The 81,878-nt window shown below is 33.5% G+C and carries 81 protein-coding genes and 1 pseudogene; 8 read left to right on the top strand and 74 right to left on the bottom strand.

Annotated elements, in window-relative coordinates; genetic code table 11:
• Positions 1-544: 544 nt before the first annotated feature.
• The 18 genes from murI to fliW all read right to left on the bottom strand — a co-directional run bounded on the left by murI (position 545) and on the right by fliW (position 19,591).
• Positions 545-1,297, bottom strand: coding sequence for a glutamate racemase (gene murI / locus EBF09_RS04000; protein WP_121763846.1), 753 nt, complete (start codon positions 1,295-1,297; stop codon positions 545-547).
• Position 1,298: 1 nt separating this feature from the next.
• The gene (gene rho, locus EBF09_RS03995; RefSeq protein ID WP_121763845.1) at positions 1,299-2,627 is read right to left on the bottom strand and encodes a transcription termination factor Rho; all 1,329 of its coding nucleotides are present in this window, start codon (positions 2,625-2,627) and stop codon (positions 1,299-1,301) included.
• A 245-nt stretch (positions 2,628-2,872) separates the two neighbouring features.
• Positions 2,873-4,354, bottom strand: coding sequence for an NADH-quinone oxidoreductase subunit NuoN (nuoN, locus tag EBF09_RS03990; protein ID WP_121763844.1), 1,482 nt, complete (start codon positions 4,352-4,354; stop codon positions 2,873-2,875).
• Complete coding sequence (locus tag EBF09_RS03985) at positions 4,354-5,886, bottom strand: NADH-quinone oxidoreductase subunit M (protein ID WP_121763843.1); 1,533 nt, start codon at positions 5,884-5,886, stop codon at positions 4,354-4,356. The genes nuoN and EBF09_RS03985 overlap by 1 nt, the downstream gene beginning before the upstream one ends.
• A gap of 3 nt (positions 5,887-5,889) precedes the next feature.
• The gene (nuoL, locus tag EBF09_RS03980; RefSeq protein WP_121763842.1) at positions 5,890-7,728 is read right to left on the bottom strand and encodes an NADH-quinone oxidoreductase subunit L; all 1,839 of its coding nucleotides are present in this window, start codon (positions 7,726-7,728) and stop codon (positions 5,890-5,892) included.
• A 2-nt stretch (positions 7,729-7,730) separates the two neighbouring features.
• The gene (nuoK, locus tag EBF09_RS03975) at positions 7,731-8,033 is read right to left on the bottom strand and encodes an NADH-quinone oxidoreductase subunit NuoK (RefSeq protein ID WP_121763841.1); all 303 of its coding nucleotides are present in this window, start codon (positions 8,031-8,033) and stop codon (positions 7,731-7,733) included.
• Positions 8,030-8,578, bottom strand: coding sequence for an NADH-quinone oxidoreductase subunit J (locus EBF09_RS03970; protein WP_121763840.1), 549 nt, complete (start codon positions 8,576-8,578; stop codon positions 8,030-8,032). Before EBF09_RS03970 ends, nuoK begins: the two co-directional genes overlap by 4 nt.
• A complete protein-coding gene (nuoI, locus tag EBF09_RS03965; protein ID WP_121763839.1) occupies positions 8,571-9,182 on the bottom strand; it encodes an NADH-quinone oxidoreductase subunit NuoI in 612 nt (203 codons plus the stop codon). Before nuoI ends, EBF09_RS03970 begins: the two co-directional genes overlap by 8 nt.
• Positions 9,182-10,177: an NADH-quinone oxidoreductase subunit NuoH gene (gene nuoH, locus EBF09_RS03960; protein ID WP_121763838.1), complete on the bottom strand. Its 996-nt coding sequence runs from the start codon at positions 10,175-10,177 to the stop codon at positions 9,182-9,184. The genes nuoI and nuoH overlap by 1 nt, the downstream gene beginning before the upstream one ends.
• A complete protein-coding gene (locus tag EBF09_RS03955; RefSeq protein ID WP_121763851.1) occupies positions 10,174-12,645 on the bottom strand; it encodes an NADH-quinone oxidoreductase subunit G in 2,472 nt (823 codons plus the stop codon). The genes nuoH and EBF09_RS03955 overlap by 4 nt, the downstream gene beginning before the upstream one ends.
• A gap of 5 nt (positions 12,646-12,650) precedes the next feature.
• Complete coding sequence (locus tag EBF09_RS03950; RefSeq protein ID WP_121763837.1) at positions 12,651-13,457, bottom strand: hypothetical protein; 807 nt, start codon at positions 13,455-13,457, stop codon at positions 12,651-12,653.
• Entirely contained in the window at positions 13,454-13,687 is a 234-nt protein-coding gene (locus EBF09_RS03945) for an NADH-ubiquinone oxidoreductase subunit E family protein (RefSeq protein ID WP_121763836.1), read from the bottom strand. Before EBF09_RS03945 ends, EBF09_RS03950 begins: the two co-directional genes overlap by 4 nt.
• Positions 13,684-14,916 (bottom strand): NADH dehydrogenase (quinone) subunit D, encoded by a 1,233-nt coding sequence (gene nuoD, locus EBF09_RS03940; RefSeq protein ID WP_121763835.1) that lies wholly within the window; start codon positions 14,914-14,916, stop codon positions 13,684-13,686. Before nuoD ends, EBF09_RS03945 begins: the two co-directional genes overlap by 4 nt.
• Before the next feature lies 1 nt (position 14,917).
• Positions 14,918-15,721: an NADH-quinone oxidoreductase subunit C gene (locus EBF09_RS03935; protein ID WP_121763834.1), complete on the bottom strand. Its 804-nt coding sequence runs from the start codon at positions 15,719-15,721 to the stop codon at positions 14,918-14,920.
• A 9-nt stretch (positions 15,722-15,730) separates the two neighbouring features.
• Positions 15,731-16,240 carry a NuoB/complex I 20 kDa subunit family protein gene (locus tag EBF09_RS03930; RefSeq protein WP_121763833.1) on the bottom strand — a complete coding sequence of 170 codons (510 nt, stop codon included), beginning with the start codon at positions 16,238-16,240 and terminating at the stop codon, positions 15,731-15,733.
• A complete protein-coding gene (locus EBF09_RS03925; RefSeq protein WP_121763832.1) occupies positions 16,222-16,611 on the bottom strand; it encodes an NAD(P)H-quinone oxidoreductase subunit 3 in 390 nt (129 codons plus the stop codon). The genes EBF09_RS03930 and EBF09_RS03925 overlap by 19 nt, the downstream gene beginning before the upstream one ends.
• A gap of 547 nt (positions 16,612-17,158) precedes the next feature.
• Entirely contained in the window at positions 17,159-19,192 is a 2,034-nt protein-coding gene (locus EBF09_RS03920; protein ID WP_121763831.1) for an ATP-dependent helicase, read from the bottom strand.
• Between the two features lie 6 nt (positions 19,193-19,198).
• Complete coding sequence (gene fliW, locus EBF09_RS03915) at positions 19,199-19,591, bottom strand: flagellar assembly protein FliW (RefSeq protein ID WP_121763830.1); 393 nt, start codon at positions 19,589-19,591, stop codon at positions 19,199-19,201.
• Positions 19,592-19,747: 156 nt separating this feature from the next.
• Here fliW and EBF09_RS03910 point away from each other — a divergent pair, with 156 nt between their 5' ends.
• A complete protein-coding gene (locus EBF09_RS03910) occupies positions 19,748-22,399 on the top strand; it encodes a valine--tRNA ligase (protein WP_121763829.1) in 2,652 nt (883 codons plus the stop codon).
• Positions 22,400-23,155: 756 nt separating this feature from the next.
• Here EBF09_RS03910 and EBF09_RS03905 read toward each other — a convergent pair.
• From EBF09_RS03905 to mltG, 6 genes are all read right to left on the bottom strand, one after another.
• On the bottom strand, positions 23,156-23,710 hold the full coding sequence (locus EBF09_RS03905) for a 2-oxoacid:acceptor oxidoreductase family protein (protein ID WP_121763828.1): 555 nt from the start codon (positions 23,708-23,710) through the stop codon (positions 23,156-23,158).
• Complete coding sequence (locus tag EBF09_RS03900; protein WP_121763827.1) at positions 23,707-24,540, bottom strand: 2-oxoglutarate ferredoxin oxidoreductase subunit beta; 834 nt, start codon at positions 24,538-24,540, stop codon at positions 23,707-23,709. The genes EBF09_RS03905 and EBF09_RS03900 overlap by 4 nt, the downstream gene beginning before the upstream one ends.
• A 1-nt stretch (position 24,541) precedes the next feature.
• Positions 24,542-25,669: a 2-oxoglutarate synthase subunit alpha gene (locus tag EBF09_RS03895; protein WP_121763826.1), complete on the bottom strand. Its 1,128-nt coding sequence runs from the start codon at positions 25,667-25,669 to the stop codon at positions 24,542-24,544.
• 10 nt (positions 25,670-25,679) lie between these two features.
• The gene (locus EBF09_RS03890) at positions 25,680-25,991 is read right to left on the bottom strand and encodes a 4Fe-4S binding protein (RefSeq protein WP_111230101.1); all 312 of its coding nucleotides are present in this window, start codon (positions 25,989-25,991) and stop codon (positions 25,680-25,682) included.
• A 104-nt stretch (positions 25,992-26,095) separates the two neighbouring features.
• Positions 26,096-27,040, bottom strand: a complete 945-nt coding sequence (locus tag EBF09_RS03885; RefSeq protein ID WP_121763825.1) for a malate dehydrogenase — start codon at positions 27,038-27,040, stop codon at positions 26,096-26,098.
• 133 nt (positions 27,041-27,173) lie between these two features.
• Positions 27,174-28,112 (bottom strand): endolytic transglycosylase MltG, encoded by a 939-nt coding sequence (mltG, locus tag EBF09_RS03880; protein WP_121763850.1) that lies wholly within the window; start codon positions 28,110-28,112, stop codon positions 27,174-27,176.
• Positions 28,113-28,176: 64 nt separating this feature from the next.
• On the opposite strand from mltG, the gene EBF09_RS03875 reads away from it, so the two are divergent.
• Entirely contained in the window at positions 28,177-30,657 is a 2,481-nt protein-coding gene (locus tag EBF09_RS03875) for a YhdP family protein (protein WP_198672530.1), read from the top strand.
• A 1-nt stretch (position 30,658) separates the two neighbouring features.
• Complete coding sequence (gene nth / locus EBF09_RS03870; protein WP_121763823.1) at positions 30,659-31,303, top strand: endonuclease III; 645 nt, start codon at positions 30,659-30,661, stop codon at positions 31,301-31,303.
• On the opposite strand, the gene EBF09_RS03865 is transcribed toward nth, so the two are convergent.
• The 19 genes from EBF09_RS03865 to truB all read right to left on the bottom strand — a co-directional run bounded on the left by EBF09_RS03865 (position 31,300) and on the right by truB (position 46,417).
• On the bottom strand, positions 31,300-32,160 hold the full coding sequence (locus EBF09_RS03865) for a thiamine-phosphate kinase (protein ID WP_121763822.1): 861 nt from the start codon (positions 32,158-32,160) through the stop codon (positions 31,300-31,302). The two genes, nth and EBF09_RS03865, sit on opposite strands and share 4 nt — an antisense overlap.
• Complete coding sequence (nadC, locus tag EBF09_RS03860; RefSeq protein ID WP_121763821.1) at positions 32,160-32,990, bottom strand: carboxylating nicotinate-nucleotide diphosphorylase; 831 nt, start codon at positions 32,988-32,990, stop codon at positions 32,160-32,162. The genes EBF09_RS03865 and nadC overlap by 1 nt, the downstream gene beginning before the upstream one ends.
• Positions 32,991-33,000: 10 nt before the next feature.
• Positions 33,001-34,017, bottom strand: coding sequence for a quinolinate synthase NadA (gene nadA, locus EBF09_RS03855; RefSeq protein ID WP_408609805.1), 1,017 nt, complete (start codon positions 34,015-34,017; stop codon positions 33,001-33,003).
• Entirely contained in the window at positions 33,993-34,775 is a 783-nt protein-coding gene (locus EBF09_RS03850; RefSeq protein WP_121763819.1) for a phosphatidylserine decarboxylase, read from the bottom strand. The genes nadA and EBF09_RS03850 overlap by 25 nt, the downstream gene beginning before the upstream one ends.
• Complete coding sequence (locus tag EBF09_RS03845) at positions 34,741-35,496, bottom strand: arginyltransferase (RefSeq protein ID WP_121763818.1); 756 nt, start codon at positions 35,494-35,496, stop codon at positions 34,741-34,743. Before EBF09_RS03845 ends, EBF09_RS03850 begins: the two co-directional genes overlap by 35 nt.
• The gene (locus EBF09_RS03840; RefSeq protein WP_232817648.1) at positions 35,483-36,682 is read right to left on the bottom strand and encodes a murein transglycosylase domain-containing protein; all 1,200 of its coding nucleotides are present in this window, start codon (positions 36,680-36,682) and stop codon (positions 35,483-35,485) included. Before EBF09_RS03840 ends, EBF09_RS03845 begins: the two co-directional genes overlap by 14 nt.
• Positions 36,676-37,224: a DJ-1 family glyoxalase III gene (locus tag EBF09_RS03835; RefSeq protein ID WP_121763817.1), complete on the bottom strand. Its 549-nt coding sequence runs from the start codon at positions 37,222-37,224 to the stop codon at positions 36,676-36,678. Before EBF09_RS03835 ends, EBF09_RS03840 begins: the two co-directional genes overlap by 7 nt.
• Complete coding sequence (gene efp, locus EBF09_RS03830) at positions 37,224-37,787, bottom strand: elongation factor P (RefSeq protein WP_121763816.1); 564 nt, start codon at positions 37,785-37,787, stop codon at positions 37,224-37,226. Before efp ends, EBF09_RS03835 begins: the two co-directional genes overlap by 1 nt.
• A gap of 17 nt (positions 37,788-37,804) precedes the next feature.
• The gene (locus EBF09_RS03825; RefSeq protein ID WP_121763815.1) at positions 37,805-38,728 is read right to left on the bottom strand and encodes a class II fructose-bisphosphate aldolase; all 924 of its coding nucleotides are present in this window, start codon (positions 38,726-38,728) and stop codon (positions 37,805-37,807) included.
• A gap of 10 nt (positions 38,729-38,738) precedes the next feature.
• Positions 38,739-39,554, bottom strand: coding sequence for a peptidyl-prolyl cis-trans isomerase (locus EBF09_RS03820; RefSeq protein WP_121763814.1), 816 nt, complete (start codon positions 39,552-39,554; stop codon positions 38,739-38,741).
• A 101-nt stretch (positions 39,555-39,655) separates the two neighbouring features.
• Positions 39,656-40,402, bottom strand: a complete 747-nt coding sequence (locus EBF09_RS03815; RefSeq protein WP_121763813.1) for an OmpA family protein — start codon at positions 40,400-40,402, stop codon at positions 39,656-39,658.
• Positions 40,402-43,074, bottom strand: coding sequence for a hypothetical protein (locus tag EBF09_RS03810; protein WP_121763812.1), 2,673 nt, complete (start codon positions 43,072-43,074; stop codon positions 40,402-40,404). The genes EBF09_RS03815 and EBF09_RS03810 overlap by 1 nt, the downstream gene beginning before the upstream one ends.
• Positions 43,074-43,253 (bottom strand): hypothetical protein, encoded by a 180-nt coding sequence (locus EBF09_RS03805; RefSeq protein WP_121763811.1) that lies wholly within the window; start codon positions 43,251-43,253, stop codon positions 43,074-43,076. Before EBF09_RS03805 ends, EBF09_RS03810 begins: the two co-directional genes overlap by 1 nt.
• The gene (locus EBF09_RS03800) at positions 43,253-43,654 is read right to left on the bottom strand and encodes a biopolymer transporter ExbD (protein WP_121763810.1); all 402 of its coding nucleotides are present in this window, start codon (positions 43,652-43,654) and stop codon (positions 43,253-43,255) included. Before EBF09_RS03800 ends, EBF09_RS03805 begins: the two co-directional genes overlap by 1 nt.
• The gene (gene exbB, locus EBF09_RS03795; protein ID WP_121763809.1) at positions 43,651-44,130 is read right to left on the bottom strand and encodes a TonB-system energizer ExbB; all 480 of its coding nucleotides are present in this window, start codon (positions 44,128-44,130) and stop codon (positions 43,651-43,653) included. The genes EBF09_RS03800 and exbB overlap by 4 nt, the downstream gene beginning before the upstream one ends.
• Positions 44,131-44,140: 10 nt before the next feature.
• Entirely contained in the window at positions 44,141-44,599 is a 459-nt protein-coding gene (gene smpB / locus EBF09_RS03790) for an SsrA-binding protein SmpB (protein ID WP_198672529.1), read from the bottom strand.
• Positions 44,596-45,357 carry a 4-(cytidine 5'-diphospho)-2-C-methyl-D-erythritol kinase gene (locus tag EBF09_RS03785; RefSeq protein ID WP_121763808.1) on the bottom strand — a complete coding sequence of 254 codons (762 nt, stop codon included), beginning with the start codon at positions 45,355-45,357 and terminating at the stop codon, positions 44,596-44,598. Before EBF09_RS03785 ends, smpB begins: the two co-directional genes overlap by 4 nt.
• Entirely contained in the window at positions 45,354-45,587 is a 234-nt protein-coding gene (gene csrA / locus EBF09_RS03780) for a carbon storage regulator CsrA (protein ID WP_121763807.1), read from the bottom strand. Before csrA ends, EBF09_RS03785 begins: the two co-directional genes overlap by 4 nt.
• Positions 45,581-46,417, bottom strand: a complete 837-nt coding sequence (truB, locus tag EBF09_RS03775) for a tRNA pseudouridine(55) synthase TruB (protein ID WP_121763806.1) — start codon at positions 46,415-46,417, stop codon at positions 45,581-45,583. The genes csrA and truB overlap by 7 nt, the downstream gene beginning before the upstream one ends.
• A 50-nt stretch (positions 46,418-46,467) precedes the next feature.
• Between truB and EBF09_RS03770 the strand changes: the two genes are divergently transcribed.
• The 3 genes from EBF09_RS03770 to EBF09_RS03760 all read left to right on the top strand — a co-directional run bounded on the left by EBF09_RS03770 (position 46,468) and on the right by EBF09_RS03760 (position 49,126).
• A complete protein-coding gene (locus EBF09_RS03770) occupies positions 46,468-46,899 on the top strand; it encodes a hypothetical protein (protein ID WP_121763805.1) in 432 nt (143 codons plus the stop codon).
• Positions 46,900-47,084: 185 nt separating this feature from the next.
• Positions 47,085-48,302 (top strand): M48 family metallopeptidase, encoded by a 1,218-nt coding sequence (locus tag EBF09_RS03765; protein WP_121763804.1) that lies wholly within the window; start codon positions 47,085-47,087, stop codon positions 48,300-48,302.
• Positions 48,302-49,126 carry a HemK/PrmC family methyltransferase gene (locus EBF09_RS03760; RefSeq protein WP_121763803.1) on the top strand — a complete coding sequence of 275 codons (825 nt, stop codon included), beginning with the start codon at positions 48,302-48,304 and terminating at the stop codon, positions 49,124-49,126. The genes EBF09_RS03765 and EBF09_RS03760 overlap by 1 nt, the downstream gene beginning before the upstream one ends.
• A gap of 13 nt (positions 49,127-49,139) precedes the next feature.
• Here EBF09_RS03760 and EBF09_RS03755 read toward each other — a convergent pair whose 3' ends face one another.
• From EBF09_RS03755 to EBF09_RS03735, 5 genes are read right to left on the bottom strand one after another with little or no spacing between them, the layout of a single operon-like run.
• Positions 49,140-49,910, bottom strand: coding sequence for an SPOR domain-containing protein (locus EBF09_RS03755; RefSeq protein WP_121763802.1), 771 nt, complete (start codon positions 49,908-49,910; stop codon positions 49,140-49,142).
• A 15-nt stretch (positions 49,911-49,925) separates the two neighbouring features.
• Positions 49,926-50,471: a DUF1882 domain-containing protein gene (locus EBF09_RS03750; RefSeq protein ID WP_121763801.1), complete on the bottom strand. Its 546-nt coding sequence runs from the start codon at positions 50,469-50,471 to the stop codon at positions 49,926-49,928.
• A 21-nt stretch (positions 50,472-50,492) separates the two neighbouring features.
• A complete protein-coding gene (locus EBF09_RS03745) occupies positions 50,493-51,743 on the bottom strand; it encodes a serine hydroxymethyltransferase (RefSeq protein WP_121763800.1) in 1,251 nt (416 codons plus the stop codon).
• Complete coding sequence (gene lysS / locus EBF09_RS03740; RefSeq protein WP_121763799.1) at positions 51,740-53,254, bottom strand: lysine--tRNA ligase; 1,515 nt, start codon at positions 53,252-53,254, stop codon at positions 51,740-51,742. The genes EBF09_RS03745 and lysS overlap by 4 nt, the downstream gene beginning before the upstream one ends.
• Before the next feature lie 3 nt (positions 53,255-53,257).
• Positions 53,258-53,848 carry a CvpA family protein gene (locus tag EBF09_RS03735; RefSeq protein ID WP_121763798.1) on the bottom strand — a complete coding sequence of 197 codons (591 nt, stop codon included), beginning with the start codon at positions 53,846-53,848 and terminating at the stop codon, positions 53,258-53,260.
• Between the two features lie 112 nt (positions 53,849-53,960).
• Between EBF09_RS03735 and EBF09_RS03730 the strand changes: the two genes are divergently transcribed.
• Positions 53,961-54,464, top strand: coding sequence for a YajQ family cyclic di-GMP-binding protein (locus tag EBF09_RS03730; RefSeq protein WP_121763797.1), 504 nt, complete (start codon positions 53,961-53,963; stop codon positions 54,462-54,464).
• A complete protein-coding gene (locus EBF09_RS03725; protein ID WP_121763796.1) occupies positions 54,465-55,721 on the top strand; it encodes an apolipoprotein N-acyltransferase in 1,257 nt (418 codons plus the stop codon).
• Here the strand turns inward: EBF09_RS03725 and EBF09_RS03720 are convergent.
• The 26 genes and pseudogenes from EBF09_RS03720 to EBF09_RS03595 form a co-directional block, all read right to left on the bottom strand.
• Positions 55,711-56,256 (bottom strand): thermonuclease family protein, encoded by a 546-nt coding sequence (locus tag EBF09_RS03720; RefSeq protein ID WP_121763795.1) that lies wholly within the window; start codon positions 56,254-56,256, stop codon positions 55,711-55,713. The two genes, EBF09_RS03725 and EBF09_RS03720, sit on opposite strands and share 11 nt — an antisense overlap.
• Position 56,257: 1 nt before the next feature.
• Positions 56,258-57,823 (bottom strand): dipeptide ABC transporter ATP-binding protein, encoded by a 1,566-nt coding sequence (locus tag EBF09_RS03715; RefSeq protein WP_121763794.1) that lies wholly within the window; start codon positions 57,821-57,823, stop codon positions 56,258-56,260.
• The gene (locus tag EBF09_RS03710; protein ID WP_121763793.1) at positions 57,820-58,827 is read right to left on the bottom strand and encodes an ABC transporter permease; all 1,008 of its coding nucleotides are present in this window, start codon (positions 58,825-58,827) and stop codon (positions 57,820-57,822) included. Before EBF09_RS03710 ends, EBF09_RS03715 begins: the two co-directional genes overlap by 4 nt.
• Positions 58,824-59,870 carry a microcin C ABC transporter permease YejB gene (locus EBF09_RS03705; protein ID WP_121763792.1) on the bottom strand — a complete coding sequence of 349 codons (1,047 nt, stop codon included), beginning with the start codon at positions 59,868-59,870 and terminating at the stop codon, positions 58,824-58,826. Before EBF09_RS03705 ends, EBF09_RS03710 begins: the two co-directional genes overlap by 4 nt.
• On the bottom strand, positions 59,870-61,690 hold the full coding sequence (locus tag EBF09_RS03700) for an extracellular solute-binding protein (RefSeq protein WP_121763791.1): 1,821 nt from the start codon (positions 61,688-61,690) through the stop codon (positions 59,870-59,872). The genes EBF09_RS03705 and EBF09_RS03700 overlap by 1 nt, the downstream gene beginning before the upstream one ends.
• A gap of 15 nt (positions 61,691-61,705) precedes the next feature.
• Positions 61,706-62,644, bottom strand: a complete 939-nt coding sequence (locus EBF09_RS03695; RefSeq protein ID WP_121763790.1) for a KpsF/GutQ family sugar-phosphate isomerase — start codon at positions 62,642-62,644, stop codon at positions 61,706-61,708.
• Between the two features lie 12 nt (positions 62,645-62,656).
• Positions 62,657-63,961, bottom strand: a complete 1,305-nt coding sequence (locus EBF09_RS03690; RefSeq protein WP_121763789.1) for a Na+/H+ antiporter family protein — start codon at positions 63,959-63,961, stop codon at positions 62,657-62,659.
• Complete coding sequence (locus tag EBF09_RS03685) at positions 63,962-64,984, bottom strand: damage-control phosphatase ARMT1 family protein (RefSeq protein WP_121763788.1); 1,023 nt, start codon at positions 64,982-64,984, stop codon at positions 63,962-63,964.
• Complete coding sequence (locus tag EBF09_RS03680; RefSeq protein WP_121763787.1) at positions 64,980-65,465, bottom strand: DUF3972 domain-containing protein; 486 nt, start codon at positions 65,463-65,465, stop codon at positions 64,980-64,982. The genes EBF09_RS03685 and EBF09_RS03680 overlap by 5 nt, the downstream gene beginning before the upstream one ends.
• A gap of 3 nt (positions 65,466-65,468) precedes the next feature.
• Positions 65,469-65,966, bottom strand: a complete 498-nt coding sequence (gene purE / locus EBF09_RS03675; protein WP_111229869.1) for a 5-(carboxyamino)imidazole ribonucleotide mutase — start codon at positions 65,964-65,966, stop codon at positions 65,469-65,471.
• Positions 65,967-65,981: 15 nt separating this feature from the next.
• The gene (locus tag EBF09_RS03670; protein WP_198672528.1) at positions 65,982-67,316 is read right to left on the bottom strand and encodes a hemolysin family protein; all 1,335 of its coding nucleotides are present in this window, start codon (positions 67,314-67,316) and stop codon (positions 65,982-65,984) included.
• A 144-nt stretch (positions 67,317-67,460) separates the two neighbouring features.
• Complete coding sequence (locus EBF09_RS03665; RefSeq protein WP_121763786.1) at positions 67,461-68,126, bottom strand: sulfatase-like hydrolase/transferase; 666 nt, start codon at positions 68,124-68,126, stop codon at positions 67,461-67,463.
• On the bottom strand, positions 68,089-68,760 hold the full coding sequence (locus tag EBF09_RS03660; protein ID WP_121763785.1) for a sulfatase-like hydrolase/transferase: 672 nt from the start codon (positions 68,758-68,760) through the stop codon (positions 68,089-68,091). The genes EBF09_RS03665 and EBF09_RS03660 overlap by 38 nt, the downstream gene beginning before the upstream one ends.
• A complete protein-coding gene (locus EBF09_RS03655) occupies positions 68,705-69,187 on the bottom strand; it encodes a hypothetical protein (protein WP_121763784.1) in 483 nt (160 codons plus the stop codon). The genes EBF09_RS03660 and EBF09_RS03655 overlap by 56 nt, the downstream gene beginning before the upstream one ends.
• A gap of 24 nt (positions 69,188-69,211) precedes the next feature.
• On the bottom strand, positions 69,212-71,044 hold the full coding sequence (locus tag EBF09_RS03650; RefSeq protein WP_121763783.1) for a bifunctional metallophosphatase/5'-nucleotidase: 1,833 nt from the start codon (positions 71,042-71,044) through the stop codon (positions 69,212-69,214).
• Entirely contained in the window at positions 71,045-71,878 is an 834-nt protein-coding gene (locus EBF09_RS03645) for a YihY family inner membrane protein (protein WP_121763782.1), read from the bottom strand.
• Between the two features lie 5 nt (positions 71,879-71,883).
• Entirely contained in the window at positions 71,884-72,723 is an 840-nt protein-coding gene (locus tag EBF09_RS03640; protein ID WP_121763781.1) for a biotin synthase, read from the bottom strand.
• Between the two features lies 1 nt (position 72,724).
• Positions 72,725-73,126 (bottom strand): pyridoxamine 5'-phosphate oxidase family protein, encoded by a 402-nt coding sequence (locus EBF09_RS03635; RefSeq protein WP_121763780.1) that lies wholly within the window; start codon positions 73,124-73,126, stop codon positions 72,725-72,727.
• Positions 73,127-73,142: 16 nt separating this feature from the next.
• On the bottom strand, positions 73,143-75,353 hold the full coding sequence (topA, locus tag EBF09_RS03630; RefSeq protein WP_121763779.1) for a type I DNA topoisomerase: 2,211 nt from the start codon (positions 75,351-75,353) through the stop codon (positions 73,143-73,145).
• A gap of 36 nt (positions 75,354-75,389) precedes the next feature.
• A complete protein-coding gene (locus EBF09_RS03625) occupies positions 75,390-76,154 on the bottom strand; it encodes a phosphocholine cytidylyltransferase family protein (protein WP_121763778.1) in 765 nt (254 codons plus the stop codon).
• Positions 76,155-76,778: a gamma-glutamyl-CDP-amidate hydrolase gene (locus EBF09_RS03620; protein ID WP_121763777.1), complete on the bottom strand. Its 624-nt coding sequence runs from the start codon at positions 76,776-76,778 to the stop codon at positions 76,155-76,157. It lies immediately after the preceding gene.
• Entirely contained in the window at positions 76,769-79,084 is a 2,316-nt protein-coding gene (locus EBF09_RS03615) for a PEP-utilizing enzyme (protein WP_121763776.1), read from the bottom strand. Before EBF09_RS03615 ends, EBF09_RS03620 begins: the two co-directional genes overlap by 10 nt.
• Entirely contained in the window at positions 79,072-79,614 is a 543-nt protein-coding gene (locus EBF09_RS03610) for a CDP-glycerol glycerophosphotransferase family protein (protein ID WP_121763775.1), read from the bottom strand. Before EBF09_RS03610 ends, EBF09_RS03615 begins: the two co-directional genes overlap by 13 nt.
• Positions 79,614-80,642: a hypothetical protein gene (locus EBF09_RS03605; RefSeq protein WP_121763774.1), complete on the bottom strand. Its 1,029-nt coding sequence runs from the start codon at positions 80,640-80,642 to the stop codon at positions 79,614-79,616. Before EBF09_RS03605 ends, EBF09_RS03610 begins: the two co-directional genes overlap by 1 nt.
• Entirely contained in the window at positions 80,626-81,387 is a 762-nt protein-coding gene (locus EBF09_RS03600; protein WP_121763773.1) for a class I SAM-dependent methyltransferase, read from the bottom strand. Before EBF09_RS03600 ends, EBF09_RS03605 begins: the two co-directional genes overlap by 17 nt.
• A 44-nt stretch (positions 81,388-81,431) precedes the next feature.
• Positions 81,432-81,878: pseudogene (locus tag EBF09_RS03595) on the bottom strand (hypothetical protein); the annotation flags it as partial.

Raw genomic sequence — 81,878 nt, 5'->3', positions numbered from 1 at the left:
TTTATAGGGAGGAATAAAAAGATAAGAAAGAGAATGGGAGAGAAATTTATAGGGGAAAGATTTAGAGGTTGGAGGGAAAGGGGGGATTGGAGAGTTAGGATAAACAAAAGCAAGGAGAGAAAAGCAAAAAGATAAAACACACTCTAGATATTATTTTTTAGTATATACAATATAAAAACTTGTAAGTTAGCAAAATATCTCAGGCTGAATAGTCCGGAGTGCTTGCTTATTAGTTTTCTTAACCTAAAAACAAAATAATACTAATTATACTAAAAACATTTCAAGATAGTATTATACTAATATAAAATTCTTTGCAATATATCACGATGCTCTAGCAAGTTTAATCTATACTTAAATAATAAATAAATTAAATTTTAACCAAAAAAAAACTAAACAATAAAGCTCTCATTTTCACAAATAAAAAGTATATTACTTAAATATTTTTCAATAAGATTGTTGCATAAGTATAAGATTGGAAATAAAAATTATTTCGTTTATATCGTAAGAAATAGGAAGTTCTACAATCAATATAGACAAGAATCCATTAATATTTTAGCCATAATTTCGCAGTTTTTTCTACTTTTTCTACACTATCACTTGCAAAAAAACTTATTTTTGTTTGTTGTTTTGCATTTTCCAAAATATAAAACTTCTCTAAATACTCCACAATCGCTTCTCCTGAATGTATTAAAAGAGGTTCATTATTAAAATAGTTTGAAATAGCTTCTTTAATAAGTGGAAAATGGGTGCAACCTAAAATAATCGCCTCTGGCTTTTGTAAATCCTTAAAATAATAATCCATACATTCTCCTAAAAGCTTTCCGCTAAATACCCCCTCTTCCACAAGTGGCACAAAAAGGCTTGTTGCTTTTGCTTCTAGATTTTTATACCCCTTGTAATTTAGCAATTCTTGATAAAGATTGCTTGTAATTGTAGCTTTTGTGCCTAAAATTAAAATTTTGGCTTGTGGATTTGAGATCTTATTTTGTAAAGCTAAAACCCCCGGCTCTATCACACCCACAACTGGATAATTTGCATTTTTTTGCATGGCTTCTAGTCCATAAGCACTCACAGTGTTGCAAGCCACAACTAGCAAATCTAAATCAAATTTTTTAAAAAATCCAAGCGCCTCTAACGAACAATTAGCAATAACTTCTCTGCTCCTTGTGCCATAAGGAACTCTTGCTGTATCTCCATAATAAATAATTTCTTGAAATTTTTTAGTTTCTAGTAGATTTTTTAAAACGCTAAGCCCCCCTACTCCGCTATCAAAGACACCAATCCTCTTTGGAGTCATCTTAATCCTTTGCACTATCATTCATCATATTTAAAAACTCTTCATTATCCTTTGATTTTTGCATTTGAGAATAAAGGAAAGTTAAAGCTTCTATTTCGTTATTCATTTGATGAATTGCATTACGCAATACCCAAACTTTTTGCAATCTATCATTGCCAAGTAATAATTCTTCTTTTCTTGTTCCACTTTTTAGAATATCCATAGCAGGATAGATTCTACGCTCTGCGATATTTCTTGCTAACACAATCTCACTATTACCCGTCCCTTTAAACTCTTCAAAAATTACTTCATCCATTCTTGAGCCTGTTTCAATAAGAGCTGTGGCAATAATAGTAAGCGAACCACCTTTTTCTATATTTCTTGCAGCTCCAAAGAATCGCTTTGGTTTATGCAACGCATTTGCATCTACACCACCACTTAACACTTTACCACTACTTGGAGTTGCGGTATTGTAAGCTCTTGCAAGACGCGTAATAGAATCTAATAAAATCACAACATCTTTTCCCATCTCAACCATTCTCTTTGCTTTTTCTACTACGAGTTCTGCTACACGCGTATGGTTGATTGCAGGCATATCAAATGTAGAGCTATAAACCTCACCTTTAACACTTCTTTCCATATCTGTAACTTCTTCTGGACGCTCATCAATAAGCAAAACGATTAAATCAATTTCTGGATGATTATGCGTAATCCCATAAGCAAGCTCTTTCATAAGCTCTGTTTTACCCGTCCTTGGAGGAGCTACGATAAGCGCTCTCTGCCCTTTTCCAATAGGAGAAAACAAATCTAGCATTCTTCCTGTGATTTTAAAGCTATTATATTCAAGCTTAATTTGCTCCGTTGGGAATAATGGAGTTAAATTGTCAAAAAGAGGTCTATTCTTCATCTCTTCTGGAGATTGATAATTAATCGCTTCCACTTTCAAAAGTGCATAATAACGCTCTTGATCTTTAGGAGAACGCACTTGTCCTGTAACAATATCCCCATTTCTTAATGCAAAGCGACGGATTTGCGTATTACTTACATAAGCATCATTTTGTGTTCCCGAAAAATTCTCATCAATCGCACGCAAAAATCCATAACCCTCTTGTGTAATCTCTAAAATCCCTGTAAAAAGTATAAAGCCACCCTTACTTACTTGTGTTTTTAAAATTTCAAAAATCAGCTCTTGGCGCAAAAATTCCTGTGGATTTTCAATCCCTAAAGATTTAGCAATATCTGCAAGCTTATTAATTGGTAAAGATCGCAACTCTTCAATGGTATGCCCCTCTACGGGTGTATGCGTTCTTGTTTTACTATAGTCTTTTTTATACTCTTTATTTTCGCCCATCTTATCCCTTTGGTGATTTCTGCAAAGCCTAAGAAGATTATATTTAAGTAAAATGAATTTGTAAAACTTGTGGCACTTTTGCTCTCGCAAAAGCTTCCTAGCAGTTTCTTAAAATTTTGCAGTTTGAAAAAGTAATGGTGTAATTTTATTCTAAAATATTTCCCTTGTCAAGTTTTATTCCCAAAAAAGCTTCTTAAAACCCCTTAAGGCCCCCAAAAAGTAGCCTTAAATTTAATTATCTGAAACTACAAATAATAAAATACTGATCCAATAATTAATATCAAAGTATCCAAATAAAAAATCGCAAAACTAGACAATATCGCAGCAATCGCCATAATGATCTTTAAAGGCAATGTAGCATTTTGCGTATAAAGCTCTCCATTTTCTACAAGAGGTTCTTTTAAAAACATATATACAATTAATTTTAAATAATAATATGCCGCAATAGCACTATTTATAGCCATTATACAAGCTAGGAAAATATAACCATTAGAAATAGCAACACGCATAATCTCTAGCTTCCCAAAAAATACCGAAAAAGGCGGAATCCCCGCTAAAGAAAGCATAAAAATCCCCATAATCACAGCAATAATAGGCGAAGTTTTAATGAGTCCTGAAAATTTTTCATAAGGGTGGTCGTAGCGTTTATCCCACATCTGCTCTTTTGTGCGTGATACCCATAGCATAGAAAATGCACCAAGATTTGCAAACAAAAACAAAAACCAATACATAAAAAGAGCCATATAAGCTCCCTCACCTATTAAAATAGCACTAAAAACAAAACCCGCATGAGAAATAGAGCTATATGCAAGCATTCTTTTTACATCGCTTTGCACTAAGGCTACTAAATTTGGATAAGTGATTGTAATAACTACAAGTGCATAAAAAAGATATTGCACACCCTCATTTGGCAAAAAGAGACTTAAGATTCTAAGCGCCACCACAAAACCAGCAATTTTAGGCACGATAGACATAAATCCTGCTAAAAAGGCATTAGAACCCTCATATACATCGGGCGTCCAAGTATGAAAAGGCACTAACGATAGCTTAAACCCTAAAGAAGTTATAAAAAATGCCATAGAGGCAAAAAGTAAAATTTGATTTTTTCCACTCTCTTGTAGCTCTAAAACTTCCCAAATTGCACCAATTTCTAAATGCCCAGTTGCCAGATAAAGTAACATCGCACCAAATGCAAAAGCAGCCGCGCTTAAAGCTCCCATTACAAAATACTTAATAGAAGATTCAAAAGAAGTCCTGCGATTATGCATTGCAATTAGCGTATAGAGTGCCAAAGAAGCTGTTTCTAAACCTAAGAAAATCACAATTAAATGTGTGCTTGAAACCATAAAGGCAAATCCAGCACACATAAATAAAAAGAGAGCATAAAATTCATAATAAGAAAAATCATGGAATTTTTTAGAAGTAAGCGTAAGAGGCAAAAACAATAAAGCAGCAAGCAAAATAATCACCAATCCTAAAAATGCAAAAGAATCAATCACTATCATTCCATAAAATGCACTAACGCCACTCACCCCATCTACAAACATCAAAGAACCCAAAGACAATCCTAAAAATATCAAAGAAAGCACCACATAAAGCTGTTTGTTTGTGTTTTTTAGGCACATTCCCACTATGAGTTCTATTAGTGCACCCACAAGCAAAATAAGCATAGGCACTATACTTACAAAATTTAATTCTGCTAATGAAAAAGTTGGTGTTGCTAACATTAATTTGCCCCCCACATTTCTTCAAGATTATTTTTGGTTTTTTCTATAAATTCTTTTGTGGATTCTTCACTAATGCGTGAATCTACAAGCATAATCACTTCTTTTACACCTTTATCTATGGGAGTTAATATAGGTTTTGGATACACTCCAAGCCATGCTACAATCACCACTAAAGGCACAAGCACACTCCACTCTCGCGAACTTAAATCTTTTAAGGTCAAATTTGCTTCATTACTAACTTTACCAAAAAACATTTTACGATAAAGGTTTAACATATAAATCGCACCTACGATAATGCTTAATCCTGCGAGTAAAGTCATACTCTTAGAAACTGCAAAAAAACCAAGCAAAGATAAAAACTCCCCAACAAATCCCATTGTTAAAGGAAGTCCAATAGAAGCCATCATCATAAAGCCAAAAATAGCCGCATAGTTTGGCATAACTTTAGCAATCCCACCAAATTCACTAAGCAACTTAGTATGACGACGCTCATAAATCATACCCACCATCATAAACAAAGCCCCACTAATAATTCCATGGCTTAGCATAAAAAATACAGCCCCACTCATACCCTCGCTAACAAAAGAAAAAAGCCCTATCATAATCACACCCATATGTGAAATAGAGCTATATGCAATCACTTGTTTAATATCTTCTTGTCCAAAAGCCACAATCGCCCCATAAATAATCATAATTAAAGACAAAATAGCAATAGGATACACAAATGCCACAGAAGCATCTGGAAAAAGCGGAATGGAGAATCTTAAAAATCCATAAGTCCCCATTTTAAGCAACACTGCAGCTAGGATAATAGAACCAATTGTCGGAGCTTGTCCATGTGCATAAGGCAACCAAGTATGGAATGGAAAAAGTGGAACTTTCACTGCTAATCCACAGAAAAACGCCATAAAAAGCCACATTTGAATATTTTTTGGCATTGCTTCTATACTATACCAATCTAAAAGCGAGAAACTCCAAACACCTGTTGTTTCTGCATAAAAATACGCACAATACAAAATTCCAACAAGCATAATAATAGAACCTAAAAATGTATATAAGAAAAATTTAACCGCCGCATAGATTCTACTTCCACTACCCCATGCACCGATGATATAGAGCATAGGCACTAAGCTTAGCTCCCAAAAGATATAAAACAAAATCATATCAAGCGCACAAAATACGCCTATCATAATCCCTTCTAAAAAAAGTAAGGAGATAATAAGTTTTTTGGTATCTTTTGTTTCATTAAGATAGATAAAGCCTATTAACATAATAAAAGAGCTTAATAAAACTAAAAACAATGAGACTCCATCAATCCCTACTAGATAACTAATTTCATTAAAGGCTATAGGGATTTGTGTAATAAACTGAAAACCACCCTCTTCTAAAGAATATCCTTGCCATAAAAATAAAGTAAAAACAAACTCTAAAAATGCAACCACAACCGCATAAGCTTTAAGATTCTCTTTAATCATCAAGCCCAAAATAGCAGCTAAGAAAGGAAAAAATATAATTAAATTCAATAAATTCATAAGCTATCTCCAAAACACTGCAAACAATAATAAAAGGAATAATCCAAAAGCCATAATCCAAAGCATACTAGAAAGATTCCCACTTTGCACAACGCGTAATCTTTCTCCACTTCCCTCACACATTTTAGCAATACCATCAACAATTGCATCAATCACTTTCTTATCAATCTTTAACCAAGCAAATTTAGATAATCTTTTATAGCTTTGAATAAAAAGCTTATCGTATAAAAGGGGAATATAATATTGATTAAATAAAAGTTTATAAATAAAGGTGTTTTCCCATTTGCTAGAGAAGCCTCCCTTTTTGTATTTAAAAATAGCAAACAAAATCCCACTTAATGCGACAATTAGCGTAATTGCTATTAAAGCATAAAGCACATTTTTGGCTATTTTTGCTTCATATTGGGGTAAAGTCTGCATAACAAAATGATGAAAAATAGGCTCTAAAAATCCTCCAAATACCGCTAAAACCCCAAGAGGAAGCATTGCATAAATCATAAAAGAATAGGCTTCATGGGGGTGTTCTTCATGCTTTCTTTCTCCAAAAAATACAAGCATAATCAGCCTAAAGCTATAAAATGCTGTCAAAAATGCTCCTAAAAGCAACATGCCCCATAAAATATATGCTCCACTATTATATGCCACTTCTAAAATCTTATCTTTCGAGAAAAAACCTGAAAAAGGATAAATACCAGCAAGTGCAATAGAAGCTAAAATCATTAAAATCGCAGTCCATTTCATGCTTTTATAAAGCCCACCCATTTTAGAAATATCAAGCTTATCATTCATAGCATGCATTACATTTCCAGCCCCTAAAAACAACAAAGACTTAAAGAAAGCATGGATTGCAAGATGAAAAAGTGCTATCCAATAAGCCTCTAGCCCAGCAGCCACAAACATATAACCAAGCTGTGAGAGAGTAGAATAAGCAATGATACGCTTTAAATCTCTATTGACTAAAGCCATACTTGCAGCAAATACTGCTACAAATGCACCTAGACTTACAATAGCAAAGCCTACTTCAGGGATTAAAGAATAAAGAGGATTTGCTCTAATCACCAAATAAACCCCAGCAGTTACCATAGTAGCAGCGTGGATTAATGCCGATACAGGTGTGGGACCCTCCATCGCATCTGCCAACCACGTATGCAAAGGGAATTGTGCACTTTTACCCATAGCTCCCACAAAAAGCAATACTCCAATGGCGATTAATAAACCTTTGGGTGCTTCATAAACTTTTGTTAAAACCTCCCCATATTGCAAGCTTCCAAAAGTCCAATAGATTAAAAAGATTCCAAGCAACATTCCAAGATCTGCTATGCGATTAACTATAAAAGCTTCATTTGCAGCAAATGAGGCACTATCTCTATCATACCAAAATCCAATCAACATCCAAGAACAAAGCCCAACACCTTCCCAACCTATAAACAATCCAGCAAAATTATCGCTCATCACTAAAATAAGCATTGAAAAAACAAAAGCACTTAAATAAACAAAAAATCTATTAAAACTTTTATCATGGCTCATATAGCCAATAGCATAAATATGCACACAAAGAGACACTAAAGTAACCACTACCATCATAATGGCACTTACACTATCTACCAAAAAACCAAAAGGGATATATAAAGAGCCAACACTAATCCAATCCATTAGCGTTACACTTAATGCACCTCCTTGATAAACATTCACTAAAAGCAAAAGTGAAGCCACAAAAGAAACACATAGCATTAATGAGGCAAAAACCCCCACAAACTGAAACTTACGCTTACTTGCAAAAGGAATCCCAAACAAACTCCCCACCAAAGGTGCAAAAAGTGCTAAATAAATTATCGTTTCCATCACTAGCCTTTCATAATCTGTAAGTCATCTAAATTTAGACTATGATGTTTTTTATACCAAGCAATCAAAAGTCCTACACCCACTGCTACTTCGCTTGCTGCTACTGCTAAGATAAAAAGAGCAAAGATTTGCCCCCCTAAGTCATTCCAATAATTGCCTACAGCCACTAAACCAACATTTACAGAATTTAGCAAAATCTCCGTAGAGAAGAAAAGCATAAGAAGATTTTTACGCCTTAGCATTCCATAAAGCCCAATTACAAACATTAAACCTGATAAAATTAAATAATGATATAATCCAATCATATCTTTTCTCCTTGCTCTTCTTCTGTTAAGGAATGTTTCATTTCCTTACCTGCTAGAACAATCCCAGCAATCATAGCCACAAGCAACATAATAGCAGCAATTTCAAAAGGAATTAAGAATTTCACAAAAATCACATAGCCTATTTGTTCTACATTGCCAACACCCTCCATTACTTTAGAAGCCACTTGTAAATCTTGCATATTTAAACTTGCAACAGGAGCTAAAAAAATCACTAAAAGCAAAAGGGCAATCCCGCCACTTAGCAAAAATACAAGTTTAGGATTTTTAACGCTTTGGGATTCTAATTTTTGCGTATCAAAAAGCATCATAGCAAAAGCATATAAAGCCACAACTGCTCCTGTGTAAATAATAATCTGTGCCACTCCTAAAAATTCCGCATTTAATAAAAAGAAAAATGCAGAAATAAAAATCAAACCCGCTGCTAGAGAGCTTAAGGCATAGAGGATATTATTTGTAGTAACCACTACTAAAAACATACTAAGACTTAAGGCACTAAAAGTATAAAATGCGATTGTTTCAAGCATTTTCTTCCTCCTTTTTTTCTTCTAAATATTTTAAAGGAGTAGCTTTAATCTTACTATCTGCATCTTCGCTTACACAGCCCACTCCATTAAACTCTTCATCTTCTCTTTGCAAAACTCTATCAATAGGAGTTAGCATATCAGATTTAAGCGCAAAAGAAGCCCTCTGCTCGCTTGCATTCTCATATCTTTTTCCATGCACAATAGCAAGTTCAGGACACACTTCAGCACACAATCCACAATAAATGCAACGCCCAAAATTAATGCTATATTCTACAACCTTCTTGCGTTTATCCTCTCCATAAAGAGTTTCCATTCTAATACAATTTGATACACAAATTTTCTCACAAAGCCCACAACCAATGCATCGTTCATTCCCGCTTTCTAATAAGCGTTTTAACTCATGCACTGCCCTATATCTTGGACTTAAAGGAAGTTTTTCTAAAGGATATTTTACGGTATGGATTTGTGCTTTACACATCTCTTTAAACACAAGCCAAAGCCCCACAAACAATTCACCCTTTAAAGCTCTATTCCAAAATCTTACAAAGCGTTCTGTATTATTAAGAGGCGCTTTATCTTCATAAATTTTTTTATAGTTTATCATTACATACCTCCTAAAATCACAAAACCACTTACAAGCACATTTAAAAGTGCTAAAGGAAATAGCACACGCCAACAAAGCCCCATAAGCTGATCAGGTCTTACATGAGGAAAAGCAGCCCTAGCCCACATAAATAAAAAGATTAAAAACATCACTTTTAAAATAATTGCTAAGCCTCCTGGGATAAACCACAATGGATTAAAACCACCCAAAAAGATTAAAGAAATAATAAAAGAGAGCAAAATCATACTTGCATACTCCCCTATAAAAAACATTCCCCAACGCATTCCTGCATATTCTGTAGCATACCCTGCGACAATCTCTGCTTCATGCTCCAATAAATCAAAAGGCGTTCTATTAAGCTCTGCATATCCTGCAAATAAAAAGAGGATAAAAGCTAAAGGTTGTGAAAAAATAAGCCAGTTACTAATCCCTCCACTTTGATAATCATTAATCTCAATTAATGAAAGCGAGCCCACAAGCATAATAGGTGCTAAAAGTGAAAGCCCTGAAACCACTTCAAAGCTAAGAAGTTGCACCGCAGCCCTAGCAGCACCTAATAAAGACCATTTACTATTTGCACTCATTCCAGCTAAAAGTGGCCCATAAATACTAGCTGCACCCACTCCAAGCACAAACAAAATTCCCACATTAATATCTGAAATAATAGGATTAATCGTGCGTCCAAAAACTTCAAAAGAAGGGAAAAATGGCACAGGAGCCATTGCTATAAAAGCACATGCTGCAGTAATTACAGGTGCTATTCTAAAAATAAGGCAATTTGCCGCACTTGGAACAATATCTTCTTTTGTAAAAAGCTTAATTCCATCGGCTAAAATTTGCAAGATTCCAAAAGGACCTACTAAGTTTGGCCCAAGTCTTCTTTGAAAAAAGGCTAAAAGCTTTCTTTCTATATAAGTTGCAAATCCAGCAAGTGCAGAAAAAACTAACACTACCAAGAATATTTTAATCAAAGTTTCTATTATATAAGCTATCATGATTTTACCTTTATTGTAGCCTTAGCATAACGCGATTGTGGAAAATATTTAGATTCATCAAACTCGCACATTCCTAAGGCCAAAAATTCACCTTCCATTCCCTCATCAATCACAACTTTGGTTGCAATGCTTTCAAGATTTGCAAACTCCACTTCTACATTATCGTTTTCTTTTAGTTTTAGCTTTTCTGCCATACTTTGAGAAACTTGCAAACCATTTTTACTCTTTAAAATACTGCTTTGCAAAGTGAGTGGCGAAAAATGAGCCACTCCATTCCTTGAATAAAGATTAAATTCTTCTAAAGGCTCTAATTCCACTTTTTCTATATCTAATTCTATTCTTTCAAACTCATTGTGTAAAAGATAGCCTCTAATTTCACTCCCATCATTTAAAAATCCATGCTCTAAGCTATCATATTCTACTTCTTTAAAGCCAGATTGTATAGGCAAGCTTCTTGTGTAATCTATGGTATTTTCACATTCTAGCCCAAGCTCTTTTGCTAAATCATTAAGCTCATATCCTTCATACTTAAAAGCAGGATTAATAGGTACAACACGCTTATCTACATTTACAAAAGTCCCCTCTTGCTCGTTTAAATAAGGTAAGATTAAAGCATTATCCTCTTCATATCCTATTTTATAATCACCCTTTGTATTATAACCTATACAATAGCCTTGTGCTTCTCTTTCTAGTTCACAAATTAAAGAGATTCCAAGTGCGTTTGTGCTAGGTGGTAAAAGCAGGATTTTAACATCACTTAAAAGCTCAATAAAGCCCAAGATTCTTGCGATATTGATTGCATTTTTTGTCCCATAAAGATCAAATCCTGCTACTAAAACAGGTGCTTTTGCACTTTGTAAAATTTCTTTAATCTTAAAAATTTCTTCTCCTATTTGACAATACTCTAAAATCTTACTACTTAAGACTTCAATTTCTTTGCTAATCTTTTTAACCTCTTCTTTTTCTTCATAGACTATCTCACCCTTTTCATCTAAAAGAGGCTCTCCATTTTCATCAAGCTTTTGTATTTTAATCTTTTCTTTAATTTCCTCTTGTAAAGTCTTTTTAGTGATAATTTCATAGCGTTTAATCTCTTCTTTTAGGCTTTTTGGCATTTTCTCCTCTTTTATGCAAAGACTTGCCAAAAGCAATGCAAAAGCTTCTTCGCTTTGTGGTTTATAAACGCTATTTATTAAATTTGTGCTTTTAACAAATTTATTTACCACCACATCCATTTGAGTGTGAAAATAGGCTAGATTAGAACCTTTATTCATCTTAAGTGCATTATTAATACTATGCGTGATTACAGGCATATCATAGCTTAATGCACCTCCAAAACACATTATAAAATCACTTTTTTTAATCTCTTCTTGATTTGCACTTCCTAAACTTCCACTTACATTTTTAAATTCTTTTAAAAATTGCTGAAAATAAAAGGCTTCATCACATACTAAAGTATAGTTGTGTTTTTCTCTTAATTTCTGCAAAATCAAGGCTTCCTCATTAGTAATATTTCCCAAAAATTTTATACTTTTTGCTTCTTTTAAAGCTGCAAGAGTAGCATTAAAACTTGCTTTATCCTTTGTGATACCTTGATGATTAAACTCATAGGCAAATCTTCCCGCAGGACAAAGTGTAGCAAAGTTCCAATCACTACTTACCCTATAAATCTTATCTTTTCCTCCGCCAATTCTTTCATGCTTTACTTCATAATTTAGCGCACATGCATTTGCACAGTGGATACAGCTACTAGGTATTTTACTTAGCTCCCAAGCATTTGAGCTGTATTGAAAATGGCTTACCCCTAATGCACCCACAGGACACACACTCGCACATTCTCCACAATCTTGACATTCCCCTTCTCCACTTAATCCAATAATAGATTTTTTAAACTTAGTCCATACACTAAAAGCATCTTTTGGCATACTTTCTTTATATTCTTTAGGAGGCATTTCTCCATCTTTTTTAAGTGCTTTAATATAAGATTTTCCTATTTTATCTTTACAAAGCGTTACACAACGCTCACACAAAATACACAAATTTGGATCATAAGCAGTCTGCCCCCAAGAATCAAAGCTTCTATATTCATCTTTCATCGCATATTCTTGATTATTTACGCCTACATAATGTGTATAATTTTGTAATTCACATTCCCCGCTCTTATCACATACGCCACATTGAAGTGGATGATTTACATCATAAGCTTGCATAATTGCTTTGCGTTCTTCTTCTATTTCTTTGGTATTTACCAAAACACTCATTCCCTCTTTTACTTTAGCGTTACAAGCATACACTCTTTTACCATCAGCTTCTACCATACACATCTTACATGCTAAAGTTGGAGAAGAACAACTAAGATAACAAATCGCAGGGATAAAAACTCCATTTGCTCTAGCAGCATTCAAAATACTCTCACCCTCATTTGCAAGAATCTCTTGTCCTTCAATGATTAGTTTTACTTTATCCATTCTTGCTACCTCTCTATTTTGCAATAACATAATTTTTCACTATTTTTAGGAAGCCAAAGAATAGCTACCATACCTTTTATTTGCGGATTCTCTTTAAATTCTACTTCTAAAGTTTTATCTAATTTTGGTAATTTAATAGTATATTTAGAACCCTCTTGCATCTTACTAACAAGCCTAAACTGCCCTGAAGCTTCTAAAAGAGGATTTTGTAGCTCTTTGTTTTCTTGCAAATATACCACAAGTCCATCCATACTAGATACTTCAATATCGCATAAAATTTTTTCTTTTTTAAGCGGTGGTTTATTTGTAGCTTCCAACATTCCTAAAAACACAATTTTAACTTTAGAATTACTTGAAATAAAGGCTAAGATTCTAGCTAAAGCTACAAAATCTTTAGCATTATAAAAATCCTTGCCTACAACTAAATATTGATTTTCTCCTGTGCCAAACTCTTTTAAAATCGTCTCTAGTTCTTCTTCAGCTAAATTACTCTCTGAAGAAAGATAGCCCACATCTACATCTAGTGCATTTTTATCTTGCACTAAAAAATGTGCTAAAAGTAGCAAAAGTGCCTCTTCACATTCACACTCATACAAGCAATGCTCTATTTTAGGATAAGGATTTAAAAACAAAGGATGAAAGAGAAAGGCTTTTTTATATTCTTTATCCTTTAAGAGTTTATAAAGATTCTCTACAAAATCCCCTACCAAAAGCAAACTATCCGTTTTTTTACACTCTTTTTCAAAGCTTGAAGTTCCTAAAAACTCCCCACCATTTTCTAAAAAGGTTTGCAAAAACTTCTCTTTGCTCATTGTGCTACCCTTTTTACTACAATCGTCCAATCTACTTCATTAAAGCGCAAAGAGTTTAAAAGCTCATTTTGAGTTTTTTTCACTACATCTGCACTTTTTTGCACATTTGCAAAATCTTCTACACTAAATAAGAAAATCCCTACTTCATTGATTGCCAAGTCTTCTTTGATTAGCTCCTCTAAACGCTCTAAAAAATCGTTTTTTAAATGCCTTAAATCAAATCTTTTCATCGATCAATCTCCCCAAAAACAATATTCGTATTTCCAATAATCGTAACCACATCTGCTAAATAATGTCCGGGCAGTAAATCTTGCAAAACACCTGTGTGAAAAAAGCTAGGAGTTCGCATTTTTACCCTATAAGGATAAGGCTCTCCCTCTGATTTAATAAAAAATCCAAGCTCACCTTTTGGAGATTCTGTTGGCACATACACTTCGCCAACAGGAGGACGCATACCTTGTGTTACAAGCACAAAATGTTGCATTAAAGAATAATTTTGTGTCATAATCTGCTCTTTAGGTGCTGAAAAATAACGCGTATCTTCACACATTAAAAGAGTATCGCTTGTTTGCTTGTATTTATCAATGAGTTGATAAAGAATCCTTATGCTTTGTCGCATTTCTTCCATATAGAGCAAATATCGCCCATAGCTATCACAGCTACTTGCTGTTGGCACGTCAAAGCTAAGCTCATCATAAAGCTCATAAGGCTCTTCTTTTCTTATATCCCACTCTATTCCGCTACCTCGCAAAAAAACCCCACTTAATCCCCAGCTTTTTGCCATCTCTTTATCTACAACACCTACATTTTCTAACCGCATTCTCCAAATACGATTCTCACTTAAAATCCCTTCATACAAAGCAATTTGCTCGGGCAATGAATCTAAGAAATGCTTTAATTTATCACACCAATCTTGTGGTAAATCTAAAGGCACACCCCCTATTCTAATGCTAGAATGTGTAAGCCTTGCCCCACAATAATCCTCTATTAAATCAATAGCAAACTCCCTTTCTCTAAAGCAATAAAGAAAAATACTCATAGCCCCTACATCTAGTGCATGTGTTGCAAGCCAAAATAAATGTGAGATAATGCGATTTAACTCTAAAAGCATAGTTCTAATCACTTTAGCTCTTCGTGGCACTTCAACTCCCAAAAGCTTCTCAACACTCAAAGCAAAAGCATAATTATTAGAGCTTGCTGCGATATAATCCATTCTATCTGTGGTTGGCAAAAACTCATTATAAATCATATTTTCTGCCATTTTTTCCATTCCACGATGCAAATAACCCACATCAGGAGTAGCTTTAATGACTTTTTCCCCTTCTAGCTCCAAAATAAGCCTTAGCTGTCCATGTGCGCTTGGATGTTGGGGACCAAAATTCACCACCATCATACTATCGCTAATTCTATCAAACGCAACATTCTCATAATAGGGCATTAATTTATTGGGTTGTTGCATTTTATTTCCTTTTGTCTAATTGTTTTGTTAGGGTGCTATCTAGTTTTTTGACAAAAAGCACTCCCTCTTCTTCTTGATACATAATAGGTTTTTCTCTCTCTTTTCCTTCTACCACACTTTCTCCATAGCCCACCTCATAGCCAAGATGAGAAAAACGCTTACTATCATAGCGATCTATCCTTGCACTATCTCTTTGCTCTTCTCCTATAATCTCTCTATATTCTTTACCAAAGATTTTATCCACTTCATACCATCTAGCATATTCATCTCCATGCAATGGATAGCTTTTTAAAAGAGGATGTCCCACCCAATCATCTGGCATTAAAATTCTCTTTGGATAAGGGTGATTAAGAGGCATTATCCCAAACATATCATACATTTCCCGTTCACTCCAATTTGCACTCTTAAAAAGATGACTAACACTTTGTATCTCTTGTCCTTTTTTTAAAAAGGTTTTGATTCTTAGGCGTTTTTTATCTTGCATATTTAAAAGCTGATAAAAAATCTCAAAGCCACCCTTTTTATCCAAATAATCTATGGCACTCATTTCACTTAGCACATCATAGCCTAGACTTTTTAGTTTTTGAAGCACCTCTACAATCTTATCTTTATCCACCCAAACAATCAAAGTTCCTCTTTGCAAATAAGCCTCATCAATCTCAAATCTACTCTCTAATTCTTCAATCACTTTAGCATATTTATCATCTTCTTGAAAACTAGTTTTAGGAATCTGTGGGGCAACATAAAATCTATCTTTATAATAAACTTGCTTTTGTGCATTGTTTTTTGGCTTATATTCTCTCATATTAGCCCCCTACACAAGACGCTTAGGAGCTTCACTCCTAAATGCCTTTTGTTTTCTAATCTTTTGTTGTAGCACCATTAAAGCATACTGCAAGGTTTCAGGTCTTGGCGAACAACCGGGCAAATAAATATCTACTGGAATTATCCTATCCACCCCTTGCACAGTGGCATAGGTATTAAACATTCCACCTGTATTTGCACAGCTCCCCATAGAGATTACCCATTTTGGCTCTGGCATTTGATCATATAAACGCCTTACAAATTCAGCGTGCTTTTTAGTAACAGTTCCTGCGATAATCATCACATCACTTTGTCTTGGACTTGCTCTAAAAATCGTCCCAAATCTATCAAAATCGTATCTTGAAGCACCTGTTGCCATCATCTCAATCGCACAACAAGCAAGCCCATAAGTCATCGCCCACAAAGAATTGCTTCGCCCCCAATTTATAAGCTTATCCACACTCGTAAGCGCAATAGGCAAACCTGCATTTTTAAAATAATCTACTTTATGCTCTGCCATTGTAATGCTCCTTTTCTCCATGCATATACATAACCTATTACTAGAAGTAACACAAATAAAATCATTTCTATAAATCCAAATATACCTAAAATTTTAAAATCCACCGCCCATGGAAACATAAAAATCACTTCCACATCAAAAAGTATAAATAAAAGTGCCATCAAATAAAATTGTGATGAAATGCGATTGGGCTGTTTTGTGGGAGCTAAACCGCACTCATAGGGTGCTAATTTTAGCTTTTGCGTATTTTTATTTGCTAATTTTCTACCTACAAATCTTGAAAGAAAAGTTGTAGCAAAAAATGCTACAAAAGTAAAAATAAAGATTGCAAAAACTCCAAAATAAGGATGAGCTACTGAATATTGCGACATTCCTTTTCCTTTTCTTTTAAAAATTTTATCTTATCTTATCAAAGTTTTCTTATTTTCAATATAAAATAATAAAGTTTTATTTAACTTTATCCAAAAACATTCAAAACTTACCAATAATTTAACATAAATTGTAAAATATTTCTACTATTATTTTTCCCTTACATATAAAGCTAAAAACTCCTTTTATAAATAAATTATAAAATAACAATAACTTATTTTTATCAATTAAAGGAATTTTTTAGTTTTATATATTCAAGATAAATTTTTATACTTTCACCAAAATTAGCAACGACTGAAGAATATTTTAATTTAAAGAGTATAAAAATAAATTCTAGCAGTAGCATATGGTGGTAGTTTTATTTATCAAATCTTATCACTACAGGCACTTGAACTTGTGATAATCTAAAGCCTTGCAAAAGAATTTTGATTTTTATTCAATTGTCTTTAAAAGGTAAAGCAAGGTTAGGATTTCTCCTTTTTGCCTTTTAAGGATAAAAAACATTATCACAAAACATCTCTTGTAAAAATATTCTTTCTCACCAAAGCTCTACTTATTCGCCCTACCTTGTAGCATTCCCGCTTCATACAAAAAGATAGAACCCTCATAAGGGATATTTTTAATCGCATCTTTTCTAGCATAGCTTAGATAAAGCACTTCCTTGGCTCTAGTAACCGCTACATAAAAAAGCCTTCTTTCTTCTTCTAAGCTTCCTCCTTGACTCATAAGCTTTTTATTTGGAAACCTACCCTCCATCAAATCCACGATATACACTTCGCCAAACTCTAGCCCTTTACTTGCATGAATGCTTAGAAGATTCACCCCCTCCCCTTCACTCATCTCGCTAGATCCAAGCACCATAGCATTTAAAAATCTCCCAAGCTCTCTATAATGCCCTGCTAGATTTTTAAGTAAAACTACCTTTTTTTCAATTCTTTCTAAGACTTCTAATCTTTTTGCTTCGTTAATATTGCCCTCTTTTGTAGTGGAGCGTTCTTTAGCTAGTTTTTGTGCTACGCTTTGAAAAATAGGCATAGAAGCAATCTTGCCAATAATCTCATAAGGACGCATTTCGCCCCTTAAAGTTTTAAAAAACATATAAAGTGCATTCAAAAACTCCGCCCCCTCTTTATGAATTTTAGAATGACTTAAAATTACATTGTTTTTAAACCCCTCATCTACAACCCCATAAAATCGCTCCAAACTAGACTGCTGATAAAAATCATCAAAAAGCCCTAGTTGCGTGTGTTGTGTCTTTTTTTTATAGGGTTCTTTAATCTCCTTATTAGGATTTAGCATTCCATAGATTAAATTTCCATTTCCTAAAAGCAATAAAGCCTCATAAATATCTTTAGCTAATGCGCTACCTATGCCTTTTGCGTGACTTAAAACATGGATAAAAGACATCATATCCTTAGGATTATACAAAAGCGAACAAAGATTTAGCAAATACACCACTTCTTTAGAATCAAAAAAGCTCACTCCCCCCTTTCTACGCGAGGGTATGCCTATCTCTCTTAGACTTGCTTCAATCCCATCCGCACTTGAATTATTGCGAAAAATCACAGCAATATCACCAAAAGCCCTATTTGTAAGCTTGATTTTATTTGCAATGCCTTGGTATTGTAAAAACAATTCATCATAAACCAAAAGTTTAGGAGCTCCAAAATCTTGCGTTTTGACAACTTCTAAAGTCTTAGGATAGATTCTGGGGTTTTTTTCAATCACCTTATTTGCAAGGCTTAAGATTGAAGCGCTTGAACGATAGTTTTTTGTAAGACTAAAAATCTTACCATCGCTATATCGCTCCTTAAAACTCCCAATAATGCTAATATCTGCACCATTAAAAGCATAAATACTTTGATCATAATCACCCACACAAAAGATTGAGGGAGGATTAAGTGCGTTTAAAATAGAATCTTGAAGCGGATTTGTATCTTGGTATTCATCCACTAAAACTTCTTTAAAAGTGGGCTTATCCTCTAAAATCGCTTTTTTAAAATCTAGCAATAAATCATTATAATCTACATAATGGTATTCTTTTTTGAGCACGCAAAACTCCTCCCAAATATCTAAATAAATCTCTGCATATTGCTCCTGCTCGGCATTTTTGTCTTTAAGCCATGAAGTAAAATCCTCGCTAATTGTAGAATTAAAATACAAAGAAAAAAGATCATAAAGATAATTAGCCCCATAAGGTGCAAGGATAGAAGCTTCCATAAAAATGCGCTTTTCATAAATGCTTTTAAAAAGCACTTTTAATTCGCGTGGTTGCTTTAAGATAATAGAAAATTTATTTTTTAAATACCGATACGCAACAGCATGAAAAGTCCCTGCTTCAATCTGTTTTACCACTTCGTTAGAAAACTTTTGCTCCAGCCTTGCTAACATTTCTTGGGCAGCTTTGTTTGTAAAAGTAAGCAATAAAATTTCACTGGGGCTTATGCCACTTTGTAATAAATAAGAGATTCTCCCAACAATCGTAGAAGTCTTGCCTGTGCCTGCAGAGGCGATTACTAGGTTATGTCCGCTAGGTGCTAGACAAGCTTCTTTTTGTTGGATATTAAGATTTGATAGAGGCAATCTAAATTATTCTTTAATATAACTTTTAATAGATTCAGCAACACCAAAACTAGGATATTCCTTAGCATTTAAAACCACTTGTGCTAAAGTGCCATTATCGCAATTAATCACAATAGGTGCTAGAAAATTAATCCTAATTTCACTTTCTTTTTCACGCACAAATACGCAAAATACTTTAATGTTTGAATCTGCCTTAATATCTAGTAAAGTTTGCGTAACCGCAGGAACTTCAAAAGAATATTCCCTCACTTTATAAGGATTTACTAGTAGCAATTCTGAATCTTTTCCCACCATAGAAAGAAAGGCTAATGCACCCTCATCTACTTCTGCAAAATCCACCTCGCTCACTTCTTCAAAACCCAAAATGGGAGATTTTACCAAAATCCTCTTTGCTGTCATTTTCACTCCTTTAAATTTCTAAGATGGAATTCTTTTTGTATTCTACCATAATCTCTTGCTTTAATTCACAAGTTATTGTTTTTTTGGTAAAATCCAAAATTCACAATTCAAAATTTGAATGTAGCAAAAACCATTCCATATTTTTAAAGGCACTTTATGCAAAACAATCAAGAAAAACAAGAAACAACAAAAAACACTTACGATCCAAAAGAAATTGAAGAAACTTATTATAAATTTTGGGAAAATGCAGGATATTTTGAGATTGATGGCAACAAAGCCATTCAAAAAGAAGGCAAAAGCTTCTCTATCATGCTTCCACCCCCAAATGTTACAGGAAGCCTCCATATAGGACACGCACTAAACCATACCTTAATAGACATTATCACACGCTATAAAAGAATGAATGGCTATAAAACCCTTTGGCAACCAGGATTAGATCATGCAGGAATCGCCACGCAAAATGTAGTAGAAAAAAAGCTTTTAGAACAAGGTATCAAAAAAGAAGATTTAGGCAGAGTTAAATTTGTAGAAAAAGTATGGGAATGGAAAGAACAAAGTGGCGGAATGATTCTAAAGCAAATGCGGAAACTTGGAAGCTCTCCTGCTTGGAGTAGAACACGCTTTACTATGGATGAGGGTTTGCAAGAATGCGTAAAAGAAGCTTTTGTAAAGCTTTATGATGAGGGCTATATCATTCAAGGAAAATATCTTGTAAATTGGTGCACTCACGATGGTGCATTAAGCGATATTGAAGTAGAATACAAAGAAAATAATGGCAAATTATATCACTTACGCTACTTTTTAGAAGATTCTAAAGATTATATTGTAGTAGCCACAACGCGTCCTGAAACTTATTTTGGCGATAGTGCTGTTATGGTAAATCCAGATGATTCTCGCTATTCTTCATTAATTGGCAAAAAGGTAGTCTTGCCACTCATTAATAGAAGCATTCCTATTATTGCAGATTCTTATGTGGATATGGAGTTTGGAAGTGGTGCTGTGAAGGTAACTCCAGCTCATGATGTCAATGACTATGAAGTAGGCAAACGCCATAATTTAGAGCAAATCGTCGCTTTTGATAAGTTTGGAATCTTAAACGAGCTTGCAGGAGAATTTCAAGGATTAGAAAGACTAGAAGCTAGAGAAAAAATCGCACAAAAATTACAAGAGCTTGGCTTTATAGAAAAAATAGAAGATTATAAAAATCAAGTGGGGCATTGCTATCGCTGTGGAAATGTGGTAGAACCCTACATCTCAAAGCAATGGTTTTTAAAAAAAGAGGTGGCTAAAAAAGCGATTGAAAAAATCAACGCAAATGAGGGCAATTTCTTCCCTCCTCAATGGAAAAATAACTACAATGCTTGGATGAGAGAATTACGCGATTGGTGCATTTCAAGACAACTTTGGTGGGGACATCAGATTCCTGTTTTTTATTGTGAATGTGGCAATGAGTGGGCAAGTGTGAAAACTCCTAAAACTTGTCCTAAATGTCAAAGTGAGAATTTTAGACAAGATCCCGATGTGCTAGATACTTGGTTTAGCTCGGCTTTATGGCCGTTTTCAACTCTTGGATTTGGCAATGGAGAAATAGGCAAAAATACATTATGGAAAGAAGAGGATTTAAAAGAGTTTTATCCTAACTCTTTAATGATTACAGGGTTTGATATTCTTTTCTTTTGGGTGGCTAGAATGCTTATGATGGGCGAACATTTTTTAGGTGAACTTCCTTTTCCAGATATTTACTTACACGCACTTGTAAGAGATGAATTTGGACAAAAGATGAGTAAAAGTAAAGGAAATGTGGTAGATCCCCTAGAGATTATAGAAAAATATAGTGCAGATGTATTGCGTTTTACCTTAGCCATTCTTTGCGCACAAGGAAGAGATGTGAAGCTTTCTTCTAACCAACTAGAAATTAGCAAAAACTTTACAAATAAACTTTATAATGCTTGTAATTTCCTGCTTTTAAACGCACAAAATTTTAAAAGCCTAAAGGAACTAGGAGAGCTTAAAACTCCGCTTGGCAAATATCTAGCAGAGCTTTTATCTAATACAATTTGTGAAGTGCGTCAAAATATCGATACTTATCGCTTCAATGATGCTGCAAGCACACTTTATCGCTTTTTGTGGGGTGAATTTTGTGATTGGGGGATTGAGCTAAGCAAGGCAGATAAACAATCCATTGAAGAGCTTGGAGCAATTTTTAAAGAAGCAATGCTTCTTTTGCACCCCTTTATGCCTTTTATTAGCGAATATCTATGGCATAAGCTAAATGGCACTACTTTAGAAGAATGTGGCTCTATTATGATAAAAGAATATCCTACTTTCTCCTATGCTAATGCAAATAATTTTAAGGTATTTGAACTAATCTTAGATAACATTGTTTCTTTGCGAAGATTAAAAGCCACCATTGATTTAGCAAACCAAAAAATCCCTTTAGCCTATGTGAATTTAAGCCTAGATTCTTCCTTGCAAGAGCTTTTTAAAAGCTATGTTTGCAAACTTGCTAAAGTGGAAAATTTAGAATTTGTAACTTCTAAGCAAGAAAAATGTATCGCAGACATCACAGAAAAGCTTGAAAGCTATATCCCAACCACTAGCATTGATTTAACGCCCATAATCACAAAACTAGAAAAACAGCTAGAAAAAACACAAAAAGAAGTAATCAAGCTAGAATCCATGCTAAATAATGAAAAATTTGTCGCAAATGCACCCAAAAATGTCCTAGAAACCAACCAAAATGCTCTAAAAGAGCAAAAAGAAAAGCTAAATAAGATTAATAAAGAGCTACAAACCCTAAAATTCTAAGGGCTAAACTTAGTATCACTGCGAGTAAATGCAATAGCATTTGCGTGGCAGTTTAAAAGAATTTGCATTAAATAGCTTTTTTTTTAGATTTGCATTTTGCTATGTTGTGGTTGCTCTTTCAGATTGCTTCAGCCTAAAGGCTTCGCAATGACAGGTGGGAAGTGTCACTGCGAGTAAATGCGATAGCATTTGCGTGGCAGTCTATTATCCTAGAAAATATCCTTAGATTTGGCACTTCGCTACGCTTGTGGATAGCTTGGTTTGTATACTTCGTCGCTTTACTTCTCGCAATGAAAGATGAAAGCAATACTCTTTATTGCAAAAGAATTCTCGTGGCGATTGGGACGATTTTACTTGTAAAATCGAGGGCTCCCACTCTCGCCTAAGAGAATTACTTTTGAATAAAGAGTTTAGAAGAATAGAGAAATTAAAAAGGAATGTTTTAGATTTCTTTGGCAAACCTTTTAGATTACTTCGGCTCACAAGTGAGCCTCGCAATGACAGAAGAAGGGAATTTTGCAATGACAAGTGGAGTAATAAAACTTCATATAAAAAGTATTTTGAGAGTGGCCTCTTAAGAAACTGCTTGTCAGTTTCAGGGATCCCACCGCCACGAACAAAATTGCTTTTTATATAAAGTGCAGGTTTATTGTTTAAAAGAATAAAAAGGAATGGTTTAGATTCTTTGGTAAATCTTTTTAGATTGCCACGGTGATTTCATCGCCTCACAATGACAGAGGGGATATCCCCTCAAATTTAGATTGCTTTAGCTTCTTTAGCGTATTTCTCACCTAGCTCATAAGCTTTTTTATTAAGCTCTACAACTTTTGCTGGAACTTTACTAATCATTGTTTCATACACTAACTTTCTATCCACACATTCTGTTAAAGCTACTGTGATTGCCAAAGCAACAACAGATTGGGTTACTACATTCCCCACTTCTTCTTTAGCAATTGTAATAATTGGAATAGGATAGATTTTAAACTTCTTCTTATCTTCTTCACTTGGAGTAACTAAGTTAGGTTCAATTACGATTGTAGCACCTTCTTTTAAACCACCTTTAAATTGATCGTAGCTTACTTGTGCGGTTGAGAGCATAAACTCTACTTCGCCTTCATTCGCATAAGGATAGAGTATCTCTTCTTTATCTAGCAAAATATCTACCTTTGTAGGTCCTCCACGCACTTGTGAAGTATAAGTAGCTGCTTTTACTCCATAGCCACCATCTCTAATTTGCGCTTCTGCTAGAATCTCACCTGCAAGCAAAACACCTTGCCCACCTACACCTGTAAAACGGAGCTGTCTTCTCATTTTGCACCTCCTTTTTTAGCTTGTGCTTTTTCTTGAACTTGCCTATAAGCCTTGCAATATTCAATTTTTTCATTATCTTGATGCAAGATACCTGTTGGATATTTCCCTGCTTTTTCTGCATCACTTAGCTCATCGTATTTTTTCTTAGAGATAATCATGCTATCAATCCAAGAAAGCGTATCTACTGCTTCTCCCATTTTATTTTTTCTACCTAAATTTACATGGCAGTTACTAAAAATATCAAAGAAGCTAAAACCTTCGTGTGAAAAGCCCTCTACTAAAACTTTTTCAAGCTTTTTAGGATCTAGCACAGATTCCCTAGCTACAAAACTAGCCCCAGCAGCTTCAGCAAGTTTTGCTGCATCAAAAGTTGGATCAATATTTCCATATTGAGCGGTTACAGTCCACATTCCCTTAGGAGTTGTAGGTGAGGTTTGCGAGTTTGTAAGCCCATAAATAAAGTTATTAATAAGCACATAATTAATATCAATATTTCTTCTACAAGCATGGATTGTATGGTTTCCACCGATTGCTAGTCCATCTCCATCGCCCCCCACAACAATTACTTTTTTAGTTGGATTTGCTAGTTTAATCCCTGTTGCATAAGCTAGAGTTCTACCATGTGTTGTATGCACGGTATTGCAATTTACATAAGAAGACACACGCCCAGAACAACCAATACCGCTCACCAAGCACACATCATCCATATTCCAACCAAGCTTATCAATCGCTCTAACAATTGCTTTTAAGATTACACCATCTCCACAGCCCCAACACCAAAGTGTCGGCATTTTATCTACTCTTAAATATTCATCATAATTAAATGCCATTTTATAACTCCTTAATCTTATTTGCAATTTCCATAGGTGAAAGTGGGCGCCCATTAGCCTTAGCTAAAAGTGCTACTTCTTTTTTCATAGAATGCTCCACTTCTTTTACATATTGTCCTTTATTTAGCTCTGCTACTAAAATTTTATTAAATCTAGCGCCTAGTTTTGCTAGTTCTTCTTTAGGAGAAGGCCAAAGCGTAATAGGTCTAAACAATCCCACTTTAATTCCCTCTTCTCTTAATCTATCCACTGCTTCTTTTGCACTTCTTGAAGTGGAACCATAAGCAATTAATAAAATCTCTGCATCTTCTAGTTTATACTCTTCATAAGTTACAATATCACTCTTTTTGCTTAAAATTTTATTAAACAATCTATCAATTAACTTTTGAGAAAGCACTGCGTCTTCTGTTGGGAATCCTGTAGGTCCATGATGAAGCCCTGTAACATGATAACGATAGCCTTGGAAGAAAGGATTTAACACTGCTGGTTCATCTTCTTTTACATCATAGGGTTTATAAGCACTCTTATCCCCACTAAATACTTTACGATTTACAATGCTTTTTTGTATCTCTTCTAAATCAGGAACTACAGCTCTTCCATGCATATGCCCTAAAGTTTCATCTAGTAATAAAAATACTGGTGTCATATACTTTTCTGCTAGATTAAATGCACGAACGGTTTCCGTATAAGCCTCTTCTAAACTTCCCGGACATAAAGCAATAGATTGATAATCCCCATGTGTTGGGTGTGCTGCTTGTGCCACATCTCCTTGAGCTACACGAGTTGGAAGTCCAGTGGAAGGTCCCCCACGCATTACATTTACAATCACCAAAGGAACTTCTGCCATAAATCCTAAACCAATTTGCTCTGCTTTTAGCGAAATTCCTGGCCCTGAAGTAGCTGTCATGGATTTTGCACCACTCATAGAAGCTCCAAGCGCCACAGAGATTCCACCAATCTCATCTTCCATTTGGATAAAGCTACCATTCTCACGAGGTAAAAGAACACTCATCTCATGTGCTACTTCACTAGATGGAGTAATAGGATAACCCCCAAAAAATTTACAACCTGCATCAATTGCTGCATGTGCTACTAATTCATTTCCACTTGATATAAATTCTCTACTCACTTTCTACTCCTTATAATGCCATATAGCCATTTGCTTTGATAGCTTCTGCTCTTTGCTTGGCTTCTTCTGTGATTTTAGCAAACTTAAATTCTTTTCTATCGGCTACTGCAATAGCAAAATCAGGACAATGCAATTCACAATCTTGACAGCCAATACAACTTTCAGGATTAATTACTTTTACCATTTTTCCTAAAACTCTATGCTCATCAAAACACATCGCTAGTGTTCCACTAGGACATACAGACACACATAAATCACATGCTTTACAGCGATCTTCATTCACCCATACTGGCGTATTCTCTGGTGCTTTTAGCAATCCCATTCTTTACTCCTTAAATTTATAATTTTCATAAACGATACAACAACCCATTTTCAAGTGAGTTTATTTTATTTTTTACTCTTTATAAAGTCCTCCTTAAAAATAGGTTATTTAAAATAATTATTCTTAAGCTCATTGATAAGAGCCTCAACTGATTGAATAGAACGATCAAAATGTGCTTTTTCTTCTTCATTTAACTGCAACTCTACAATACGCTCCACTCCATTAATGCCTAATTCCACTGGCACACCACCTACGACATCTTTATAGCCATACTCGCCATTTAAATACACAGCACTTGGCAAGATTTTTCTACTATCACTCATGATAGCTATTACCATTTCTGCAGTTGCTCTAGCAGGAGCAAAATAAGCAGAACCTTTCTTTAGACAAGAAACAATCTCCGCACCTGCATTTTTAGTGCGACTAATCACTTCTTCAATTTCTTCTTTGCTTAAAAGCTCACACAATGGCACACCATTCACGCTACTAAATCTAGCAAGTGGTACCATATCATCTCCATGCCCTCCCATTACAGGTGCTACAATTTGTCCGGGAGCACATTTTAACTTTTCATAAATGAAACTTGCCATTCTAGCACTATCTAGCACACCTGCCATACCTAAAATTTGCTTATGTTTAAAGCCTGTTTCTCTCAAAGCAGTATATACCATAGCATCCAATGGGTTTGTTACTAAAAGTAAAATTGCTTCTGGAGAATTTTCTTTAATATCTTTGCAAATCTCACTGATTACCTTAGCATTTGCAAAAAGTAAATCATTTCTACTCATACCCGGCAATCTTGGAGATCCAGCTGCAATTACAATTAAATCACAACCTTTTAAATCCTTTGGATTTGCAATAACGCCAAGTTTTGTGAATTTTGGTCCCACACAAGAAGCTTGAAACATATCTAGCAACATTCCTCTTGCCCTGTCTTTATCTTTATCTTGCAAAACAATCTCATAAGGAGTGTTTGCAGAAAGTATATAAGCTAAAGTCGAGCCTACATGTCCTGCTCCTATGATACCAACCTTTTTGACGCGTTCCATATTAACACCTTAAAATTTTACTTTAATAATTTTACAAAAGCTTTCACAACAATTTACCCCAAAAGGCAAAAATTTGTTTAACTTTCTAAGAGTATTTTTAACCAACTTCTCTTAAAGCTATCTTAGAAGTTCCCTATTTATCAAAATTATTTATATGTTCTTTGTAAGTTTTAGAAAAAGAATGCACACCATTTTTATTTCTTACAAAGTAAAGATAATCGACATTTGCGGGAAATATCGCTGCTCTAATCGCATCAAAACTTACACTTCCCACAGGATACTTAGGGATTCCACTATATTTATAGGTATTATAAGTAGTTGTATCATTTTGTATCATTTTAGGAGTGATTTTTGTATGAGAATACATTCCATAATTTAAAGAGCCGTCCATCTGCAAGGGCATTTTTAACTTTAATCTATTATGAATTACAGCTGAAACAAGTGGCATTTCTTCTATATTTGCCGATTCTTTTTGAATAATAGAAGCGATTGTTACATATCTAAACCACTGCTTCTTATCATATTCTCCTAACAACTTAACAGACCAACTTCTATGCATTTTTAAAGAAGTATTCACTAAATAATACATCAAATGCTCTTCTTTTATACCTTTTGGAATCTTATAAGTATTTGCCAAAATCACACCATCTAAAATCACTCCTTCATTGTCTTTAGGAGCATATTTATAATATGCTTGTGTAAGTTTGTTAGCATCTAATCCTAAAAGTTCAGCGACAATTCTCACAAAAAAATACAAAGTTTCCCCAGGTATTAATTTAATATCCACCAAAGCTGCTTTTGCACTTGTAAGCTTGTATAAAAAATCCCCTTTGCTAAGTCTTGTTTGCTTCATATCCAACCAACCACTTTGAGGTTTTCCAAAAAAATAAATTAAAATTGCATCAAATTTACCCACATCAAAGTGATTTTTATTAAGATGTGTTATAATTTCATTCACACCACCTTGTGGTATAAAAACAACCAAACTAGACTGCATAGGTTTAGCAAGATAAAAACAAAGTGTTATAACAACAATGAAGAAAAAATCCTTTAGAATTCTCAATTTTAGCATTTTTATCAGTATCTTTTTTACTTTATTCATTGGATTGTATGCCTTTCTTATACATGGTATTTCTTTGGATAAATTCCGCATCTATGGCGTAGAAATTGAGGGATTCTATCTAAGTTTAGATAAAAAATTGATTTTAAAAGTAGATACCTTAAATCTTGAAACCCTAAATTCCCAAGAAAACAACCAAAAACCAAGCATTCAAACACAAATCCATTATGCAAAAACCCTTCATACACTTTTGCAATATTTTCAACATATCCACTTCAAGCAAATCAAACTAAAAGGCTATCAGGCAAATTTGCTTTATGATGGAGAAAACTTCACAATCAATTTTCCAAACATTTATGCCAAACTTAGTCTAGTAGAAAAAGATTCTATGATTTTTTTAAATCTACAAGATCTCTATTTACATAGGCTTGGTATCTACACACAAGGACAAGGAGTTTATAGCTTAAAAAATCAAAATTTAGATTTTAAAGGGGTGTTAAATTTTTTAGATTTGCAAAACCACAATCTTTTAAGCTCTATAAATCTTAAAGCTAGTGGCGACTTTGAAGAGCTTGAAATCTCTGGTTCTAGCCTCCCTTTTAAAGATATTAAATTTTTAGAAAAAATCCTCCCACCTTTTAGCAATACAATCCTAAAAGAATGGATTTTTGACAATTATGAAGCAGAAAATATAAATTTGGAGTATTTTTCTTTTATTCTTCCTACAAATAGCGAAGAGATTCTCCCCTCACTTTCTAAAACACTTAAAGCTAAAGCTGTTTTAAGAAATGCTAAAGTGCATTTTCAAAAAAATATTTCTCCGCTTATTTCTAAGGAAATTACACTTATTTTTAAAGATAATACCCTAGAATTTCACCCTGCTTCCCCCACTTATGAAGGGATTTCTTTACAAGATTCTAAAGTAGCTATCAAAGATATTTTAAGCAATCATGCAATTTTGGAAATCAATCTTTATGCTAACACTCCCCTAACCTCCTCTATCCATAAGGTTTTAGAATCCTATCAGATTTTTCTTCCCCTAACACAGCTAAAGTCTAATACACAAGCTACACTATATTTAGGGGTAGATTTACATTCATTAGAGGTAACTTATAAGGGTATTTTTAGCACACAAGATGCAAGTTTTGATTATAAAGGCGTTGTAATTAGTGGCAAGGATTTTTTAGTTAAGTTAGAAAACCCCCTTATTGATGTAAAAATCCAACAACTTAGCTTCAAAGATATTTTAAAAGCAAATACAAATTTTTCTATCAACACTAAAACGCATCAATTAAGTGGCGATTTAGATATAGTAAATTTAGAAATCAAAGAAGGCATTTTAAGTATCCAAAACCATTTACTGCCCTTTATAGTTGATTTTAACAATCCTAGCTTTACTTATTTAAACTTCCCTACTTTTAACATTGAAGCCAACCTAACCCATACAGATACAAGCACTTTTTATTTTAAGGATTTAAAACCTCTAATTGCCTATTCAGAATTTTTACAAAACTACAATATTGAAGAGGGCAATATTGACATAAGCACAAAAGACTTTTCTAATTTTTTAATGCGCTTAAATTTAATCTCTAGTGCTCCCTTTATGTATCAAAAAGACAAACCTAGCAATGAACTCTCTTTAGAACTTGAATATTCTAAAGATATTTTAAAATTTAAAACAAAGGATAATTTAGCACAATACTCTAGCACTCAAGATAAAAAAGAAATCCTTTTGCAAGATTATGTGCTAGATATAGACAAACTCAATCTCTCCAAAAACACAGACAAATTACCCACATATCTAAAAGCACAAAATAGTATTTTTATCTATAAAGAACTTCCTATTTTAGCAGATATTTTGGAAGCCAAAGCTTATGATGATTTTTTAGAAATCACTCTTCAACACAAAAACGGAAAAGCAAAAATAATCAAAAATAAAAAAGATTTAGAGATTAATGCTAATAATTTTGGAGATGAATTTGCAAACTCCCTAGCCAAAAAACAAGCTTTTTCAAAGGGCATTTTTTCCCTTAAAGCTAAAAATAACCAAGATGGAATTTTAATAGGAGAATTAAAATTTTATAATACTTCTATTAAACAATTAAAAGTCTTGCAGAATCTTCTAGCATTTATTGATACGATTCCCTCTCTCCTTAGTCTAAAATCTCCTGGTTTTAATAATGAGGGCTATTTAGTCAAAGAAGGCACGATGGATTTTGGATTAAATGAAGATTATCTAGCTATCAATAATCTTAATATTAAAGGAAGTTCTATGGATTTAGAGGGTAAAGGCGTGTTAGATTTAAAAAATAAAGTAATTGACTTAAACACAAAACTCATCACCATAAAATCCCTAAGCAACATTATTAATAAAATTCCTGTGGTAAATTATATCTTTTTAGGCAAAGATGGCACGATTTCAACAGGCGTTAAAATTAGTGGCAACCTAGACAATCCAAAAATCACAACACAAACCGCACAAGATATTTTGCTTTCTCCTTTTAATGTCTTAAAACGCGTAATTACTTCACCTATTCAAATTTTTACAAAGGATTAAAATGGTAAAAAAAGCAACCAAAAAAGAAGTTAGTGAGATTAAAGCACTTTTTTTAGAACGCTACAAAGACGCAAAAACAGAACTTAATTATTCTAACGATTTTGAGCTACTCATTGCAATTATGCTTTCAGCTCAATGCACCGATAAGCGTGTAAATCTAATCACTCCTGCTCTTTTTAAAAAATATCCTACCCCACAAACCTTACAAGATGCTCCCCTAGAAGATATTAAAGAATTAATCAAAACTTGCTCTTTTTTTAACAACAAAGCTACAAATTTAAAAGCAATGGCACAAATGGTATGCCAAAAGTATGGAGGCAAAATACCACTTGATAGAGAAGAGTTAAAAAACTTACCAGGAGTAGGACAAAAAACTGCAAATGTGCTTTTAATAGAATCTCAAGGGGCAAATTTCATTGCCGTAGATACGCATGTCTTTAGAGTTTCGCATAGACTTGGATTAAGCAATGCTAGCACACCGCTAAAGACTGAAGAAGATTTAACAAAGCTCTTTAAAGACAATCTTTTTGTCTTGCATCAAGCTATGGTGCTTTTTGGCAGATATACTTGCAAAGCCATAAATCCAAAATGTCATGAATGCTTTTTATCCCACCTTTGCAAAAGCAAAATGGGCTTTAAAGCCTAAGAATGCCAATTTTTCTTTGCAATTTTGTATTTTCCTGCCTTTGCCCTAGCAAAAATTACTAAATTATGGCGGTGCTTTAGTGCTAGATTTTTAGCCTTTTTTATTCTTTTTGTGCTAAAAGCATAAAGCATTTGATACTCTTCTGGAGAATAAAACCACTCTCCCTTTTTCCTTAAAAGTTTAAAATCTAGCTTATTAATTGCACTAAGGCGTGAAAGCTCCATAAAGATTCCATCGGATATATCCATTCCCACTTTTGCTTCTTTATTAAGCTCTAAAAGCATTTTAGGGTAAAGTTTTGGAGCAAAAAAGCGAGAATTTTTACTAATTTTATTAAATCTTAGAGCATTTTTTAAATGTCTAATGTTTTTACCAAAGCTTTGTGATTTTGCTAAATTTAGTGAGCTTTTAGGGGTTAAATATGCTAAATAGTCCCCTTTTTTAATCCCTTTTCTATAAAGAATTTTTTTGCATTTTTCTCCTATTATGCTTAAAGAAATATGTAATTTATCGCCTACTAGCGTATCCCCCCCTATCAAAAGCACTCCATTTTCTTTAGCAATTTGTGCGATAGTCTTAGCAAGGTTTTTACTCTCTTTAAAATCTTTTGGGATACAAATGGTTAAAAGTGCATATTTTGGGATTGCATTCATCGCATAAATATCAGAAAGATTCACAAAAAAGCATTTTTGTAATTGTGCTTTTAAATCTCCCCATTCTCTTTTAAAATGCACTCCCTCAAAAAACCCATCACTTGCAAAAATAAATCTATCTAAAAGCACTCCATCATCCCCTATACCAAAGGTTGCCCCACAAGCTTTTAGGGTGTTTATAAACTGCTTTTCTCTATCTAGCATTAAAGCATCTTCATACTTAAATCAATCCAAACTGCATGGTGGATAATATAGCCACTTGAAATAGCATTTACCCCTTTAATAGCATACTCTTTGATATTTTCTAGTTCCACATTGCCACTTACTTCAATAAGCGTGCTAGGCGAGATTTTATCCCTTAGCTCTACCACTTCTTTAATCATAGAAAGTGGCATATTATCACACATTAAAATATCTCCTCTAGCTTCCAAAACCTCTTTTGCTTGTTCTAAGTTTTCGCATTCTACTTCAATCTTCACCCCAAAAGGAATCTTTTCTCTTGCACTCTTTATAAGCTCTTTTAAAGAATCTTCCCCTTTAATATGCGTATCTTTTAACATAAGGCAATCATCTAGCCCTAAGCGATGGTTTCTAGCACCACCATTTTTTGTAGAGTATTTTTCAAATACACGCAAAAGAGGACGCGTTTTTCTAGTATCTAGCAAGGTACATTCGCTTCCTTCTAGCTTTTTTACAAACTTTCTTGTAAGTGTAGCAATCCCGCTAGAATGTGCTAGGATATTTAAAATACTTCGCTCTAGACTTAAAAGCGTGCTTCTTTTTCCTTTTAAATAAAGCAAAGTTGCACCCTTGCAAAACTCCTCCCCATCATGTGCTAAAAATTCTACACAAACCGAATAAAGCTCACAAAGTCTTTTGATATAAATCTCCCCTGAAAATACGCCCTCTTCTTTTGCTATGATTTTACTTTTTACTTCTTCATCTTCTTTTAAGATTCTAGCAAACAAATCCCCCCTACCCAAATCCTCTTTAAGCGTAGCTTTTAAAAATTCATCTAGTAAAATTTCTTGCACTTTTTATCCTTTATGAAAGCTCCATCATCTTTTCTAATGCCCTCTTAGCCTTTAGTGCAACCTTAACATCTAGTAAAATTTCATTATAAGGTTCCCCTTTTTCAAGTGCTTCTAACAGATTTAAAACATCTTGCAAAGTGGTTTCATTCATCGTGGGGCATTCTGGCTTAGTAGAAGAAAGCACAAAAGTATTTTGCTCTCCATTATAAGGGGCTCTTAAGCGATTGACTAAATTAAATTCTGTCCCCACTGCCACTTTTTGCTCTGGCTTTAAACTTTGCACAAATTTAATAATTTGACTAGTAGAACCCACAAAATCTGCCTTTTTTACAACTTCTTTGGGGCATTCTGGATGCACTACGATTAAAATATCTTTATATTTTGCCCTAAAAAATTCAATATCTTGCACACTAAATAACTGATGTACAGAACAAAATCCATTATAGCAAATAATATCCGCATTTTGCACTGCTTCTTTTGTATCTAGCCCTAGCACTGCACTTTTTAACCCATTTTGTGCCGCTAGATTTTCTCCTAAACATCTATCAGGCAAAAAGAAGATTTTTTTGTTTTGTTTAAGTGCATAATCCATAATTTTACTTGCATTAGAACTTGTGCAAACCACTCCCCCAAAATCGGCAACTTTAGCTTTTACTTCTGCATTAGAATTAATATAAGTAATAGGGAAAAAATCGCTAATCCCATAACTTCTAAGCAACTCTACAGACTTATCAAAATAGCTATCATCGATCATTCTTGCCATAGAACAACAAGCAATTTTTGGCATAAAAACGCGTTTATTTGGGGAGAGTATCTTCACACTCTGCCCCATAAACCCCACTCCACAAAATAAAATGATAGGATTAGTAGCACAAGATGCTTTTTGAGAAAGCTCCAAGCTATCCCCACTTAAATCTGTAATTTCTACAATCTCATCTCTTTGGTAAAAATGTGCTGCGATTAATACATTATGTTTTTGCTTTAAATGCTTAATTTTTTCTATCATTCTTGTTCCTTTGCAATGCATTCACCAAAATAAATGCCTTCTTCTAATTTTGTATGATAGCACCAACCCTTAGACAACATTACAATTGTAGAACCCATTTGAAAGCTGCCTATCTCATCGCCTTTTTGCAAACAAATAGGAGTGCTAAAGGTATGGCTATAATTTTCTTTTAAAGTTGCAATATTGGGAGCAAAATGGATAATTATCCCTCCTACATTTAATGCACCCACCGCCACAAAATAAAAAGGATTCCCCTTATAGTCTTCACAACTTAACACCACTCTTTTATTTTTAACAAATAAAGAATCCACCTTTTCTAAACCCATTTTATTTACAGGATAAAGTGCCCCTTGTATAAAATCTATTCTTTTAACTTTCAAATCAATAGGGGCATGAAAACGATGATAATCTTTAGGGGATAGATATAAATTAATATAATTAAACCCCTCTCCTAACTCTTCTAGCACAAAATCACTCACAAAATATTCTTTGCCTTTAATTTGCATAGCTTGATTATCCCTGCATTCTCCAAACTCCATAACCTTGCTATCACAGGGTGCTATTAGCACATTTTGTGCTTTATCAAAAGAACGCATTTTAATTAAAGAGCGCATAAAAAGCTCATTTAAACTCTCATAGCTCTCTATTGTATCAAACTCTTCTAAATTGATATTAAAATACTTAACATAAGCTAGATTAATCCACTTTTGAATCTTAGGATGAAAAGAATGTTTAGCAAACTTTTCAAAAACTTGTGAAATTAGATTTGTATAATGCATCTTGCTCCTTTACCCAAATAGGTTCTTCTTCTAAAGTTGGACGATTGATTAAGACTTCAAAAGGCTTAAATTTCTCTTTATATCCCATAGAAGGGTGATTTTCTATCCAATAGCCTGGATAAATATATTTAATTCCTTTAGTTTTGGCAAATTCAATTTGCTTTAAGATTGAAAAAGTTCCTAAAGAATATTTTGCAAAATCATGATCATAAAAACAATAAACCGCCGAAAGACAATCTTGCAAAATATCTACCAAAGCCACTCCTACCAAATTCCCTTCAATATGATATAAAAACTCATAGCCAAACTCCATAAAGCCTTGCACAAAAGTATCATAATAGATTTCAGGGCTGATTTTTTGGTATTCCCACCCTTTTTTATCTTGCATAATTTTATGGTATTTATCATAAAGCTCTAAATGCGATTTAGATAAAGTAGGCTTTTGGATACTTAGCGTAACAAAACTAGATTGCTTTAGAATCCTTTTTTGTGTTGTGCTAAAATTAAACTTTTCACAATCCCATCTTATAGAAACACATAAATTACATTCTCCACATTCTGGAACAAAAAAATAATTCCCAAAACGCCTCCAACCCCTCTCTAATAATTTTTTATAAAATACTTCTTCACATTCTTTAATATAAAAATACCGAAATAATGATACTTTATCTTTAAAATATCCGCATATTTTAGGGTTTTGCTTTAGCTCAAAAATCTCCATAGGCAATTTTTCCTAAAGTTGCTGTTTTAGAATGTGTTGTTTGGAATTCTTTTTTAGCATTGCTTACTTTATGCAAATAATTCCTTGCTTCTTCATATTTTAAAGAAGTCCTAAGCTTTCTATAAACTTCTGATGAGGGCATTTGATTAATAATCTCCACTGCCTTTTTTCTATCTTTATGAAACACTGAAAGGACATTTCCACTACCTGTATTGTATGCAGCAATTACACAATATTCATGCGAGAGCGAATTTTTAATCCCTTTTAAATAACGATTAAACAAAATATCAAGATAAGCAGAACCATATTGAATATTTGTTTTAGGAACAAAAAGCATTTCTTTGGTAGGAATTCCATCTTTATTATTAAGCGCTTTATACACATCACGCCCTGCACTCACAGGCACAACCTGCATAAGTCCATATGCTGGGATATGACTCACCGCATAAGGATTAAAACTGCTTTCTGTTTTAATAATAGCAAATATCAAAGCTTGTTCTATCTTATACTCTCTTGCAAAAAGAGCCACATATTCTCCATACTTATGCTCACTTTGCACCACTCTATCTTCTACCATATTAAACTGCACATAATAGACTTTCTTTTTCTCGCCTTTTTGTGTAATTTCTGTGGTTTTTAGCTTATGATTTATAAGATAATCTGCATAACGATTAGCTCTCCAAGGATAAAGGACAACCTTACCTTCATGATCTTTAATCAAATTTGCCAAATAAGGCTTTCCTTTATACTCAATCTCTTTATCTGAATACAAATCCACATCTTCAGGATCTTCAGGGGTTAAAAGTGTGCCAACAATGGCTTTATGCAAGGCTTGTTTAGGATTTTTGGTATCCAAAGTAGCCACAGATACTACACCTTTTGAAAAATCCACTTGCGCTCTTGAAAGATAAGAATCCGTATATTTTACATAAACCTCTTTAGAAGCCGTAGGAGCATTATTTTCACCCCAATTCTTAGAAGCTCTTTGCGTAAGCTTAGTAACCACTTTTTTAAAAGTGGCTTGAAAATTAAGAACTTCTGTTTCAAACTTTTGGGGATTTGAAGCATACTCTATGGCTTTTTTCTTAAGGTAACTTTCAGGATTATACACAAGCTCCCTATAACCCATTAAGCAACCCGCAAACAAAAAGGCACTGCCAAGAGATACTAATGCTATTTTTAGCAAGCAAGCATTCCTTTTTTAATTTCTAATGTTTTTTCTTTTCCTACAAAAATTTCTGCTAAATAAAAAGCAAATTCTAAAGCAGTAGCAGGACCTCTTGAAGTAATAATATTTCCCTCTTGCACCACATTTTCACATACATAATTTGGATTTTCTATCATAGTTTCTACACTAGGATAGCATGTAAATTTAGCTTCTTTTAAAACTCCCATTTTAAAAAGTGCTAAAGGTGCAGCACAAATTGCAGCAACAACTTTATTGCTTTGTTGCATGTCTTTTACAAATTGAGTAAGCGAGTTAGAAGCAATCATATTTTGCACTCCACCAAAGCCACCTGGAAGCACAACTCCTTCATATTCTTTAGAATCTGCTTCTTCAATGCTTATTTTAGCTTGCATAGGAATCCCACTATCAGAAGTTACCACTAAATCCTTCTTTAAAGAAGCAAGGCTAACTTCAACACCCACACGCCTTAATACATCAATCACGCTAATTGCCTCTAAATCTTCAAATCCATCTCCCAAAGGGATTAAAACTTTTGCCATTATTTTACCTTATCTAAATATTCACCTGTTTCTGTATTCACACGAATCTTATCACCCTCCAATACATGATAAGGAACTTGCACCACTGCACCCGTTTCTAAAGTTGCTGGCTTTTTACCTGCACTTGTAGTATCGCCTTTAAAGTTAGGTGGAGTTTCCTTCACTACAAGTTCCACAGATTGAGGAACATCTACTGAAATTGCTTTATTATTGTGGAACAATACACTCACATTCATTCCATCAATCATCCATTTAGCAACCTCTCCCACTTGATCATCTAGTAACCCTACTTGCTCATAGTTTTCTGTGTCCATAAACTGAAAATGATCGCCATCGTGGTATAAAAACTGCATAGAACGCTCTTGTAAATTTGGCTCTTCACACTTATCACCCGCATGAAAAGTCTTTTCTAAAACCCTGCCATCTAAAAAAGATTTCATCTTCACACGCACAAAAGCTGCTCCCTTACCCGGTTTTACATGTTGGTATTCTGTAATTCTATAAGGAATGCCCTCTAGCTCAACTTTTAAACCTTTTTTCAAATCACCCATTGAATATGCCATTTATTTCCTTTTAATTTTTAAATTTTTCCTGCACTGCCTAAGACTTCCATACGCTCTGCGATTACTTTTCTCATAAAGTCTTTAGCAGGAGCAAAGAATTTTCTTAAGTCAAATTGCGTTTTATCTTCATTAGCTACGCGTCTAACTTCTGACATAAAAGCAATTCTTAAATCTGTATCTGTATTAATTTTATTAATACCACCCTTTATAGCCTCTTGTAAAAACTCAAAAGGAACACCCTTGCTCCCTTTTAAATCTCCGCCACTTTGTAAAAATGCTTCTCTCACTTCACTGGGTATCGCACTTGCTCCATGCAATACAAGAGGAATATTTGTAAGCCTTTTTACTTCTATAAGGCGTTCAAAATCTAATTTTGGCTCACCTTTAAACTTAAAGGCTCCATGACTTGTCCCAATAGCAGGGGCAAGAAAATCTACCTTACTTTCTTTTACAAATTCTTCTGCCTCTTTTGGATTGACTAAACAAGCATCTTTTTCATCCACAGAGATATTATCCTCAATCCCCATAAGTCTTCCAAGCTCTGCTTCTACACTAACGCCCGCACAATGGGCAACTTCTACAACACGCTTAGTTTCGCACAAATTCTCTTCAAAAGGATGATGAGAAGCATCAATCATTACAGAAGTAAATCCTGCCCTAATAGCCTTTACACAAGATTCATAGCTTGTCCCATGATCTAAATGCAATGCAACAGGGATATGTGGATAACGCTGTGAGAGGATTTTAACCATACCCACTGCCATATCAATCCCTAAGTATTTAATAGCGCCCTCACTTGCTTGCACAATAATAGGAGATTTTTTCTCATCCGCTGCTTCAAAGATAGTGCTTAGCATCTCATAATTTACGAAGTTAAATGCACCTACACCATAATTCTCTTTATGTGCCTTTTGTAAAATCACATTCCCTGATACTAGCATTACAAAAACCTTAATAAATCTCTATCTTAGCACTTTTGCGTAAATCTTGCCCTTCTTTTTGGACACTATCTTTAAATTTTTGCACTTTTAATACTTGCTCAATTCTTGCCTTACTTTCATCTAAAGTAAGTGTTCTCTCACTTCTTTTATCTTCTGCATAGATGATATGATATCCAAAATCTGTTTTTACAGGAGCCTTAGTATATTCACCTTTTTTAAGTTTGAAAGCTGCATTTGTAAATTCTGGAACCATTTTTTGTGCTTTAACAAGCCACCCTAAACTACCACCATTTTGTGCTGTTGGATCTTGTGATTTTTCTTTAGCAAGCTGTGCAAATTTATTAGGCAAATCTTTGCCACTTTTTTTAAGCTCTGCAATAATTGACTTTGCCTCTGCTTCACTTTTCACTAAAATATGGCTTACTTTAACCGCTTCTGGCTGTAAAAACTCTTTTTTATTTTTATTATAAAAATCTTTAATCTCAGAATCACTTACTTTAACTTCGCTCATTTGTTTCCCCATCCAAATTTCTAAAGCTAAGTCATCTTGCACCAACGCTAAAGCCTCTTTATATTCTTTAGAGTTTTCAATTTTTTCTTTCTTAGCTTGTTTAATGAGTAATCTTCTCTCAATCGCTTGATTAATGATTTGTGTTTTTGCTTCTTGTGGTAATTGCTCATAAGAAACGCCTGGCATTCCTCTCATTAAAATCCCGATGTCTTTTTCTGTGATTTCTTCACCATTTACCTTAGCAAAAGTTTTTGCATAACTCACACCTTGCATTAATGCAAAAGCCACCATTGAACCTAAAATAATCTTCTTCATAGATTTACCTTCCGTGTTAATTTTTGAGAATTTTCATCTCATTGTTTTGAAATTTTACCTTGATTTTTTTAAATACTTATAAAACAAAAGCTTTCTTTAACCTATTTTGGCTCATTTTCTTCATTTTTTTGTAATTCTTCTTGTAATTTTAAGATTTTAAGAATTTTTTGATTGCTTTTAGTGAGTGCTTTAAATTCTACCCTACGAGAAAGTTCTGGAGTTTCTAAAGGTTTTGCAAAAGAAAGTCCATTTGCCCTTAAAACACTCACAAGCCATTCTTTTTGTGCATTGATTTTAGGATTCTCAAAACAATATTTTAAAACCTCCAAAGCTCTCTCTTGTGAAAGCCCCACATTACCTAAATACCTTGCCTCTAAACTTTTAGCATTTTGCCATTCTGTGGAAGTATGCCCCTCAATTCTAATTTCTTCAATATCCTCTTTATATTTACTTTGAGAAAGTATTTTGATATAACGCGGAAAAAAGTCATCTAAAATCTCTTTAAATCTTGATTTTACAACTTTTTGTCCTTGATCAAATAAAATATCAGGCTCTCTAAAACGCACTGTATTGTCTAAATCAATCTCTGCATTCCATTGTTCTAAATTTCTAGAAAACTCTTTTAATAAATCTTTATTCAGCTCTGTTTGCAAATCTTTATGCGTTTTAGCCACATCACTCATTTGTTTATTAAGCGTTAGGAGTTCTTTATTTTGCTCTGCTAGTTCTTTTTGGGTGGAGCTAATCACCACCATATAAGAGACTGCAATAAGCAGGAAAATCATCATTACTCCTGCCATCATATCAGAAATACTAATCCACTCACTTCCTTTAAAATCACTTGCCATTATCTAGCTCCCATTAGCTCACGGATACGGCGTAAAAACCATTCATAATCCTGCCTAAAACCTAAGGTTATATTAGACAATGCTCCATCTAGCTCTCCTAAAGAACTACAAAGCTTAGCGTTAAGCTCGGAAGTTTCTGCAAGCGAAGAAGAAACATTTGTTTTTGTAATTTGTAAAATTGCATCAATTTCTTTGCGATTGCTTTCTAAAGAAAGATAAGTTTTCGAAAGAGCATCGCCAAGATTTTTTTGCAAATTATTAAATTCATTTAAAAGCTCTGCACTTACATTTTTAGGTAGTTCCAAGCTTTTTTTACTAAGAAGTGAGAGCATTTCTAAATATTCACTTCCCATTTGTTTTAGCATCTGTTTCACTTCTGTTTGTAAAGTTAAATAGCTTTGTATCACTTCTTTAGAATGGGAATCTAATTGCGTTTTTGAAAGGCTTAAAAGATCTTTTGCTAAAACATTCGCACTCTCGCACACTTTTTTAGAATTTATTTCAAAGATATTTACAGCTTGCATAAGGCTATTTTGCAAACCAGCAGTCAAATCTTGATGTGTTTGTGCTGAAGTTTGCAATATTTTTGTAATTTGTGTTTGATGCATTGAGTTTGCATTTTTTAAATACGCATTTAATGATTCTAAAGTATTTTTATAGCTTTCTGCTAAACTCCCTCTAAGTTTGCCCTGATAATCCTCTAAAAAGCTTTGATTATGGGTTTGCATTTTCTCTAAATATCCACTAAAATTTTTAGAATCTTTTTCTAAAAGTCCATAAAGCTGGCTAGATTGCTCCTTATTTTGCTCTAAAAGATCTTTTACATTTTGAGAAATTTCTTGCGTAGTTTTACTAAAATTTTCTTGAATATTGTAAGAAGTTGCATTCAAAGCTTCTTCTATATTTTGAGAAGACTGACTTAGGCTATCTGCAGTATTTTGCACTAAATCATTTAGGCTTTTTAGAGTATTTGCTGTGCTTTTTTCTATCTCATTAGAAAGTGTAATCAAAGTATCTTTGCTACTTTGCAGATTTTCTTCTAGATTCTTAGTAGAATTACCCAAAAGCTTATCAAAGCCTAAAACTGCATTATTTATATGTTCTTCTAACGCACCCAAATGCTTCTCTAGGCTATCTTGCGCACTTTTAGACAACTCTTTAAAGGAGTTTGCACTCTGTTCTAGCGAAGTTTCCATATTTTGTGAATGCTTTAATAGCACATCATCGCTTCTTTTAGATTGCTCTTCTACAAGCAAAATAGACTGCTTTTGTGCTTCTTGTAAATTATCTATAAACTCACCATATTTACTTTTAATCTCTTGCATTTGCTCTTCAATATTTGTTTTAATATGCGTAATCATTTCCAAGTTTTTAAATCTTAGCTCTTCTTCATTATGATTAAAACTCTCAAGCAACTCTAAAGTTTTATTCTCTAATTCTTTTAAAGAACGCGTGAGATTATCTTGATTTTGTGTAATATAGTTTTCATTAAATTCTGTAAGGCTCACATATAGTTTGTTAAGCTGTTCGCTTAGCTTATTGTGATCTTGTTCTAGAGTTTGCATACTATTTTCTAAAACATTTTGTGAAGTTTGCAAATAAGTTTTTGTGCTTTGTTCTAAAAATTGCGTTGTATTTTCTAAATTATTTTTTACAAATTCTAAGCTTTCTTTTTTGCCACTTTCAAAAATTTGGCTAATTTGTTTATGGGATTGCTCTGAAACCTCATATCCCTTAACTTGCGCACTTTCTAAAGTTTCTACAAGCTCTTTTACCGAATTGAGTGCATTTTGTGCGTTTGTATGCATATTTTCAAATCCTGCCAAAAGAGAAGATAATTTCTCATTTTCTATGCGTGAAGCCTCAATGCTATTTGCTAAAGCCTTATAAACCTCAAGCGTTTCTTCATTGCGTTTAGCGATTGCTTCAATCCCCTCACTTGTTTGCTTAAAAAGTGCAAGAGTGTTTTTAAGATTCTCTTCTAATCCCGCAATTCCCTCTTTATAATTATTCTGCCAAGCAATCATTTGCGAAACTGCTAAATTTAGTTCTTTAAAATTATCTCCAAATTGATCGGTAATTTTTTTATTAAAATCCCTTATCACCCCCTCTAATGCCCCAATAAGCTCCTTACTTGCTCCTTGTGCTAGATGGTGCATTGCTTCTTTTAAAGTAGAATTTACTTTCAAAAAATGCTCTTCTAACCCTAAAAAGCGTTCTTCATTAGCCAAACTTTGCTTTTCTAAAAGATTTTGCGTTTTATGCAAACTTTCTTGCTGTTTTTGGCTGATTTGTGTTAGCTCTTTTAAACGCGATAGTTCATCTAATTTCCCCATTTGCAATGAAAAATAATCTAACATATTATCAAAATCACTTTTAACCGCCTTGCTTTTTTGGATAATTGAAAGCAAAATTGCAAGTCCCATTCCTAAAATTGAAGTATAAAAGGCGGTTTTTAAACCTTCCAAAAGTGTAGGCACAGAATTTTCAATATTTCTTGTATCAAAATCTTGCAATCCCATAAAAATACCCACAAAAGTCCCTAAAACACCCGCACTAATAATAATGGACTTAAAATCTCTATGCTTTTGCTTTCCATAGCTTAGAAAATCCCAAAACGCAAGGGCTAACATCACTAAAGTGAAGATGATATTTACGAGCATATTTTCCATTATTTCCTCTTCCTTTTTTTGTCTAAATTAAAACGCTCATCTACAAGCCAATCAGGTTTTTGAATATTTGTTTTTTTGCGGTTTGCCAAAAATAAAACCAACCTTATAACAAGCACAACAAGTGCAAAAGTAATTGCCGCTGAAATTATCGTCCCTAAGTCATATTCACTTCTAAACATTACTTTCCTTTTTGCTCTATTTGTTGCACCTGCACATCTACATTGCTATAACTAATCTCATTTAGCATTCCCACAAGTGCGATAAATTGCTCCAAATAGCTTTTAGAATCCCCCCTTAATAAAATAGGAGTTTCCTTTGGCATTTGTAAGAGTTTTGCTTTAATCTCTTCTAGGCTTAAAAGATTCTTATCTAAAAAATATTCGCCTTTTTGATTAATAGTGATTTCCACATCCTTTAGAGGTTTATCTATCTTACTAGAACCTTCTGCTTTAGGAAGGGTAATAGGAATTTTACCCTGTGCTATGAAAGTAGCACTTGTTAAAACAATCACAAGCAAAACAAGCATAATATCAATAAAAGGCACAATATTGATACTATCCATTCTCCTAAATCGCTTCATCTTCTGCCTTCTTCTAAATCTTTTAGGCTAAAATTTTTATCTTGCTTTTTTTCTTGCAAAATTTCCCATTTTGCAACTAAAACTTCACTTTTTCGCATTAAAAGATTATAAAAAATGATTGAAGGAATAGCGACAATTAGTCCCCCTGCTGTGGCTTGCAAGGCTAGGGCTAAACCACTCATAATACTTGCACTATCTACTAAGCCAGATTGCCCCATTTGCACAAAAGCAATAATAATCCCAAACACCGTTCCTAAAAGCCCAACATAAGGAGCATTAGAACCAATAGTAGCGATAATTGTTAAGTTTTTAGATAAATCAATTTCTAACTCTGTTTTGTTTTCATAAAGAACTAATTTAATATAGCGATAAAAAAGCAACCTTTCAATGCTAGCCCACAAAGCCACCACACTCATTAAAAGCAAAACTCCCATAACACCATATTCTACACTTTCTTTCAAGCTTAAATCTAGCAATTTTTCTCCTTTATTGATATTCTTTTAATGATTGTGCAATTTCTCTTTTTTGGATTTTTTCTTTTAGACTCTCACGCTTATCGTGTAAATTTTTTCCTTTTGCAAGTGCAATTTCTAGCTTTGCTTTGTTGCGTTTGTTAAAATAAAGCTTTAAAGCCACGATACTCATTCCAACCACCTGCGTTTTGCCAAAAAGCTTGTCAATTTCCTTTCTGTGTAAAAGTAGCTTTCGCACTCTTTTCTCATCAGGTTTATAATGTAAATTTGTCGTGCCAAGCACAGAAATATGCGCCCCAAACAAAAAGGCTTCGCCATTTACAACCTTAATAAAACTATCTTTTAGATTCACCTTACCTGCACGGATAGACTTCACTTCACTTCCTAAAAGCTCAATCCCTGCTTCTAGCTTATCAAAAATAAAAAAATCATAAGTTGCTTTTTTGTTTGTGGCAACTATCTTTATACTCATTTCACTCTCCAAAAACTACTTCCACTACCGCTTAAAAAATAACCCTCTTTTACAAATGTATCCAAACTAGGATATAGCTCTAAAAGTGGTAAAAGTAAATCATTTAAAGCCCTTGCATCTTTTTTCAAAACTTCTTCATTACTAGATTCTTTCCATTCTTTAGCCTCTTTAGCACATATAGGAGAATAAAAGTTTTTTGCATAAAGTTTATAAATTTCTTTAGTGTCTGCATGGATTTTAGGAGTGATAATCTCTACTTCAAATGCTTTCTCTTTTGTGCTTTCAACTACTTCTCCCCTACCTTCTACATTTGCTATTTCCTCTTCACTTAAAAAAAAGGGAACATCACTTCCTACCTTTGCACCCAGCTTATAGAGTTCTTCTTTTTTTAAATTTAATTCTAGCTTTTTATTCGCCCACAAAATAAAACTTGCCGCATTAGAGCTTCCACCCCCTAGCCCACTTCCTGTGGGAATGTTTTTTTCTACTTCTATTTTTATCGTGTTTAAAAACTCTTTTTGTTCTTTTGTGCAAACTTCCAAAAGGGCAAGATAGCTTTTATAAAGAGTGTTTTGCTCTAATTTACAATCAAAATTCCCACAAACTTCAAATTTTTCATTCCCCTCTTTAAACTCTAGCACATCATAAAGATTGCAAATCCACATAAAACGCGATACAAGAGTATGATAGCCCACACCATTTTCTTGCATTCTGCCTGTAATTTTTAAAAAAATATTAATTTTTGCATAGGATTTCATTTTGTTTTACTCTTTAAAATCGGCAACTCACTTGCTTGCAATTCTTTATGAGAAAGCGACTTTTTATTTTCCTCCAAAACTGCTAATTTTAACTCCTCGCGCAAAATCAAAAGATTAGGCGGTGCTTCAAAACCTATCTTCACACTACCTTTGTCAATAGAAACAATCTTAATCACAATCTCATCGCCAATACAAATACTTTCATTTTCTTTTCTTGATAAAATCAACATAAAGGTATCCTATTTAGTAAATATGTTATTGCGTGGTTTTTATATGAAATTATAGAAAAAAATTCATCAAATTTCACTATATATTCTCCCTCTTTAGAAATTTTTAATTCTTTTGGTTCTAGCTTTTTGCCATTTAACACCTTAAAATAAAGCCCTTCATTATCTAAATCCCTAGCTTCTATCTTACAAAATGGCAAAATACTAAGAGGGTTTAGAGGCTTTTCTTTTTCATATCTAAACTCCCCCTCACTCTCTCGCTCTAAATAGCTAAGTGCTCCAAAAGCGCCTAACTCCTTAGCTATCATCTCTCCTAAAGAGCGGATATAAGAGCCTGCACTCACCCACACTCTAAAACTAATAAAAGGATGATTATAGCCTAAAAATTCTATTTTAAAAATCTTCATCATCTCTTCTTTTAACCTTACTTCCTCCCCTGCTCTTGCAAGTTCATAAGCTTTCTTGCCTAAAATCTTCTTAGCACTAAATTTAGGAGGGGTAAATCTAATCTCACCGCTAAAGCTCTCTACAATCTCTTTAACCCTAACTTCATCCAGTCTAGGTGTATCATAAATACCCAAAATATTTTCAAGATCTAAAGAATCACTTTTCATTCCAAGCCACAAAGTCGCTCTATATACCTTAGGCTCTTTTGCAAGATAAGAAAAAAGCCTTGTATATTGTCCATAAGCCACTATCAAAGCCCCACAAGCAAAAGGATCTAAAATCCCACTAAATCCTCCTTTTACTACATTATCCCTCTTTTTAAGAGAAGTTAAAAATTTATTAGAAGATACAAACATAGGTTTATTAGCCACAAAAATACGATTCAATTTACACCTTTAGTGATATAATAATCACATTTCTTTTTTTAGGAGTTTTTATGAAAAGTATTTTAACATCTTTTCTTTTAAGTTTTTGTTTATTTTTTAGTAGCTGTGCCAATCCCCCTCTTGCAAATCCTAATCTAAATTATCCTAATATAACTTATTCAAAAGATAAGGATACAAGCATAATCCCTGTTGGTTTCTCGCAAACTTTCACCAATCGCTTTAAGATTCTTTATGAAAAGAATCCAAACCCAAATATTCAAAAAATAGAGTTTTATTTTAGCCATTATTATAACGAATCACAAGGCGATGACTCACCCACTGCTTCTTTTAGCTTCACACCTAGATATTTATTAAAAATAAATGTAATCATAAATGGCGATATAAAACTTTATAAAGATATTGAAATACCTGTCATTGCTTTTAATCCTCCTTATAGTCAAATCTTTGATAGCTTAATTTTACAAATTTTAAACCATCACTAAAAATATTTTTTAGATAGAATCCTTATAAAGAAGGATTCTAAAAAGTTTTATTTAGTTTTATTTATAAAATCTTTATTTTTATCCCCCTCCAAATACAAAATTAAACTTAAAAATAATTAATTTTCTAAATTTTTAAGAAAGAAAGTTTTATAATTATAGAATTTATTTTAAAAAGGATTCTTAAATTGTCTTTAGTAATTTTATATGGATTATTTTTAAGTTTGCCAAAACTTTTCTTAAGTCTTATACAGCTTAATTTTCTTTCTAAAGAAAAAACTAAACCTGCCTATATTTTGCCTTCTGATGATTTTATCAAAGCTGCAAATTATGCCATCATTAGAGAAAAAATATCTTTATTTGAAAATATTTTTGACTTTATCTTGCTTGGATTTTGGCTTTTATTTGGTTTAAACTATCTACAATCTTTATTAACACCTTTAAGTTCTAGCTCTCCACTTTTAGGAAGTGTTGTTTTTGTGCTAGTCTTTTTGCTCTTTCAATCTTTAATTTCCATACCTTTTTCTGCTTATAAAACCCTTATTATAGATAAAAGATTTGGCTTTTCCAAAGGAGGCTTAAAACTCTTTATTCTGGACACTTTAAAATCTTTAATACTCCTTATCATTATCGGTGGAATCTTGTTGTTTGCATTCGTTTTTATTATCACAAATATTGCAAATTGGTGGCTTTATGCACTCCTTTTAAGCATTGCTCTTATTTTAGCTACAAATCTACTCTATCCCACTCTCATCGCTCCTTTATTTAACAAATTTACTCCATTAGATAATGAAGATTTAAAGAATTCTATACAAAATCTTTTAGAAAGAGTGGGATTTCAATCTAGTGGTGTGTTTGTAATGGATGCTTCTAAGAGAGATGGTAGGCTAAATGCTTATTTTGCTGGTTTTGGCAAAACAAAACGCGTAGTTTTATTTGATACACTCATTAAAAAAATTTCAAAAGAATCTCTTTTGGCTGTTTTAGGGCATGAATTAGGGCATTTTAAACACAATGATATTTATAAGATGATAGGTTTTATGGTGATTATGCTAAGTATTTTATTTTTTATCATAGGTAATCTTCCTAATGAAATTTTCACTCTAGCAAACCTAGAACCCTCACCTCATATTTTTATCATTTTTCTACTACTTTTTAGCAATTTAATAGGTTTTTATTTTATGCCTATTTTTAGTTTTTTTAGTTGCAAAAATGAATTTAATGCTGATAAATTTGGAGCAGAACTCACAAGCAAAGAAGACTTGGCTAAAGCACTTTTAGTGCTAGTGAAAGAAAACAATTCCTTTCCACTCTCACATCCTCTTTATATGAGATTCTATTATAGCCACCCTCCACTAATGGCAAGGCTTATCGCTCTAAATTGTGAGAAAATGGCAATTTCTTAATGCTTATTCAAGAAGCTTTAAAGTTTGGAGCGAGTGAGCTCCATAAATTTCCTAGAAGTCTTTTAGAAGCTGAATTGCTCCTTGCTTATACGCTAGGTGTAGATAGAATTTACCTTCATACACATTTTTTGACAATCTTAGACTCTTTTAGCCAAAAAAGATATTTAAATTTTATCAAAAGACGCAAAAATTACGAACCTATTGAATATATTATAGAAAATGTTAGTTTTTATTCTAGTGAATTTTATATCTCACATGGTGCATTAATTCCGCGTCCTGAAAGTGAAATACTGGTTGATTTAGCACTAAAAACCATACAAAAAAACCACCTTAAAAATATAGCAGAAGTTGGAGTTGGAAGTGGGATTTTGAGCATAACACTAGCCAAAATGCTACCTCTTTGTAATTTTAGTGCAAGCGATATTTCCCCTGAAGCTTTATTTAATGCTTATGTCAATAAAGAAAAATTTCAGATTTCTAATCTTACTTTGCATAAAAGTGCTTATTTAGATTTTAATTGTGGCAAAATAAAATCTTTTGATTTATTAATCTCTAATCCACCTTATATCAAAGAAGGTTTTAGTCTGCCAAAACCCTTAGAATATGAACCAAAAATCGCACTTTTTGGAGGAGAAGAAGGAGATGAGATTCTCCATCATCTCATAGACTTAGCCTATCAATTACAAATCCCTTTTTTAATTTGTGAAATGGGCTATGATCAAAAAGAAAGTATTTATAACTATACACAAAAATTTAACTATAAAAATTTGGAATTTTATAAAGATTTGGCAAATTTAGATAGAGGATTTATTTTAGAGTTTTAGCCTTTAAAGAGATTTATTTAATCTCTTTAATAAAGGCATCTTTATTAATTTTTGCCTTAACTTCTTCTAGTTTTGCTTTGGCTTCTGCTCTTGTATTAAAAGGACCGATTAAAAGCCTATTGGTATCCCCTGCTTTTTGCATACGATAGCTAAGTTGCTCTTTTGAAATTGCATTCATTAGTTGCTTATTTGGAGAATATTTACTAAAAGAACCCACTTGGATATAAAAACCTTTAGTAGCCTCTGCTCCTTGCTCTTGTGGATTATTTGCTTGTATTTGCTTAAAAGTATCTTTAGGGCTTTTAGCTTCTTCTTTTGCTTGTTCCTTTATTGCTGGTGCTACTGGTTCTTGTGGTTTTACAGGCTCTTTTGGCTTTTGTGTAGTTGCTTGAGTATTGTTTGTAGCATTGCCTGCTTGTTGTGATTTAATTTGTTCAATAATTCGCTGAAACTGCTCATCTGAATTGCTTGTTTGTATATCTGTATTAGCTTGGATAGGCATTTGCTTATCATCTTGAGCTTGGATAGGTGGCAAGTTTTGTGGCATTTCTACCTTTTCAGTTTGCACGGGTGCTTGTGTAGCTACTTTATTAGTATCTTCTCCTTGCATAAGATAAATAATAAAAATAATCGCTGCAAATAAAATAACAATAATTGCTCCAAGTAACATAATTTTCTTACTAGAGCCACTCTTTATCTCTTCTCCATCTGCATCGCTGATTAGCAAATCATTTAACTCAATTCCTTCTTCTTTTTCATCTTTGTGAATTTTGATTTCTGACATCTTTTCTCCTTTATTTTACATATGTCTTGACCATGAAGCACCGCGTTCTTTATTATACACATTATAAGGCACTACCAAAATATTATAATTTTTAGGAATATCAAGTGAAGGGAACATTTTCCACTCTGTTGGCATCTTTTGTGCTAATTTTGCACCCAAGACTTTTGCTAACTGACATGCCTCTTGAAAAGTTGTATGTCCCTTATGCACATAAAGATGTAAATGTCCGGGCGTTTTTGTTTCATAAGCTGTAAAATTAATAAACCCTTCCTCTCTTAAAAGCAGTTGTGCTCTATGCCAAAAACGCTCTGCGTTAAATCCATTATAGTCAAATACAATATTTTCTACTTTGTCTTGAGCGTTAAACAAAGAGTGAGCAATGGTGATTTCTTTTTTAAAATGACTTTGCAACAAATTCCTAGTTAGCGGCTCATCCACTCTTTGAAATTTATCATAAAAAATTCTGCCATTATGATGGATCTTTTGCCCAATTCCACTTTGCTTTATCCAATAATGCGAAGTAATCATCTTAATAAGTTTTAAATCTAATTCTGTAACCATCTACTCTAACTTCCCTTTTTATTAAAATATTGCCTTATTATACACAGGAAATTGTAACGCAAGTTCCTTTAATTCACTTTTTATTTTCTCTTGTTTTTGTGTATTTTGTATATCATCTAACACATCTGCAATTTTTGTTGCAACAATTTCAAATTCTTTTTCTTTAAAACCTCTTGCAGTGAGTGCTGGAGAGCCAATTCTCACACCACTTGTTACAAAAGGACTTCGATTCTCTCCTGGAACTGTGTTTTTATTCACAGTAATTCCTGCATTTCCTAGTGCTAAATCTGCATCTTTACCACTAAAATCTCTATCAAGCAAAGACAGCAATACTAAGTGATTATCTGTTCCATCACTTACTATTTTATATCCTCTTTGCATAAGTATGCTTGCTAAAATTCTAGCATTAATTTTTACTTGTTTAGCATACTCTTTCCAAGAAGGCTTTAGATTTTCACCAAAGCCAACTGCTTTTCCTGCAATCACATGCATTAAAGGACCTCCTTGCATTCCAGGAAATACTGCCTTATCAATTTTTTTAGCATATTCTTCATTGTTTGTTAGGATTAGTCCTCCTCTAGGCCCTCTTAAAGTCTTATGTGTGGTTGTAGTTACCACATCTGCATAAGGGAATGGGTTTGGATATTCACCTGCTACCACAAGCCCTGCAACATGAGCAATATCCGCCATTAAAATTGCCCCTACACTTTTTGCAATCTCACTAAATCTTTTAAAATCAAGCTCTCTTGAATAAGCACTAAACCCACATACGATTAAGTTTGGCTTCACACTTTTTGCAATCTCTTCTACTTTATCATAGTTAATACGCCCATCAAGCTCCACACCATAAAAGAAACTTTGATACATTTGCCCGCTTGTGCTTACTTTTGCCCCATGAGTTAAATGCCCACCATGGCTTAAATCCATGCCTAGAATCTTATCATAAGGCTTTAAAAGTGCTGCATATACTGCTGCATTTGCTTGAGAACCCGCATGGGGTTGCACATTTGCAAATTCACATCCAAAAAGCTTTTTAGCACGATTAATTGCTAACTCTTCAATCTTATCTACAAACTCACAGCCACCATAATAGCGTTTATACGGATAGCCCTCTGCATATTTATTTGTCAGCACACTACCCATAGCTTCCATAACGCTTGGAAAAGTAAAATTCTCACTTGCGATCATCTCTAAATGCGTATTTTGACGCTCTAGCTCACATTGAATATAATCAAAAATTTCCTTATCGGTTTGCTCTAGTAAATAACTCATTCTTGCTCCTTTAATGTAGTTTCCTTTTTTTGTGGCTTTAAAGCTGGAAATAAAATCACATCTTTAATGCTAACATTGCCTGTTAAAAGCATTACAAGACGATCTATCCCTATGCCCTCTCCAGCAGTAGGTGGCATACCATAAGAAAGTGCCATCACATAATCTTCATCCATATATTGCGCTTCTTCATCTCCTGCTTCTTTTGCTGCTACTTGTGCTTTAAAACGCTCTAGCTGATCTAGGGGATCATTTAGCTCACTAAATCCATTTGCAATTTCACTTCCACCGATAAATAACTCAAATCTATCAGCAATTTCTGGATTTTCATCATTTGCCCTTGCAAGCGGACTAATCGCAATAGGAAAATCTGTAATGAAAGTTGGATTAATAAGCTTATCTTCTACAAATGCATCAAATGCTTCACTTTGTAATTTTCCTAATTCCATTTTAGATTCTAACTTCACTCCATGACTTAAAAGATATTCATAGAGCTTGTCCGCATCTATTGCGACATCTTTAGGCACTCCGCCAATCTCTACTAAAGAATCCACATAAGAAATTTGCTTAAAACTACTTAAATCAATTTCTTTTTCATTAAAAATGATTTTAGAAGGTAGATTTAACTTTTCTAAAAGATAGGCAAAAAGCTCTTCTGTGAGTTTCATTAAATCCTTATAGTTTTTATGCGCCAAATAAAATTCAATCATGGTAAATTCAGGATTATGAGAATGATCCATTCCCTCATTTCTAAAGTTTCTATTAATCTCAAAAACCGCTTCAAATCCACCCACAATTAAGCGTTTTAGGTAAAGCTCGGGTGCTATCCTTAAATAACGCTCCACATTTAAAGCATTATGATAAGTTACAAAAGGTTTTGCATTCGCACCACCTGGAATTGGGTGCATCATAGGAGTTTCCACTTCTAAAAAATCTCTTTCTTCAAAGAATCTTCTAACACTAGAAACAATTTTAGAACGCATTGCAAAGCTATCACGCACTTCTTTATTCATAATTAAATCTAAATATCTTTGACGATAGCGCATTTCAATATCTACTAAACCATGATATTTTTCTGGCAATGGGCTAATTGCTTTAGTTAGCAAGTTAAATTCTAGTGCATGCATACTAAGCTCACCTGTTTTTGTTACAAAAGGGAAACCTTTGGCTACAACAATATCTCCCACTTCAATGTATTTTTTAAAGTGTGTAAAGCCCTCATTAAGCTCATTAGAAGAAAGATAGATTTGCAATATCCCACTATAATCTTCAATTTTAATAAAAGCAGCCTTACCCATAAGGCGAATAAACTTGATTCTACCTATCACTTGCGAGGTTTTTGAAGTATCCTTTCTATCCTCTTCACTTTTTTCTTTTAATCCTTGAAAGCTTTGTAAAAATTCCTTTGTGCTTTGCTCTTTTTGCACTGCATTTGCATAAGGATTTATGCCAAGCTCTCTTAAGCTTTGCGCTTTTTGGATTCTTTGCTTTACATAAACATCATCTAAAAACAATTCTTACTCCTCAAACATTGACTGCACAGTTTCTTGTGCTTCATCTTTAATTTCTTGTGTTTTTTCTTGCGTTGCTTCTATCTTTTCTTCTACTTTGCTTGTATCTAAGCTCTCTAGGTGGATAATCTTAGAGCCAACATCTAAAAGCGTTGGGTAAAGAATACTATTTTTTGTATATTTTTCACCAAAATGACTAACAAGCTCGATTTTGCTTAAAGCATAAACAATAATCGCAAAAATTGCAAAAATCTTCAACACCGCAAACACAAACCCTAATGCTTTATCCACAATCACCAAAGAACTAAAAGAAATTAACTTATGTAAAATCTCTGCAACCACTAAAGAAAGCCCCCATACACAAACAAGTAGCACTAAAAAACCTACCAAAGAAGCAGCAGATGGATTTGCAAATTCATAAACATTCTGATTAATCCATAAACCTAGATCATCTGAAAACAAGGAAGCAATATACACTCCCCCAACAATCCCAACAATTCCAAAAAACTCACGGATTAAACCATTTACAATCCCCTTAAGTCCTAAAAGGATAATAATGATACCTACAACAATATCAAAATAACTCAATTCACTCATACAGCCTCACACTAAAATAAAAATAATATTTTTTGATATTCTACAATAAAGTAGCATAAAAAAGTTTTATGTTACAATAAAATTATAATTTATTTGAAAACAAGGAGCATAAATGGCAGCAAAAGAACATAGTTTTGACATCTCTTCAAAGCTCGATATTCAGGAGTTTAAAAACGCATTAGAACAAGCAAAAAAGGAAGTAAATAACCGCTTTGATTTTAAAGATGATAAAGCAAAAGAATTTAACTTTAATGAAAAAGATAAAACTCTTAGCATTCTTGCAACAAGCCAAAATAAAGCAAATACACTTAAAGATATTCTAGATTCAAAGCTTATAAAGCGTAATTTATCTCTAAAATCTTTAAAAGAAATTAAAAGCGAAAATGCCAGTGGGGGCAATACAAAAATCACCTACAAACTCAATGATGTGCTTGAAGATAAAAGTTTAAAAACTATCAACAATGAAATTAAAAATCAAAAATTCAAAGTCCAAACGCAAATCTTAGGCAATGAGATTCGAGTAAAATCCAAAGATATTGACGAGCTCCAAAAAGTCATCGCACATCTTAGAAAGCTAGATTTAGACAATCCGCTAAGTTTTGGCAATTTTGCATAAATGAAAACTTTTAGAAATTTAAGCATTCAAGCTTTGCTCCCCCCTCTTCTTTGTGCCATTTTTTTTAGTGCTTTTATTTATTGGGAGCATTTTTTAAAAGGCTATAATTCCCCTATTTTTTCTACCCTATTTACCCTTGTTGCGATTGCTTTTTATTTTAATCTCAAAAGGTTTGGAGCATTTATTTGTGGTGCTTTGATAGGAGTTTTTTGGTTTTATTGGATAGGACTTAGCTTTAGATATTATGATCTTAGTTTTCTTATTCCTTTGATTATCCTATTTATTGCTTTAGTTTATGGGATTATTTTTTACCTTATGTGCCTGTTTAAAAATCCATTTTACCGCACTTTAACGCTCATTTTTGTAAGCTTTTTGCACCCTTTTTCATTTAACTGGTTTATCCCAGAGCTCATACTCACTACAAGCTATTTTGAGCCCTCTAAAAGCATACTTTTTTGCATTTGTTTAATCATTATTATCACACAAAAAATGTTTCAAGAAAGAAATTATAAATTAAGCGGAATCTTTTTGATAGCTTCTTTGATTCTTTTAGGAAATTCAAGCCTAAACCTTACAAAATCCCCCACATTTTCACATTTAAAAATTAAAACTCTTCAAACCTCTATCCCTCAAGATAAAAAATGGGATAAGGACAATCTAGCCTCACACATAGAGACAAACTTTAACCACATAAAACTTGCCATAAATGAAGGCTATGATGTGGTAATCTTGCCAGAAACTACTTTTCCTTTAACCCTTAATCTTTATCCTAATTTGCTTAAAGATTTGAAAGTTCTTAGTCAAAATATTATTATTTTAACGGGTGCATTAAAAAGCAAAGAGGAGCAAACCTTTAATAGTGCCTATCTCTTCAATAAAGGACAAATGCAAGTTTTTGATAAAACTATCTTAGTCCCCTTTGGAGAGAAAATACCCCTCCCTTCTCCTCTTGCCAAATGGATTAATCAAACTTTTTTTAAGGGGGGAGAAGATTTTAGCACATCTAAAAACACTACTTTTAATAGCACAAAAATTGACAATATACCCTTTAATATTGCAATTTGTTATGAAGCCACACGCGAAGAATACTATAAAAACTCCCCACCTTTTTTAATCGCCATTAGCAACAATGCATGGTTTTATCCTAGCATAGAACCCACACTTCAAAAGCTTTTAATGCAGTATTTTGCTAAAAACTATGGCACAACCATTTACCATTCTAGCAATTTTTCTCCTAATTTTACTCTTACTCCTTAGGAATTTGCTCCTTAGCGATTGCTCCTAGTGTAACTTTTAGGCAATTCATCTCTTTTTCCCATTCTTTCCATAAACCCCTTTTCTCCTCTCTTGCTATGGCTTCTAACTCTTCTAAATCCGCCATTACACCTTGCGTATCTGCTGTGGTATCAAAATGTTGCACCACCGCATAGCCATCACGCACAATCTCATAATTAAAAAGATTCCCTCCATTTTGTAAAAAACACCATCCCTTTACATAACCTACCCTATATTGCTGTTCTAAAAAAATCTTATTTTGCGTATAGGTGAGCGCAAAATGTCGCATTTCTTTAACGCTTTTTTTGGAAACCTCACACCCATCTCCTTTAAACTCTTTACTCACTTCAGCCACACCATAAAGCTGACAATAAAGCATTCCTGCATCTTTAGAATATACACTAAATAAAGTGGGTGCGTAGATATGTTTTAAAAGGACTTGAAAATTTAAAGGTGCCACATAAGAAAAAACTCCTATGCAAGATACAATCAAAAAGACTAAAAATATCTTTTTCATTTTAAAGCCCCCTATCAAACCTAAAAGCTTCCAGCAAATTTTGAATATAGGCATCCTTTTGCTTTGTAAATATTTCTTTGGTTTCCCCCTTTGCTACAACTTCCCCTCTTTTTAACACAATCACTTTTTCACACATTTGAGCGATAACATTCAAATCATGGCTAATACAAATATAGCTTAATTTATGTATTTTTGCTAATTTTAGCAATAATTTTAAAATTTGTGCTTGAGTAAATTTATCAAGCGCGCTTGTTGGCTCATCTAAGATTAAAATTTTTGGCTTTAAAACAAGCACTCTTGCAATACTTATCCTTTGCCTTTGTCCCCCACTTAATTCGCTAGGATAGCGGTATAAATACCCCTCATCTAATCCCACTTCTAAAAGTGCTTTTTTAGCAACTTTAAGATAATTTTCTTTAATATTATGTATTTTTAAACCCTCTATAATAATCTCATAAATTGTTTTTTTAGGGTTTAGCGAGGAATTTGGATCTTGTAAAATCATCTGAAGATTTAGACGCATTTTTTGCAATGTCTTGCCTTTAAGCTTTAAAAAATTTTCTCCTAAAATCTCTAACTCCCCTTTTGCTTCTATAAGCCTAACAAGTGCATTAGCCAAAGAACTTTTCCCACTTCCTGATTCTCCAATAATCCCTAAAGATTCTCCTTTTTTTAAAGTAAAGCTAAGAGGCTTTAAAGCTACAAATTCTTTTTGAATCCTGCCTAAAAAATTCCTTTTAAGCACATAGCTAACACAAAATTCCTTGGCTTTTAATATCTCTTCTTGATAATCACTCTTTTCTTTAAATTCAATATTTAAAGTTGCCAAAAGCTCTTGTGAAAAGGGGTGTTTAGGATTTTTAAAAACTTCTTTGCAATCTCCTTTTTCTATGATTTCTCCATCTTTTAAAACTAGAATATTTTGAGAAATTTGAGAGATAACACCAAGATTATGGCTGATAAAAATAATGCTTAGATTAAGTTTTTGTTGCATTTGTTTTAAAAGCTTAATAATCTCTTCTTGTGTGGTTGCATCTAGAGCCGTGGTTGGCTCATCTGCGATTAAAATTTCAGGATTTTTAGCTAAGGCTATGGCAATACATACCCTTTGCCTTTGCCCTCCACTTAATTCATAAGGATATTTATCTAGCTCCTTTTCTTCTAGCTTTACCAATTTTATTAGCTCCAAAGTGCGTTCATTGAATGCATTAAGAAAAAGTTTTTTATCTATATTAATGCTCTCTTGTATTTGTTTTCTAATCTTTTGAAGTGGATTTAACGCACTTAAAGGCTCTTGAAAGATATAGGCTATTTTTCTTCCGCGTAAAAACTGCATTTTCTTTTCATTATCAATCTCCAGCTTTTCTCCTTTTAAAAATATCTCTCCTTTTTTTTCTTTATAATCTTTTATAAAACCCAAAAGCGCATAAGAAAGAAGCGATTTTCCACTTCCTGATTGCCCTACTATCCCTAAAATTTCTCCTTTTTTTAAAGCAAAATTAATATTTTTCAAAGCAAAATCGCCTAAATTCAAAGAAAAATTACAAAAGCTTAGAATCTCACTCATTTTCCCCCCTTAAAAGCATCTCTTAACCCCTCTCCAATAAACACCAAAAGGCTTAAAAGAATACTTAATGCAAAAAATCCGCTTAGTGTAAGCCAAGGCGCATTAAGATTGTTTCTGCCTTGTGAGAGCAACTCCCCTAAACTCGCACTAGGGGGCGGTAATCCTAAGCCCAAAAAATCTAAAGATGCTAAAGTAGTGATACTCCCACATAAAATAAAAGGAAAAAATGTGAGGGTAGAAATCAGTGCATTAGGCAAAATATGCACAAAAATAATCCTAAAATTACTTGCACCCATAATTCTAGCAGCCTTCACATAATCTAAATTTCTAATCTTTAAAAACTCTGCCCGCACAAAAGGGACTAAAGCAATCCAAGAAAAAAGCAAAACTACAAATAAAATCGTCCAAAAAGTAGGCTCTAAAAGGCTAGAAAGTATAATCAAAACAAATAAAATAGGCATTCCACTCCAAATCTCTATCAATCTTTGCAAGCCTAAATCCACCCTACCTCCATAATATCCGCAAATCGCACCTATAATAAAACCCAAAATTGAGCTAATTACCCCCAAAATCAATGCAAAAACAATAGAGGTTTGCAAGCCATAAATCAATCTTGCCAAAACATCTCTTCCTAAATCATCTGTGCCTAGAAAATTATCCAAACTTGGAGGACTAGGCGGAGGGGAAGAAAGAGAATAATTTACACTCTCATAACTATAAGGAATAAGTGGCATAAGCATAAAGCCATTTTCTTTAATTTTCTCTACAATATAGGAATCTTTGTAGTTTGTCTCGCTTAAAAAATCTCCTCCAAAAGTTACTTCTGGATAAACTTTAAAAATAGGAAAATAACTCTCACCCTTATAAAACACATACAAAGGCTTATTGTTTGCAATAAAGGGTGCAAAAATACAAACCAATAGAAGAAAAATAAAAATTATTAATGAAATATAAGCCCTTTTATTTGCCTTAAAAACTTTAAATTTTCTACTTGCTATTTTCATTGCTCCACCCCACTAAACCTGATTCTAGGATCTACTAAATGATAGACTAAATCACTAATCACATTTACAACAAGCCCCAAAAGTGTAAAAATATACAAGCTTCCAAAAATCACTGGATAATCTCTGCTAATAATCGCCTCATATCCTAAAAGCCCAAGTCCATCTAAAGAAAAGATGATTTCTACTAAAAGCGATCCTGTGAGCAAAACCCCCAAAAGTGCTGAGGGGATAGAAGCTAAAATTAAAAGCATTGCATTTCTAAAAATATGGCGATACAAAACTTGTCTTTGACTTAAGCCTTTAGAGAGTGCTAGTTTTACATATTGTTTAGAACCCTCTTCTAAAAAAGAATTTTTAACAAGCAAGGTTAAAGTTGCAAATCCTCCAATGCTAAGAGAAATAACTGGCAATGTAATATGCCATAAATAATCCTTAATCTTCTCCAAAAGCCCTAAGCTTTCAAAATTATCACTCACAATACCTCGCAAAGGAAAAAAATTAAAATAACTCCCCCCTGCAAACAAAATAATAAGCACCAAAGCAAATAAAAATGTAGGAATTGCATTGCCAATTACTATCATCGTGCTTGTTGCTACATCAAAAGGACTTCCATTATTGATTGCTTTTTTAATCCCTAAAGGAATAGAAATAAAATAAATTAAAAGTGTGCTCCAAAGCCCCAAAGTTATGGATACGGGCAATTTTTCTACTATTAGGCTAATTACGGATTGATTTTTATAAAAACTCTCCCCAAAATCAAAAAGTAAATAATTTTTAAGCATTAAAACATATCGCTCTAAAAGTGGCTTATCAAAGCCATACATTTGCTTAATTTTCTCTATTAACTCCTCATTAATACCCTCATTTTTAAACCTAAAACCTCCTTGTGCCACTTCACTAGATAAATTGCTATGCTCTATTTTTGCCATCATTTGCTCTATAGGACCACCGGGTGCTAACTGAATAATGAAAAAATTAAGCGTCATAATCCCAAGCAATGTGGGGATAATGAGGATTAGGCGTTTTAATAAATAGCTTCCCATTAATTTTTTCTAAGAGAGGGATATTTTTTAATAAGTTCTTGATACTTACTTTCATTAAACCACCAAGTATCAAATCCAATATCATAAATAGGCATAATAGCAGGATGCTCTAAAAAGTCCCAATATGCCATTCTAAAAGCTTTGTTGTGAAAATGTGGAATCACATAATACCCCCATAAAAGAACCCTATCAAGTGCCCTTGTATAAGTAACAAGCTCTTGATAACTTTTTGCTTTGATAATCTTTTCTATAAGAGAATCAACTACTTCATTTTTAATCCCTGCGTAATTTCTACTTCCTTTTTCATCTGCACTCTTTGAACCCCAAAAGAAACTTTGCTCATTTCCGGGTGAAAGACTTTGTGGAAATACCGCGACTATCATATCGTATTCAAAATTATTTAAACGCGTTAAATACTGGCTTAAATCCACCACTCTTATTTTCATCTCCACTCCAAGCCTTTGCAAGTTTTTAGCATAAGGCACAGCCACCCTCTCCATTGCAGGACTCACTAAAAGCAATTCAAATACAAAAGGTTTGTTATCCTTATAAAGTTTGCCATTTTTAAAAACAAAACCACTTTGCTTTAAAAGCTCTTGAGCTTTTTTAAGATTTTCTCTATTATTTCCATCTCCTTTGGCGCTAGGCAAAGTAAAAGATTCACCAAAAAGCTCTTGTGGTAATTTATCTTTATAATCTTGCAAAACTTTTAATTCCTCTCCTAAGGGTATCCCAACACTTGCAAACTCGGAATTATCAAAATAGCTTTTAGTCCTTGTGTATTGATTAAAAAAAAGATTCTTATTGCTCCATTCAAAATCAAATGCTAAGCTCAAAGCTTCTCTTACTCTAATATCTGCAAAAATAGGTTTTCTTAAATTAAACACAAAACCCTGCATACCACTAGGCAACATATGCACGCTTTCTTGCTTTTTAATCGCACCACTTTTTAGTGCATTCCCCTCATAACCCTTTGCCCAATTTTTTGCACTCATTTCTAAGCGATAATCATATCTTCCTGCTTTAAAAGCCTCTAATGCCACCGCATCATCTTTATAATAATCAATACTAATCCTATCAAAATTAAAATATCCGATTCTTGTTGGATGATCTTTAGCCCAATAATTTTCTACTCTTTTGTAAGTAAGTGTGCGTCCTGCTTCATAGCTTTCTAGGGTGTAAGGACCACTACCAAGTGGCATAAGCAAAGAGTTTTTATTTAAATCTTTGTTTTCATAATAATGTTTTGGCAATATAGGCAAATCCCCTAAAATTAAAGCTAATTCCCTATTTTGGCTATTAGAAAAATTAAATCTAATAGTATATTTATCCACCACAATCACTTCTTTAATATCTTTATAATATCTACTTGTGATAGGATTATCTCCTCTAGCAATGAGATTAAAGCTAAATTCCACATCAAAAGCACTCACTTCTTTACCATCATTAAAGCGTGCCTTTGGATCAAGATGAAAAATCACAAAGCTATTATCACTCGCTCTTTGAATCTGTTTGGCTATCAGTCCATATTGACTACTAGGCTCATCTAAAGATCGCACCATTAAAGTATCATAAAGGAGTTCTAAACCCTCTGCTGGAGTACCTTTAAGCAAAAAATTATAAAAACTATCATAAGTTCCAATGGCTGCTTTTTTGATATGTCCGCCCTTTTTAGCATTCACATTTACATAATCAAATGCCTTTAAATCCTTATATTTTACTTCTCCATTGATTGCAAATGCACTTGCACTATAAGTATCCCCAAACACAACACTACAAAGCAAACAAAAAATACCAAAAACTCTTAAAATTACACGCATAAAAGCCCCTATCTTTTAGATCTTGCCAATCTCATAAATCTGCAAGATACCTGCTATTTTTTCCCCTTGCATAACCACCAATTCTTTGATTTTATTTTCCATCATATATTGCTCTGCATCTGTTGCCATCACATCTTTTTGTATAGTCTTTGGATTTTTACTCATCATATCTTTAGCGCTTATTTTATAATCCTCCCCCATAAGTGCACGTCTTAAATCCCCATCTGTAATAATCCCTAAAAGTTTTTCATTTTCCACCACCAAACACACTCCAAGCTTTTTGCTTGTCATCTCGCTAATTACTTGTTTAAAAGGAGTATCTAAACTAACCAAAGGTAGATTTTCACTCACCATAATATCTTCTACCTTTGTAAGAAGTTTGCGTCCTAAACTGCCTCCAGGGTGAAAAAGTGCAAAATCTTCTGGTTTAAATCTCCTTGCTTTCATTAAAGCCACTGCAATAGCATCTCCCATAGCTAAAGTAGCTGTTGTAGAAGAAGTGGGTGCAAGTTGCAAAGGACAAGCTTCTTGTTTGACTGCAACATTTAAAAAATAATCCCCTTTTTTTGCCAAAGTGGAATTTGGATTTCCACTCATAGAAATTAAAGTAATTTTACGGCGTTTAATGGCAGGAATGAGGCGTAAAATCTCTTCACTTTCGCCTGAATTTGAAATTGCCAAAAGCGCATCTTCACTTCTTAGCATTCCTAAATCCCCATGTAGTGCTTCACCTGGATGCATAAAGAAACTAGGAGTCCCTGTGCTTGCAAGTGTAGCAGCGATTTTAGCACCAATATGTCCTGACTTTCCCATACCTGTAATTACAAAACGCCCCTTTAAATTTAATACACAATCAATCACTTTATTAAAATTCTCATCTAATAAATCTGTTAATTCCAAAACCGCTTTTGATTCAATATCAAAAACCTCTTTGGCTATTTTTGCATAATCCATTTAAACTCTCCTTTATAAAACAAGTGCTCCTATCACACCAAAAACCATAAGGGGTATATTATACATCAAAAATGTCGGCACACAAGTATCCCAAATATGATTATGTTGTGAATCTGTATTTAAGCCTGAAGTAGGTCCTAGTGTGCTATCTGATGCGGGACTTCCTGCATCCCCTAATGCTCCTGCAATCCCAACAAGTAAAATAATAGCCTCTTTGCTAAATCCAAGCTCTAAAGCTAGTGGGCAATAAATCACTGCAATAACTGGAATTGTCCCAAATGAACTTCCAATCCCCATAGTGATAAGCAATCCCACAACAAGCATAATAATTGCCCCTCCAATCTTACCACCTGATAAAGAAGCCACCGCACTCACAAGCTCTTTTACTGCACCTGTTTGATCCAAAATCCCTGCATAACCTTTTGCTGCAAGCATAATAAAGGCAATGAAAGCCATAAGCTTTAATCCGCCCTCCATCACTTCATCTACATCACTCCATTTAATCCCACCCAGTGCTATCATAACCACTAAACCCGCTAAACCACTAAGGGGAATATTTTGGGTAGGTATTTGCACGCTAAAGCACACAACCGCACCTAGCAAAATCGCATAATCTCTCATTTGCATTTTAGGCTTTTCAAAAATAGGAGCTACATTTTCTTCATAAAAAGTATTTTGATATTCGCGTGGCTTTCTATAAAAAACAAAAATCGCTAAAAGCAAACCCAAAAGCATACTAGCCCCACCTATCCACATCACACTTGATACATCTTCTAAAGTTACAGGAATCTTATTTTTATTCAACTCTTCTACAATGATATTATGAAAAATAAGTCCAAATCCCACACTAAAGGTAACATAAGGAGCCTTTACACCAAAAGTAAGCGCACAAGCAACTGCTCTTCTATCAATTTTTAACTTATTCATTAAAGGCAAAAGAGGCGGAATTAAAATAGGAATAAATGCAATATGCACTGGAATAAGATTTTGTGAAAAACAAGCAAAAAATGCAATTGTTAAACAGAGCATAAATCTTTTATCTTTAATAAACTCTGCTACATAATAAACAAAAAAACTCGTTAAATTACTCCTTGAAATTGCCGCTGCTATCGCACCTAAAAGAATATAACTAATTGCAATGCTTAAATTCCCTGCCATTCCTTGGATAAGTATCTCAATACTCTGTGTAAAACCAAAACCATGCATAACCCCTGCAACCATAGCAGAAATTAAAATCGCTAGCAAAATATTTAATCGGGCTAGACATAGCACCACCATAACAATAATAGATACCAAAACCGGATTAGTTAATAACATTTAACTCCTTTTATAATTTATCAAAGCAAATTCACCTAAATTCTTATTAATATGTCTTGCTACAACATTGCATTTTACCTTAAAAAGAAAGAAAATCTTAGAATCTTTTTGCCCAAAAGCTTCTAAAGATTCAAAATTCCCCATTCCTTTTGACAAAATCAAATCACATTCCCTAAAAAGCTTTTTAGATTCTTCATTTGCCAAAGAATAAATAAATCCTGGACTTTCTACTCCGCTATTAAGAACATTTACTAGATGAAATAAGTTAGAATTACTTACTTTTAAATCCTCTAAAGTAACATCATTAATAATCTCACTCCCCCTCACTAGATAAAAAATCTCTAAATGAGGATTTATTTTTTTAAAAATTTGGATTAAAATCTCATCAAACTCATTTTCTCCTGCATTATCTGCTAAATACATAAGAGTTTTAGAAACTTTTAAGCGTTCTAGTAATTCTTGACTTTTTTTAAACTTTAGCTCTAAAATGCCTTTTGCTTCACTTTCTAAATCAAAATGCGTTTGCGCTCCATGATCTATCACATTTCCAAGCACTGCTAGAGATAATCCAAACCCAAGCAAATCTAACTCTTCTTCTAAAGTTAAAAATTCTTTTTCAAAGCTTTTTGGCATTTTTAAAAGCATTTGATTTTTAATCTCTCTTGCTTTTTGTATGCTTTGAAGCTTGATTTGTTTATAAGGGCTACTATCCCCCATAATCTTAGCTATATTTTGATACACTAAAGGTGCTAAAAGAGTAGGAGGAATCTCAAAATCTCCCTTTATTTTTTTAGCCTTATAAAATTCTTCCAAAAGCTTCTGCAAACTTTGCTTATCTTCTTGCGTAAGGATTAGATTTTCTTGAAATTCTTTAGATAATTTCTCTTCCCTTTTTATTTCTTGTAAAAAACCAAAAATTTCTTCTTCTATTTTAGATATAGAAATTTCTATATTTTTAGTAATTTTAAAGGTAGATAAAGCTTGCTTTTTAAGACATTCTAAGCATTCGTATGTAAGATTAATCTTGTAATCCTTGCTTAGAATTCACATCTACAACCTTACCCCACATTAGACGATATTTTCTTTTTAAAAAGTCAATCTCTTCTTGTGCAGTACGCAGTTGTTCGCGTAAAATTGCTATGGTTTTTTTATCATCTTCATAAACTTCTTGTGTATTAAAGAGCGCATCTTTTAAAAATTGATTTTCATTTTTAACACTTAAAATCGTTTCCTCTTTGGAAGAAACTACTTTTTCATGCAAACTTAAAATTGTCCCGATTGTTTTTTCCACAAACTCACTATCTACACCTCCACTTGTGTTTTGCACCATCACTGCATTTGTGCCACTCTGAACCAAAGCTTGTGTACCACTTCCCGCATCGATAAAAAACACACCTTCTTCTTGTTTGCTTTTTAGCTCTCCACTTGCAACCATTGCCAAAACCTTTTCTTTATCCAAATTAGCAAGTTTTGCAAATTCTTCTAAACTTACCCAAGTTTCCATACCCTAACCCAAAATCACTTCAATATCACTTGAATCAAGTTCTACATTTTTAGCTTTCATTACGCGATCTTCTTTAAGTTTTCCACCAAGCTCTGCATCGCTTAATGCCAAAATTTGCATAGCCAAATACGCACTATTAATCGCTCCTGTCTTTCCTAAAGCCACAGTAGCCACTGGCATACCTGAAGGCATTTGCACAGTTGAAAGTAACGCATCTATTCCATCTAATGCACCCCCTTTTAGAGGCACACCAATTACCGGCTTTGTCGTCATAGAAGCTACTGCACCTGCTAAATGCGCTGCCATTCCTGCAGCTGCGATAAATACTTTTGCACCTTTTTCTTCAGCATTTTTCACATAATCCTTAGTTCTTTGCGGACTTCTATGTGCTGAACTAATAATCACTTCATAAGGCACATCAAACTTTTTTAAAACATTAATGCATTCACTCATCACCTCATAATCACTCTTACTTCCCATTAAAATTGCTACAAAATCCAAGTTTTCTCCTTAAAATTAATCTTTATCTTCATCTTCATTGAGTTTAAAAGGCTTTTTGCTCGCCTTAATACGGACAATCCTAGCTCCTTGTGTCGCTAAAACCTCATATTCACAATATTCATCACTGATTACATCGCCCACTACTGGAAGCCGCTCTAAGAGATTAAAGACATATCCACCAATAGTTACTTGCTCTGTATCTTCAAAAGTGATTCCAAGCACATCTGCTACGCGTTCTAAATCTAGCATACCATCAAAAGAATATACATCTTCATCTATTTTGTGGTATTCCTCACTTTTTTTATCATGTTCATCTCTAATATCCCCCATAACTTCTTCTAAAATATCTTCCATAGTAAGAAGCCCTGCTGTCCCTCCATATTCATCTAAAACAAGTGCTGTATGGATTTGACGCCTATTCATCTGTGAAAGAATATTAGAAATAGAAGCACTCTCTGGCACAATAATCATCTCTCTTGCTAATTTTTCAAGCTCACGCGAAGGATTCTCTGAAAGCATTGTTTCTAACAAATCCCTTAAATGCACCATTCCTACGACATTATCCTTGCCATCTTTGCAATAAGGATAGCGCGTATGTTTTGTGCTAGTAACTATTTTCATATTTTCTTCATAAGTATTATCATCATAAAGACAAATCATATCCTTCCTAGGCGTCATAATCTCTTTTGCCATCGTATCTGAAAAGCTTACTGCATTTTGGATAATCTCATTTTCAATCGTATCTAAATATCCCCCTTTTAAACTCTCCCCTACGATGATTTTTAGCTCTTCTTCTGAATGCGCACTCTCTTCTCCTTCGCTTGCAGGCTTAATATTCATTCTATGCAAAATAAAAATTGCTAAAAAATCAAAAATTTTAATGAGGGGAAAAAAGACAACCCAAAAAAGATGCAAAGGACGCGCTATTAAAAGCACGCTTTTTTCTGCCTTTGCAATCGCAATGGACTTTGGCACAATCTCTCCCATAACCACATGCAAAAGTGTAATAAAACTAAAAGCAATTACAAAACTTACAGAATGCAAAAGAATGGGATTATCCCCAATAAAATACTTAAAGGGTGCTTCTAAAAGCTTAGCAATAGCAGGCTCACCAATCCAACCAAGCCCCAAAGATGATAGAGTAATTCCAAGCTGTGTAGCAGATAAATAAGAATCTAATTTTCCTGTAATTTTTAAGGCTAACTTTGCTCCTGAAACTTCACGCTTTACAAGCTCTTCTAATCTTGAGCGACGAATCTTAACAATAGCAAATTCTGAAAGAACAAAAAACCCATTTAACAACACAAGAAATAAGGCAAAAATAGATAAAAGTAACGACTCTATCTCCAAAAGATACTCCTTTGTAAAAATAAAAAATACTATTATTTTAGCATATTTTTATAATAAATGTTGCCTTTGCCATTAAACTTCTTAAAGTTTTCAAAACTTAAAAATATATCAAAACACAAAAAACTCTTTGCAAAACTGGAAAGCTCATTTACTAGGCAATTCTTCTTTTAACTCTTCATAGTCTTTTTCTTGTTTAAACAATCTTTTACGCTTTTTGTCAAAATTTTCACTCAAAATATCCTTACTTTCTTGATAATCTTTAATTTTAATATTGGCAATATTACTTAAAGTATGGATTAAATCATCACTCATAAAAGGCTTATCTTTAGCTTTTATAATCTTTTTTATAAGCTCTTTATTGTTTTGCTTAAACTTATCTGTAACCATCATATAAAAGGGTATTTCTGCAACAAAGCGTGAAGTAGCAAAATGCCCTAAAAACCCCTTATGCTCATACAAACTCTCCCCATGATCGCTTAAATAAATAATAATCGCCTCTTTATCTTTATAAATTTCAAAAATCTTATAAAGTAAATCATCAGTATAAAAAATAGAATTTTCATAATCTTTAATAATCTCCCTTTCTTTTTGTGTGGTGCTAAAGGGCATTTTTATATCTTCTACCCCAAAGCGTTCAAACTCCTTTGGATAGCGATTTTTATAGCTAAAATGACTTCCCATTAAATGCACGATACTAAAGCTATAATCTATTTTGGATTGCTCCTGTATAAATTCTAGCAACCCTCCATCATAAGATTTATTAAGCAATAAATCATGGTTTGCAAAAGGATCTAAAAAACCTTGTAACATCTGCTCTATTTGCAATAGCAGTGATAAGGCGTGTGTTAATAGAAGCTAATTCTTGATTAGAAAAATAAGCACTTTTATAGCCACCCAGCTTAAACAAATCTATCATATTTAAACGCTTGGTAAAATCTTTATCCCCTGCACTTGCAAAATTTAATAGAAAATCAAGCACAAATCTTGTTTGCGCATAAGGAGCAATAGTATCACTAAATTTAATCAAATTTCCCTCTTTTTCTAGCTTTCTAGCTAAAGGTGTGGTATCAAGTGCATTTCCATAAAGGCTTAAATGTGCCCTTTGTGCACTCTCACCAATCACTAGCACAATATGGGGAATCTTTTTTGCACTCTTCACACTCCCTTTGTATTCTAAATAGATTTTTTCATAATTTTTCTCATATTCTTTAGTGTCAGTAAAAAGATTATTTTTTGTGTGAAGCTGTATAAAACTATGCAAGATTCTTGTGATGGAAAAATCCCTAAATTTTGCAAATGCCTCTATCTCGCCTTTTCTATAATGTTTATTTAAAATATCTAAAACAAAAACTAAAGTGATTAAAAAATAAAGTATATAGAAGATTTTCTTAAAATATTGTGGGGGGGGGGGCAAAGCGTATAGCTTTAAAAACTCTAAAAACAAAAAGAACTAAAAGCACTAAAGCACAAACCAAAACTATCACATCTAAACTAATAAAGGTTACTAAAAATTCATAAGTTTCTATTAGATTTGTCTGCAAAAGTGCATCTGCTATGAGTGGATTAAAAAGGGTTTTATAAGAATAGAGTAAAAATCCCTCCACCACTAAATCTAAAATAGCAAAAATGGCTAAGAAAACCAAAAAATATTTTGCCCTCTCTTTAAATAAAAAATAAAGCAAATGAAAGCAAAGTAATTCTAAAAGCAATGCAATAAAAAATGCCCTAAAAAGCTTAGAATAAAATCTCCCTCCCATCACATCATCGCCAAAATAGCCCAAATAATACCATGCACAAACAAGTATCATATTGCATAAATACACTAATAAAACAAGTGCAAAATTTTTCTTTAAAAACTCATAAAAATTCATTTATTCTCCCTAATAAAACTCAACTTACATTTGTATAAGGGAATATTTATCCCCCATATAAGGATTAATATAAATCTCTTGTTGTCCTATTCTTAAAGAATGAGTGCCTTTACTCACTCTTAATTCCAAAATACCCTTTTGATTTGTTCTTGCAATACTTTGATTGCCCTCTAAAACATAGGATACTTCTTGGTTTGCAAGCCTTTTGCCTTTTTTTGTGATAATTGCAATCTTTATAAGATAATCTTGCTCTTTATCATATTTTGATTTCAATGTGATACGATTTTGAGGTTTTTCATAAAAATAAAAAGCATCCTTTTTTAAAATTTTTTGCAAATAATTCTCAATTGCTTCAAGCTCTCCCCCTATCTCTCCATATTTTGGTAATTTTTCTAACATCTTATAGCCATTCCCACCCTCCATAATATAGCTATTACCTACAAGCATAATCTTGCTTTTTGTATCTTTAGGATTTAAAAGCTTATCCTTTAAATAGATAGCCAATACTTTCTTTCCCTTAGCTCCTTGCATATCATAAATCACTCTAAAACCACCAATTTGCAAAAATCCACCAAATGGAGCTTCTTTTTTAAAAACACCCTTCTCATCTAAAGCTAACAAACTCCCCGAATGCTCCATCATTGCATACAAAATTTTAGGATTAATCTCTTTTAAAATCAGTGTATTAGAAAAAGGGAAAGCTGCAACCAAATCGCCTTTACTAACTTCTCCATAGTTAATTGTTTCACGTATGCCTCCACCATTTTGCACTGCAATAAGAGGAATATTTTCCGCACCTTTATTTTCTTGCAAAAATGCTCTTGCTAAATCCATAAAAGCATCTGCACAAAAATCCCCAAAATTAGTTTCTACAACCCTAGCAATTGCCCACCCATTTACCATACCTCCCCACAAAGTTACAGGGATTACTCCTAATTTTTTCTCCAAAAGCTTTTGAGATTCTTGTTGGATTTGATTAATTTTTTTCAAGACAACTGCATCGGACTTTATTTTTTCTAAGTCTTTGGAAGTGAGGATTTTAGCTTCTGCTTGCAACTTTGAATCTACAATCTTTAAAGTAACCTGCCCTAAAGCTTGCAAATTAGAACCGCTCTGCGCTATTAAGACCCCTTCTACCCTTTTATTCTCTATTGCATGACTATGCCCATCAAGGATAATATCAAGATTCTCTTTCCCTAATGCCTTAGCTAATGCTTCACTTGTGCAAGGAGCATCTGCATTTCCCATATGCGTCATTGCCACAATCACATCTGCACCCTTTTCTTTAAGCTTCTTAATCTGCTCTTTTGCAGTTTTTATTTCCTTTTCAATTTTTACTTCTTTGATGGCTTTAGGGTGCGTGCTAATAAGAGTTTGCGTTGTAGTAAGCCCAAAAAAACCTATTTTTAACCCTCCACGATGGATAATGATATTTTCACCTCCGCTTAAAGCATTTTGTGTTAATAAACCTCCTTGATACCATACATTTGCTGCTAAAACTGCAAATTTTGCTCTAGAGATATTAAACAATAAACTTTCTATCCCAAAATCAAATTCGTGATTTCCCAAAACCATTGCATCATAATTTGCCAAGTTCATAAGCTCTATAACATCTCTACCTTTTGTCAAAGAAGCTAGAGGCATTCCTTGTGTGGCATCTCCTATATCCACCAAAATAGAATTTTGTGTATTTTTCTTTAAAGTAGCTATTTTATCTACACCTATAGATCCACCTTTGCCTATTAAATGCCCATGCATATCATTTGTATGATAGATAACAACTTCTTTAGCAAATGCCCCTATACAAAATACAAAGACATAAAAAAATACTATTTTTATTTTATGCACAAATCCCATTTATTCCTCTTCTAACTCCTTAATAAAAAGCTCATCAATTCCTCTGCTTAAGCTCATTCCAAAAAGCAAAATCGCCCATGAAAGATAAATCCAAATAAACAAAAAGATTAAAATGCTAAAAGAGCCATAAAGCGTTAAATAAGCTTTGTTATAAAAAACATAATACACAAAGCCCCACTTACAAAACGACCAAAGCAGTGCCGTAAAAAGCGAGCTAAAAAGTGTATTTTTTGTGCTGATTTTTGTGTTCGCAGAGATTTTAAAAAGCATAAAAAACACAATCCAAGCAATAAAATAAGGGCTAAGGCGTAAAAGCCACACAAAATAAGTGCTATAACCTAGAGTTTGCAAATACGCATAAGCCTTTGCACTTAAATAAATTGAAAACAAAATTCCCACAGGAAAAAGCGTCATACAAGTCCAATAAACCGCTAATGAATCCCAAAATCCTCTAGCTTTTGCATGAAAAATTTTTCCTGCAATGTATTGATAATTTCTAAAAAAAAGAATGGAAGTTATAAAAGCATATAAAAGCCCCATTCCACCAAGCTTATTAGAATTTGCTACAAATCCATCTAAATAAGACAAAAAAACATCCGAATGCGTGGGTAAAAAATTCTCCACCACTAAACTTTTAAAACTTTGTATATATTCTTTAAACTCTGGCATTACAGCCATTAAAGAAAAAATAATCAAAAGCATAGGCAAAAGCGCAAAAATAGTATAAAAGCTAAGACTTGCCGCAAAATAAAGCAAATCTCCTTTTAAAAATACATATAAATACCTACCTAGCAATCTTGCCTTTATAATTGTCTGAATAAAGATTTCTTTCATCTTTTTTATTCACAGCTTGTAGCTATACCATAACCATAACTTTTAATGCGTTCCACTTCTTCTTTAGGCGTATTTCCTTTAGTCGTTAGATAATCCCCTAAAACCACTGCATTAATTCCACAAGCAAAAAGCTCTTCTTGCTCGTTGCCAAAAACCCTCTCGCGTCCTCCTGCTATCATCAATCGTGCATTAGGCAAATATTCTCTAGCTAATTTTACGCATTCTAAAGCCTCTTCTTTGCTTAAAACCTCTTTTGTAAGTGGCAGGGCAACATTAGGAATAAAAAAGTTAATAGGCACACTATGAGGTGCTAAAGTCTGCAAAGCACTTAATAAATCTAGTCTATCTTGCCAAGATTCCCCCATACCAAAAATCCCACCGCTACACAAACCAAGCCCCACTTCTAGTGCATTTTCACAAGTTTTATAGCGTTCTTCAAAGCTATGTGTGCTACAAATTTGTGGAAAAAAGTTTTTAGAGGTTTCTAAATTATGGTTATAGCTTGCAATCCCTGAATCTTTTAGCTCTTTTAGTGCTTCTTTAGTGGCAATTCCACTACAACCAATTAAATGCAAATGCAAACCCTCTTTTAGTATCTCTCTTGCAGCCTGTGAAATAAACTCTACGCGTTTATCATCAAGCTCCCTACCACTAGTAACTAAGCAAAACCCTAAAGCTCCATTCTCTCTAGCCCTTTTTGCCTCTTCTAAAACTTGCTCTAAGGGCTTTAATCTATATCTTTGTATTTTTGCGTTGTATTTAGCACTTTGTGTGCAATAAGCACAATCTTCTAAGCACGCTCCACTTGAAACATTACAAATACTGCATAAAAAAATATCTTTCATTCTATGCCCTCAACACTTCATCGCGTCCGCTAAAATCTTGAATCTTAATACTTGGATTTTCCACATAAAAAATCCCAAACTCTTCATTTTCTACATCTTTATAGATTTCTTTCACAATGGGATATTTTAAAAACATAGCCTTTTTAATCTCTAAATCCTCGCTAAATTTTGCCTCACCTCTAATTCTAACCCAAGTATCTTTACCATTAAATGCACTTATTTCAATACCACTAAAATTTTGCATATGTTTGTAGAGGTTTTTCTTTTTTGAAGTGCAATAATAAAGCTTTCCCTCTTTAAAAAGTGCAGATTGTATAGGACGCACTCTAGGATTCCCACAAGTTCCTTTTGTAGCTAAAAAACTAGGATTATTATCTAAAATATCTAAAATTTCTTCTGTCATAATTTTTCCTTAAATTTTATTTTGTTGTATCTTCGATTCTATCTTTACAAGAGATACATTCTAGCACATCTTTTTTGCGATAAACCCTTCTTGCCATTAAACCATTGCATTTAGCACAACGGATATTTGTAGGTTCATGGGCTGCAATAAAATCACATTTTGGATAGTTTGCACAACCATAAAACTTCCCTCTTCTACTCATTCGCTCCATAATATCCCCCCCACATTTTGGACATTTAACATCTTTTAGAGGCTCTTTGCTACTCTTTTGTGCTGGATTTAAAGATTTAGTATTTTTGCATTCTGGATAGCCACTACATGCTAGAAATTCTCCATTTCTACTACGCTTTTTTACCATAGGTTTGCCACATTTCTCGCATACTCCATTATCTTCTTGTATTTCTTCAATCTTTTCTTCTTTTTGAATGTATTTGCATTTTGGATAACCGCTACAACCCACAAATTCGCCAAATCTTCCACTGCGCTTTATAAGCTCTTTACCACACAATGGGCAATTTTCCCCTGTGGGTACTGCTAGTTTTTGGCTTTCAATACTGTTTTTTCCCTCTTTAATCTTTTGTGAAAATGGCTCATAAAAATCCCATAAAAGTTTCTGCCAATCTTGCTTTGAGAGCGCCACCTCATCAAGCTTTTCTTCCAAATTTGCAGTAAATTTTGAATCTACAATTTCATTAAAATATTTTTCTAAAAGCTCCACTACTTTAAAAGCAATTTCTTTTGGCTTAATTTGTTTTTTTTCAATTTCAATATATTCTCTTGCATTAAGGAGTGAAATAGTAGGTGCATAAGTGCTAGGACGCCCTATGCCTAAAGCTTCTAATGTTTTAATCATACTTGCTTCTGAATAGCGTGAGGGTGGCTCTGTTTGATGTTCTTCAAGGCTAATCTTTTCTAACTGCATAGCCTCTCCCACCTTCATAGGAGGAAGTAATTTATCCTTATCTTCATTGCCCAAGACTCTATAAAAGCCATCAAAAACTAGCTTTCTACCTGCAATTTTAAAAAGAGAATTAGGAGAGCTTACAAAAATATTTTGCAATTCAAACTCCGCATCATTCATCTGCGAAGCCAAAAAACGATTATAAATCAAACTATAAAGCTTTAATTCATCTCCTTTTAAAAACTCCGCTGCAATTTGTGGAGTATAGTCCATAAGCGTGGGGCGGATAGCCTCATGTGCTTCTTGTGCGCCTTTACTTTTTGTGGTGTATGTTTTAGGTTTTGTAGGCAAATATTTCTCTCCATAAACTTTCTTTATCTGCTCTCTTGCAGCACTTTGAGCTTCTTTTGCGATATTTAGGCTATCTGTTCTCATATAAGTAATCACACCCATAGAACCCTTATGTGTCATCACACCCTCATAAAGCTTTTGGGCTGCTTGCATCGTGCGTGAGGGCGAGAAACCTAAAATAGAGTTTGCACTCTGTTGCAAGGTAGAAGTCATAAAAGGAGGTGGAGTGGAAGTTTTACGCTTTTTATTTTCAATCTCTTTAATGCTAAAGTTTTCTTTTTTTAGCACATCTAGCGCATTTTGTGCCTCTTCTTTTTGCAAAAAGCTAAGTTTTTCTATTTTTTTACCTTGAAATTCTATAAGTTCTGCCTCTAAGCCCTTTTTGAAAATACTTGGGATACTAAAATAAGTTACACTCTTAAATGCTAGTATCTCCTTTTCTCTATCCACAACAATCTTTAAAGCACTACTTTGCACACGCCCAGCACTTAATCCCCTTTGAATCTTAGAAGAAATCAAAGGACTTAAACGATAACCTACAATCCTATCTAAAAGCCTTCTTGCTTGTTGTGCATTTACCTTATCCATATCTAAAGAGCGTGGATTTTTTAAAGAATCTGTAATGGCTTTTTTAGTAATTTCATGAAAAACTATGCGTGGCAAAGATAAAGGCTCTTTCCCAATAGCTAGTGCAATATGATAGCCAATCGCCTCCCCCTCTCGATCCTCATCGGTTGCAATATAGACAACTTTAGCATTTTTTGCTAGTTTTTTTAGCTCATTTACGACATCTTTATGTGAATCGTCTATTTTATATTCAGGGATAAAGCTTTCATTTTCCACTTTAATCCCAAAAGTGTGCTTTGGTAAATCTCTAATATGCCCTTTTGAAGCAATCACTTCATATTTATCGCCCAAAAAACTCTTAATCGTCCTAGCTTTTGTAGGAGATTCTACAATAATCAAATCTTTCAAACTTTAATCCTAATTGTTTTAATTTAGGCTATTATACTAAAAATCGTATGAAATTTCTAAATCACTCTTAAAATCAATCTCGCACCATTTTCCATAGATACAAACTGCCTCTGCATTTTTATAAGTATCTATTAAACTTTGTAAAAAGCTTGTCATATACATATTTGCAAAATCTTTCCCATCATATAAAGCATTTTTATCTAGCTTGTCATAAAATTCTATAACCTCCTCCAAAAATACATAAGAGATCTTAAAAAGCCCTATATATTGTGCTTCACACTCCTCATAATTTTTAGGTTTTTTACCAAGCTCTATGATTTTTCCATTTTTAATCTTAAGTGTTTCTGCATCTTCTAAGGGGTTTTGGAATCTTTTCTGCCACAAATTTTTCCACTCTTTATCCACAATAATCGCCAAAGGAGAATTAGCTTCTTGTAACTTTAAAACACTTTCTTTAAAATAGACAATATCTGCATAGCTTATAAGTAAATCTTGCTTATTTTTTATGCACTCTTGCATAAATTCCCTTGCACTAAAAAGGGTGCTAACCATATTAGTTTTATCATATTCTTTATTTTCATAAATTTTATTAATATTATATTTATTTTTTACATATTCTTTTAAAACATCAAATAAATACCCTCCAACAACAGCTATATTTGCAATCCCTGCTTGTTTTAATGCTTCTATTTCATAATCAATAATTCTCTTACCTCTAAACTCCACCATACATTTTGGATTATCTTTAGTAAGTGGCATTAAACGCGAACCAAAACCAGCAGCTAAAATAAGTGCATTCATCTATTCTCCTTTGAAATTTTTAACCGCTTGTAGCCATTTTGTAAAAATCTCTTGATTTTCCATTCCACCCTCCCTTTCTATATGCCACATAATCCCAAAAAAGGGTAAAGCTTTATGATAAAAAGATTCCACACTCTTATCCTCTGCATAGCTGTGTGCTACAAGCTCTTCTTTTAGTGCCATAATACAATAATTATGAAAAGAATTTACTTTATAAATTTTATTTTGTGTGGTTTTTACAAAATGCTCTCCCACATGCCCCTCCCCTTTTTCTAGCTTAGCACCAAAATGCCCTCCAAGTATTTGCGCTCCACGACAAATCCCAAGCAAAGGCATATTAATCTTTTTGCAAGCTTCTATAATTTTTGCTTCATACAAGTCGCGTTTTTGTGAAAGCGGGTTTGGATTAAGAGAATTTAAATCATTTCCCCCGCTTAAAATCACTCCGCTTAAAAAATCTTTATAATCTTCAAAATCTATTTCATAGCTTAAAGGAAGCATTAAAAATCCCTTTAAATTTTTAGAAAAAAACTCCCCCCATTCAAGTGCTAAAGCTTCTCTTAATTCATAATAGCTCTCATTTTGCAATAATCTTTGCGTAATCCCTATAAATTTTAAAGACATATTATCTGTCCGCTCCCACAATCTAATCTCAAACGCTCAACTCCTAAAAGCTCTGCAAACTGCTCTTCACCCACTCCAATACAAGCAGGCATTCCAAGCTCTGAAGCTCTAATTGCCATATGAGAATTTGCCCCACCATAGCAAGTAATAAACCCCAAAATCCCTTTAGTAAATAAATAATCATACCCAGGATCTGCTGCATAGATTAAGACAATTTTATCTTTCAAATCCGCTTCATTTTCTCTAGCAGTTTTTGCGACTACATCAAGTCTTGTGATGAAATTTGGCGAATTTTTAATCCCAAAAAAGCTAAAAATCTCTTTTTCACTTCTTAAAAGTGCGGGCAATTTTAAAGCTTGAGTTAGTTTGTATTCCTCTATATTTTGTGCAATCTCACTTAAAAATCTCTCTTTTGGACTTTTAGAATAAAGTGAAGAATACAAAGAAAGAATGCTTTTAATGTCTAAATGCGCCATTTGCTCTTTGTCTATCCCATAATACTCCCCAAGCTCTGCAATTAGGGAAATTGCCTTAGATAAAAGTCTGCTAAATTCAAACTTGGCCTCTTCCCTTCCTTCAATAGCAACCCTTAAAAATTCTATAAACTCTAGTGCATTTACTTTGATTCCATGCTCTTTTAAGAGGTAATCAAGTTCTTTTTGCTTTGTTTTATCTAACACATAAGGAGCAATCTCTTTAAACTCCACCCTTTCTTTTAAATCAAAATACTTACTAAATGCCTCATCATAACGCGGAGATAAAATATCATAAGTCCCCGCCCGCAAATGCCCAAACTCTTTTAAAAATTGCTCTTTAGTTTCTAAGCTTAACTTTGCACTTGCAAGGCTTAGGCGTTTGCTAATTGTATGCAATGAATTTAAAAAATCCTCCCTTTCTTTTTGGGTAAAAAATCCAATCTCTACAAGAGAATTTAGCATTTGCATAGCGATAAATCCCGCCCTTGCAATCCCAGCAAAAGGAAGCGTCCCATAGCGTTTGCAGTCTTCTATAAGCCAATAGATTTTATCTAGCAAAGATAAATCACTTTTTATAATTTTTTTATAAATTTTTGGAAGCTTTTTAATCTTCTTTAAATCCTTTAAATAAAGCCCTTTTTTGGGGTGGATAATCCCATTTGTAAGCTCTAAAAGCGAAAATTCCAAACGTTTTAATTCATTTTCATTAAAGCCCTCTTCTTTTAGTCTTTTTAGCTTATTTTGCATATTAAAATCATAACTTGAAAAAACAATGCTAAATTCTATTTTATCATGCAAACTAGAATCTTTATTTAGGCATTTAAGATAATAATCTACAAGCTTTGAAGCAATTTTACTCTCTAGATTTTTTGGAATAAAAGAATTAAAAGAAAGTCGCACATCAATATAAGGGATTCCTAAAAATGAGTGCATAAGCGGATGGGAACGCAAGTTTAAATAGCCATAATTATCCCTTTGATACGCCCAAATGCTATCTGTAACAATCTCTTTATAAAGGCTTAGAGCCAATCTTTTTGGTTTTAGCCCTATAATTTCTGCTGGATTCCAATCTGGCATAACCCCAAAAATAGCCTTTTCTCCATGCAAATCTTTAAGCCTTCTTTGCAAACTTACAAATCTTTTTTGCAATCTTTTTAGTGCTTCTTTAGGAAGTGCGTTAAAAAGATCTAAACTAGACTTAATAAGCGGACGCACTTGCAGACAATAAAGCTCCCCCTTTTTATTTTTTGCAAATTCCACATCAATAAAGCAATATTTAAAAAGCCCCTCTAGCTCTTTAACTAGCCTTATAATCTCTGCCAAATCCCCCTCTTCTAGCTCTACTTCCCTATGAGAAAAAAAGCTAAATTTCTCCTTTGCGCTCCCATCTGTAATAGCATGGCTTGTGCCACTTCTATCAAATTCAATACAATAATAAGGGGCAAAATTATCCTTATCCACACTAAAAGCAACCCCACACATTGCAATATTTTCTAACATAGGCTGGATTAAAATCTCATCTTTAGGATTTGGCATAGAATGGGCTACTTTTAAAATCGCCTCTTTTATGCTTTCTTCCTTTGCTTCCACATTTAAAAGGCTTAAAAAAGCTCCTGCATTAGAACAAGTCTTAGAATCCTCACTAAAAGAAGAGCTACGCACTACAAACTTTTTGGCTTTCAGCTCTAAAATCTTTTTAATAACTCCATTAGGATTTGTGCTAAATTCCTCTTTATTTGTAATTACTAAGGGCAAAATTTTGGCACTTTTTAGCACTTTTTGCAATGCTTTTAGATTTTGGGCTTTAGAGATGAATTTTAATTCCTGCATTTTAAATCCTTGTGCTTTTTTATGATAAATTTGGCAATAAATTCACTAGAATTTCCTAGATTAAAAACTTCTTTAACTCTGTATTTTTTAATTTCTTCTTGACGCTTTTTATTATCTTCTTTTAAAACCTCACAAAAAGCTTCCAAGCATTCTTTAGCATTTGTAGCAATTTTATGTAAAATAGGATTATAAAACCTAACCCCAACAAACTCATTTTTTAAAATTTCCTTGTTAGAAAACAACAAAATCACAGGTTTTAAACAAGTTAGCGGAAAAGTATAAACTAAGCTTGAATGATCGCCTATTAGCACGCAACTTTTATGCATAATCTCCGCACTTAACTTTGGCGAATTATCATAGATAAACCATGACTGTTCTTTATAATTATCTACAATTTTTAAACTTTCATTTTTAGCGATATTTCCCGGATAGGGGCGAAAATATACTTTATGCTTAGGGGCAAACTTCTTTTTAAATTCTTCTAAAAATCTTTCAATAATGACTAAATTTTCTATTTTGTTAATAGCCATCAAAATATCACCCCCCCCCCGCTAACTTTTTGTGAAATTAGATAATTTTGATATTCTTTAATGCTTAATTCTAGGCTTGGATAGCCCCCACATACAAGCTCTTCTTCATATCCACTTCCCTTAAAGCCTTCTTTATAGATTTTATAATTTGAAAGGCTTGAGATTATCCTATATCCATTAATCCCCATTTTTCGCTTAAAATAAAAGCTATCTAGGGGGCGACTTCTTTGGGCTAAAGAGGCGATAGGATCAATAAAAGCATGAGGAACATAGATATATTTTGTTTCACTATTTGGCGTAGTGTGTGGCATAAAACAGGTTACATAAAACTTAAAAATATTCAAAAAGCACCCAAAATAGCTGCTTTGTATAGGAAAGAAAACACATCTAACTTTATAAATCTCACGCTCTTTTAAATACAACGCCTCTTCCCCATAGACATAGACTACTTTTGCTCCCATTTTTTCTAAATTTTCCCCAATATCGCCTAAGTGCTTATTTGCCCCAAAACTTGTTCTTTGAATCCCTATTGCATTTTGTGGGATTTTAAGTGAATTTTTAAAAAAATCACTAATGTTTTTTGCAAACTCTAAAAATTCTTTTAAAAACACACTTCCTTTATCTAAAGAAATAAAAAAATGCAAAACAAAATATGCCACATAGCTTAGAATATAAAAGCTTTCATTTTGTTTGTTGCTATAAATTTCTTCTCTCTTTAACCCCCTAAAACATTCTTGCATTAGATTTTCACACTTTTGTATTCCATTAAAAAAGTTAATATTTAATTTTTTTGCATTAAGGCAGAGCTTATCATAAATGCTTTTATCTTGATGGATAATCCAAAGTTCTCCATTTTCTTTAATTTTATCCTGAGTGTTTATAAGCGAGGTTTCCTTTAAAGCATCGTCAATAAATTCTAAATTTATTTCAAAGATCTTGTATTTTTTTAACTCGCTTAAAATCACAAAAATAGCTTGACTATCTTCACCACTTGGGTAAAGATAGATAGTTTTAGACTTTTTTAGCACTCCAGCACCTTGTAGTATATTTAATATCAAATTCTTTTGGCAATTTCTCTTGCATTTTATTTGCAATTTTCAAAAACAACTCTTGCCCCTCTTTAGTTTCTAAATCCCAATAAGGATTTTTTACACTCCTCCAAGCATTGATGTAGTTTTCTATGCTTTGATGAAAATAAAAATCTTCTTCAATATAAATAATATTATCAAACATTTCCTTATGTGCTTCAATAATACTTCTTTGCTCCTCGCGTCTTACGCCTCTTGTGTAATTTGGCACAAATTCTAAAATAATCCCTTCTGCCTCTTCTTGAATAGGATCTTTTAAATCCCTATGATTCCACATACAAGAAAAATAGCAATCTTTTTGCAAAAGCCTATAAGATTCTTTTAGCGCTTCTGCTCTATCCATCACATTAAAGCTACTTCCAAAGGTAACCCAATTAAATGCACCACCTAAAAGTGTAGAATCTATCCCGGTGGCTCTAACCCACTCTATTTTTTGCCCTTTAGTGCGTTCAATCCCTATCTCTCGCATCGCATCATTTGGCTCTACTGAAACCACCTCACAACCTCGCTCTAAAAGCATAATACTTAAATTCCCAGTGCCTGCACCAATATCTGCTACCTTTTTGCCACAAGATTTTGTAAGCTCTACTAACATATCAATAGTTTTGGGTGCATAATTGGGTCTATAACTATAATATTTTGCATGTTTTGTGTAATCCCATACTTGTTCAACGATTTTTTCCATTTTTCTTCCTTGTATCCTAAGCCTAGAATACAAGGGAGTTTGTTTTAGACTACCTTAGCACTCCAAGCCCTAATTTTATAAGGGATTTTAATTAGCTCTAAATGAGAAATTTTATTTTCAATCATCGCTAAAATCTTTCCCCAACGCTCTTCCCCAGCTTGTGCTTGAATGTCATTTACAGAATGCCAAGCCCCAAGATAGCGCTCTTTACTCATTATCTCTTCATAATCGCATTCCATAAAAAAGCAGTCTTTAAAATCCGCTGTGGAGATTAAAATCTGCTCCCAAGCCTTTGCATTTTGGCTCCCACTACTCACACGAGTAAGCTCTGGAACAATATGCTTAATCTCTTCTTCAATCTCATAAAACACAGAATCTTTTAAAATATTTCTAGGGTTCCAAATGGCACTAAAATGGGGGGGGGGGGGGGGGGGGGGGGGGGGGGGGGGGGGGGGGGGGGGGGGGGGGGGGGGGGGGGGGGGGGGGGGGGG

Source organism: Helicobacter burdigaliensis (assembly GCF_003670295.1).
In the GTDB taxonomy this organism is placed as follows: domain Bacteria; phylum Campylobacterota; class Campylobacteria; order Campylobacterales; family Helicobacteraceae; genus Helicobacter_D; species Helicobacter_D burdigaliensis.
Note: the sequence above shows the minus strand (reverse complement) of the source record. Positions and strands in the feature narration are given on the sequence as shown.

Bases quoted from the DNA above. Each gene is read 5' to 3' on its own strand.
- EBF09_RS03825 (WP_121763815.1), bottom strand. From the start codon at position 38,728: ATGCTAGTATCAGGGAATGTGATTTTACAAAAGGCACATAAAGAGAAT.
- EBF09_RS03755 (WP_121763802.1), bottom strand. From the start codon at position 49,910: ATGTCAGAAATCAAAATTCACAAAGATGAAAAAGAAGAAGGAATTGAG.
- nadA (WP_408609805.1), bottom strand. From the start codon at position 34,017: ATGCATTGCAAAGGAACAAGAATGATAGAAAAAATTAAGCATTTAAAG.
- EBF09_RS03730 (WP_121763797.1), top strand. From the start codon at position 53,961: ATGGCAGCAAAAGAACATAGTTTTGACATCTCTTCAAAGCTCGATATT.
- EBF09_RS03610 (WP_121763775.1), bottom strand. From the start codon at position 79,614: ATGGCTATTAACAAAATAGAAAATTTAGTCATTATTGAAAGATTTTTA.
- EBF09_RS03835 (WP_121763817.1), bottom strand. From the start codon at position 37,224: ATGGCAAAAGTTTTAATCCCTTTGGGAGATGGATTTGAAGATTTAGAG.
- EBF09_RS03865 (WP_121763822.1), bottom strand. From the start codon at position 32,160: ATGCTAGATAGAGAAAAGCAGTTTATAAACACCCTAAAAGCTTGTGGG.
- fliW (WP_121763830.1), bottom strand. From the start codon at position 19,591: ATGACAGCAAAGAGGATTTTGGTAAAATCTCCCATTTTGGGTTTTGAA.
- nuoH (WP_121763838.1), bottom strand. From the start codon at position 10,177: ATGATAGCTTATATAATAGAAACTTTGATTAAAATATTCTTGGTAGTG.
- mltG (WP_121763850.1), bottom strand. From the start codon at position 28,112: ATGCTAAAATTGAGAATTCTAAAGGATTTTTTCTTCATTGTTGTTATA.
- EBF09_RS03910 (WP_121763829.1), top strand. From the start codon at position 19,748: ATGCAAAACAATCAAGAAAAACAAGAAACAACAAAAAACACTTACGAT.
- EBF09_RS03735 (WP_121763798.1), bottom strand. From the start codon at position 53,848: ATGAGTGAATTGAGTTATTTTGATATTGTTGTAGGTATCATTATTATC.
- EBF09_RS03845 (WP_121763818.1), bottom strand. From the start codon at position 35,496: ATGGAGATTTTTGAGCTAAAGCAAAACCCTAAAATATGCGGATATTTT.
- EBF09_RS03785 (WP_121763808.1), bottom strand. From the start codon at position 45,357: ATGAAATCCTATGCAAAAATTAATATTTTTTTAAAAATTACAGGCAGA.
- EBF09_RS03950 (WP_121763837.1), bottom strand. From the start codon at position 13,457: ATGAGCAAAGAGAAGTTTTTGCAAACCTTTTTAGAAAATGGTGGGGAG.
- EBF09_RS03945 (WP_121763836.1), bottom strand. From the start codon at position 13,687: ATGAAAAGATTTGATTTAAGGCATTTAAAAAACGATTTTTTAGAGCGT.
- EBF09_RS03805 (WP_121763811.1), bottom strand. From the start codon at position 43,253: ATGTTTAGAAGTGAATATGACTTAGGGACGATAATTTCAGCGGCAATT.
- EBF09_RS03665 (WP_121763786.1), bottom strand. From the start codon at position 68,126: ATGTTACAAGGTTTTTTAGATCCTTTTGCAAACCATGATTTATTGCTT.
- EBF09_RS03935 (WP_121763834.1), bottom strand. From the start codon at position 15,721: ATGAGAGAATATAAGCCAAAAAACAATGCACAAAAGCAAGTTTATTAT.
- EBF09_RS03600 (WP_121763773.1), bottom strand. From the start codon at position 81,387: ATGGAAAAAATCGTTGAACAAGTATGGGATTACACAAAACATGCAAAA.
- EBF09_RS03985 (WP_121763843.1), bottom strand. From the start codon at position 5,886: ATGAATTTATTGAATTTAATTATATTTTTTCCTTTCTTAGCTGCTATT.
- EBF09_RS03645 (WP_121763782.1), bottom strand. From the start codon at position 71,878: ATGAAAGAAATCTTTATTCAGACAATTATAAAGGCAAGATTGCTAGGT.
- EBF09_RS03710 (WP_121763793.1), bottom strand. From the start codon at position 58,827: ATGAAAATAGCAAGTAGAAAATTTAAAGTTTTTAAGGCAAATAAAAGG.
- EBF09_RS03715 (WP_121763794.1), bottom strand. From the start codon at position 57,823: ATGAGTGAGATTCTAAGCTTTTGTAATTTTTCTTTGAATTTAGGCGAT.
- EBF09_RS03820 (WP_121763814.1), bottom strand. From the start codon at position 39,554: ATGAAGAAGATTATTTTAGGTTCAATGGTGGCTTTTGCATTAATGCAA.
- nuoD (WP_121763835.1), bottom strand. From the start codon at position 14,916: ATGCAACAACCCAATAAATTAATGCCCTATTATGAGAATGTTGCGTTT.
- EBF09_RS03695 (WP_121763790.1), bottom strand. From the start codon at position 62,644: ATGGATTATGCAAAAATAGCCAAAGAGGTTTTTGATATTGAATCAAAA.
- EBF09_RS03885 (WP_121763825.1), bottom strand. From the start codon at position 27,040: ATGGAACGCGTCAAAAAGGTTGGTATCATAGGAGCAGGACATGTAGGC.
- EBF09_RS03810 (WP_121763812.1), bottom strand. From the start codon at position 43,074: ATGGAAAATATGCTCGTAAATATCATCTTCACTTTAGTGATGTTAGCC.
- EBF09_RS03720 (WP_121763795.1), bottom strand. From the start codon at position 56,256: ATGAAAAAGATATTTTTAGTCTTTTTGATTGTATCTTGCATAGGAGTT.
- nuoI (WP_121763839.1), bottom strand. From the start codon at position 9,182: ATGATAAACTATAAAAAAATTTATGAAGATAAAGCGCCTCTTAATAAT.
- EBF09_RS03635 (WP_121763780.1), bottom strand. From the start codon at position 73,126: ATGACAGAAGAAATTTTAGATATTTTAGATAATAATCCTAGTTTTTTA.
- EBF09_RS03905 (WP_121763828.1), bottom strand. From the start codon at position 23,710: ATGAGAAGACAGCTCCGTTTTACAGGTGTAGGTGGGCAAGGTGTTTTG.
- EBF09_RS03770 (WP_121763805.1), top strand. From the start codon at position 46,468: ATGAAAAGTATTTTAACATCTTTTCTTTTAAGTTTTTGTTTATTTTTT.
- nth (WP_121763823.1), top strand. From the start codon at position 30,659: ATGGTAAAAAAAGCAACCAAAAAAGAAGTTAGTGAGATTAAAGCACTT.
- EBF09_RS03890 (WP_111230101.1), bottom strand. From the start codon at position 25,991: ATGGGATTGCTAAAAGCACCAGAGAATACGCCAGTATGGGTGAATGAA.
- EBF09_RS03615 (WP_121763776.1), bottom strand. From the start codon at position 79,084: ATGCAGGAATTAAAATTCATCTCTAAAGCCCAAAATCTAAAAGCATTG.
- EBF09_RS03680 (WP_121763787.1), bottom strand. From the start codon at position 65,465: ATGGAAACTTGGGTAAGTTTAGAAGAATTTGCAAAACTTGCTAATTTG.
- EBF09_RS03925 (WP_121763832.1), bottom strand. From the start codon at position 16,611: ATGTCGCAATATTCAGTAGCTCATCCTTATTTTGGAGTTTTTGCAATC.
- EBF09_RS03640 (WP_121763781.1), bottom strand. From the start codon at position 72,723: ATGAAAGATATTTTTTTATGCAGTATTTGTAATGTTTCAAGTGGAGCG.
- EBF09_RS03690 (WP_121763789.1), bottom strand. From the start codon at position 63,961: ATGTTATTAACTAATCCGGTTTTGGTATCTATTATTGTTATGGTGGTG.
- nuoK (WP_121763841.1), bottom strand. From the start codon at position 8,033: ATGATTGGATTATATCATTATTTAATTTTATCAGGTTTAATGTTTGTA.
- EBF09_RS03850 (WP_121763819.1), bottom strand. From the start codon at position 34,775: ATGCATTATACAAATCTAATTTCACAAGTTTTTGAAAAGTTTGCTAAA.
- EBF09_RS03800 (WP_121763810.1), bottom strand. From the start codon at position 43,654: ATGAAGCGATTTAGGAGAATGGATAGTATCAATATTGTGCCTTTTATT.
- EBF09_RS03900 (WP_121763827.1), bottom strand. From the start codon at position 24,540: ATGGCATTTAATTATGATGAATATTTAAGAGTAGATAAAATGCCGACA.
- nuoL (WP_121763842.1), bottom strand. From the start codon at position 7,728: ATGGAAACGATAATTTATTTAGCACTTTTTGCACCTTTGGTGGGGAGT.
- EBF09_RS03930 (WP_121763833.1), bottom strand. From the start codon at position 16,240: ATGGCAGAGCATAAAGTAGATTATTTTAAAAATGCAGGTTTGCCTATT.
- EBF09_RS03655 (WP_121763784.1), bottom strand. From the start codon at position 69,187: ATGAATTTTTATGAGTTTTTAAAGAAAAATTTTGCACTTGTTTTATTA.
- nuoN (WP_121763844.1), bottom strand. From the start codon at position 4,354: ATGTTAGCAACACCAACTTTTTCATTAGCAGAATTAAATTTTGTAAGT.
- EBF09_RS03970 (WP_121763840.1), bottom strand. From the start codon at position 8,578: ATGCTTGAAACAATCGCATTTTATACTTTTAGTGCCTTAAGTCTTAGT.
- EBF09_RS03815 (WP_121763813.1), bottom strand. From the start codon at position 40,402: ATGGCAAGTGATTTTAAAGGAAGTGAGTGGATTAGTATTTCTGATATG.
- EBF09_RS03705 (WP_121763792.1), bottom strand. From the start codon at position 59,870: ATGGGAAGCTATTTATTAAAACGCCTAATCCTCATTATCCCCACATTG.
- smpB (WP_198672529.1), bottom strand. From the start codon at position 44,599: ATGAGTATAAAGATAGTTGCCACAAACAAAAAAGCAACTTATGATTTT.
- rho (WP_121763845.1), bottom strand. From the start codon at position 2,627: ATGGGCGAAAATAAAGAGTATAAAAAAGACTATAGTAAAACAAGAACG.
- EBF09_RS03620 (WP_121763777.1), bottom strand. From the start codon at position 76,778: ATGTCTTTAAAATTTATAGGGATTACGCAAAGATTATTGCAAAATGAG.
- EBF09_RS03750 (WP_121763801.1), bottom strand. From the start codon at position 50,471: ATGGTTACAGAATTAGATTTAAAACTTATTAAGATGATTACTTCGCAT.
- murI (WP_121763846.1), bottom strand. From the start codon at position 1,297: ATGACTCCAAAGAGGATTGGTGTCTTTGATAGCGGAGTAGGGGGGCTT.
- EBF09_RS03650 (WP_121763783.1), bottom strand. From the start codon at position 71,044: ATGGGATTTGTGCATAAAATAAAAATAGTATTTTTTTATGTCTTTGTA.
- EBF09_RS03700 (WP_121763791.1), bottom strand. From the start codon at position 61,690: ATGCGTGTAATTTTAAGAGTTTTTGGTATTTTTTGTTTGCTTTGTAGT.
- EBF09_RS03955 (WP_121763851.1), bottom strand. From the start codon at position 12,645: ATGGATAAAGTAAAACTAATCATTGAAGGACAAGAGATTCTTGCAAAT.
- EBF09_RS03725 (WP_121763796.1), top strand. From the start codon at position 54,465: ATGAAAACTTTTAGAAATTTAAGCATTCAAGCTTTGCTCCCCCCTCTT.
- EBF09_RS03625 (WP_121763778.1), bottom strand. From the start codon at position 76,154: ATGAATGCACTTATTTTAGCTGCTGGTTTTGGTTCGCGTTTAATGCCA.
- EBF09_RS03760 (WP_121763803.1), top strand. From the start codon at position 48,302: ATGCTTATTCAAGAAGCTTTAAAGTTTGGAGCGAGTGAGCTCCATAAA.
- efp (WP_121763816.1), bottom strand. From the start codon at position 37,787: ATGGCATATTCAATGGGTGATTTGAAAAAAGGTTTAAAAGTTGAGCTA.
- csrA (WP_121763807.1), bottom strand. From the start codon at position 45,587: ATGTTGATTTTATCAAGAAAAGAAAATGAAAGTATTTGTATTGGCGAT.
- EBF09_RS03745 (WP_121763800.1), bottom strand. From the start codon at position 51,743: ATGAGTTATTTACTAGAGCAAACCGATAAGGAAATTTTTGATTATATT.